Source organism: Flavobacterium sp. KACC 22758, assembly GCF_028736135.1.
GTDB lineage: Bacteria > Bacteroidota > Bacteroidia > Flavobacteriales > Flavobacteriaceae > Flavobacterium > Flavobacterium johnsoniae.
In genome coordinates, this window is record NZ_CP117878.1 from 5,246,890 (window position 1) to 5,362,232 (window position 115,343).

Here is a 115,343-nt window from a genome sequence, read left to right on the forward strand (position 1 = left end):
CTCAACTTTTCTTACTCCCAGCGGCAAAGTGACAGGATCCCATAAATCAACCGCAATTTCGAAGTAACCGCCTGAAGGCACATTTTTAAATCCATCTATAGAAAAATTATATTCCAAATTATCCTTGGCATCTTTAAACCAGGCAATACTAGTAGGATTAAGGGCTAAATGATAGGTTCTGTTTTTTCTATCTACAACCGGTTTTGGAGGAAGGTTTACATAAGATACATTAAAACTATGCGGATCTAAATCGACAGATTGCGAAAAAACGGGGTTTATTAAAATAAGAAGTAAAAAAGTAATTATTCTTTTCATATAAATTTGTTTTGGTGTGCCAAATATATGAAAATCGGATACAGTTATTAAGAAAAGATTTCTTTCAAAATATCCAGTGACTTAGGTTTTTTAAACCCATCTAAATGAGCGCTGTAAAAATCAATCAAAACCCGAAGAAGTATCTGCCTTTCAACAACATGAAAGATTTTCTGACTATTGTCAAATTTTAGATCAAGAAGTTTTTTAAGTAAATTTGTTTCATGTTCAGAAAGTGCTGTTGAAGTATGAAAGAGCGTAAAAATTCCTTCTTTCATCTCAAAATAAGGCAAATCTATTTCAGAAACATCTGGATAAAAACCAAGATATTTTGTGATTTCCAGAAGTAAAATCAAATGAAAATTAGAAATATCTTCATGATGATCCAGCCAGGTTAAAGCAGTTTCTAAAAATACAAAAAGCGGTTCGTTTTTTTCTTCTTCCTGAATGGAATAATGAAGCATTTCAGACAAAAACATCACTATTGTGCTTTTAAAAATATCTGTATGAATGGTTTGAAAAGGAACTGCCGTTTTTATTTCTTTGAAGTTCTCAAGAGTTCCTTTGTTCTTATGCACAGCTTCGATCTCTAAAATAGATAACGGCTGAAAATACGCAATTTTCTGACTTGCTTTCCGACTTGAAAACGCATCTCGTACAAAATAAGATTTCAATCCGTTTGAAAGCGTAAAACATTTTACAATCAGGCTTTTTTCCTGAAATTTTAATGATGAGATTACTATTGCTTTGGTTTTGATTTGCACTATTTTATATTGTAGATTGCAGACTTTAGATTGTGGATTGTAAAAACTGAGACTGAGACTTAAAACTATCGAATTATCATAACCTTCTTAACCTTTGTTTCGCCGCCGTCTTGTGCTGAAATGAAAATCATGTAAACGCCTGACGACACTTTATACCTTCCAAAAGCAGTTGTATCCCACTCTATAGTTCCTCCTTCTGAAGTTGTTTCGTAAACCAAATTTCCTTCGATATCTGTAATTTTGATATTAGCCTTGTCAATTAAGCCGGCAACTTTTACAGTTCCGGAATAAGTTGGCCTAACCGGATTTGGATATACATATACATTATTTAAATCTTCATTAGCACCAGTTGCAATTCCTTTAAAAGAAATCATTCCTTTATTTGTTGCAATAAAAACTTCGCCGGTAGAACTGTTAATTTTAATATCATTTATAGTATTACTTGGCAGAGGAGAATTGTTAATTGTAAAATGATATTTTGTTTCCTGACCATTTGGAGAAACCATAAAAATTCCTGAATCTACTGTACCAATCCATTTATTATTGGCACCGTCGACTACAATAGAAGTAATAAACTGTTCGTACATTAATTCCTGAGCCAGATTATCATCAATAATAATTATTGGATTTGCTTTTAGCTGACTGTCTGTTTGAAAATTTCCAACATTAGACAATACTCTTAATCCTTTTGTTGTTCCAATCCAAAGCTGGTTTTTTGTATCAACTGCTACCGATCTAACATCAGCTGACGGCAGATTTCCGGTATCAGCTCCAGTAGTTATCTTTTTAAAAACATTACCATTTTCATTAAATGCAATTACGCCATCATTATAAGTTGAGATCCATTTTGTATTATTTTTGTCGATAACAATATTGGCGTAATTATTACTTTCGGCATTATTTAAAATTGTACTTGTGGCATAACTTACCCAATCTCCGTTTGTTTTTAAAACTTTCAATCCGTTTTTGATACGGCTGTTGGTCACCCAAAGATTTCCTGATTTGTCAAAAGCAGTTCCATTTATACGAACATCGATATAAGTCGGACCTTCAAAAGTAATGGACTCTAGACCGCTGTTTTTTTCGTTAAACAAATGATTCGGAATATCACTTTCTATTCGCAGCAATCCAGAGAAAAAGGAACTCGCATAAACCTGCTTTTCATTATTTGGATTTACAATTACACGTGTAATAGACTTAGCATCATAAACTTCTGAATATGGAATATTTAACCACTTTGAGTTACTAAGTTTACTTATACCATAACTATCTAAAGGATAAGGATTATAATAAATATCATAATCTCCATAGACAGCCCAAAGTGAATTTGGCGAAGCATCAATTGAAAAAATATTATTGCGTATTGGACCATCGGGCGTATTATTTTCAAAAGTTCCAATTCCTGAAAGTGCAGAAGAAAACAAACCTTTTTCTTTTGTTCCGATATAAATTACATCTCCTACAGCCGATGAACAGGAAAAAGTTAAATTAAGCTCTGGAAGCTGTGAGTTTACAATTTGACGGTTCAAAACCATCTGGTTATTATAAACATAAGCAGTATTGGCAGTTGTAATAAATAAATTATGATTTACTACACGCATATCAACAGAAGGCTGTGGTAATTGTAAAAATCCAACAAAGGTACTTGAATTGAATCTATGTATATTTCCTGCTGAATTTATGGCAATCAATTCAGTATCTAATGCGCTTATACCTGACCAATCTCCGGAGTTTACAACTGTCCATTGACTAAAATCAATTAAATTGGGGTTTGTAATACTTGCTCTTCTAATACCGCTGGAAGTTGCAGCAAAAATAAATCCGTTGAAAATTGCTGTTTGTTTTACACTTATCTCAGCTCCATTATCACCTATAAAATAAGTATCTCCGAATTGTAAAGTAGTCAAGTTGAACTGCACAATTCCAAAATCGCAGGAAACATATAGTAAACCATCATGCTCTAAGAAATGATTTATCTTTTTAATACTTGCAGGTAATTGTTTATTAATGATGTCTACTTTTTTTATTACACTGCCATCAGCCTCATTAATTACAGTCAAGAGTCCGTTTTCGTAACCTGTAATTGTTTTTTTAAAAGCCTGACTATAATAAACCGCAGATATAGTCTGTCCGGAAAGCCCGTCAACAGTTGTGATTGTTTTTAAAGCATTTGAAGCCGAGTTTTTAGAAAACAATGCATTTTCTGAAGCTGCATAAATCGTTGTTGAAGATTCTGAAATATCTTTTATTTCATTAAACGAAAAATAACCCTGCCACGACAGCTGGCCTTGAGCAAAGCCAAATTGAAATAAAAGGAAAAACAAAAAACACAGAAATCTTTTTACCATTATTTGATATTTTCAGATAGACAAATATACTACAAACGACAGTATTTGTTTTTTGTTCTTTATAAATAAAAAAATGCTCTCGATTTATCTTTAGAGACAAATGAGAGCATTTTTCAATTGTAATTAATCTTAGACTACACCTTGTGCAAGCATAGCATCGGCAACTTTAACAAATCCGGCAATATTAGCTCCTTTTACATAGTTAACATAACCATCTTCTTCTGCACCATATTTTTTACATTGGTTGTGAATTCCAACCATGATTTCTTTCAATCTTAAATCTACCTCTTCGCTAGTCCAGTTTAAACGAATAGAGTTTTGTGTCATTTCTAATCCAGAGGCAGCAACACCACCTGCATTTGCAGCTTTTCCTGGAGCAAAAAGAACTTTATTATCTAAGAAAAGTTTAATTGCATCTAATGTAGAAGGCATATTAGCAGCTTCTGTTACACATAAAACACCATTATCGATTAGTTTTTTTGCGTCTTCTCCTGTCAATTCATTTTGAGTTGCACATGGAATAGCAATATCAACTTTTACTTCCCAAGGGCTTTTTCCTTTATGGAATACAGCTTTTGGATATTTTTCTAAATATCTCTCAGCTCTGTTATCACCAGTTGCTCTCATTTCAAGCATATGATCAATTTTTTCTCCAGAAATACCTTCTTCATCGTAAATATAACCATCAGGACCAGAAAGAGTAACTACTTTTCCTCCTAATTCATTTACTTTTAAAGCAACTCCCCAAGCTACGTTTCCAAATCCTGAAATCGCAACTCTTTTACCTTTAATTTCGTGACCGATAGTACGAAGCATTTGGTCTGTAAAATAAACAACTCCATAACCTGTAGCTTCTGGTCTAATTAATGAACCACCATAAGCAAGACCTTTTCCGGTTAACACTCCGGTAAATTCATTTCTAATTCTTTTATACTGACCAAATAAATAACCAATTTCTCTGGCACCTACACCAATATCTCCGGCAGGAACATCAAGATCTGGACCAATATGACGGCATAACTCAGTCATGAATGATTGGCAGAAACGCATAATTTCACCATCAGATTTTCCTTCAGGATCAAAATCAGAACCTCCTTTTCCTCCACCCATTGGAAGAGTTGTCAAACTATTTTTGAAAACTTGTTCGAATGCCAAAAATTTCAAAACAGATAAATTTACTGTATGATGAAATCTGATTCCTCCTTTATATGGACCAATTGCAGAATTCATCTGGATTCTAAATCCTCTATTTACAATTATTTCTCCTTTATCGTCAACCCACGGAACTCTAAAAATTATAGATCTTTCAGGCTCAGCTATTCTTAAAAGTAAATTTTTCCCATCGTATTTTTTTCTTTCTGCAATAAATGGAATTACTGTTTCAGCAAATTCTCTAACGGCTTGAAGGAATTCTGGCTCATTTGGATTTTTTGACTCAACCAGAGCCATAAATTCATTTATTTTTTGTTCCATTTTTAAAATAAATTATTCAAATAATAGTTTTATACTTAATCGTTTAAATAAGAAAATACGTTTTAAGAAAACGTTTTCGTTACAACAGACAAAGATACATCAAAATGAATATGATTTGTTATTTTTTTTCGTTTTTGAGATAGAATTGTGTTATTTCTAAACAATGCCGAAAATACAATTTTTCCCTTCCGAATTTACATCAATTCACTTCAGTTAAAGTCAGAAAATTAAGTGTTTTGTTACTAATTGTTTAATAGACGAATTTTATATTTTGTTTGGAATTCCTTTTTTATATATTTGCCAATATTTTGAAAGCCCCGAACAATGCCTAAATACCTATATACCACAATTTTCGCCTTATTTAGTTTTTCAACAATTGCCACAGCGCAATCAAGTCTCGCACATGAGATTGGAATTTTTGCAGGTCCTGTAACTTTACAGTCTGATTTTGGTGAAAGACATAATGTTGACACCAACATTGGAAATACCGGTTTCGGTATTGGTTTAGCTCACTGGTTAAACTTTTCTGCTGCTAATAATCGTGAAAGCTTTTTTACTGAACATTTTAAAGTAAGATCTGAATTATCTTTCGCCCGTACAAATCTTAAACATTTTGGTCAATGGGTTGACAGAAAACCAAACGGATTACTTGCTCAGCAATTAAGAAATATGCATGCAACTTCTACCGTAGTAGGATTAGGATCTCAATTAGAATTTTCTCCTTTTATGAAAATACATGATTTTGAGAATACAATTAGAGGTTTCAGTCCGTATATGAGTGCAGGTTTCATGGTAAGTTATTACTCTACAAATGTTAGCTCTAAATTAGGAGAAATGACTCTTCCTAATGTAACACCAGGAAAATACTTAATGCCTTCTGATGGTCATGCACATGGTTTTGCCAGTGAAAATGGCATAGCATTATCTGCAACTGCAGCTATTGGTGTACATTACAAAATAACAACAATGAGTGACCTAATGTTTGAAACTCGTTTTCAGATGTACAACTCTGACTGGATTGACGGTTTAAACCCTAATAAAGACGTTTACAAAGAAAACAAATCAAATGACTGGCAGGTTTGGTTTAACTTTGGATACATTTATTATTTAGAATTCTAAAAAAATTACAACATAAAAAAAATCCCAAATTCCATAATATAAAGATTGGAATTTGGGATTTTTTATTTTTATAAAATTACTTTTTTATGCTAAAGCTTGCTCCAAATCAGCAATTAAGTCTTCTGCATCTTCAATACCAACACTTAGTCGGACAAGATCATCAGTAATTCCTACTTCTGCTCTTTTATCTGCAGGAATCGATGCGTGTGTCATTAAAGCCGGGTGATTTGCTAATGACTCTACCCCGCCTAAAGATTCAGCTAAAGTAAATACCTTAAGCTTCTCTAAAAACGCAATAGAATCTTCTTTTTTGCCTGATTTAAAAGTAAAAGAAACCATTCCTCCAAAAGCTTTCATTTGTTTTTTAGCAATTTCATGAAACGGATGATTTTCTAATCCCGGATAATAAACTCTATTAATTTTAGGATGTTTACTTAAATATTCAACTACTTTTTCTCCATTTTCACAATGTCTTTGTACTCTTAAAGCTAAAGTTTTTATTCCTCTTAAAACCAAAAAACTATCCATTGGCCCTAAAGTTGCTCCAGTAGCAAACTGCTGAAAGTGCAATTGTTCTCCTAAAGCTTCATCTTTAACAATTAAAGCCCCCGCAATTACATCAGAATGTCCTCCTAAATATTTTGTTGCAGAATGCATAACGATATCAGCTCCTAGATCAAGCGGTTTTTGCAAATAAGGTGTTGCAAAAGTATTATCAACCGCAAACCAAATTTTATGTTCTTTAGTGATTTTAGCTACTTCAGCAATATCGGCTAATTTCATTAACGGGTTTGTAGGCGTTTCAACCCAAACTAATTTTGTGTTTTCATTGATAAGTGATTTCAATTTTGCTAAATCTGTCATATCAACAAAATGAAATTTAATTCCTGAATCTTTATAAATTCTAGAAAACATACGGTAAGTTCCTCCGTACAAATCATCCATTGCAATAACTTCATCACCTGCTTTAAACGATCTTAAAATACAATCTGTTGCAGCTAAACCAGAAGAAAAAGCCAATCCGCGTGTACCATTTTCAATACTTGCCAAAGCTTCTTCTAAAGCTGTACGAGTTGGGTTTGAAGCCCTGCTGTATTCATAATCACCCAGAGGTTTCCCCGGACTTGTCTGAATAAAAGTTGAAGTTTGATATACTGGAGGCATAACAGCACCGGTACTTGGATCATGATGCTGGCCACCATGTATTACTTTTGTATTGAATTTCATATAGTTATAAATTTTATTTCCTTAATTCTTGTACAAATTTACCTTTTAATTTATTTTATCGGGACACAACTTCTTACCTTTGTAGATAATTAACACTTTTTGATATGAAAAATTACATATTTACAATCTTATTGTGTTTGATTTTTACAAGTTGCAAAAAAGAGCTTTCATTTGAGAATGAAACATTTGAAGAAAAATCTACTATTCCGTGCAAAAATGACTGTCCGGATATCACAATAGAAGTCCCAATTGCTAAAAATAAAAAGGTTGTTGCTGACAGTATAAACAAAAAGGTATTTGCTGTCATAAAAGAAATAATATATTTTGGAGAAGATTCTACAAAGGTTAATGATTACAAATCATTATCAAAATCTTTTATTGCTTCTTATGAAGAAATGCACCAGAAATTTCCAAATGATACTTTTGGATGGGAAGGAAAAATAACCGGAAATATTGAGTTTGAATCAGAGCAGATTGTAAACATCAAAATAAATCATTACACTTTTACCGGTGGTGCTCACGGGTATCAAGGTTTTAGATCTCTATTATTTAACAGAAAAACCGGAAAATTCATTTTTAACAAAGACCTTTTTAAAAATGAGAAAGAATTTAAGGCTTTCGCCGAAAAAGAATTCAGAGCCAAGTATCACATTCCAGAAAAAGCAAACATAAATGCAACCGGACTGATGTTTGAAAATGATAAATTTCAATTATCTCAGAATATTTTTTACACTTCTGAAGGTTTGCTTTTATATTACAACTCTTATGAAGCTGCATCTTATGCAGATGGCCCAAAAGAAATCGTATTTCCATACGATAAAGTGAGCAAATATTTGAAATTTCAGTAAATAATTCCAGCATGGGTTAGTCGCACTGCAGTCTCGTCTCTACAGAAAAAACCTCAGAACCTTAGCCTCTCAGCAACTCAGAACCTTTATTGAACATCATATTTCATCTTTCTCAAAACCCTCAAAGCTTCTTTAAAAGATAAATAAGTCTGACTAAAAGGTTTTAAAAGCAATTTGGCATCAATTAATTTTTGTTTGGCATCATCAAAACCATTCAAATAACAAATCATAAAAGTGGAAGGCAGATTTTCCAGATCAGTTAATTCACGATCAGACAATGAGATTCCTTTTTCTAATTTTTGAAGCAATGCCAGGTTAGAATTGTAAATATGATACAACATTTTCCTATTGAATTCCGGAGGCTGAAAAAGTATCTCCCTGTCAATTTTATAATATCCATTATCAAAAAAGTGAATAGTTTGTTTTTCAAGAGGATAATAACTTGTTTTATCATTCAATCCTAAAGGAACATATTCGGTAATTGTAAAACTATCATCATCATAAAAAATGGTAACCACATCCTGAGCCGAATAAAAAAGTTTAACCTGTTCGTTTATTAATTCAATATCTACTCGTGATAAAAAAGTGATTTCTCTGGATTTTTTAGGAACTCCCGCCCAGCAGATTACAAACAGTTCTTTAAAAACCCGATATTTTGGCGACATATCTTTATGTCTGAAATTCATAAAATCGATTACACCATCAAGGGTGTATTGAATACTGTTTCGGGAACTGTTCTCAATACCAATTACCGTTTCGATATTTTGATAATTCTTTTCAATTTCTTCATGCTCTTCTACCGGAGTAGAATTACTTCCTCTTCGCACAAATATGCTGTTGGCAGGTATAGTGTGAATGCCTTTTTTAAAATAAGAAATCTGACTTTTGGGTTTAATAGTTACCAGACCAATCACTTTATCTTTTGGAAGATTCGGAAACGGAACATTTTCGTATTGAATTCTTGGAGGATTTTCAAGAAAGGCATTGACAAGATTCTGAATTCGGCTGTCATCAAAGAAATCATCACCTACAATTTCATTATCCTGATCTTCAACGCCCACAACGATATAAGAATTATTCGCTGGATTAGAGTTTGAAAGTGCACAAATATGTTTTAAAAACTTTGCTTTTCCTTCTCTGGAATGAAGATTCAACTGCCTTTTTTTATCATAAAAACTGCTCTCGTCATTGTGAGCCAGTAGGTTTTTTATTAAAAGGCGTTTATTAATCATTTTTAGACTTCTTAGAATTTTGGATTTTTAGACTTTCTTAGACTTTACACTTCTTAGAACAAAAAATCTAAGAAGTCTAAAATCTATAGATCTATAATGTCTTCTTGACAATCGTCGAAGATGCCTGCGCGGTGCTCATTACAACTAAATCAGCAATATTTACATGATACGGTCTTGAAACCACAAAATGAATTATATCTGCAATATCTTCTGCCTGAAGCGGATCAAATCCTTTATAAACATTTGAAGCTCTTTCGACATCACCTTTAAAACGCACTTCACTAAATTCTGTTACGACCATTCCGGGATGAATAGCACCAACTCTAATTCCAAATGGATTTAAATCGATTCGCATACCCGCAGTAATCGCATCAACGGCATGTTTGGTTCCGCAATACACATTTCCGTTTGGATAAACTTCTTTTGCAGCTGTTGAACCAATATTAATAATGTGTCCGGATTTTTTAGCAGTCATTTTCGGGATTACTGCTTTAGAAACATACAAAAGTCCTTTTACATTAATATCAATCATGGCATCCCAATCGCCTAAATCTCCTGTTTGAATTGGATCTAAACCGTGTGCATTTCCGGCATTATTAATTAAAATATCAATATCTGAAAATTCAGCAGGAAGCGCTTCGATTTTTTCCAGAACATCATTTTTATCACGAACATCAAAAGAAAGCGAATGTACATCTGTAAAAGCAGAAAGTTCTTTTTCTAATTCTTCCAAACGTTCTTTACGTCTGCCGCAAAGGATAATTTTAAAATTGTTTTTTGCTAAAATCTGAGCCGTTGCTTTTCCAATTCCGCTTGTAGCACCAGTAATTAAAACTGTTTTTTTCATTATGAGTATTTGTTTTTTGCCCACTGATTTTACGGATTAAACAGATTTACATTGTAATTTTTTAAATCCGTAAAATCTGTGGGCCAATATTTTTATTTAAGCCACATCGTCGCCCATACTTTCTGTCCAGATAGCAAACCAGTCTTCTTTGTCCATATCAAGTTCAACTGCTTTTACTAAAGATTGAATTCTGGCAACGTTAACCGTTCCTGCAATTGGAATAACATTAGCAGGATGTTTTAAAATCCAGGCCAATAAAAGCGTATCTGCACCTAAATGATATTTTTCAAGCAAAGTCGAGAATAGTTTTTTCAAACGACGCGTTTTTTTGGTGTCTTCTCTAAAAACAGTTCCAAGCGGATTCCATGATAACGGACGAATTCCGTTTGTCTGCATATAATCTAAACTTCCGTCGATCATTGGTTCATAATGAGTTGCCGAAAATTGTACCTGATTATAACTCACTTCTGTTTTCTGGCGAATTAACTCCGTTTGAGAACTTGTGAAATTTGAAAGTCCGAAATCTAAAATCTTTCCTTCTGATTTTAATTTTTCTACAGCTTCTGCAATTTCATCTGCCTGCATTAACGGACTTGGTCTGTGCAGTAAAAATAAATCAACATAATCTGTTTTCAATTTCTTTAAAGATTCTTCAACAGACCAAATGATGTAGTCTTTTGAATAATCGTAATGTTTGATTTTGTTTTTACGGCTTTCAGTTACCAGCTGAATACCGCATTTTGTTATTAATTGTAATTTTTCACGCGAGATCTTACTGTCTTTAAAGGCCTTACCAAAATCGGCTTCGGTCGTATAATCACCGTAAATATCGGCGTGGTCAAAAGTTGTGATTTTGTTTTCGATACAGATTTGTATCATGTTTTCCATTTCTTTTGATGTAAGGTTTTTATCCCAAACACCCCAATTCATAGTGCCCGAAATTATAGGCGATAATCTTGTTTTGCTCATGGTTATATTGAGTTATTTTTGGTAATAAATATGCTTTTGAAAAACATATTCATCAAAGTTCTTAAAAATATAAAAATAGATTCACAATTCGTCCTTAAAATTAGGTGTTTGGTCGAAGTTTTAACCATTCTTTAACATCTTACTTCTCAAAAAATATTCAATTTGCACTCTCAAAAATTAGGCGTACAAATCAAGGTTTTTAAAAATATTTATATGGAAGAAAATACAACGACTTTAGACATTAGAGCGATAAATGAAAAAATTGAGAGAGAAAGTGCTTTTATAGACCTTCTTACAATGGAAATGAACAAAGTTATTGTGGGCCAGAAACACATGGTCGAGCGTCTATTAATCGGTCTTTTGGGTCAGGGGCATATTTTACTTGAAGGTGTTCCGGGTTTAGCAAAAACTTTGGCGATTAATACTTTGTCACAAGCGGTTCAGGGTTCTTTCAGCCGTATCCAGTTTACACCAGACTTACTTCCTGCCGATGTTATCGGAACCATGATTTACAACATCAAAGCAAACGAATTTTCTATTAAAAAAGGACCAATTTTTGCCAATTTCGTCCTTGCCGATGAGATTAACCGTGCGCCTGCAAAAGTACAATCTGCACTTTTAGAGGCGATGCAGGAAAAACAAGTTACGATTGGTGACTCAACTTTCAAATTAGACCGTCCGTTTTTAGTTTTAGCAACTCAAAACCCTGTTGAACAGGAAGGAACATATGCACTGCCTGAAGCTCAGGTTGACCGTTTTATGTTAAAAACGGTAATTGATTACCCAAAAATTGACGAAGAACGTTTTGTAATCCGCCAGAACTTAAAAGGAAGTTACGAAAAAGTAAATCCTGTAGTTTCTGTAGATCAAATTTTACGTGCGCAGGAAGCGGTTCGTGAAGTTTATATGGATGAAAAAATCGAAAAATATATCTTAGATATCATCTTTGCTACACGTTATCCAGAAAAATACAAATTAGCCGACTTAAAACCGCTTATCAGTTTTGGAGCATCTCCGCGTGGAAGTATCAACTTAGCAAATGCTGCTAAATGTTACGCATTCATTAAACGCCGTGGCTATGTAATTCCAGAAGATGTTCGCGCTGTTGTGCATGATGTATTACGTCACAGAGTTGGGATAACATACGAGGCTGAAGCCGAAAATATTACTTCTGTAGACATTATCAACAAAATCGTAAACGAGATTGAAGTACCTTAAAAATTTGTTTCAGGTTTCAAGTTTCAAGTTGTTCTCAAGCAAACTTGAAACTTTTAAACTTTAAACTTTAAACAAATAGAATGGATACAAAAGAGCTTTTAAAAAAAGTACGGAAAATAGAAATCAAGACCAAAAGACTGAGTAATCATATCTTTTCGGGTGAATACCACTCTTCATTTAAAGGACGAGGAATGACGTTTAGCGAGGTGCGTCAATACCAATACGGTGATGATATTCGTAACATCGATTGGAATGTAACCGCACGCTACAACGAAGCCCACGTAAAAGTTTTTGAAGAAGAACGTGAATTAACCATGGTTTTAATGGTTGATATTTCGGGTTCTGAAGGTTTTGGTTCAAAAAGTCAGTTTAAAAAAGACATCGTAACAGAGATTGCTGCAACGATGGCTTTTTCGGCTACACAAAATAATGATAAGATTGGATTAATCTTATTTTCTGACAATGTCGAATTATACATTCCGCCCAAAAAAGGCCGTTCGCATGTTTTGAGAATTATTCGTGAATTAATCGAATTCGAACCAAAAAGTCAGAAAACAGATGTTGCACAAGCTTTAAAATTCTTATCAGGAACTCAAAAAAAGAAAGCAATAGTTTTTATGATTTCAGATTTTATGTCTGAAAATTATGAACAGACCTTAAAAATTGCTTCAAAAAAGCATGACCTTACAGGTGTTCGTGTGTACGATATCCGCGAAGAAAAAATTCCGAATTTAGGAATGGTAACGATGTTAGATGCCGAAACCGGAAAAACGCAGTTAGTCGATACAGGTTCAAAAACCGTGCGAATGAATTACGAAAAACATTATCAGGAAAGAGTAAATTATTTCAAAGATACATTTCGTAAATCTGGCGCAGGTATTGTTCACACAAGAGTCGACGAAAATTACGTAACTAAATTATTAGGTTATTTTAAATCAAGGTAAGATTTTTGATTTATGATTAACGATTTTTGATTTATGATCTATTATGATTATAACAAAAAGAAAGAATTAAGAAATGACTAAACAAGAATTAGAAAATAGATTAATTGATTTTGCTGCGAGCATAATATTACTAACCATTACATTTGAAAAGAATTACGCTAGAAATCATTTATTAGGTCAGATAACTCGTTCTAGTACATCACCAGCCTTAAATTATGGAGAAGCACAAAGTGCAGAAAGTAAAAAAGATTTTATCCATAAAATGGGAATTTGTCTGAAAGAATTAAGAGAAACATTTGTTTGTTTAAAAATAATAGAAAAAGCAAATCTTTCAACAGATCGTGAACGTTTAACAAGAGCAAAAACAGAAGCTAACCAATTAATCTCAATTTTTGTTTCAAGTATTAAAACATCAAAAAATAATCCATAAAAAACAAAGATTACGATTTAAGTTTCATAATAAATCTGAAATCAAAAATCGTTAATCTTCAATCGTTAATCATAATGAAATTAAAGTTTTACATCTTTTTATTTTTGCTTTCTTCAGCTGTTTTTGGCCAAAAACAAGTTGAAACTAGTATTGATACAACAAAAAATAAAATTGGAGCCGAATTTAAGCTGACTCTTAAAACGGTTGTAAATGCTAATTCAAAAGTTGTTTTCCCAAAAGACAAAAGATTCGGAGCGCTGGAAGTAATTCAGTCGTATCCGGTTGATACCGTTAAAAAAGACGGCAGTTATGAATTAATCAAAAAATATGGATTAACACAATTTGATTCAGGAAGATATGTAATTCCGAGTGTAAAGATTCTTATTGATAAAAAACCTTATTTCTCAGATTCTATTCGTGTAGAAGTTGCTAATGTAAAAGTCGATACTTTACAGCAAAAAATGTATGACATCAAAGACATTACCCCTGCAGAAGATGGTATTGGCGACTGGTGGAAATATGTTTTGGCATTAGTTATAATTCTTGCAATTGGTGCGGGAATTTATTGGTATGTTAAAAAACATCAGAAAAAGAAAATAGAAGAAGAAGTTTATAAAACACCTATTGAAAAAGCAACAAGCCTGCTGAACAATTTGGAGCAAAAAGAACTGGTTCAAAAAGGAGAAATTAAAGAATACTACAGCGAATTAACAGATATTGCCCGTAACTATATTGAAGAAGCAATTCATATTCCGGCAATGGAAAGTACAACTTCTGAATTGATTCAGGCAATCAGAACAGCTTCGACTAAAAAGAAAATGACTTTAACACCGGAAACGGTAGAAAATCTTGAACGTGTTTTACGTCAGGCCGATTTAGTGAAATTTGCTAAATCGAAACCGCTTGATTTTGAAATTACAGAAGACCGAAATAAAATTCAGAAAGTAATTTTAACGCTTGATAACGCAATTCCAACTGAAGTTCCGGCTGAAGAAGAAGATCAGTTATTAAACGAAGCACAAAAACAAAAGCAAATTCAGCTTCAGTTAAAAAAACAAAGAAACAAGCGAATTGCAATTGCCGTTGGTTCAGTTGTCTTTTTATTATTAGCAACTACAACTTTCTTTGTTGCTACAAAAGGTTTTGCATACGTAAAAGACAATGTTATTGGTCATCCGTCTAAAGAATTATTAGAAGGAGAATGGGTAAAAAGTGAATACGGAAATCCTGGTGTAATTATCGAAACTCCAAAGGTTTTAAAACGTATGGATGCCTTAAAAGCACTTCCAAAAGAAACAATGGCTTTAATTAAGGAAATGCAGCTTTTTGTTTATGGAAGTATGATTGATAATTTTTATGTAGCCGTTTCGACTACTAAATTCAAAAATCCAACTGACATTGATTTATCTAAAGCCTTAGAAGGAAGCTTAAAAGTAATTGAACTTCAAGGCGGACAAAATATAATTGTAAAACAAGAAGATTTCCAGACAAATCAAGGTATTCAGGGAGTAAAAGGTTACGGAACCATGAGCGTTTTAAACCCAGCAACCAAAACAAGCACAAAGGCATATTATGAAATCCTGCTTTTTAAACAAGATCAGGGATTACAGCAAATCATCATTTTGCATGAAGAAGGCGACACGTATGCTAACGATATTACAACCCGAATTTTAAATTCTGTTGAACTTAAAAAAGCAAGTAACTAATGAATAATAAGATCACTTTTTTAAATCCGGAATTCTTTTGGTTGTTTCTGTTAATTCCAATTGTCATTGGATGGTTTTTCTGGAAAAGAAACCAGCAGTCGGCTACATTAAAAATGAGTTCAACAGCAGGTTTCAAAAATAGCCAGTCGCTTTTAACAAAGCTAAAACCCTGCTTATATGTTTTTAGAATTATTGCTTTAAGTTCACTAATTATAGCATTAGCGAGACCAAGAACGGTAGACATCAGCAACCAGACTAAAACAACAAAAGGAATTGACATTGTAATGGCAATTGACGTTTCTGGAAGTATGCTTGCAAAAGATTTAAAGCCAAACCGTATGGAAGCTTTAAAAAGAGTTGCCGCAGATTTTGTTGAAGAACGTCCAAATGATAGAATTGGTTTAGTTTTATATGCTTCAGAGGCCTATACAAAAACACCCGTTACAAGTGATAAGCCTATTATTCTGGAAGCCATAAAAGGTATTCGATACGACACTGTTTTACAAGACGGAACAGGAATTGGTATGGGATTAGCAACTGCGGTAAACCGTTTAAAAGACAGTAAAGCAAAAAGCCGCGTTATTATTTTATTGACAGATGGTGTAAACAACGCTGGTTTTATTGAACCTGAAACTGCAGCAGATATTGCCAAACAATACGGAATAAAAGTATATACCATTGGTCTTGGTACAAATGGAATGGCAGAATCTCCATACGCATACGCACCAAACGGAGGTTTTTTATTCAAAATGCAGAAAGTTGAAATCGACGAAAGATTAATGAAAAGCATCGCTAAAAAAACAGATGGAACGTATTTTAGAGCAACAAGCAACGATAAATTAGCCGAAATATACAATTCGATTAACAAATTAGAAACAACAGAAATACAAGAATTAAAGTTCTACGATTACGATGAAAAATACAGAATCTTTGTTTTAATCGCAGCATTTTTATTATTGTTAGAAGTTGGTTTAAGAAATACAGTTTACAGAAGCTTTATTTAATATTTTAGTCGCAGTCACGGTATACAGTTAACAACTGAAAACTGAGACTGAAAACTGAGACTGAAAACTAGAATTAAAAAATGGAATTAGACGAAAAAAAATATTTATATCTCTTACTATTACTCCCAATTGTGGTGTGTATTTTCTTTTTCAATTTGTATTGGAAAAGAAAAAAACAACGTGAATTTGGTGATATCGAAATGGTAAAAAAACTGAGTCCCGAAACATCTGTTTTTAAACCAGTTTTAAAATTATCGATATTACTTTTAGCTTTAGCATGCTTAATTATTGGGTTAGTAAATCCGAAAATTGGAACTAAAATGGAAACGGTAAAACGTGAAGGTATTGATATCGTTTTTGCTGTCGATGTTTCTAAAAGTATGCTGGCAGAAGATGTTGCACCTAGTCGTTTAGACAAAAGCAAGCAATTGGTTTCTCAGATCATCAATTCATTAGGAAATGACAGAATTGGAATTGTAGCCTATGCAGGAAGTGCATTCCCGGTTTTACCAATCACATCTGATTACAGCGTTGCCAAAATGTTTCTGCAGAGTATGAGTCCTGATATGGTTTCATCACAAGGAACCTCTCTTGATGAAGCTATTAGATTGTCTGCTACATATTTTGATGAAAAAAGCAAAACAAGTAAACTTTTAATTTTAATTTCTGATGGTGAAGATCATTCTGAAGGCGCTTCTGCTGCGGCCGAAGAAGCTAACAAAATTGGAATGAAAATCATTACCGTGGGTGTTGGAACAGAAAAAGGAGGAACTATTCCTTTAAAAGAAAATGGAGTTGTAAAAAATTACCAGAAAGATCAGGATGGGCAAACGGTAATTACAAAACTAAATCAGGAAGGTTTAAAAACTATTGCAAAAGCCACAAAAGGCGGTTATGTTTACGGCGGGAATACAAAAGAGGTTTTGGAGTATATTAAAAATGCCTTAAATAATATTCAGAAAACCGAATTTGAATCGACACAAATGGCCGATTTTCAATCGCAGTTTCAATGGTTCATCGGTTTTGGATTCTTGTTGTTATTTATAGACATTTTCCTTTTGGAAAGAAAAACAAACTGGATTAAAGAGTTGAATTTATTCAACGAAAAGAAATAAAGATTCCTTTTTAAAATCGGAACAAAAAATAAAAAAAATAGAATGAAAAATTTACTTCTTTATATTTTACTAACGCTTTCTTTTGCAGCTGCTGCTCAGGAAAAAGACAAGACATTGCCTGATGCCAATGAAGAATATAAGCAGAATAAATTTACTGAAGCAGAGGCCAATTATAGAATTTCGGCGTCAAAATTTTCAAAACGCGCTGCCGGGTCTTACAATTTAGGAAACTCAATTTACAGACAAAACCAGCCTTCTGAAGCAAAATACGCTTACGCTAATGCCATAAAAAGAGCTAAAACAAGACCAGAAAAGCATAAAGCTTATCACAATCTTGGAAATGTTTTTATGAAGGAGAAAGATTATTCGCAGGCTGTTGAAGCATACAAAGAGGCTTTACGTAACGATCCAACTGATGATGAAACACGTTACAACTATGCGTATGCAAAACAAAAGCTAAAAGAAAATCCGCCTAAAAACGATAAAAACAAAGACAAGAATAAGGATAAAGACAAAGACAAGGATAAAAACAAAGATAAAGACAAAGACAAGGACAAAAATAAAGACAAGGATAAGGACAAAGACAAGAAAGACGATAAAGGCGACAAAGACAAGGACAAAAAAGATGGCAAAAATGATCCTAAAAAAGATGACAAGTCTGATAATAAAGGAGAACCAAAACCAATGCCTGGAGGAATTTCAAAAGAACGTGTTCAGAACTTGTTAGATGCCGTAAACAACGAAGAAAAAAAAATTCAAGATAAAGTAAACGCTCAAAAAGTAAAACCTAATACCAAAAAACCAGAGAAAGACTGGTAAAATAAGTTGAATCGTTTAATCGTTATTAATTTGTTTATCTATTAAACAATTTGGCGAATAAACGATTTAGCAGTTAAACAAACAATGATCAAACATTAATGAAAAGATATCTAATTCTATTACTACTCGCTTTTCAAGGCCTTATGGCTCAAGTTCAATTTGAAGCCAAAGTAAGCAAAAACACGCTTGGACTTAACGAAAGACTCCGTATTGATTTTATTATGAATGTTGACGGAGATAATTTTGATCAGCCTGCATTTGAAGGTTTTAAACTTGTAGCCGGACCAAGCCAGCAAATCAGCCAGTCTTGGATTAACGGACGCAGCTCTTTTCAAAAAGTATACTCTTATATTTTACAGCCTGAGAAAAAAGGAACTGTTATTATCAAACAAGCTGCAATAGAATATAATGGCCAGATTTATAAAACGTCTCCCATAAAAGTTACAGTTACGAATGCTGTAGCACAGGAACGAGATCCAAATGATTACAGACAGCAAGGCGGTGCATCTGGAAATGAATTACTACAGTTAGTTGCAGAAGTTTCTAAAACAACACCGTACGTAAACGAGCCTATTACGGTTGTTTACAAATTGTATTTTAATGAAATTGGTGTTACCGGATTTAGAGAACTTGCTAAACCTAAATACAATGATTTCTGGAATCAGAATATTGATATCAAACAATTGGTAATGGAAGAAGGCAGTTATCAAGGTCAGAGATGTCATTATGTAGTATTAAAGAAAACTATTCTATATCCTCAAAAATCAGGAAGATTAACAATTGAACCTCTTTCATTAGATATTGGAGTGCAGCTGCCAACAAACCGACGTGATATGTTTGGCCAGATGATTATTGCCGAAGACAATAAAATTGTAACTACCGGAGCTAAAGGAATTAGTGTAAGACCGCTTCCTGAAACTGGCAAACCAGAAGGTTTTACTGGAGCAGTTGGTAAATTTAATTTTACAGTTACTCCGTCAAGAACAACATTAAAAAGCGGAGAAGGTTTAGATCTAATTGTGAGTGCTTCAGGAACCGGAAACATGAAATTGTTTACACTTCCAAAACCTGTTGTTCCAAATGCATTAGAAATGTATGATCCGGTTCACGATGAAAAAGTAACCACGTCATTGTCTGGAATGTCTGGAAAAATAACCGACAAATACACTATTATTCCGCAGTATAAAGGGAAATACGCCATCAAACCAATGACGTTCTCATATTTTGATTTGAGTACGAATTCATATAAAACCATAACTTCTCCAGAAATTATGGTCAATGTTTTAGACGGTCCGACTTTAGCAGAAGCAAATCCTTCTACTGCATCTAAAAATGTTATTACAAAAACAGAACAGTTTAAATATATTAAACCAAAAACAACTTTAGTAAGCATTGCTAAAAATGATTTTTATGGTTCAAATTTATATTACGCTTTGTTATTCTTCCCATTTGCTATTATTCCAATCATCATTTTGGCTAAGAAGAAAAAAGAAGCAATTGACAGTGATGTAACTGGAAACAGAATCAGAATGAACAATAAACTTGCGAAGAAATATTTATCGCAGGCTAAAAAACAGCTTAACAACAAAGAAGCTTTTTATATTGCTCTGGAAAAAGCAATGCATAATTTCTTAAAAGCAAAACTGCATATTGAAACAACTGAAATGAGTAAAGATAATATTCGTGAATTGCTTTTATCAAGAAATGCAAACCCTGAAACGGTTCAAAATTTCATTAATTTGACTGAAAACTGTGAATTCGCACGTTATGCTCCCGCATCAAGCGCTTCGATTCAGCAGGATTATGATAAAGCGGTTTTAATTATTTCAGAATTAGAAAAGCAAATCGTTTAGTTTTTAACTTAAAAATAAAGCCCGCATTTTTAAAATGTCGGGTTTAACTAAATAATAATGAAAAATATACTATATCTTTTTTTACTAATCTCTCAGGTTTTCTTTGCTCAAAGCAGCTTTGAAAAAGGAAATGCTTTGTACCAAAAGGGACAATATCAGGAAGCTGCTCAGGTTTATGAAGATATTCTTAAAGAAAACAAACAGCAGTCGGCAGAGTTATATTTTAACCTGGCAAATAGTTATTACAAACTAAATAAGGTTGCTCCTTCTATCTATAATTATGAAAAAGCATTGGTATTAAAACCCAATGATCCTGAAACTTTAAACAACCTTAAGTTTGCCAAAAAACTAACAATTGATGAAATTAAAGAAGTTCCAAAAGTAGGTTTTGCAAAACTGATTCAGAACTTTACCGGCATTTTTGATTACAATCAATGGGCAAAAATTTCTGTTGCCATTGCCTTTTTGTTTTTGCTTAGTTTTATTGGTTATTACTTTTCGCAGCTTACCCTTACTAAAAGAATTTACTTTATTGCAATGTTCATTTTCTTAGTAGCAATATTATTAAGTGTTTCAGCAGGAATGTCTGAAAAAAACCATTTTGACAATGATCGTCCTGCCATTGTATTTTCTGAATTAAGTGAAGTTCGAAGCGAACCGCAAAAAGCAGGTTCTGCCATAATATTACTTCATGAAGGCGCAAAAGTGTATGTTATGGAAACCGTTGGAAAATGGAAAAAAATTGAATTAACTGATGGTCAGGAAGGCTGGATTGATGCTACGACAATTAAGGAAGTAAAATAAGCTTAAATCTCAATAAAAAAAATCCCAAATTCCAAATATCAATTCTGGAATTTGGGATTTTCTTTTTTACATTGTTTTTAAAACGAATTTTTTAAAAAGTATAGATTTTTAAAGGCGTTACGCAATAATCCAATTTTATATCAGATTCAAAAACATCATCAATCTGATCAACCGATTCAAAGAAAGAAAGACCAATTTTTATGGTTTCGGATTTACAATTGGCTAAGAATTTATCATAAAAACCTTTACCGTAACCAATTCGGTTTCCAAAAACATCAAAAGCTAAAAGCGGTACAAAAACAACTTCTATATTTTCTGTTGGAACAGGAAGTCCGTTTACCGGCTCCGGAATATTGTATTCGTTTTTTTTGATTTTGGTATTATCCGTCAATAAAAAATGAGACATTTCTCTGGTTTCAAAATCACTTTTAGAAATCACAATTTCTTTATCTTTTCCTGAAAGTAAATGCAGAATAAATTCAGTATCGATTTCTTTTTGTTCTACAATAGGAAGAAAAACATGATAATAGGTTTTATCCCAAATAGGCATCTGAATTAAATTATTGGTTACAGCCAGACTTTTTTCTTCGATATCACTTTCAGAAAGTGCTGCCCGAAGGTTTTTATAATGAAGTCGTAATTCTTTTTTATTCGTCGGCATTTACAGGAGAATTTTTAGATATATGATAAATTGCATCGCCTTCGTAAACAATTGGCGAATGATTGGCGTTAATAACATATCCGTCATGCGGCGCTTTTACTTTCTGCTCAAACTTTCCAAACGGATCTGTAATTATAGCTAAGATAGTACCTTTGGTTACAAACTTACCCGCCATATTATAATCATGCAGCAAACCGGAGCATTTTGCACGCAGCCAAACCGAATATTTTATATAGATAGACGATTCTAAAGCCGGCTCTACAATATGCTTAGGATCCAGCATATTTAAATAATTCAATAACCGCTTCACTCCTTTCACTCCTTCATTGGCAACAGCATTATTTATATCAAGCGATTTTCCTCCTTCAAAAAGCAGCATTTTTATATTCGCTTTTTCGCAGGTATTTCTAAAAGAGCCTCCAATATTTTTTGAATACAAGGTAAAAGGTGCATTAAAAATATCTGCCAGTAATTTCAACTCCATGTTATTTTCGGTAATTCGAATCTGCGGCACATTAAAACGGCTTGCGCCTCCTGCATGAAAATCGACTGCATAATCTATAATGGGTAAAATCTGTTCGACAATATGAAAAGCAAATCGGCTTGCCAAAGAACCTTTTTTACTTCCGGGAAAAACACGATTTAAATCGCGTCCGTCAGGAAACTCGCGGGATTTATTCACGAAACCGTACATGTTGATAATTGGAATACAAATAATTGTTCCTCTCTGCGGACGGTTTATTTTTTTACTGATGATTTGTCGAACAACCTCTACACCGTTTATTTCGTCGCCGTGAATTCCTGCCGAAAATAAAACAACCGGACCTTCATGCTTTGAACGACGAACAATTACAGGAATATTGAGTTTTGTCGTAGTATGCAATCGCGCTATTTCGACATTTATGGTTTTATGTTCTCCCGGCAGAATCGACTCGCCAAAAATAACCAAGGGCTTACTATTTTTCATGCAGAATTATAAAATCTAAATATAGAAATTATTCTTTTGATTTCGTAAATTTGAAACTAAATCAATGTTAAGCTTTTTTCCAGAAAATCGGAATGGTTTTTGAAAACGCTAAACCTCTATCTTCAGAAATAAAACAGAATGTCAAAACCGTCCTTAGATCTTCAAATTCTCACCTTGCCGGATAATCCCGGCGTCTATCAATATTATGATAAAGACGGGAAAATTCTATATGTCGGCAAAGCCAAAAATTTAAAAAAAAGGGTTTCTTCCTATTTCAATAAAATTCACGATACAGCCAAAACAAATGTTTTGGTTAAAAAAATCGTGACTATAAAACATATCGTCGTCCCTACTGAAACTGACGCGCTTTTATTAGAAAACAATTTAATTAAAACATTACAGCCTAGATATAATGTTTTGCTGCGTGATGATAAAAGCTATCCGTGGATTTGTATTAAAAAAGAACCTTTTTCGAGAATATTTTTAACCCGGAGAATGGTAAAAGACGGATCTGAATATTTTGGTCCTTATACTAATTTCAAGATGGTTTATACCATTTTGGATTTAATAAAAGAATTGTATCCATTACGAACCTGTAATTATGACTTGAGCCAGTCTAATATTGATTCCGGCAAATTTAAAGTTTGCCTTGAATATCATATTGGCAATTGCAAAGGTCCGTGCGAAGGTTTAGAGCCACTGGAAGAATACCAGAGACAAGTCAATGCGATCCGCGAAATTCTAAAAGGAAATTTCAAAGAAAGTTTAAAGGATTTTAAAAAACTGATGAACAATTATGCGCAGAATTTACAATTTGAAGAAGCACAGAAAATCAAAGAAAAAATAGAAGTTCTTGAAAATTACCAGTCAAGATCGACAATTGTAAATCCGAAAATTACCAATATTGATGTATTTTCGATTGTATCTGATGAAAGCGCTGCGTATGTTAACTTTTTACAGATTTCTCATGGATCGATTATTCGTTCGCATACTTTAGAAATGAAGAAAAAGCTGGACGAAAGCGACGAAGAACTGCTGGAACTGGCGATTATTGAACTTCGTGAACGTTTCCAGTTGATGTCAAAAGAAATAATTGTTCCTTTTGAAATTGATTTGGGCGAAAATATTAAAACAACCGTTCCGCAGCTTGGAGATAAAAAGCAGATCCTGGATTTATCAATTCGAAATGCAAAATTCTACCGAATCGAACAATTAAAACAATTACAGATCGTAGATCCTGATCGTCACGTAAATCGAATTATGGCGCAAATGCAGAAAGATTTACGACTTCCGGTTGAACCTCGTCATATCGAATGTTTTGATAACTCGAATATTCAGGGAACAAATCCTGTTGCGGCCTGCGTAGTTTTTAAAGACGGAAAACCAAGCAAAAAAGATTACCGACACTTTAATGTAAAAACAGTTGAAGGCCCTGACGATTTTGCTTCGATGACCGAAATTGTGTATCGCCGTTACAAAAGATTATTAGATGAAAATCAGCCTTTACCGCAATTAATTATTATTGATGGTGGAAAAGGACAATTATCATCGGCTTTAAAAAGTATTGACGAATTAGGTTTAAGAGGTAAAGTTGCAATTATTGGAATTGCAAAACGTCTTGAAGAACTTTTTTATCCCGGAGATTCGATTCCGCTTTATTTAGATAAAAAATCCGAAACCTTAAAAGTTATTCAACAATTACGAAACGAGGCACATAGATTTGGTATTACATTTCACCGAGACAAACGAAGCAAAGCTGCGCTTAATTCTTCGGTAGAAAGTATTCCCGGCATTGGCGAAAAAACCATGCTTACATTAATACAACATTTCAAAAGTGTTAAAAGATTGAAATTAGCGACAGAAAAAGAAATATCTGCCGTTGTCGGAGTATCAAAAGCAAAAAAAATTGTCGACTTTTACAAAACCAATTAGCAGATTTTTATGCGCCTAAATCAACATTCTAACGTAACTACCCGATCAAAAGGATTCTTTTTAAATTCTATTTGCATCGCGTCGTATGTATTTTTTATGCTGCTAATACTGTTTCCCGAAACTTCTTTTTCTCAGGAAATAAAAAAAGACAGCGTAAAAAGACCTAAAATTGGTTTGGTTTTAAGCGGTGGCGGCGCCAAAGGTTTTGCACATATTGGAGTTTTAAAAGTTTTGGAGGAAGCCGGAATCAAAATTGATTATATTGGCGGAACAAGTATGGGATCTGTAATTGGCGGACTTTATGCTTCTGGCTACAATGCATCTCAAATTGATTCTATTTTCAAAAAAACCAATTTCGACGACCTTATTAACGATTATATTCCGCGTTCATCTAAAAATTTCTACGGAAAGAAAAATGATGAATTATATGCAATAGTACTTCCTTTCAGTAATTTTAGAGTCGGTATTCCCGAAGCACTTTCAAAAGGAATGTACAACTACAATTTATTGAGCAGTTTAACGAGAAACGTTCGTCATGTACGTGATTTTAATAAACTGCCAACTCCATTTTTATGTATCGGAACTAATATTGAAACCGGCGAAGAAGTTTTGCTTAACAAAGGAAATCTTGTTCAGGCTATGATGGCCAGTGCTGCTTTTCCGTCTTTGTTTACTCCAGTAGAAATAGACGGCAATTTGTTAGTTGACGGTGGTGTTGTAAATAATTATCCTATAAAAGAAGTTCGAAATCTTGGCGCAGACATTATTATTGGTGTTGATGTTCAGGATGATTTAATGAAACGAAAAAACTTAAAAAACGCAACCCGAATCCTGGTTCAGATTACCAATCTGCAATCTATAGATAAAATGAAAAACAAAATAAAAGATACGGATGTTTACATAAAACCTGACATTCGTGATTATGGCGTAATTTCATTTGACAAAGGCGAAGAAATCATCAGAAAAGGGGAAGAAGCGGCTTTTGCTGTTTACGAAAAAATCAAATCATTGGTAAATGAAGATAACTTTTATAAAAAACCAAAATTAAAAGTTGCTACAGATACACTTAAAATTGAAAAAATAAATTCTGATCCATTAGATAATTATACGAGAGAGTACATTCGAGGAAAACTTCGCTTTAAACCTGGAAGTACAATTACGTATGACGATCTTAAAACGGGAATCAATAATTTAAATGCAACTCAAAACTTTAGTACTATTTCTTATTGTCTTCAGCCAAACGGAGAGAAAGATGATTTGGATTTGGTTTTAAAAGAAAACCCTACTCAAACCTTTCTAAAACTAGGGCTTCATTATGACGGACTTTACAAAAGTGCTGTTTTATTAAACTTAACTCATAAAAAGACTTTCTTAAAAAATGATGTTACTTCACTTGACATTATTTTGGGAGATAATTTTAGATACGATTTAAATTATTATGTAGAAAATGGTTTCAATATCAGTTTCGGTTTTCGTTCAAGATTAAATCAGTTTAATAGAAATGTTACAACGAGTTTGAGCGGTCTAATTGCAGAGAATCAAAATCTAAATTTGATTAATGTTGACTTCATGGATTTGAGCAATCAGGCTTATTTTCAAACCATTTTTGTGCAAAAGTTCTTAATGGGCGGTGGTTTAGAATATAAATATCTTAAGATAAATTCGCCAACACTTTCTAATGCCGAAAACATAATTGACAAAAGTAATTATTTCAGCGCCTTTGCTTATTTAAAGTACGATTCGTTAGATGATAAATATTACCCAGGTTCTGGTTTATATTTCTCTACAGATTTACAAACCTATTTAGCATCATCAGATTATACCGGGAAGTTTAAACCTTTTTCAATTGCCAAGGCCGAAATCGCTGTTGTAAGACCATTATTTAGAAAAGCAACAATAAAAATTGGAGCCGATGCAGGGTTTAATATTGGCAGTGACAGCGTTCCGTTTTTCGATTTTATACTAGGCGGGTATGGATATAATAAGATTAACAACTTTAATTATTTCTATGGATATGATTTTTTAAGTATTGCCGGAAATAGCTTTATAAAAGCTGACATTGCTTTAGACTACGAAATTTTAAAAAAGAATCATATTAGTCTGTCAGCTAATTTTGCCAATTTAGGAGATGATATTTTTTCTTCTGTTGACTGGGTTTCTATGCCAAAATATACAGGATATGCCGTTGGTTACGGTTTAGAAACCATTATTGGTCCAATCGAAATAAAACAATCCTGGTCTCCAGAAATGTCAAAAAGTTTTACGTGGTTTAGCATTGGGTTTCAATTTTAGTAGTATAACCAAGAATACTTCAATAAAATCTGTCTATTTTTTTACTTCATAAAAATTATATCAAAAAAACTAAGTTATTTTATAGTTATAAATAATATAATTTTTATTTTTACTTCGAAAAAATTACGACATTTGTTATAATGAAAACAAATTGGACAGGTTTATTAGAGTATCTTCAATTCCTCATCAAGAGAAATCCTGAGTAATGGCTCTATCGAATTGAAATAATCAGTTAATTGAAAAATTAAACTGGTTATTTATCTCTGCAATTCAAATTTTCGAATTATCTAATTTATTAATTATCTAATTGAAAAGCCATGCCACTATATCATAAACTTGGGGATTTTCCTCAAAAGCGACACACTCAATTCGAAAAACCAAACGGCGGGTTTTACTACGAACAGTTATTTGGAACCGAAGGTTTTCACGGACATTCGTCTCTGTCTTATCACGTACACAGACCAACGCAGGTTAAGGAAATTTCAAACTCATATTCGGTTGAACCTAAAATTGCAATCGGAAAAAATATAAAATCACTTCTTTTTAAAGGTTTTGAATTAAAACCTGAAAATGATTTTCTGGACAGCCGAAAAGCAATGTTAGTCAACAAAGACTGTATTATTGGTCTGGCTGCGCCGAAAGAATCACTTCGAAATTATTTTTACAAAAATGCCGATGCCGATGAAATGCTTTTCATTCATAGAGGAAAAGGAAAATTAAGAACCATGTTAGGAAATATTCCGTTTGAATATGGCGATTACCTAATTATTCCGCGAGGTATTATTTATCAAATCGATTTTGAAACAGAAGATAACCGACTATTTTACGTAGAATCGTATTCTCCTTTTTATACTCCAAAACGTTATAAAAACCAATCTGGCCAGCATTTAGAACATTCTCCATTTTGCGAGCGTGATTTTATTCTGCCAAATGAATTGGAAACGTATGATGAAAAAGGTGACTTTCTAATCAAAATCAAAAAAGAAGGAATGATCCACGAAGTGGTTTACGCCACACATCCGTTTGACGTTGTTGGCTGGGACGGCTACAACTTTCCATACGGATTTTCAATTCACAATTTCGAACCTATAACGGGGCGTGTTCACCAACCGCCTCCGGTACACCAAACTTTTGAAACAGCAGCTTTTGTTGTTTGTTCATTCTGTCCTAGACTTTACGATTATCACCCAAAAGCCATTCCAGCACCATACAACCATAGCAATATAGATTCTGACGAAGTACTATATTATGTTGATGGTGATTTTATGAGCCGTAATAATATTGAGCAAGGGCATATCACTTTACACCCAAAAGGAATTCCACACGGACCAGCGCCTGGCGCAATGGAACGCAGTATTGGTCACAAAGAAACTCAGGAATTAGCCGTTATGGTGGATACGTTCCGTCCATTAATGGTTACTGAAGAAGCTATGGGATTGGATGATGGTCAGTACTACAAATCTTGGACGGAGTAATTTTTTAATGTGGCAATATGTCAATTAGATAATTAGAAAATGGTTTTAAAACCGCAAAAATGAGAAAAGTCAAATAATTATTTTGTAAATTTAAACCTACAATTTAAATTATCTAATTATCACATTTTCTAATTAACTAATTCAAGAAATGACTTTCAACGAAAAATATAAAGACAACGCTCTTTTACTTAAAACTTTCAATTTTGCATTAAATATAATTGACTATACAACCGAACTTCAAGATCAAAAGAAGTTCGTAATTGCAAACCAATTATTAAAAAGCGGAACATCAATCGGAGCTAATTCAAAAGAGTCACAAAACGCAGAAAGTAAAGCAGATTTTATTCATAAATTAAAAATTGCAATTAAAGAAGCAGACGAAACAGAATATTGGTTGTTTTTATGCGATGCTCATAGAGAATATCCAAATTGCAAGCGTCTAATAAATGATCTTTCAGAAATTTTAAAAATTTTAAACAAAATAATATCAACATCAAAAATGAAATAATTAGATAATTTGTTAATGTGTCAATGAGATAATTTTTATCACAATGCACATTTTCTAATTTTCTAATTGACTCATTTTCTAATTAAAAATATCATGTCAAAAGAAGTAAAACCAGTAGAATACGGATTAGAGAAAATATTTGAAGGCGCACAAGATTTCCTTCCATTATTAGGAACAGATTATGTAGAATTTTATGTAGGCAATGCCAAACAAGCTGCACATTATTATAAATCTGCATTTGGATATCAATCATTGGCTTATGCCGGATTAGAAACTGGAGTAAAAGACAGAGCATCTTATGTTTTAAAACAAGATAAAATTAGAATTGTTTTAACTACGCCATTAACAGCTGATTCTCCAATCAACGAACATTTGAAGAAACATGGCGACGGAGTAAAAGTTGCAGCACTTTGGGTTGAAGATGCTACAAAATCTTATGAAGAAACTATGAAACGCGGCGCGCGTTCTTTCATGGAACCAACTGTTGAAGAAGATGAATTTGGTCAAGTGGTTCGTTCTGGAATTTATACTTACGGAGAAACCGTTCATATTTTTGTAGAAAGAAAAAACTATAATGGTGTTTTCTTACCAGGTTATAGAGAATGGAAATCTGACTTTAACCCAGAATCAACTGGATTAAAATACATCGACCACATGGTTGGAAACGTAGGATGGAACGAAATGAATACCTGGGTAAAATTTTACGAAGACGTTATGGGATTCGTGAACTTCCTATCTTTTGACGACAAACAAATCACTACAGAGTATTCTGCTTTGATGAGTAAAGTAATGTCTAACGGAAACGGAAGAATTAAATTCCCAATCAACGAACCGGCTGAAGGAAAGAAAAAATCGCAGATTGAAGAATATTTAGATTTTTACGGCGGGCCTGGAATTCAGCACATCGCCATTGCTACAGATGATATTATTAAAACCGTATCGCAGCTAAGAGCCCGCGGTGTTGAATTTTTATCTGCCCCTCCTCACACCTATTATCAGGCAATCCCTGAGAGATTAGGTGTTCATATGGATATGATGAAAGAAGATTTAAACGAAATTGAAAAGCTGGCTATCATGGTCGATGCAGACGAAGATGGTTATCTTTTACAAATATTTACAAAACCAGTTCAGGACAGACCAACTTTATTCTTCGAAATTATTCAAAGAATGGGTGCAAAAGGATTTGGTGCAGGGAACTTTAAGGCTCTGTTTGAATCAATTGAGAGAGAACAGGAATTGAGAGGAACTTTGTAAAAATGCATTATTTTTACATTATGCAAAAAAAATCCCTATAAAATGATGATTTTTATGCAAATGTTATGTTAAACTTACTATTTGCTATTTTTTTTATCGACTTTGTATCTATCTTTGCACTCGCAAATCAAGAAGGGGTGGTTTCCTTCTGAATTGATATAAATTTCATAATTTATAGTTTTTTGGTTAGTTAATAGCATAAAAACTCAGTCTTCTTGACTGAGTTTTTTTGTTTTAGTACATTTGGAATAGAATTTGCATTTCTCTATCTTTATAATAGAATGTAAAAAATGTACTATGAAAAAGTTCGTCCTCATTATATTAATTCTCTCTACATTAAGTTTCGACACACAAAAAGAAGACGCTTTTAATACAGGAGAATATTTCAAATTTAGAATTCATTACGGAATTGTAAATGCCGGCTATGCTACTCTCGAAGTCAAAGATGCGACCATAAATAACAAAAAAGTGCATCATGCTGTAGGCAAAGGTTATACGACTGGTATGTCAAAATTTTTCTTTAAGGTTGAAGATCTTTATGAGAGTTATTTTGACAAAGAAACCGGAGAACCGTATCGTTTCGTTAGAAAAATTGACGAAGGGGGTTATACCAAAAATCAGGAAGGTTTTTTTAACCAAAGTGAAAATAAAGTTTTAGTAAAAGATTACAAACGAAAAACTGAAAAAACGATCGTAATTACTGATAACGTGCAGGATATTGTATCGTCTTTTTACTTTTTAAGAAACCATCCGAATATAGACAAATTAAAATCGGGTGAAGCGATTACAATCGATATGTTTTTTGACGACGAAATCACAAAATTTAAGTTAAAATATGTAGGCCGTCAAGATATTACAACTAAATTTGGAACCGTTTCCTGCATGATTTTTAAACCTCTTGTTCAAACAGGAAGGGTTTTTAAAGAAAAAGAAAGCTTAACGCTCTGGATAACAGATGATGCAAACAAAGTTCCAATTAGAATTAAGGCAGATCTTGCTGTTGGATCTCTAAAAGCAGATCTCGATGAATATAAAGGACTTCAAAGTCCGCTTAAAGTAAAAAACAAATGAACCTAACTGATAATTCAGAATCAATTTTAAAAGAAATTGATCTTAAATTTCAAGCTATAAACCAAAAAACTGACGTTCAGTTAGAAGGACTGCTTTGGTCAAAACCAATCACTTATTGGGATTACATTCAAACAGATGCTCTTCTAAATTTACAAATACAACGCACCACACTTCCTGACGAAATGGTTTTTATCATGTACCATCAGGTAAATGAATTAATCTTTAAAATGATTTTGTGGGAAATTGATCAAATCGCCGACAAACAAAATATTCAGGTTGATTTTTTCAGCGAAAGGCTTTCAAGAATTACTCGTTATTTTGATATGCTTACCAATTCGTTTAGCATTATGGAAAACGGAATGGAAGTAGACCAATACATGAAATTTAGAAACACGCTCACTCCTGCCAGCGGATTTCAAAGCGCACAATACAGAATGATTGAATTTGCTTCTACTGATGTTATTAATTTAACAGACCGCAGGTACAAAGCAAACTTTGACGAAAACACAGATCTTGAAACAAGTTTTGAACATTTATATTGGCAGGCCGCTGGAAAAGATTATCATACCGGCGAAAAATCATATTTGCTTAATGAGTTCGAAAAAAAATACAAAGACCAGTTTTTAAAACAAATTGCTTCATTTAAAACAAAAAATATTTGGCAAAAATTTACTCAGTTACCAATTGAAGATCAGCAGAATCCTGAATTAATCAAAGCAATGCGCCACTACGATTACACGGTAAATATTACCTGGGTAATGCAGCATTTAAATACCGCCAGAAAATATATTTTAGAAAGCGGAAAAGGCAACGGTGAAGCAACTGGAGGAAGCGACTGGCAAAAATATATGCATCCAAAATACCAAAGACGCATCTTTTTTCCTAAATTGTGGACCGAAGAAGAATTGTCCAATTGGGGAAATGAAAATCCACTATAATTTCCTGCAAAAAATTTAAGAGTTTGAAAAAAGCATTCGTAATTATAATAGTATTATTTTCAATATTTTCATGTAAAAAAGCTGAAGAAAAAGTTGAAATTAAAATTACAAAACCAAAAACTAAAAAAGTAGAGTTTGGTTTTAATTACGCTGATTTTAATGTCGTTAATGATACTATATCTAAAGGAGATTCTTTTGGATCCATTATGCAAAGTCAAAATATTGGCGACAAAAAAGTACACGATATTGTAGAACAGGTAAAAGATTCTTTTAATGTTAGATCGATTCGATACAACAAACCTTTTACATTACTGCGTTCAAAAAACAAAACAAACAATCTTCAGGTTTTTATTTACCAGCCAGATGCTTTAACTTATTATGTAATCGATTTACGAGACAGCATTGCAAAAGCGTATAAAAAAATAAAACCGGTTACCTTAAAAAGAAAAATTATTGGCGGTGTTTTAAAAAGTTCGTTATCTGAAACTTTAGGAAACGAAAGTGTCGAAACAGCTCTTGCCAGCAGAATCACAAAAGTATTTTCCTGGTCAATTGACTTTTTTAAACTAAAAAAAGGCGATCGTTACGGTTTAATCTTCACAGAACGTTTCATTAATGGAAAAACGTATGACGGCGTTGAAGATCTTGAAGCTGCCTTTTTTGAATATAAAGGAAAAATCGTTTATGCATTTCCTTTTGAAAAAGACACACTTTCTGGAAAAGTAGAATATTATGATGATGAAGGAAAAACATTGAAAAACTTTTTCTTAAAAACACCAATCAAGTTCAGCCGAATTACTTCACGATTCACCATGAACAGATTTCACCCGGTACAACATACCTGGAAAGCACACAAAGGAACCGATTATGCTGCTCCAACCGGAACACCAATTTCCACAACAGCATCTGGAGTTGTTGAAACAACAGGTTACACGGCTGGAAACGGAAACTTTGTAAAAGTAAAACACAACGGAACCTACTCTACTCAATATTTACACATGTCCCGAATTTTGGTAAAACGCGGACAAAGAGTAACTCAAGGACAAACTATTGGTTTGGTTGGAAGCACAGGTTTAGCTTCTGGTCCGCACGTTTGCTACCGTTTCTGGAAAAATGGAGTTCAGGTAGATGCGCTCCGATTGAATTTGCCAACCGGCGAATCTTTAACCGGAAATGACAAAACCCGTTTCTTTAAACAAATCGAACCTCTAAAAAGAGAATTGGACAGTATTGGGAATTTATAAAGATTCAAAAATTCACTTTTAAAATAGAAAACATGAAAAACGATCGGCTTAAAGCGATTTACAATGACACTTTTTCAGATTTAAAACTATTTTACAGAGACACCAATTTACCGGAAAATTTAATTTCAAATTATAAAGTCGGACAGATCATTCAGGAAAAAGGTTTTACTGATATGACTTCTATTGGAGGAGGTGTTTCGGGAAATTTCAGGTATTTGATTGCCAGTGCACACGCAAAAGACTTATCAAAGTTCAATCCTGATTCGGCAAAAATTGGTCACTTTCTTTTAGACACTATTGCCTATTTTAAAGTATTAGACATTTATAAAATTGGTGACAAAACACAGGTTTTTCTTTTAAATATTCCAGACAATTCACTTTCTCTTTTCAAAAATTCATCTTCAAATCTGGAAGAAGAAATCACAGAAAAAGCACGAAAAAAATTCAATGACAAAAATGATACTCCGTTAATTGCTGATCTGCAAACCGAAAACTGGAAAGGAAGAACCAAATCTCCTATTGGAATGAACGATAACGGTGAATTATTTTTTGACGATTCTAAGATTAAAACAGAACCATTTAAAAGGATAGAAATTAATATCGCTGAGAAAACTATTAAAATTAATAAAAAACCTTGGTGGAAGATTTGGTAAAAGATTTTCACAAGAACATTCCTAAATTCAAAATCAATTAATGAAACAGCTTTTACTGATATTTTTCTGTACATTAATAACTGGATGTTCAAATCCGCGGATTTTTATTTTAGACGACACCCAAGAAAACAAATATTTTGTATCGGATTTTATAGATAATATTAAAGAAAATCAGATTGGCAAATCTCCTTTAATTGTTATAAATGGAATACCATTTAAATACGAAAAAAGTCAGGATACAATTTTATTACCTTTCAAAAAGTCTGAAATCAAAAGTTTAGAATTTTTGAATCAAAACAGCAACCGTATAATGTATAATGAAAAAGAAAATGATGGAGCTGTCATAATAACAACTCGAACACAAGACTAACAGCATCATAAAACGTTTTCGTAACTAATTGTTATATAATCATCAACCGTTACCCTTTTAAAAGTTATTTCAGTATTTTTGTGTTTCTAAAAAAACAAAATCTTCAATAAAAATACAAATGGCTTTAAACACAACAAACCCAACCGGGACTGAAGCGTGGAAAAATCTGCAAAACCACTATAATGCAATTCACGAAACCACAATTCAAGAATTGTTTCAACAAGATAATACTCGTGCTGAAAAATTCAACTTGCAATGGAATGACTTTTTAGTAGATTATTCTAAAAACAACATTAGTCAGGAAACAATTTCTCTTTTATTGGAATTAGCAAATTCTATCGGATTAAAAGACGCTGTTGCTCAATATTTTGGCGGAGCATTAATTAACCAGACTGAAAATCGCGCTGTTCTTCATACTGCATTGCGTGCTCCGGAATCGGCAGTAATTAATGTTGATGGAGAAAATGTAATTCCGGAAGTTTATGAAGTAAAAAACAAAATCAAAAATTTCACAAACGAAGTTATTTCGGGAGAAAGAAAAGGTTTTACCGCAAAAGCTTTTACAGATATTGTAAATATTGGAATTGGAGGCTCAGATCTGGGACCAGTTATGGCTGTTGAAGCTTTACAATTTTACAAAAACCATTTAAAAACTCATTTCGTTTCAAATGTTGATGGCGATCACGTAAACGAAATAATTAAAAAGTTAAATCCTGAAACTACACTTTTCTTAATCGTTTCTAAAACTTTTACAACTCAGGAAACGTTATCAAATTCTGAAACTATCAAAGAATGGTTTTTGAAATCTGGCTCTCAGGAAGATATTGCAAAACACTTCGTGGCAGTTTCTACAAACATTCAAAAAGTAACTGAGTTTGGAATTAATCCAGACAATGTTTTCCCTATGTGGGATTGGGTTGGAGGAAGATTTTCTCTTTGGAGTGCAGTTGGATTAAGTATTGCTCTTGCAATTGGATTTGATAATTACAACCAATTATTAGTAGGAGCAAACGAAATGGACGAACATTTCAAATCGGCAGAATTTGACGAAAACATTCCGGTAATTTTAGCTTTATTAAGCGTTTGGTACAACAATTTCTTTGGTGCCGAAAGTGAAGCATTAATTCCATACACTCAATATTTATCAAAACTGGCTCCATATTTACAGCAGGCAACTATGGAAAGTAATGGAAAAAGTGTTGGCCGCGACGGAAAACCGGTTAACTACCAAACTGGAACTATTATCTGGGGTGAGCCTGGAACAAATTCACAGCATGCCTTTTTCCAATTGATTCACCAGGGAACAAAATTAATTCCAACAGATTTTATTGGATTTGTAAAACCATTATATGGAAATGAAGATCATCACAATAAATTGATGTCGAACTTTTTTGCACAAACTGAGGCTTTAATGAACGGAAAAACTCCGGCACAAGTTCAGGCTGAATTTGACAAACAAGGACTTTCTGCAGAAAAAGCTTCCTATTTATTACCATTTAAAGTTTTTACAGGAAACAAACCAACCAATACAATTTTGATTCAAAAACTTACTCCAAAAAGCTTAGGTTCTTTAATCGCATTGTATGAGCATAAAATATTTGTTCAGGGTGTAATTTGGAACATTTTTAGTTTTGATCAATGGGGAGTTGAGTTAGGAAAACAGTTAGCAAACTCAATTTTAGATGAGATAAATTCTAAAACTGTTAAGAGTCATGACAGTTCAACTTCATTCTTATTGAATCACTTTTTAAAGAATAAATAAAATTGAACTAATAGTTTAATTTTGTAAAACACTGAAACGTCTTGATTTAACAAAAATTAAGGCGTTTTTTCGTATAGAACAAGCCGAAAAACATCCCTTTTTAACAAAAAAAGAAGGTTTTTAGCTACACCGCTATTTAAAACATTATCGATTTAACAAAATACAGATGTTAAAATTCAACAAAACATCATTTTATTTAAAGAAAAAAGAAAAATTCATTTTAATACGCAGCACAAATTACAAAACTTATTTTTCTTAACATTTTGATAACATTATCTGATTTTATTGTTATAATTTTGCCAAAAACAATAAACTAAATAGCAACATGAAGAAAATGAAAAATTGGTTACTTACCGGACTATTTTTTATGATAGTTTCAACCGTATTTTCACAAGGAAAAGTTACTGGTACTATTACCGACGGTACAGGTTCATTACCAGGAGCAAACGTACAGATCAAAGGATCTACTACGGCAACTTCAACAGATTTTGATGGTAAATTTACTCTCAACTCAACAACAAGTACAGGAGAAATTGTTATTTCTTACTTAGGCTACGAAAACAAAACTGTAAAATTTACAGTAAACGGCGGAACTGCAAACGTAGGAACTATTGCTTTATCATCTAATTCTAACGAATTAAGTGAAATCGTAGTAAAAAGTACAGTAGTAGATATCGCTAAAGACAGAAAAACTCCGGTTGCTGTTTCTACAATTAAAGCTGCAGAAATTAAAGAAAAATTAGGAACTCAGGAATTTCCTGAAATCTTAAGAAACACACCTTCTGTATACGTTACTAAATCAGGTGGTGGTTTTGGAGATGCTAGAATTAACATTCGTGGTTTCAACCAAAACAACATCGCTGTTATGATTAACGGTATGCCGGTAAACGACATGGAAAACGGTTCTGTTTACTGGAGTAACTGGGCAGGTTTATCAGATGTAACATCTGCTATGCAGGTTCAAAGAGGTTTAGGTTCTTCTAAATTAGCTACTCCATCTGTAGGAGGTACTATCAACATTGTTACTAAGTCTTCTGACATGAAAGAAGGAGGATCATTCTCTTCTGGATTTGGTAATGGAAGAAACTTCAAAATTCAAGGTTCTTACAACACAGGAAAATTAGAAAACGGTCTTTCTGCTTCTGTATTATTATCTCAAACAATGGGAGATGGTTACATTCCTGGAACTCAATTTGAAGGATCAAACTATTTCATAGCTTTAGGTTATGGAACTAAAAATGACAAACACAACTTTCAACTTACTGTAACTGGTGCGCCGCAATGGCACAACCAAAGATCTACAGCTTCTACAATTGCAACTTACCAAAAATACGGTTCTCTTACTGAGCCAAACATCAAATACAACCCTGATACAGGATATTTGAATGGTGAGCAATATAACATCAGAAAAAACTACTACCACAAACCAGTAGCTTCTTTTAACTGGGATTATAACATTAATGAAACTACAAAACTTTCTAGTGTACTTTATGCATCTATGGGTCGTGGAGCTGGTGCAAGTGCTACAGGTGGTATTGGAGGAAATGTTTACAACAGTTCTGTTTTCTTATTACCAAATGGAATGGTTGACTACGACAAAATCCAAGCATGGAATAATGGTACTGGAAGTGTTTTCTTTAACGGAGCAAACAGAACAAGAACACAAGTTGGAGGTGTATACCAAAATAGTTCTTCAACAGGTAGAACTGGAGCTGGAAATGCAGCTGATCCATATGTTTACAATACTACATCAGGTATTACACAAACTTCATCTATCAACTCTCATGACTGGTTTGGAGCTTTGATCAACTTAAACAAAAAATTATCTAGTACATTAACATTAGATTTTGGTATTGATGCTAGAACTTATACAGGGTACCACTTTACTGTAGTTAATGATTTATTAGGTGGTGGTGAATTTTTTGACAACACTGTTGCAAGTTTAAGACCTGCAGGAAGACACCTTACATCAACTTACGCTACAAACGTACAATGGAATGTTTTTGACAAAAGAGAGTATGACAAAATCTCATTTAACAGTACTGGAAAAGTTAGATGGTACGGAGCATTTACTCAGTTAGAGTACTCTAAAGACAATTTAACTGCATTCGTACAGGGAGCTATTTCTCAACAAGGTTTCAAAAGAGAAGATGATTTCGTATACTTACCAACTGATCCATTAGCATCAACTAGCTACGAAAACATCTTAGGCGGAAATGCTAAAGCTGGAGCTAACTACAACATTAACGAAAAGCATAATGTTTATGTTAATGCTGGATTCTACTCAAGACAACCATTCTTTAACTCAGTTTATCCAAACAACAGATCTACAGTAAACCCTAACCTTACTAACGAGAAAATCACTGGATTTGAAGCTGGATATGGTTTCCGTTCAAGATTCTTTAACGCTACAGTTAACCTTTACAATACAACTTGGAACGACAGATACTTAAAAGGTAACGCTCTTCCAGCTGGTGGAGGAATTGCTGCTAACACAACTTATACTGAGTTTACAGGTCTTAACGAGGTTCACTCTGGAATTGAGTTTGAAGGATCTTCTAACATTACTGACAAATTCAAAGTTAATGCTATGTTCTCTTACGGTATTTGGGAATACAAAGGAAACGCAAGCGTAAACGCTTACTACCAAGCAGACAATACTCCTGTTGCAGGATATACAGCTGCTACAGTATACATGGACAAAGTAAAAGTTGGTGATGCTGCACAAATGACAGCTTCTTTAGGAGCTTCTTACGAAGTTTTAACAAGAGTAACTGTTGATGCAAACTATAATTTTAATGATAAATTATATGCAGGATTAAGCCCTGTTACATTTACAAGTGCAGACAACAAAGGAGCTTTACAATTACCTTCTTACGGTTTATTTGATGCTGGTTTCTCATACAAAATGTTAACAGGTAAAAACAAAGACAAATCAGTTAACTTCAGATTAAACGTAAACAACTTATTTGACAAGATTTATATCGCTGAGTCTAGAACAAACATTTTTGCTGACGATAACGTAAGCTCTTCAAATGCTGCTTTAGGAACTTATGCTTCAAATAACAGATTATACAGAGGTGTAGCTGATGCTAACCAGGTATTCTTTGGATTTGGTAGAACTTGGAACTTTACATTACGTTACGATTTCTAAAATTTAGAATCTAAATAAATAATAAAAACGGCATTGACTTTTAAGTTTAATGCCGTTTTTTTATGGTCCTTTTTGTTATATTTGTTTTTAACAAAAAAACATAGTTTATGTATCATTTTTTACAAAAATTTCACTCCGGCTGGGCTTATTTAGCGTTACTGCTTTTAGTTTTTGCCGTTATAAATGCCATCATAGGTTTTACCTCTAAAAAAGAGTTTACAGCAAAAGACCGCAAAATTTCTTTGTTTGCATTAATTGGAACTCACACTCAGCTATTAATTGGATTAATCCTTTATTTTGTTTCTCCATTAGGAAAAGACTCTTTAGGACAAATGTCTAATGCTGCATTACGATTAACCTCATTAGAACATCCGCTTATTAATTTAATTGCTATCGTTTTGATAACTATCGGATGGTCAAAACATAAAAAACTAATCAATAGCGAAGCTAAGTTTAAAACTTTCGCTATCTTTTACGGATTAGGATTGATACTTATTTTAAGTAGAATTCCGTGGAACCTATGGTTCTAAAAAATACCAATTAAAAAGCCCTTGAAAATAGGGCTTTTTTTATCTCGGCATATTATTTGTACAAACTCCCCCAAGTCTGAAAAAAAATAAATCATGAGTAAAAAAAACATTCGTCTCAGCACATTAACAATAACTTTTTTAAGTTGTTTTACCTACGTTATAAGCCAGACCAAACCAGTAATTGAGCCTAAAAACCCTCCTCAGGATACTGTAAAAAACATCAGGCCGAACATTATTGCACTTCCAACTGATTCTGTTTTTACAGATAAAGGTTTAAAATTAAAAGCCTACAAAAAAAACGCTCACGCCTCCTACTATGCTGATCGTTTTAATGGAAGAAAAACTGCCGATGGAAGTCGTTTTAACAACAACAAATATACTGCGGCACACAAAAAACTCCCTTTTGGAACCAGAGTTAAAGTTACCAACGAAGCCAATGGGAAGTTTGTAATTGTAAAAATTACAGATCGAGGTCCGTTTGTAAAAACACGCGAAATAGACCTTTCAAAACGAGCTTTTATGGAAATCACCAAACACAAAGGTGCTGGTGCGATGAAAGTAACAATTGAAACCATAATCGAATAAAAAAATCCCGCTTTTAGCGGGATTTTTATATTTAAACCAATTTTTTCAAACTCATCGCAATTCCGGTATGAATTCCTTCATGGTAATTATTAAAATCTAATGCATCCTGAACATTTTTAAGAGTAAATCCCATGCTGGTTGTATATTCATTATAATCCACAAAAAGTCCGCTTTGGAAATCATTTTTCGTTTTTTCAAATGTACTTAAAAGAAATGTTTTGATCTCGCTTACTTCTTCTTCAGAAACATCTCCTTCTGGTTTTGTTCCTTTTCGGTATTTTAATATAAAATCTTCTGAAATCATTGTTGGCAGTCCAGATAATTTATAAACTAAGGTTTGCTGCGCAGCAACACAATGCGCCACATTCCAAATTATATTATTATTAAATCCTTCCGGAATTTTGTTTAATTGCTCTAATGAATGATTATCTAAAATTTTCAATAGAATTTCTCTGATTGTTTGCTGCGTTTCAAAAACTGAACTCATAATTTTATTTTTTTTATTAAAAATAGACAATTTTCAGTTTCAAATGAATTTTCTTTGTACTCTAACAAAATAGTAAAAAAATGAACAAAATATATTACTTAGCATCTTGCGATACCTGCAGAAAAATCATCAAAAGTCTTCCAAAAAACAATTTGGTTTTTCACGACATTAAACAAGATCCTATTACAGAAGCAGAATTAGAAGAAATGTATAAACTTTCAGGAAGTTACGAAGCATTATTCAGTAAAAAAGCACAATTGTACAAGTCGATGGGCTTAAAAGACAAAGCACTGACAGAGGCTGATTTTAAGAAATACATTTTAGAACATTATACTTTTTTAAGCCGTCCTGTTTTTATTATTGACGGTAAAATTTACATCGGCAACAGCCAAAAAAATGTGGCTGAAGTGATAAATGTTTTGAGCTAAAATGTCAATATTTTTTCTGTCAAACTGAAAACTATGACTGAACACTAATTTCCAATCAAATAGAGCAAACTTTTATTTATCTTTGCGCCTTTATACTCAATTATATGATACAATCTATGACAGGGTTTGGCAAAGCTTCTTTGCAATTGCCTACAAAAAAAATTACCGTTGAAGTAAAATCTTTAAACAGCAAAGGTTTAGATTTAAACGTAAGAATGCCGTCTGTTTACCGTGAAATGGAATTAGGTTTAAGAACCCAAATCTCAACTAAACTTGAAAGAGGCAAAATTGATTTTGCAATTTACATAGAGAGTACTGCCGAACAAACTTCAACAAAAGTAAATGTTCCTGTTGTGAAGAATTATATCGCACAATTGAGAGAGGTATATGCCGATGCCGATGAAACTGAATTAATGAAAATGGCTGTTCGTATGCCGGATACATTAAAAACAGAACGCGAAGAAATCGATGAAAATGACTGGGAACAGATTCAGGTTATTATTGATGAAGCTTTACAAAACATCCTAAGTTTTAGAAAAGACGAAGGCGAATCTCTTGAAAAAGAATTTAATCTCCGAATTGGAAATATCCGCCAGTACATGAATGATGCTTTGGCTCTTGATCCAGAGCGTGTTCAGGCAATTAAAGATCGTTTGCAAACTGCAATTTCAGAATTACAGGTAAATGTTGATGAAAATCGTTTCGAGCAGGAATTAATCTATTATCTGGAAAAACTGGATATTACCGAAGAAAAAGTACGTTTAACCAACCATTTAGATTATTTCTTAGAAACTTTAAATGGCAATGAAGCAAATGGTCGTAAACTAGGTTTTATTACTCAGGAAATGGGACGCGAAATCAATACAATGGGATCTAAATCAAATCATGCTCAAATGCAGAAATTAGTCGTGATGATGAAAGATGAATTGGAGAAGATTAAAGAACAGGTATTGAATGTTTTGTAATTGCTGTAAGCTGTAAGCAATAGGCTGTAAGCACAGAATACCGCACAAATATTAAAGCTTAAAGCATATTGCTTAAAGCCTAAAGCATAAATTAATGAACAAAGGAAAATTAATTGTTTTTTCGGCACCTTCAGGATCAGGAAAAACAACTATCGTAAAACATTTATTAGGTCAGGAAGATTTAAATCTTGAATTTTCGATTTCGGCTGCATCGCGTGCACCGCGTGGTGAAGAAGTACACGGAAAGGATTATTATTTTATTTCGCTGGAAGAATTCAAAAAACACATTAAAGCAGAGGATTTCCTGGAATGGGAAGAAGTTTACCGTGATAACTTTTACGGTACTTTAAAATCGGAGATTGAAAGAATCTGGGCTTTAGGAAAAAATGTCATTTTTGACATCGACGTAGTTGGCGGTCTTCGTATTAAACATAAATTTCCCGAAGAAACTCTGGCTGTTTTCGTTAAACCTCCAAGTGTTGACGAATTAAAACGCCGATTAAAACAACGTTCTACAGAAAGTGAAGACAAAATCAATATGCGTATCGCAAAAGCTTCTGTAGAATTGGCAACTGCTCCACAATTTGACGCTATTATCAAAAACTATGATTTATCAGTTGCCCTTGAAGAAGCACATCAACTGGTAAAGGATTTTGTATCTAAGTAGTTATTTAGTCATGAGTTGTTAGTCCTTAGTCTGAAACACATCAAGCTAAAAATTTTACATGAGCGGTATTAAATCTTACAAAGAGTTATTCATTTGGCAAAAAGGAATTAAACTAGTAGTTCTTGTTTACAAACTTACTAAGAGCTTTCCTAAAGAAGAAATATATGCTTTGACAAGTCAATTAAAAAGAGCCAGTGTATCTATTCCGTCGAATATTGCAGAAGGTTTTGGACGCCAAACTGACAAATCATTTAATCATTTTTTTAATATCTCCAGAGGTTCTTTAAATGAAATAGAAACACAATTAATTATAGCAAAAGAGTTAGAATTTATTTCTGACGAAAACCTATTTAATGAAATTATGTTTTTAATTGAAGAAGAGAGCAAAATGATAAGTGCTTTCGCTAAAAATCTAAAAGACTAAGGACTAAGAACTAAGTACTATAATAAATGAAAATAGGTCTTTACTTCGGAACATACAATCCTATTCATGTTGGTCATTTGATCATTGCCAATCATATGGCCGAGTTTGCCGATTTAGATCAGATTTGGATGGTCGTTACACCTCATAATCCGTTAAAAAAGAAATCGACATTATTAGACGATCAGCAGCGTTTGCAAATGGTTTATCTGGCAACAGAAGATTACACAAAGATAAAACCATCAGATATCGAGTTTAAGCTACCTCAGCCGAGTTATACCATAATTACACTTGCTCATCTTAAAGAAAAATATCCAACTCATGAGTTCTCTTTAATTATGGGTGAAGACAATCTGAAAACGCTTCATAAATGGAGAAACTATGAAGTAATTCTTGAGAATCATGATATTTATGTATATCCCAGAATTTCTGACGAACCAGAAAATGTCGAATTAAAATCGCATCCAAAAATTCATGTAATTGATGCGCCAATTGTTGAAATTTCTTCGACTTTTATTCGAAACAGCATTAAAGAAGGTAAAAATATCCAGCCTTTATTGCCACCAAAGGTTTGGGAATATATTGATCACAATAATTTTTATAAAAAATAAATATTTTGAATTGCCTCCAGTTTTAACTGGAGGTTTTTTGTTTTACACAGCAAATGGCTTTAGCCAAAATGTGATATTTGGCTAAAGCCGATTAAGACTTTACCTTTTTTACCTCCAGTTAAAACTGGAGGCAATTCATTTCAAAAAAAATAACCTTTGTCAAAGTTTAAAACTTTGACAAAGGTCTTATCACATTTATAAATTCAATAAAAAAACCTGAACTTACATTCAGGCTTTCGTTTTATAATTAAGCTTCGATACTTACTTCGCTTTTCACTCTCGTTCTGATTTCACTCAGCGATTGATCAATCAAAAGTTTTCCATCTCTAAAAACTTCTTTCAATTCGCCTTGTTTTTCTTCTTCCCAAGAAACATTATCACTTAAATGATACTTCCCATCAATTAAATCAATTTTCATTAATCCTTTAGCCGATTTTTTCGTTCCGTCATCTGTAATTGGGTCTTTGAAAATGGCTCTTCCCTCTCCGTTTACTTCTCCGTAAGTTGCTTTCATCGCAAATCCGAAAGTGTCTCTTGTATTATATTGATAGGTGAAAGATCCGATTCCTAAAACAACATTTGTAGAAGCAAATCCTTTTTCTTTTAATCTTTCACAGATTTGAGTGGCTCTTGCTACAGTAATACTATCTCCGTAAATAGCTCCGATTTGAGGAACCAATTCTTTGAATCCTTTAGCATTTGTTGTTCCGCCAAAAACATCCCAAAGCAATTCGATAACGCCTTTTTTCTCCTGTTCTGTTTTTCCGTTTGGATTTCCGCAGATAATATCAACTGGATCACCACTGTCAGGACGAATTACGACTTTACCTTCTCTTGAAACGATTTCTTCTTTTAATCTTGGAAGATAATCCGTTAAAACTTTCCATAAATCCCAAGTATCAGAAACGATAGAAACAATTCCTTTTGGATAAACTTCTGTAATTAACCTTTTGAATGTCTCGTACTCGCCTTCTGTAGTTCCCATACACATAACAGAATGTTCTGTTGCGGCTACTGAACCTGCAACCAATTCTAGATCTGAATTGGCATTGTAATATTCTTCTAAGAAATCAATTGCAGGAATTGTGTCAGATCCTGTAAAACTCAATAAATGTCCAGCTGCAGAAGTTAAAGCAGCTTCTATTCCGCCCATTCCTCTCATTGAGAAATCATGCGCCTGCCAATCTACAAATTCTGGAACAGAAGAAGTTTCTGCCGCATATTTGTCCAATACTTTTCTGTATTCTTTTGCAATGGTTGCTGAGTTACAAGGCAGCCAAACTACTGCAGAAAGTAACGTTTCGAAATAATTCGTCAACCAGAAAAATTCTGGAATCGTATTGTACATCGTAAACATTGGAACTCTCAGCGGAACGCTTGCGCCTTCTGGCAAAGCTTTGAACACCATCGGAATATAGCCTAAATCATGTAAATCTTCTATATGTTTAGTTCCAACTAAATTTTCGCCTAAGTAATTATTGATTCTGCGAGAATATTTTTTAATCACTTCTTCTTTTGGCTTTTTGAAGAAATCCTCTTCAAAGTCATGAATAATATATTTTTTGATGAAATACTGCAATCCAAAAAAGATTACCTCATCAACTGTTTCAATTCTTGATTTTCTTGGTGTCCAGTTAGAATATACGATTGTGGTTCCGTCTGGGTATTGTCTTCTGTGGTCAACTTTGTAACCATCGGTTAATAATAATGGGTTCATATATTTTCTATTTATATTTATCTGATAAGCGTTCTGCTAAATCTTTTATATCATTGGATCTGACTAAATTGTCGATCCATTTTTGCGGCATATTTTCAATTCCGTAATAAATTCCTGCCAATCCTCCTGCAATTGCGCCCGTTGTATCTGTATCTTCGCCTAAGTTAACCGCTTTTAAAACTGTTTCTTCATAAGAATCTGAATTTAAAAAACACCAAAAACTGGCTTCTAAACTATGAAGAACATAACCCGATGCACGAATTTCATTTTCTGGATAAATCCAAATATCATTCTTCAATATCTTTTCAAATAGTTGAATTTCTACAGGATTATATTTTTTATCTTCTAAAAATTTCGAAAGAACATTTTGCATTTCTTTATAAGCTTCGAATTTATCTTTATCTTTTAGAATCTCCAAACAATATACAACATAAATGAAACAAGAAAATACCGAACGGAAATGAGCATGTGTAATTGACGAAACTTCTTTTACTTTTTTATAAATAACTTCAATATCATTCTCTTTCTGAAGATAAAAAACGAATGGCAAAATACGCATTAAGGAACCATTCCCGTTATCTTCTTCAAAAAAATTACCTGAATTTCTAGCCGATTCTCCTTTTACAACTCTTGCTAAAGAATGTTTCGTCGTTCCTCCAATGTCAAATACTTTATGATGCGCTCCCCAATATCCTTCCTGCATCCATTTTACAAAAGTTACGGCCATATCTTCTATATCGTAACCTTTGCACAAACTTTCGGCAGTACAAAAAGCCAATGAACTATCGTCGCTAAATGTTCCAGGAGGCTGATTCCAGGACATAAAACCCATCATATCGACAACCGGATTCTGTTTTAATTTTTCTCTGGATTTAAATTCAACCGGAACACCTAAAGCATCGCCAATGGCAACACCAAATAAACCTGATTCTATTCTATTTTTCATTTTATTTATTTCTTCCTTTCTCGTTAGGATAAAAGGTTTGCACGACATCACTCTGCCAAAATTCTTTTGATTCTATATCAATACAGGAAAGTTTTCCATAAAAACCTGCTCCGGTATCAATATTCCAAACATTGCATCCCTGCATCGGGATTTCAACATTATAATGCAATGTCGGTGTATGGCCGATATAAATTTCATTAAAAAGCAGTAATCGTTTTGGGTACGAAAGTGAATCTTTCTGGATTCGTTTATCCATCGTTAAAGCCATTTCCCAAAGTGTTCTATCCCAGGAATAATTGGTTTTATAATGCTCTTTTTCTGGACCATGCATAGATGAAAACCCAGCATGAATAAACAAATTATTGTTTTCGTCTACAAAGTAATCTTTCATTCCGTTGAAGAATTCGAGATGCTTTTCTTTATCTGAAGAATCTATATTAGCATAACTTTCTATAGTCGATTTTCCTCCATGCAAAAACCAAATATCGTTTACGATATCATTTTCTAACCATTCCTGACACCATGCATCGTGATTTCCTTTGATAAAAATACATTCCTGTTTTTGGGATAATTCAATAAGAAAATCAATCAATTGTTTTGATTCGCTCCAGCCGTCAACATAATCTCCGAGAAAAATAAATCTATCATTTTCTGAATAATCGATTTTTTCCAGCAACTGAATTAACGCTTTTAATCCGCCGTGAATATCTCCAAAAACTAAGGTTCTTTTCATGATTTAAATTCGATATACTTTGCCGGAACTTCATCTGTAAGCCAGACATTATTTTCAGACAAATAAAATTTAAATCCGTCTCTGTACATAGCACCGCTTCTAACAGTTAAAATTTGTGGAACTCCCCTTCTGCTTCCCACTTTTGTTGCGGTTTCTTTGTCTTTGGAGAGATGCACATGCTGACGGCTCATTTTTTTTAAGCCTTCTTTCTGAATACTTTCCATGAATTTTCCAACAGTTCCGTGATACAAATATTCTAGAGGTTCTGTTTCTGCTAGATTTAATTCAACCGAAATGGAATGTCCCTGACTTGCACGGATTTTGGTTTTATCTTCGTTATAAGCAAAACGCTTTTTATCGTTATTTTCTACTACGTAATCTAAAAGTTCGGCATCGAGACGATTCCCTTTTTTAGTACATTTTTCTATTAATTCATTGACATCTGCCCAGCCATTTTCGTCTAATTTTAGTCCGATTTTTTCTGGTGAATGTCTTAACACTAAGCTTAGAAATTTACTTACTGTTTTCGCTATATTTTCATTCATAATTAATATTTTTTCTACCTACGAAATGTTCCGATGGAACATTTACAAAAGGTTTTTGTAAATCGTGTAATTTTCATCATCGAAACAGACGAATATTACCTTTTCTATTTCATCTGACTTATCAAAATCTCTAACCGTTTTTACTGCAATTTCTGCTGCTTTATCTTTTGGAAAATGATAAATTCCAGTACTTATATTCGGAAAAGCAATAGATTTTATTCCTTTTTGAATCGCCAGATTTAAACTATTTGTGTAACAGTCTGCTAACAATTTGGATTTTTCTTCTTTATCACCATTCCAAACAGGACCTACTGTATGAATAACATATTTTGAAGGTAAATTCCCGGCGGTTGTTATAACTGCTTCACCCGTTTTGCATCCGCCTTGCTTATTTCTAATTTGAATACATTCCTCTAAAATCGCTTTTCCTCCTTTTCTGTGAATAGCCCCGTCAACTCCGCCTCCACCTAACAAAGAAGTATTTGCTGCATTTACAATCGCATCAACATTTAACTCTGTTATGTCTGCTTTTAGAAGTTCTATTTTCATAATTTTTTAATTATCTCAATTCATCTCTAACCTGCATTAAAGCAAAACCTAAAAGATTCAGGCCTTTCCACTTTTCAGGATTTAAAGCATCTTTATGGTCTCCTGCCATTCCAATTCCCCAGATTGGATCTACCGGACTTGCTTCTACAATAACTCGGTCATTTGTGTTTAGCAGAAAAGTTTTCAAATCAGAATTTTGACTGAATTTGTGATAGTTGCCTTCTTTTACGATTTCAAATCGGTTTTCTAGCCAGATTTTATCATCGTAATTTCTCACTTTACGACCTAACTTTTTGGCTTCGGCAGGTGAATTGCATTTTATGATTTTTTCTAAAATTTCCTGATCGTTAAACAATTCGGCTTTTTTTGCCATCATCCAGTGTTCAGCCGTTTTATAGGTTACTTCATTTACTTTAAACGAACTTAACCACCACTGGCTGAAGCAGGTTTTAGTAATCGTTCCGTCTTTACTTGGCTGATGTCCCCAGAAAAATAAAAATTTACTTTCCGGAGCTATAGTATCTATATTGTATTTCATTTTTTCTGTTATTGAAACAAAGAAGTTATTTCTTTAAAATCTTTAGAATCGGGTGAAAATGATCCGTAAATGGTATTGAAATGGGTTGTAAGGTTTTCAAATTCATAATCTTTTTCTAACTGATCCATGCAGGTTACGACCAAATTTCTTTTTGCCATTGGACTGTAAGCAGCATCTAATTTTAAAGCGTAGTTCAACAAATCGTAATCCAGATCCCCAAATCTGAGATACTTTTGATATTCGTTGAAAACACAGGTTTCTTCTTCGTTGTTTTTTAATTGTATTTCTCTTTCATTCGGCATCCAGCCGTGGCCGTGCCTTGTGGTGTAACTTCTGGTTGCATAATAAACTTCTACATCTTCAATTTTTAATTTATTACAAATTTCAACTGCATTTTTTGAAGTGGTATTCGCATACGTAACATTCGGGAAAACACCATGATCCATATCAAGCAGGATTCCCTGGCTTCCTTCAAAAATTAAATTATTGTATTTTAAAAGGAAAGTATAATCAAAAATGTTCCATTTTATTTTATCAATCGCTTCAAGATACGCCTGAAGTTCCTGATCTATATCTGGTTCGTTTAAAAAGCCGTAGTAATAAGCAATTTGGTTTAACTTTTCCAAAAGCATTTCGCGAGGCGCAATCAAATCGATGGCAAACAATTTATACGGACCTTCGTTTCTTTTCATGGTTGAACCAATGCCTTTTCCACAGGTTCCGTGATCTATATTTCTGGTGTTTCCACGGTTATGCCAAACATCAAACGGAGTGGTAACTTTTGCTAATGGATGAATATATAAATCCAGATTAGCGTTTTTTTCTTTTAATTCTTCTCTCTCATTGTACAAAAAGAGCGGATGAATCGTGCAATGTTCGCTGTAATAAGACGGAAGACCGCGAAGCGCACCGCTGGCAAAGCTGGAGTGAACGTGTTTTTTATCGCCAATCATAACCGTATGCGCGGCCTGTTGTCCTCCCGAAAACCGAATAACTATAGATTCAGGATTTTGTTTCGCCAGAAAATCTGTCGTTATTCCTTTTCCTTCATCACCAAATCCTAAACCTATAACTATTTGTGCTGTTTTCATTTTTCTTAAATTGTTGCGTAATTATTTTTAAACACATAGAGTCATAGGATTTTAAAACTTAAAAAAGGCATTTCACTTGCATCAATACACATAGTTGTATGTGTTAGAAACTAGTTTCTCTTTATTCTCTCAAATTAAAAAGAAAAATCTATGTCTCTATGTGTTTAAAAAATTTAAAGCATTTCGATATTATCTAAACCTCCTGAAACTGGATTTGTCCCTAAACCAGAACCAGAACTTTTGTGTTTATCGCAGATTATCTTCTTGATTACATTTGGAATTTCTCTGTGATCTTCAATTGAAAGACAATTTTGTCCCAGTAATTCTTTCCATTCTACATCGGCGTTAATGGCTTGTCCTGAATGCAAGACACTAATATGATAAACATCGTATCTTTTTTGTGCTTCTGCTAATAATTCAAGATGCGTATAAGTCTGTTGTCCCTGACCCATAATTTCTTTTATTGCTGATGCTGGAAGTGTTTTTAAACCTGGTTCATCACCAACAGTAAATAACAATCCTTTTTGTCCTCTTTTTTCGAATGCATCTGTTTTGGTATGAAAAGCTGCAAAATACCAAGCTAAAAGATAACTTTCGCCAGCATTTCCTCCGCCACCGCCTTCAATGTAAGTTCTCGTTAACCACATATCCAGTTCTTCGTCTCCAGATTCAAATTGTCCAACCTGAAGCGGATATCTATCGCATTCATGATCGCCGATTCCTAAAAACAAAAGTGCTGGGTCCGGAACACCTCCCTGAATAATTCCTCCCATTAATTTTGGAAGACCTTCTTTAATCAGTTCATGCGGAATGTGTCCCATACTTCCTGTTACATCCAATCCTAAAATAATTGGAACTGTGTTTGGATGAACTTCTGAATCTCTTGCTTCTCTAAAAACAACTCCATTTGGATTCATTGATTCATGCGCTTTTCTTAACGCATTTTGTGTAAATATTTCACTAGCTGATTTGCTTGCATAACCTACTTTTTTTGCTCTGTCTTCACGAGCACCGAAATCATATCTTGTACCTCCCATGACTAAAATGTTTTACCAAATAAATACTCAAATCTCTTTTTTGTTACTTCAAACTGGATATTTAAATTTCTGATGGTCAGCGCAAGCTCCATGTCTTTTTGTACAAAAGCTTCCGGCTGAAAATCGGCAAAGGTTAAACTGTTTTTATCCAGCGGACTGATATCGATCAATCCTTCTTGTTCTCTTTCGAGTCTTTTTATTTTTAATTCAATGTCTTCGACTCTTCGTCTGTATATTAATTCAGAATCCTCGCCAATTGTTTTGGCTCTGTCTTCTCTAATCTGATCATTGTTTCTTCTTAAAGATTCAATAAATCTTGGTTTTAAATCGCTCATTGTTTTGTTGTTTTTGTTTCAAGTTTCAGGTTTCACGTTAAGCACTTAACTTGAAATTTGGTTTTAAACTTGAAACCGTTAATAGTATTTTTTTTGTTTCAGGTTTCAAGTTACAGGTTTTACGTTCCTAAAGGTAACTTGAAACTTTAAACATGAAACTTTTAAACTAATTCAGCACCTCTTCAAACTGCTTAAAATTTGTTTTTTTATCAGAATTGTCGAATACTGCAAAAACTATTTTCTTAAAGGCACCTGAATATTTTTCTGCAATAATCTCTTTAAACAAATGTGCTACATCTTTGGGTTCATTTCTAAAAACACCACATCCCCAAGCTCCTAAAATCAATGTATCACTTTTTTGCTGCAAAGCAATTGCTAATACTTTATCCATTCTTTTTCTAAAAACATCTTCAGTTGCTGCAATTTCTTCTTTTCTATTGTGTTGCAGCATCGCGCCTTTGTTTGGTGCCGGAGCCGTAACCACATCTACAACAAATGGTTTTTCAAAACAATCTCCATTATCATCGTTCCAAAACAAAACATTCGGACTATAAATCATGTAATCTGAATATAAAAACGAGGACTGATTTCTGTTAAAATCATACATTGTTTTGTCTTTGATCTGCGTTTCATAAAGGCTTGAAGATCTCGCCAGACTTTCTTCCTGAGCAGAAGCTCCTCCTAAAAACCCGCCTCCCGGATTTTTTGCCGAAGCGAAATTTAAAACACAGATTTTACCATTTTCCTCCTCAACAATTGCTTCAATTGTAGAACAATTTTTGGTTACGAATTTTGTTTCAAACTTATTTTCAATTGGCGTTTTTAAGATTTCTTCCCAATCTTTTGGTGCAATTGTAAACGTATTTTTTATTGACTCTTCGAGTTCTTTTTTAATGTCAATCTTTTTTCCTTTGTATTCATAGAAACCATTCTTTATGATTTCTAAAGTTTTATTTGCTATTTCTACTCTATAATTTTTATTCATAATTCAAATTTTACCACCTTAACCCTTTGATCATCAAAATCTTTAAAAGAGTTCGTAGTAAATATTTTGTCAAAACAATCTAAAACATCAAAACCTTTATTAAAAATTCCGTGGCTAACGGCTAGGTATAATTTTCCGGCATTTTTCTTTTTTAATTCTTCGGCTAAGCCAACAAACGTTCCGCCGCCATCGCAGATATCATCTACAATTAAACAATCCATTCCCTGTAAATCGTCTTCATATACTTTAAAACCAGATAATTTACCTGTTTTTACGTCTCGGCTTTTACTGCATTCTACAACCTCAACACCGCCTAAAAATTCAGAAACTTTATAGATCTTCTTCAAAGCACCTCCGTCTGGAGAAATCAATTTTACGTTTTGGCCAATTTTATTCAAGACTTCTTTGATAAAAGCATAGTTTGGAATTACTGTACTGTTGTTTAACAAAGCCGGAGTCACTTCTGAGTGTGCATCAAAAACAAAAACTTTATTCAATTGCATCGCATTTATAATATCTGCATACACTTTTACAGAAAGCGGTTCGCCTGGAATCATAACTCGATCTTGTCTCGCTGCCGGGAAATACGGAATAAAGAGTTCAATGATTTTAACGTCCATTCTGCGTAACGCATCAACTGTAACACACAGTAAACCTAAATCGTTGAAAGAGTTTAGTCTGTGTGTAATTGTCACTTTTCTGTTTGTATCAAAATCCGGAACGATTTTAATATGCGGTTCTCCGCCAGAAAATGTAAAACTTTGAAATTTGATTTCTTCCTGATTTTGGAAAGGAGCGAATTTTGGGTCGAGATTTAGTATCATAGTTTTTTAGTTTGCGTTAATTATACGCAAATGTAGAATTAATTTTTAAATAAACAATTTATTTTGTGTAAAAATTACGCAAACTTTATTTCGAAGTGAAAGTCGTTTTGAGTTAACTCATTATATTTCAATTTATTGAACTTAAAAAGTTTTGCCGGACGACCTGTTTTTATTGGTGAAAATTTTTCGGTTTCTTCTAGAATACCATAACTGAGTATTTTTTTTCTGAAGTTTCTGCGGTCAATTTCTTTTTCCAAAATGGTGCAATACAAGTTTTCAAGATCTGAAAACAAAAATTCTTCGGGAAGTAAATCGAAACCAATAGGTTCATAAGTCAATTTTGATTTCAGCCTGTCGATCGCTTTTTGAAGTATTATATTATGATCAAAAGCCAAAGCAGGAATTTCATCTATTTTACACCATTGCACTCTTTCAGCATCAGTGCTGGCTTTGATGTCTAAATTTGAAGCATCGACTAAAGCATAATACGCCACCGAAATAACACGGTTTCTTGAATCTCTGTAAATATCATCTCCAAAAGTGTATAACTGTTCCATAAAAGTCAGCTGTACGTTTGTTTCTTCATGTAATTCGCGTATTACTGCATCGCTCAGCGATTCATCATTTTTAACTAAACCGCCCGGTAAAGCCCAATATTTTTCTGAAGTGCCAAATTGCTGTTCTATCAATAATACATATAAGTCATTGTTCTTGTATCCAAAAACAATCGCATCAACGGCAATTCTAATATTTTGTAATTTTTCCATAATCAAAAATCATATCAAACAAATATAACGAATGAGAGTCAGTTTTATAATTCATGCAGATACATTAAATTACAAAATTGACTCTCAGTAAATAATTTTTTATTTCTTTTTCTAATTTATAGTAACGCTTCGTTTAGGACTCGAAGTGCATTCAGATCCATTTTTTTTAACTGTAACATGGCTTTAGCTTCGTAGGTTCCTGCAGCATTATACGTATGAGTAACTGTTGTTCCATCGCCGGTAGTTCCGTCACCAAATGTCCATTTTACAGAACTTAAAGTTCCCGTTCCTGTATATTCAACTGAATAATTCATTAATTTCGGATTGTTTGCGTCTGTCGAATTGTGCAGCTTAATATAAATTGATTCTCCAAGACAATCTACTACATCTTCTGCTTCGTTTTTACTGCAGGAATTAATCATAAAAAATAGTATAGTGAGTATTAAAACTGAGGCTGCTTTTTTCATAATCTGTATCTTTTAGAAATTAGCATACTAAAGTTATCTTTTTTTCTACATTCAAAAAAAATAATCAACTGATTTTCAACACCAACAACTATATTTTTATAATCTATTTCCAAAAAACAGTTTTAATTCTTTTTCAATTATATCAAAAAACGATTTCACATTATTATTTTTAGGAGCCAGTAAATAGACAAATTCTTCGGGAACATGAAAACTGTTCCATACTAATTGCAGTTTATTTTCTTTGATATAATTTCTTGCATTACAATTCCAGGTCACCGCAACACCATCATTCTTTGAAAGAAGTCTGAGCATTTCAGATTCTGAAGGAATAATGTAATTAGGTATCATCGACGGCCTTTTTTTATTGAAAGCATGAAGCCAGAATACTTTTATATGCGGAATTCGCGCGTCATGACTGTACCATTTTTGTCCGTTAAGCCATTGCTCTATTTCAGTAAAATTATCTGCTTTTAATTTCTGGCGGAAATCGGTTATATCCAAACTTGCCGGAGCAACCATTATGAGTTTAATTTTTCCAACTATTTCATAAGTAGTATCAAAAGTATCGAACCTTTTGGTTGTAATGGCAAAATCCAGTTTTTTTGAATCTACTAATGCAAAAAGCTCGTCGTTTTCTGCAAAAGTAAAATCTATTAAATCAAACTTTGAAATTAATAGATTTCCAACGCAGTCAAAAAGATGTTTGGAGATCCCGACAGAAATTAATCGGTTGGCATCTTCTGCTTTTGCACGAAAACCGGTTTCGACACTTTCAAGACGATCAAGCGCATCTATTATCAAATTATTCAGTAACTTAGCGTATTCGGTTGGCTCTACTCCTTTTGATTTCCGATTAAATAATTTATTCCCAACGTGAGCCTCAAGCATAGAAATTTGCTGACTAACCGCAGGCTGGCTCATAAATAACTCTTTTGCGGCTACCGAAAAATTACCATTTTTATATACAGCCTTAAAAGTTCTGTACCATTCTAGATTTACCATGACATAAATTTACTTATAACAAACATAGTTTATTTTATTTTTACTGATATCACTTAAGACGTAAATTTGTTAAAAATTTAAAATTATGAAAAAAATAGCATTACTCGCAATAATTGCATTTACCGCTGTAAGCACATCTGCTGTGGCTCAAAAATCAAATAAAAAAGGTATGAAAAAAGTATTATTTGTTGTAACCAGTAATGATAAGCTGGGCAACACGGGAGAAAAAACAGGATTTTGGTCTGAAGAATTTGCAGCACCTTATTATGAACTGTTAGATCAGGGAGTCGAGATTACAATTGCTTCTCCGCTTGGGGGACAGCCTCCAATTGATCCAAAAAGCGCTGATCCGGCATCGGCAACAGAAGACACTAAACGTTTTGATGCCGATAAGGTTTTACAGGAAAAATTAAAAAACACTTTAAAACTGTCAACTGTTAATCAAAAAGATTACGATGCTGTATTTTATCCAGGAGGTCACGGTCCGCTTTGGGATTTAGTTGAAGATAAAAACTCAATAGCTTTAATTGAAGCTTTTTATACGAACAAAAAACCGGTAGCATTTGTTTGTCACGCACCAGCTGTTTTGAAAAACGTAAAAGTAAAAGGTGAATATTTAGTAAAAGGTAAAAAAGTAACCGGATTTACCAATGAAGAAGAAGAAGCGGTTGGTTTAACTAAAGTAGTTCCGTTTTTATTAGAAGATGCTTTAGCATCAAACGGGGCAGTTTTTTCTAAAGGTCCAAACTGGCAGCCTTATGCAGTAGCAGACGGACTTTTAATTACCGGCCAAAATCCAGCATCATCTAAATTGGTGGCTGGAAAACTATTGCAGGAATTGAAATAAGAGGTACTAAGGGACTGAGATCCTAAGGTCCTAAGGTTTTTCTTAGTTGCTTAAAAGCTTAATCTCTTATTTCATTACTATTAAAAATTAAACAAACAATAATGCTAGACTGCAGATAAGTTCAAAGAAAAAAAACTTAGAACCTTAGCAGCTTAGTATCTTAGAAACTCTAAAAAAAAAATGCTAAACTTTGAATTATACAATCCGACAAACTTAGTTTTCGGGAAAGGACAAATTGAAAAACTTTCGACTCTGGTTCCAAAAGATGCAAAAATTCTTTTGGCTTACGGCGGTGGAAGTATTTTTAAAAATGGAATTTACGATCAGGTAATTACGGCTTTAAAAGGCTTTAATATTGTGGAATTTGGCGGAATCGAACCAAACCCAAGATTTGAGACTTTAATGAAAGCGGTAGACGTTATTAAAGCTGAAAAAATCGACTTTATTCTGGCTGTCGGCGGTGGATCTGTAATTGATGGCGTGAAATTTATTTCGGGTGCTGTTCATTTTGAAGGAAATCCGATTGATATTTTACAGGAACGTATTTTGATTAAAGAAAATGCGATGCCATTTGGAACTGTTTTAACGCTTCCGGCAACGGGAAGTGAAATGAACTCTGGATATGTAGTAACGATTGAAGCAACTCAGGAAAAATTATCTTCTGGCGGAAGTGCTTTGTTTCCACAATTCTCAATTTGTGACCCAGCAGTTATTGCTTCTTTACCAAAAAGACAAATCGAAAATGGTGTTGTCGATGCTTACACTCACGTTATGGAACAGTACTTAACGTATCCGCATGATGCTTTTTTACAAGATAGAATTGCCGAAGGAATTTTACAGACTTTAATTGAAGTTGGTCCTGGAATTGTAAAAAATCCAACTGATTATACTTTGGCTTCAAACTTTATGTGGAGCTGTACAATGGCTTTAAACGGATTAATCCAGAAAGGTGTTCCAAGCGATTGGGCAACGCACATGATTGGCCACGAACTAACAGCTTTATACGAAATTGACCACGCTAGAACTTTGGCGATTATTGGTCCAAGTTTATACAGCGTTATGTTTGAAACTAAAAAAGGAAAACTGGCACAATACGGAAGAAGAATATTCAACTTGACTGGTTCTGATGAAGAAGTGGCAAAAGAAGCCATCAACAAAACGGTTGAGTTTTTCCATACTATGGGAATGGACACAAAACTTTCACAATACACAGAAGATTACAGCAAAACAGCAGATTTTATAGTAAATCGTTTCGACGAAAGAGGCTGGAAAGGTCTTGGTGAAAATCAATTAGTGACTTTAGATAAAGTAAAATCTATTGTGGAACTTTCTTATTAGTCATAATATTCAGTCTCAGTTTACGGTTTTTGCATATCACTGAAAACTGTTGACGGTGACTGCAAACAAAAAAAGGCGTTCTTATAAAAATAGGAACGCCTTTTTAAAATACTAAAACAAAACTAACTAACTCAAATCTTTGTAAATTCATTAAAATTCTAATTTATAAAGACTTACAACGTAAGGTTTTGTGTTTTATTGTATGCAATTAAAATATTTTTATTTAAAATCTTCATTCATCTTCTTTTCCAAGGTTTTATTAAGATTTTCAACTTCTGTTTTGATATTTTTAAAATCAATATTCTTTTTTTCTTCCAAAATCTTTTCATCCAAAAACAATTTCAAATCATACGAATTGTTTTTGTTTTTCAGTATCAGGGTTCCAATTTCTGGCTTTTTTACTTCGTTAATTCTAAAACCACCAATCATGCTGCCTTTTAGTTCGTTTCCAAATAATAGTTCAACATCTTTTTCGGAAGAAATTTTTTCAGCAATTGAATTGAAATTTTCCTGAATAGATTTATTATGATCCAGATAAGAAGTAAAAACTGTGCTGAAAATTTCAGAATATGTTCTCTGTTCATCATTTCCTTTTATGGTTTTGAATAGTTTTGCCTCAATTTTATTGTCGGTTTCATAATACAAAACACTTCCGGTTTCTGATGGAGCTGTTTCATTAACTTCTAATGCTGAACTGGTAAGAAGTACTTTATCATTAACACTAAACTTGCCAATCGTTTTATTATTTACTTTTTCCAGAACAATTTTTCCTTTTACTTTTTTATTGAATTCTTCGAGTTCAATAGCATTATTTTTTAACTCAAAATGATATCGGTTAAAATAATGCATGGCGAAAATATCGAAGTCATAACTCTGCAGAATATTGTTTTTCCAGTATTTTGTAATAAACTGGCGCTCCAGTTTTATGTATTCTGGGCCGTCAACTATTTTTCCATCTTTGTAAGTCGATTTTATATCATAATTTGGGTATTGATACTTTTCGAGATTTTCTAAATAATTGTTCGAATATTGGTATTTGATAACTCCGTTTTCATAATAATCAACATAGTTAAATTCATTAAAATCTGCAGCAAAATAACCCGAATAGGGTTTGTCATTTTTATAAATTCCAACATAAGAATCCTGTCTGTCCGAAGTAATCAAAAAAGACTGGTTAACAATTTTCGTTCTTTTTCCATTTTCAAAATAGATGGTTTTTAGAATATTGTTTTCACCTTTTTTATCGTATTCACTTCTATAATAAATCTCTTGGGTTACTGTTCCTTTTTTATAAATTGTGCTTTTTTGAGCCTCAACTAAAGTTCCTTCATACGGCAGATCATTTTTATATTCCAGCTTTCCTGTTACTTCGCGATTATCGTAAAAAACAGTTTCTCCGTTTTTAATATCGTTTACCACCGTGTAAGTTCTAACCGGATCGTCGAGATAATAATTAAAGATTTTCTGAATTCCATTTTTCTTGTATCCAGAAACACTGATTAATTCGTTTTGCTCATTTTCAGTTTTAACGACAAAAGTTCCATTGAATGGTTTTCCATCTTTGTAAATTCCTTTTGCAACAATATTTCCAGATTCATCTTTGACAATTGTTTCTCCTTCTATCAATCCATTATTATAATTTTGATTGATAAATAAATCACTTGCAAATCTTTCATCAAAATTACCCTCAAAAGGCTGTCCGTTTTTATAAATTCGTTTTGCTTTTATACTTCCGTCTGAGTTGTATTCAACCTGATCGCCTTGTTCTTCTCCATCAGAATATTTTACAATTTTTAAAACTTTTCCGTTTGGAAAATATTGAATTTCCTCTCCGTTTTTCTGCCCGTTTTTATAATTCGTTTTAGATTTTACAGCAACTGCAAATTTGTTTTGAAAGTAATAATTGTAGACAACTCCGTTTGAAATTTCACGTCCGTACTTTTCAAAGTCATTTTCATTAATAGTCTGCAGAATTTTTCCCGACTTATCGTAATTTATCTGCTTAAACGGTTCTGTATTACCATTTGCAATATCGTACCATATTTCTTGGGCCAGTTGTTTTGAAGCTGTCCAGAATATCTTTTTCTTAATAATCTTTCTGGTTTTAGTCTTGCCCGTTTCATCACGAATAATCATCCCCTCGGTCATTCGAATTGGTTCTTCCCTATCAGCCGCATTATCGGCTTTGTTCAATCGGTAATCTTCCCAATTTAAAACTTCTTCAAAATCACCGCTTGCAGGTTTTCCTCCGTCGTATTTTCCTTTCATCAACACACTGCCGTCTTCGTGATAAAGAATAGTTTCACCATCTTTTCTTCCATTTTTATACTGAATGGTTTTTAACTTTTGCCCGCTTGGATAATAATACGTCAAATTTGAAACCGCAGAAAAATTATAAAATTGATAAAAAGAAGAATCAAAGCCATTTTCATCCAGCCAAAGTACATCGCCCACATAATTATCTTCATTATCCTGAAAAGAATATCCCTGAAACTGTGGTGTTTTATTGATGTAGAAATCTTCGACTAAAATTAGATTTCCTAATTTTTTTGAAGGCTGAATTCTGTAAAAAGAAGCATTTTCTTTGGTTGTAACTTTCCAATTGGCGTCGAAATAAAGTGGTTCCATATTTTGGGAGAAAGAAAATAATGGTGTGAAAAAAAAAAAAAGAGTCAAAAATTTATTTATCATAATTGAAAGAAATTTCTCAAAAATACATTTTTTTGTATAAATTTAGTTTTTAAAGCTGAAATATAATCTGAAATTCAGCAGCTTTTAATTTAAAAGAGCACGAACCAAAAGGCCTTTACCAAATTTCTTAAATCAGATTTTGCTTTATTAGCACATTATTAAGTACTTTTGTTTTAAATTAATAAAATAATGAGCGAAAAGTTAAAATTTGCAGTAATTGGAGGGGGAAGCTGGGCTACGGCAATTGCAAAAATGTTATGCGTTAATCTTTCAGAAATTGCGTGGTACATGCGTAATGAATCTGCAATTGAACATCTTCAAAAATACAAACACAATCCAAACTATTTAAGTTCTGTTGAATTTGACACCAATAAACTTAAACTGACCAGCAATATAAACGAAGCAATTGAATATGCAGATTACATTATTTTTGCAATTCCATCTGCTTTCCTTGATGCTGAATTAAAAAACATGACGGTTTCATTGGCTGATAAAATTATTTTTTCGGCTATTAAAGGTATTGTTCCTGAAACGAGTTTAATTGTTGGCGAGCATTTTCATATTCAATACGATATTCCGTATTACAACATTGGTGTTATTACTGGTCCATGTCACGCCGAAGAAGTTGCTCTTGAACGACTTTCGTATTTAACCATTGCCTGCGGTGATCCTGAAAAAGCTTCTATCGTAGCAAAATCACTTTCCGGAAATTATATTAAAGCCAAAATCTCTGATGATATTATTGGTACCGAATACGCTGCAATGCTGAAAAACATTTATTCAATCGCAGCCGGAATTGCACATGGATTAGGTTATGGAGATAATTTCCAGTCGGTTTTAATGAGTAATGCCATTCGCGAAATGAAGAAATTCATTCGTAAAGTTCATAAAATGAAACGTAACATTAATGATTCGGCTTATTTAGGCGATTTACTAGTTACAGGATATTCAGTTTTTTCAAGAAACAGAATGTTTGGAAATATGATAGGAAAAGGATACACTGTAAAAAGTGCCATGATGGAAATGAGTATGGTTGCCGAAGGATATTATGCTACAAAAAGTGCTTATAAACTAAATCAGGGATATGGTGCTAAAACGCCAATTATTGATGCTGTTTATGCTGTTTTATACGAAGGAAAAGATGCAAAAACGGTTTTCAGAAAATTAACGGAATCTTTGGATTAATATTTTTTATTAAAAAGAGACAAGAAGCAATAAAAAAAGAGCCAAACTGAATTTCAGTCTTGGCTCTTTTTTTATGGATAAGAAATCTCAAAAATAAAACTGAGCGAATAAAAACTACTCAATTAACAAGAAATATTTTATTTGAGAATACATCAAACCTACATCTTACATAAAAAAAGTAAAGTTATTAGCCTTACAAAACACCCCAAGAATTACCCAACTGTTTATCAACAAGATAACTTCATTATTTAAAACTTTACAAATTGTTATTTCTCACAATTTGACTTATACTCTATTTTACAATTCCTTTATTTTTCATTGCTTCGCAAAGAATTATCAATAGATTTGCATCATTATTTTTATTTGTTCTAAATTAAATATAGGTGCGCTACATTATAATTTTCTTACTGTTCACTCAAACAATTTTTTCTCAAAAAACCATTTCCGGTACAATTTTGTTGAAAGAAACATCTACATCTTTATCTGGTGTTTTTGTTCGTGATACCAAAACAGAAAACTGGACGATTTCTGATAAAGATGGAAATTTCTCCATTACGCTTCCTTACTTTCAGGACATTGAGCTAAATTTTTCTATACTTGGAAAAAAAGAAATTAATCAATCACTAAAAGATGGGCAGAACTCTATTACCGTTTATTTAGAAGATAATACACTTCATCTTAAAGAAGTAATGGTTACAGCGAATAAAGAGCGTAAATATTCTGAATTAACTCTCGGAACAAATGCCATAAATAATGTTCAGGCTTTTTCTTTAGATGATGTTTTACAACAGCTTCCGGGGCAAAAAACCGTAGATTTTAGTTTAAATGAATATAAAAATATTGTTTTTCGTACGGCATCTGATGGTAATTCTTCTAAAGGCAGTAAAGCGTTTGGAACTTCATTTGTAATAAATGATATTCCAATTTCGAACAATGAAAATATGCAGGCACTTAGTCCAAATACACCTACTTTGGCCGGCAATGATTATGGCATTCGTAATAAAGTTTTTAATAACCCAAATGTCGGGGTCGATCTTAGGGAAATTCCAACAAATACTATTGAAGAGATAAAAGTCATTCAGGGAATTCCTTCTGCAAAATATGGCGATTTGACTTCAGGACTTGTTTTGATAACGACTAAAGTTGGAAACAGTCCGTACAGAGTTTCTGCTTCTATTAGAGATGCTACAAGTGAATTGAATTTGACCAAAGGCATTAAATTAGATTCAAGAAACTCGATGAATTTTGGAATTAACTTTTTAGATTCTAAAGCAGACCCAAGAGACAATTTATTGAATTATCAGCGCATCAGCGGAAGTTTTGCCTGGAAAACTACAGATAAACTTTCTAAAATAAAAAATACCCTGAATTTATCCGTTAGATCAAACTTAGATGATGCAAAACATGATCCTGATAATATTACGGCAGATGTTGTAAAAAATGAAAAGCAGGGTTTTTCGATTTCTAACAACTTAATGTGGAAACCTTCAAATATTTGGCTGGATGGTATAAACATAAACAGCGGTTTCTCTTATGACAGGCAGTTTTCCAGAAAAGAAAGATGGATGAATCGATCTTTAACTGCTGCAACTGATTCTAAAGAAGAAGGAATTCATGAAGCTTTCGTTATTCCTTCTCAATATACTAGTATCAGCACAGTCGAAGGTATTCCAATTTCTACTTTTGTGAATCTTGAAACTACTAAAACCCTTAATACTACAACCAATTGGGTGCACAGTATTTCATTCGGACTATCAGGAAGATCAAGTTCAAACAAAGGAGAAGGTAGAAAAAGCAGCGCAACGGGTTTAATAAATTTTTATGTTCTAGCTGAAGGAGGCGACAGCAAACTGGGTTATAGAGATTATGATTTTAACAGAACCCGAACTGAAACCCAGTTTTCTGGTTATCTGGAGGACAGAGTATATAAAAAATTTGGAGAAGATAAAATCCTGAATATTGATTACGGAATTCGCTATGAAAATCAGTCCGGTAACGTATCCTTACAGCCGCGTATTAATTCCTCTTTTTCTCTAAACAAAACTTTTAGAGTCCGCGGTGGATTTGGATTATCGTCTAAAGCCCCTTCGCTTAATCAATTATATACCGGAGAACGCTACTTAGACCGATTATTGGGCAGCGGAATTTACAGCTATCCCGGTGTTTATCAAAAAGCATGGATTCTGACTGTTGTCAGCCCTGGGGATAACCTCAATTTAAAACCTTCCAAGTCATTAAAAACGGAAGGCGGAATCGATATAGACCTTCCTTTTGCCAATATAAATTTAACCGGATATTACAACAAACTGACGAATGGTTTTACAGGCCAGCAGGTTCCTGTTTCAAAAGAAATCCCACAAGCAAATGTCATTACAAACGGAACAGAAATTCCAACGTATGAGATTGTTAGCACAGCAAAACTGTATTACCTAACCAACAGCATTCAAAACAATACGAATTCTGAAGATATGGGTATTGAAACGATAACAAACTTCCACAAGATCAAAGCATTAAATCTGGATGTCAGCATGAATGCCTCTTATGTAAAAACTAATGATAATAGTAAGTCTATTAATTATTACGCTTCTACAAACTTGTTATCTACAGAAAAATACGGCGTATTTCCTTCAATGCCAACAACAAACGAAAACTTTACAGCAAGTTTCAATTTTAGTTATCATATTCCCAAAGCAGGCTTATTACTGTCCTTAAGAAGCGAGCATACTATATTACGTACTTCCTACATTCCTACGAGTGAGTTTCCAAATGGTTATTTAGATGCGACATTGACTTACCACGAAATTCCGCAGGAAGAGCGTAGTGATTTACAAAAATACGGTCATATTATTCGAACTATAAAAGGTACTCAAACCAAGCTTGAGGATATGCTGCACAATTTTCATCTGCGCATTTCTAAAGATTTCTTAAACGGATTTAGTGTTTCGTTTTATTCTACCAATTTTTTAAATCTAAAACCTTATTACGACAAAGACAATTTAAGAACCATGTATGATATTGCAAACTTTTCGTTTGGAACTCGACTTAATTATCAATTTTAAATCTATATACTATGAAAAAAACGCTCTCTATTTTTATAATACTCTTTGGATTAATTATCCAGTCTTGCAGCAATGACGATAACGAAAGTGAAGCATTAAAACCTGTAGACTTTAGCGTTTCGCTTAAATACGATGCCACTTTTAACAGTCAGGCAGTTAAAAAAGGAAGTGTTACTATTGTGAATACAGAAACTGCTAATAAATATACAGTCGAATCTGACGAAAATGGTATTGCCCTTTTTAAACAAATTTTACCGGGATCTTATTCTATTACGGCTACCAAAGTAATACAGTCAGCTGAATTTACTGAGACTTTTGGATATACGCCAACAGAAACCGAAATTAATTTTAATGGAGCAGAAAGCAATGTTATTGTAAATGCTGCTTCTATTACTGCAAACGTAGAAATGAAAACTTCTAAAGTAGGTGATTTTGTTATTAAACAAATTTACTACGGCGGTTCTGATACTAAAAAAGGTGCGGTATTTAGAGATCAGTTTATCGAAATTTACAATAACTCAAATACTGTTCAGTATGCTGATGGTTTATACATGGCGCAACTTACAGGATCTACTGCGACAACAGTAACTCCATACTCTTTAGCAAACGGTCAATTTGACTGGAGCAAATCAGATGGAATGACTATAGGAAATACTGCAAATACAGATTTTGTTTACGCAATTAACATCATCAAAATACCAGGAAACGGCACACAATATCCTGTGCAGCCGGGAGCGAGTATTGTTATCGCTCAAAACGCAATTAATCATAAAGCCAATTATGTTGATAATAATGGTAAAGCGGTTAGTATTGTAAGCCCTGAACTGACTGTAGATTTAAGCAAAGCAGATTTCGAATCATTCTTAGGAACTTATTCAGGTGATCTTTATCAATACGATATTCAAAATCCTGCTGTTCCGGATGTGGATATTGCATATTGGGGAAATAGTAATAATGATATGATCTTAGATGCAAACGGAAGACAGGCGTATGTTATTTTTAAAATGGAGAATGCTGCATTTACTGCTTTAAAAACATACAAAAACCCTAAAGGAGATAAAAACTTATTCCTTCAAATTCCTAATTCGGTTCTTATTGATGGTGTTGACACCACAAAAGATTTAGGGTCTAATTTAATTCCTAAAAAATTACCATCTCAAATTGATGGAGGAAATACTTATCTGCCTTCTGGAGCGTATTCTTCAAAATCTGTAATGAGAAAAACTAAAACTACAATTGCCGGAAGAATTGTTCTTCAGGACACTAATAATTCTACAAACGATTTTGTGGAAGTAACTGCAAATCCTAGAGGATTCAACTAAAAATTTTCTTTAATGAAAATCAATAAGATTAAAACAAATAACATTAAAAGTAATGCCTGGAAATACTGGGCATTACTTCTTTTGTTGTTTTCTTTCGTTTTTAATGTAAAGGCACAAGACACTATCAAAGTGCAAAACCACATTGTTGATGATCAGATCAAAAATCAAGTTTTTAAATACCCTATTATTTACACAACTCCAAGTATTAAGGATTTTACTTTTACTGAAGTTTCTTATGAGCATCAGCAAAATGAATTTGCCCGAAAGCAGATTGCAAATGAGGTTAATACGTATCAATTTTCAGCACAGGGATATTTTACAACAAAATCTAAATGGAAGTTATTTGGTGATTTAACTATCAAAAAAATACTCGAAAAAAATCTGGGATTTGTACTTTCTGATGATCGTGCCGAAGAACAGGAAGTGATTACGCCGCATTATTTTTATGTTCCCAGAAAAGCCAATTGGGACAATCAGGTTTATGCGTTAAACGGCGGTTTTTCTAAAGACATTACCAATCATTTATCTGTTGCTGTTAAAGCTAATTATGGTGCCGAAAAATACAGCAGGACTTTAGACCCAAGATCTCAAATTATCAACAGAAAACTGGGAGGAGAATTACAGCTTGGTTATCAAATTTCAAAAAATCATAAAGCATTTCTTCTAGGCAGTTATGCCGAAAACCAAAAAGATTTCAGTTATACGTATAATAATAACACTTTAAATTACGAAGCCTATCCAGAAACGTATCTTCGTTTTAATGCAGGTTATGGAAGAATTCTAAATTATTTTAAATCTATTGAAGGCAGTTACTCTTACAACTACAAAGACCTTATAGACAAAGCTGGTTTAGGATATACTTTCTCCAATAAAAAAACAATTTTTACGGCTTTGTACTACAAGCAAAATTCAAACAATATTTTTTATCCCAGCTCTTATTCTCTTAAAGAATATGAAAGAATGAAAATAAAAACAAAAGCCAATCATGCAGAATTATTTGCTTTTCATAAATGGAATCAAAAAGAAATTCAGTCCACTTTGCAGTTTGATCAAAGTGATGCCCGCAATTTTGACAAACAAAGCAATGGTTACAATTATACCAATTCATTAAGCAAAATCAATTGGACAGCCTCATTATCAAAAAAAACAGGTTCTAAAATTGATTATTTACTGGGTTTGAATATGCTTTATCAGCAAAACGAATACAATGATATCTTGGCCACAGCTCATATTGAATTAAATTCGTTAAACACCGGAATTTACACCAGCAAAGATTTTGCTTTCAACAAAAGTAAATTAAATACAACCGTAAGTTTCAACATGTATTTCCCGCTTCCGTCAAAACTGGAATATTACGATACTTCGGGCGGCACAAATGCTCGTTTTTTTGACGAAGTGATTCTTTATGATTATGCTGTTAATACAACCAATTATTTTGCTCCTGCATTGCGTTTACAATACAGTTATCCAACAAAAAATAATAAAACAGTGGTTTTCTTTACCAATTTAAAAGAGAAAATCGCACTTAAAAAACAAACTGATTATCCAGTCAGCATTAATACCAATACCACCTATTGGGTTCAAATGGGTGTACAATTAAATTATTAAAAAATGAAAACAAAATTAATCGGCATTGGGGCAATGGTAGTTTCACTCATCATGCTTTCTTATGCTAAGATTGAACCAAACCTATCCATTTCCGAATTAAAAAAATTATACAGCAGCGGCGATTATCAAAAATGGCCTAAGCCAGAAGTAGACTCTATTGTGTACGCACAAGGTTTTGAAGACATCGGAATTTTAGGCAAACCTGAATTTCCCGAAAACAATCCGTATACCGAAGAAAAAGCCGAATTGGGTAAAGTACTCTTCTTTGATCCTAGATTATCCAAATCCGGGCAGATTTCGTGTGCCAACTGCCACGATCCAGAATTGAACTGGGGCGATGCCAGAAGAGTTTCATACGGCGAAGGCAGACAACAGGGAAACCGAAATGCGCCAAGTTTAATGAATATTGCGTATTCTAAAGTTTTCTTTTGGGATGGCAGAGCCGAAACTTTAGAAGATCAGGCAAGTTTTCCAATAAAAGATGCTAAAGAAATGAACTTTCACATTGACTTAGCAACAAAACGTTTAAACAAAATAAAAGGCTACAAACCGTATTTTAAAAAGGCTTTTGGAAAAGAAAAACTGACTCAGGAAGAAATTTTAAAAGCCATTGCAACATTCGAGAGAACTTTAATTACTTCAAAAAGCAAGTTTGACAGATTTATTGAAGGCGATTCTACACAATTGACAAACAAACAAGTCGAAGGTTTACATCTATTCCGTACAAAAGCAAGATGTATCAATTGTCATAATACAGCTAATTTTGCCGATAATAAATTCCATAATGTTGGTTTAACCTATTACGGAAGAGAATATCAGGATTTAGGAAGATATAACGTGACAGGAAAAGCAGAAAATGTTGGTGAATTTAAAACGCAGTCTTTAAGAGGTGTAGCTCAAAACGCACCATATATGCACAATGGATTGTTTCCAAATTTACGAGGCGTTTTAAATATTTACAACGCTGGAATGCCTCAGCCAAAACGAAAAGAAAATCAATTAAACGATACTTTGTTTCCAACGACTTCTAAACTCATTCAGAAATTAAATTTAAGCAAATCAGAATTAGATGCTCTAGAAGATTTTATTATGAGTTTGTCAAGCACAGGGTATAGAATGAAACAGCCTCTTTTACCGCAGTAGTTTTTTGAGAAGAAAATAGAAGAAAGACACAAGAAGAAAGATTATAAGAAGAAAGATTATAAGAAGATTAAAAATAGGATAGATTTATAAAACAAAAAAAGAGTCAAACTATCATTCTAGTCTTGACTCTTTCTTCTTTATTCTATTTTCAAAATTCTTTGCTCTTGCTTCTTTGCTCTTTAATTCTCTACTTCACCATCACGCCTTCAACAAACAAAATCGGCACTTCTTCCGTTTTATTTTCGTCAAGCGAATTAGCTTTAAAAATAAACTTCTTATCGTACAAAGTATTTCCGATGAAGAAAGTCACCATAAATTCGTTGTTAAGTGCTAAAAGGCTTTTCTCGACCAATTCTATCTTTACAACCGAAACCGAAGGAACCTCAACAAAAGCATGACGCAGGATTGAAGTTTTTTTCATTTCACCGTCAATCGTTCCAAAAGCTTTTGAAACCACCATAACGCTGTCTAAGTTAAAATCACTGTCATTAACTAAATAAGCGTACCATACTTTTTCCATAAAATCGTCACTCCATTCCTGCACAGCTGCCAAGAATACGTTTTCAACTTCTGGAATTATTATATCTTTTTTCATCTTTTAAGTGAATAGTAAAAAGTAAATAGTGATTAGAAAGAAAGCTCTTTACTAATCACTATTTACTATATAACTTTTTTAAATATTTGCTTTAAACTGCTCTAAGAAACGAACATCATTTTCATAGAACATACGGATATCGCCTATTTGGTATAAAAGCATTGCAATACGCTCTACTCCCATTCCAAAAGCAAAACCGTTGTATTCATCTGGATTGATATCACAGTTTTTCAAAACGTTTGGATCTACCATTCCGCAGCCTCCAATTTCTAACCAGCCTGTTCCTTTTGTAATACGGTAATCGGTTTCTGTTTTTAGACCCCAATAAATATCAATTTCGGCACTTGGTTCTGTAAATGGGAAATATGACGGACGAAGACGAATCTTAGATTTTCCGAACATTTCTTTTGTGAAATACAATAATGTCTGTTTTAAATCGGCAAAAGAAACATCTTTGTCAATGTATAATCCTTCTACTTGATGGAAAATACAGTGCGAACGAGATGAAATTGCTTCGTTACGGAAAACACGTCCCGGAGAAATCGTACGAATTGGCGGTTTATGATTTTCCATATAACGCACCTGAACAGATGATGTATGTGTACGCAATAACACATCAGGATTTGTCTGAATGAAAAATGTATCCTGCATATCACGCGCCGGGTGATATTCCGGTAAGTTCAATGCGGTAAAGTTATGCCAGTCGTCTTCGATTTCCGGTCCTTCAGAAACGTTGAATCCGATATTGGCAAAAATATCTATAATCTGATTTTTAACAATAGAAATTGGGTGGCGTGAACCAATAATTACTGGTTCTGCAGCACGTGTTAAATCACCAAAAACTCCTTTTGATTCTTCTTTGCTTTCAAGCTCTTCCTGAATCTGCTTTACTTTTTCTTCAGCAACAGCTTTTAAAGTATTGATTACTTGTCCAAAATCTTTTTTCTGGTCGTTTGGAATATTTTTAAACTCATTAAAAAGTTCTTTTAATAACCCCTTACTTCCTAAATATTTAATACGAAATTGTTCTAAAGATTCTTTATTTTTCTCATTAAAGGCTTTAGCTTCCTCTATATGCTGTTTTATCTTATCTATCATTTTCCTTCGATAATTGAGAGTACAAATTTAGTGTTTTTAGTTGAAAGTGTGCTGTCACAGCTGCAGTTTTAGGTTTTCCGTAAATTATTTTATCAGATTTAACTTTTCTTCAACTTGTTTAATCTTTACATGCCAATAATCTAAACCTTGCTGATTGGTTACTATTTCCTTTTTGTAATTAGGAGAGATACTGCTTAATTTATGCCAGTTTTTATTTAAATCCCGCTCTTTTTCCTGTTTTGTTGAAGGTTCAATCCTGGTTCGCCAAAAGTCCATATTTTTAAGATATGTCTTTTTTATGCCTTCAAAATACTCGATTAATTTTTCTTTTGAATTTGGAATATAACCTGGTCCGCTGCAGCCACAGGAATGAAATGTAATACCAACAGAATATAAGCTTTTAAGATGTTCCCATTTTTTTACGTCGTCTTTCTTAGGCGATTCAAAATCAAGTCCCATATTTGCCATTAATTCTCCACATTGCGGACATTTGGCTTCAAAAATCGATGTTTCTCCTTTTTTAATATCTCCCATTAATCTTCTTTTAAATGTTTTTCGACAATTAAAACAAGCATAATGAGGTTTATAGGATACCATTGCGTATCTGCACATTTTCTTTAGTTTTTAGTCTCAGTTTTCAGTGACAGTTTCCAGTCTCAAAAGCTGAAAAACTGAGACTGCGGCTGTAAACTAAAAAACTACTCAATCAATTTTCTTTCTAAAAAGTAATTAACGATTGCTTCTTTCATTAAAACCGATTGTTCACCAGCTTTTAACGGCGGGAGTTGTTCTTTTATTTTATAGTGCGGCCAGCCTTCGGCATCAAAAAAGTCAAATTCGTAATATCCGTATGGTTCTAACAATCGGCAGATGGCAATATGCATCAGATTTAATTTTTCATCTTTTTTGAATTCACGGTGTAGTTTTCCGAGTTCCTGAACTCCAATTAGGTAAATTATGGCATCCAAATCTAAGTCTTCGCCCTGCGAAAATTGATTGGAAAGTATATCGACGAGCTTTTCCCAGCGCTCTTTTAATTGTATATCTCTAGACATTGTATGATTTTAGATTGTTGATTTTAGATATTAGATTGTTTAAAAATTCAATTCTGAAGGGGGCAGAATTATAATCCGAACTCTAAAATTTGATTTGCAAAGATACACAGTTCAATACATTGCACCTAAAAAAATTAACACATACAAAAATACTACTACAAAAACCTCTCAACCTTTGTCACTATCAAGCATTGAACCTGAAAAAAGACATATCTTTGTGCCTCATTAAACACCAAACCAAAACATGAGTTTTTTTGATATTATTGTAGCCGCACTTTTAGGTTATAGTTTATATAAAGGCATTAAAAACGGACTTTTTGTTGAAGTCGCTTCTTTTATTTCTTTGTTATTAGGAATTTATCTTGCCATAAAATTTTCTTCATTAATGAGCGAAATGATTTCAAAACATGTTTCTTGGAATCCGAACAATATTCAGATTACGGCTTTTATTCTAACTTTTATTCTGGTTGTAATTGGCGTTTATTTCCTGGCAAAAATATTAACCGGAATTGCCGATTTTGCCATGTTGGGATGGATGAACAAACTTGGAGGCGGATTTTTCAGGGTTTTAAAAACTATTCTAATCCTAAGTATTTTTATCGCTTTGTTTGAAAAGATCAACTTCAACAACACTTTTGCCAAAAAGGAAACTTTAGATAATACTATTTTTTATAATCCGGTTAAAAAAGTCGCTGCTTTTGTATATCCGTCAATTGAAAAATGGTACGACACTTTTAAAAAAGAACATTCTGAAAAAGCAGAAGAAAAAGAACAAGCTACAAACAAGGAATAATGCATTTTGTCAGGCTGAGCGAAGTCGAAGCCTCTCGTTTACAAATCAACAAACCCGACAGGTTTTTGAAACCTGTCGGGTTTGTTATTAGAAAGCCTCAGAGAGGCTATATATTTATAGAAATTAAACCGTCCGAATGTAAAGAGCTCCAACGGAGCGACATATTTGATTGTTAAAATTATTATGTCGTTCCGCTGGAGCTTTATATTGTAAATGTCTATTTTATTCTATTAATATTTCGCTTCTCCGAAGCTTTAAAAATTAATTTCTTTTTTCTCTCCTTTTTTCAAAACAATCTCTTGTTTTTTATCCCCAAAAATCAAAGTTGTCTTCCCTCCAATTTTAGAAGAAATTGTTATTTGCTGAACTATTTTATCGTTCCAATTCATTTCAATTTCAAATCCTCCTCTGGCACAGATTCCTTTTACAGAACCTTCTGCCCAGGCATCTGGCAAAGCAGGTAATAATCGGATTTCATTTTCATCTGACTGGACTAACATTTCGGCAACCGCAGCTGCGCCTCCAAAATTGCCATCAATTTGAAATGGCGGATGTGCGTCGAATAAATTTGGGTATGTTCCACCCCCTCTTCTAGGTTTTTCCGTTTTCTTTCCGTCAGGATCTACATAACGAAGTAATTCTCGGAACATTTTATAAGCGCGGTTTCCGTCCCAAAGTCTAGCCCAAAGATTAATTCTCCAGCCTTTTGACCAGCCGGTTGTTTCATCTCCTTTTATTTCTAAAGTTTTTTTTGAGGCTTCAGCCAAATCCGGAGTTTTTAAAGGCGTAATATGATCGCCTGGAAAAAGTCCGAATAACTGCGATTGATGGCGATGTTTTGGATCCTGATCATCCCAGTCAAAATACCATTCCTGTAGATTTCCTTTTTTACCAATTTGATACGGATGTAATTTTGAAAGTGCTGTTTCTAATTTTACTCTAAAAGCAGCATCTGTATTCAGCACTTTTGACGCTTTTATGGTTTTATGTAAACATTCGCGAATCATAGCTAAATCTGCCGTTCCTCCGTAAAATGTCGCACCCACAAAACCATCTTCCAGTTTGTATTGGTTTTCTGGGGAAGTGGATGGCGATGTAATTAAATTTCCTTTTTTATCGGTTACAAGCCAGCCCAAACAAAATTCGGCAGCACCTTTCATTAACGGATAACCTTCTTTTTTTAAGTATGTTTCGTCTTGTGTGAAAATGTAGTGTTCCCAAATATGAGTACTCAGCCAGGCACCCGCCATTGGCCAGCAAGCCCACATTGGATCTTCTTTTCCAAACTGCCCAACTGGATTGGTCATTGCCCAGATATCTGAATTATGCGCTGCAGCCCAGCCTTTATCAACTCCATAAAAAGTCTTTGCCGTAACTTTTCCTGTTACCGAAAGGTTTTTAATGAAACTCAAAAGCGATTTGTGCATTTCTGAAAGATTGGTGTTTTCTGCCAGCCAGTAATTTTCTTCCAGATTAATATTCATTGTATAATTACTACTCCAAGGCGGACTTAAATGCGGATTCCAAAGTCCTTGCAGATTTGCCGGAACTCCAAGGGTTCTTGATGAGCTGATTAATAAATACCGACCGTAATTAAAATACAATATTTCGAGATTTTTATCTTCTTTTCCATCTGCATAACGCAATAAACGTTCGTCTGTCGATAAATCAGGTGCAGTTGTTTTTCCTAAATTTAAATCAACACGATTGAAGAATTTTTGATAATCGGCAATGTGAGATTCTTTTATTTTGTCAAATGGTTTTTCAAAAGCTTTATTCAGGTTTTGTGCCGCAATTGCTATATCGTCTAAACCTTCTGATGCCGGATTTTTGTCAAAACCATTAAAACTTGTTGCGACAGAAACGTAAATAATTGCTTCTGTTGCGTCTTTTAAGGTTAACGTTTCTCTCGAACTTGTAATTTTTCCGTCGGTTTTTTTGATTTGAACTAAACCTGTAAATCGTGTCCCTCTATCTTTTAGGGCTAGATATTTTGGCAGTACATTGTATCCTGCATTTTCATGAATTGGTGCAGAACCAGTCATAACCAAGATATTATTTCGTACTTCTACATTAGATTTTAAAAGGCTTTTTAAATTGACATCAAAATTTAAAGCCCCCTTTTGATCGGCTGTTAATTTAATTATCATGATTTGGTCTGGTGCCGAAACAAAATACTCTCGTGTGTATTTTATGCCTGCCATTTCATAACTTACTTTTGATACGGCATTTAAAATATCCAGTTCTCTGCGATAATTTACGGCTTTTCCTTTTTCAGAATTATTGATTTCCAGTGTTCCTAAAGGCGCATACGATTCGGAATTTTTTCCTTGCACTTTTTTATTTAATTCTTCGGCCAGTTTGTAGTTTTCGTTTTGCAATGCTTCGCGAATCGCTGGAATATTTTTATAAGCTTCCGGATTCATATTTGTATTTACAGGTTCGCCTGACCAAAGTGTAATGTCATTCAAATAAATTTTATCTGAATTTACACCTCCAAAAACTGTCGCACCCATTTTTCCGTTTCCTAAAACCAAACTTTCTTCAAAAAATTCTGCGGGCTGTTTGTACCATAAAACATTTTTTGATTGTGCCAAAATGCTTGTATAGTAAGATGTGAGAAGTATGATGAAAAATGTTTTTTTTATGAGGGTTGAATTCATTTTTTGATGCGTTTAATTGTTTTTTGGTTTGTCCTGACAGATTTTAAAAACTGTTAGGTATTTATTTTAGTAACTAAACTAGTAAAAATCTATTGAAACTTTACTGGTTTTGAATACATATTAGGACAGAAAATTTCTATCTCATTTTGCGCGCGTGAGGGATAGAAGCAAACTACCGAAATAGTGCGTATAGCCCGACCGTACCAAAATAAGAAGGCGTATTTACACAAAGTATCTTTGCCTTCTTATTTTGGTACGGTCACGCCCTAATAATAAAAACAGTTAATTTGATATGTATTTAAAATTTCTAAATGTAACCTGACCTTCACCAACAGCAGAAAGACCTAAACGCAGACTCATGAATCCGCTGAGAACATTATGATGAAATGCTGAGACTTCGGCTGAATTTTCAATTTTTTTCCATTCTTTTCCATCAATGCTGTAAAACATATTTACAAGCTGTTCTTTTTTTTCTAAACGAAGAAACAAATGGGTTTTGTTAATTCCTTTTTGAGTAGGAAACAGCCAGGATCTCAGGATTGCCAAAACATTTTCTTTATCAGCTGCAATTCCGGTATATACTTTAGTATCGTAAAACAAAATAAGTCCTGCGGCAGCATTTCCTTTTATTTCAACTTCAACTTCAGCAGTATAAGAATGATCTGGAGGCGTACATAAAAGCGGTGAGCTTTCGCCAATGTTTTTCCCTTTAGCTTTAAGTTCTAAACTGTTATTGATTAACTTGAATCTTTCTGCATCAAATTCATTAAAAAACTGCCATTGCGGTTTTAGCATTGTTCCTGAAAAATTATCAGAAAGTGTAAAATTGCTTTTAATGTTTTTACCTGCCGGTTTTTTAATTGGGTTTTCAGTTTTGATATTTTCAGGACTTTTAAACCAGCCGTCGCTTGTCCATTCTACAGGTTCTAAAAGTGTCTGGCGTCCCATATTATGATAGCCGTTTTCGTAACCATGAAAAACCATCCACCAATTTCCGTCTGCATCATCAATGAGTGTAGAATGTCCTTTTGACCACCATTTCTCTGATTTGTCTTTGGTTCTGATAATAGGATTGTATGGAGAATTTTCCCAAGGACCTAAAGGCGATTTTGATCTTGCCGAAATTACCATGTGGCTTGTTGCCGGACCGGCCGTTCCGCCTTCGGCAACCGTTAAGTAATAATAATTTCCTCGTTTCATTACTTTTGGCCCTTCCATACAGAAACATTCAATCGACCATTCTTCGGGGATTTTCCATCCGTCATAAACATGTTTCCCTTCTCCTGAAACGGCTAAACCATCTTTTGATAATGGTACATAATTTCCGTTACTAAAATAGAGATATCGATTTGCTTTTTCGTCTGTAAAATGTCCGGGATCAATATTTCCAATTTTTAAATCTATTGGATCGCTCCAGGGTCCGTTGATGGAATCTGCCCAAACTACATAATTGGTTTCGTTTGCCGGAAAATAGATGTAGAATTTATTGTTATATTTTACCAAATCTGGTGCCCAGACAGAACCTACACTTTTTTTAAGGGCATGAGTAACGGGTTTCCAATTCACTAAATCTTTGGAAGTCCAAATTAATAATCCGGGATAATAGTTAAATGAAGAATGCACGATATAATAATCTTCGCCATCCCGAATAATGGAAGGATCTGCATAATCTCCGGCAAATATTGGATTTTGATAAAATTCTTCCCCTGTAATTGCTTTTTGCTGTTGTGCCGAAATTACAATTGAAATGAAGTTTATCAACAGGAAAGTTACTTTTTTCATAGCAGCATTTATTTACTCACTTTGTATTTTTCGCCGGCAGTAATCATTTCCCAATTATCGGTTCTGAATTGTGATGCAGGAAATTTTTCTTTGTTAAAAAGATTGATCTGTGTGTCATCGTCTGCCCAGCCATAATGCACTGCTGCGGGATTTTGAACTTTATCGCTCGAAACAATTACTTTGTTGTCTTTTATAATCGCTTTCGCAGAATGAAAAACTTTGTCTGCTCCTGCGATTTCAAATCCTTTTAACTCATCGTTATTTGGTGTTGATAATCCGCTGCCAATATTGTCGAAAGTTAAAATAATCTGGTTTCCTTTTATTTCCTGAGATTTATAAACTGGTCCGCTGTAAACTTGTTTTTTGCCGTAAATATTATTCATCGCAATCGCAGCCAAACGCAATCCGATATCTTGTTTGTTAGTTGGATGAATATCTTTTGCGTTTCCAATATCGGTTGTAACTGCCATTCCTGTGTTAGGCAGTTTTAAAGTTTCAGACTGCGCTTCTCGAAGTTCTGCCCAACGGCTTCCTTTTTGGCTGTTGCCGCCAAATTCATCAAAGGTTGACAATTGTACGAAATAAAACGGAAAGTTCCCTTGTTTGAACTTGTTTCTCCAATCCTGAATTAGTAACGGAAATGACTTTTTATATTCTTTCGCCCTCCAAACATTAGCTTCTCCCTGGTACCATAAAACCCCCTGAATAGCAAACGGCACTAACGGATTTACCATTGCATTGTATAATAATGATGGATAACTGTTTGGCGATAATGATGTTTTTACAACTATAACTTTGAATTTCCATTTTCCATCAAGCGGTATATTTTTACTGCCAAGTGTTAATTTTAAATCAGATGCTTCTCCGTAGATACCACCGCCACCGCTATTGTCTACAATTCTAACAGCAATAACATTTTTTCCTTCTTTTAAAATATTTATCGGTATTTCGTAAACACGTTTAAGGTCGTATTGTATGCTTTTACCCACTTCGATTCCGTTAACATAGGTAATATCTTCATCATCAATTTTTGAAAGACTTAGTATTGCTTTATTTTTAATATCATCCGCAGAAAGTGTAATTGTTTTTCGCATCCAAACCACGCCGTCTAAATCACCTAAAGGCTGATTTTCCCATAGACTGGGAGTATGAAGTTCTCCCCAGTTTGTATCATTAAATGTTAAATCTTTAAATACATTTTCATTTTCTGTACTTACCGGAGTTCCCTGAATTCTTTCGACTCTTTCTTTCATTTGCCTGGCGTACAATTTCGAAATCGAATCGACATTCAGCGTTGGAACATCAGCAATCATGGCTTTAAAATCCGGACTGTTTTGAAACGCTTCACGGCTTGTCCAGGTTTCGACATTAGTTCCTCCCCAGGAAGTATTTATGATTCCTATTGGAATTTTTAATTCTGAATATAATTTTCTGGCAAAGTAATATCCAACAGCTGTAAAATTACCAACGGTTTCTTTTGTTGCTGTTTCCCATTTTCCGGCTTTTAAATCGTCTTTTGGTTTTCCGCTTAAATCCTGCGCCACTCCAAAATGACGAATCATTGGATAATTTGAATCTGCAATTTCTTTTTCGGCATTCATGGTTTTGAAAACCTGAAATTCCATATTCGATTGTCCGCTGCAAATCCATACTTCACCAACCAAAATATTTTTGATCGTGATTTTATTTTTTCCAATTACAATTAGCTCAAAAGGCCCGCCGGCTTTTTCTGATTTTAAATTAAGAGTCCATTTTCCATTTTTATCGGCTGTGGTTTTTTGGATTTGTTTGTTAAAATGGACTTCTATTTTTTCATCAGCATCAGCAAAACCCCAAATTGGAATTTGTTTGTCTCTTTGGAGCACCATTCCATCTGAAAACAATAAAGGCATTTTTACATTAGCGTTTACAAACACGCTAAATATCAATAAAATAACCATTAAATACTTTTTCATATCCTGCAATTTAAAATAGTTAAAACCAAATTAGTGATATAAGTAAAAATAAATTCAAAGCTGTTCTTAAATTTAAATTACCTTATATCACTAATATGATTTAGAAAGTTTTTTTATTGTAATCCTTCTTTTAAAGCCGTCAAAGCCTGTGAGTCAAAAACAGTATTATCGCTTCTTTTAAAAATTCCAAAACTGTTATCGCCTGTACTTCCTTCGTCCCAATAAAAAGGTAATAATCCGTTTGCACGAGCCGTTTTTACCACCGTTTTTAAGTAATATGCTCTTGATGACAAATGTAAAGTTAAAGCATCTCCGGTTAAACTTGTTCTTCTTATTGCTCCAAACTCTCCTAATAAGACCGGAATTCCTTTATCTACAAACTGAGTTTTCATTAACTTGAAATTTTTCTCTAAGTCTGCTTCTTCTCCCCAGTTTGCATTTCTTTCAGTATCGGTTGTTGAATGGTAGCCTGATCCCCAATAGTAAAACATTTTACCCCAGGATTCATCTTTTGTTAAACCTGCAAAATTCCATGGTGTATAATAATGAACCTCAACCATCATTCGGTTTGCTGCTGTATCTGTTGGCAAAACGGTCATTAATTTATTTGTTTTTTCAATGTCGGTTGTTGGTCCCTGAACCACTAAAGTACGATACGCATTTTTTCCTCCTGTAGAACGAACAGCGTTAATAAACGTTTGGTGATAAGATGTTAAAACAGCCATTTGCGCAGCATCTTCAACAGCCGGCTCATTGGCACTTGCAAAAAGTAAATGCTCGTCAAAGTCACGTAAATTTGTGGCTATTTGTTCCCAGAAAGCTTTTTGTTTGGCGTTAGTTTCTTCTTTTTTGGCTTCGGTAATATTGTTTTCCAGCCAGCCGCCGTCCCAGTGAATGTTTACCAAAACATACATATCATTATCTACACAATATTGTACAACTTCTTTCACTCGGTTCAGCCAGGCAGTTTGAATTTGTGCAGTTGAAGCATTCGCTAAATTTTGATTCCATGAACACGGAATTCGAATGGCATTAAAACCATTTGCTTTTACAGCATCAATTAAAGCTTTTGTAACTTTTGGATTTCCCCAAGCCGTTTCTCCTCCGGTTGCTTCCATTGTGTTGCCAATATTCCAGCCTAGTTTTATTTTTGCAGCTAACTGCACTGCATTACTTGACATTCCGGTTTGGTCTGCAGCAATTGGATTTGTATTATAGCTTGGATATAAACCTGCAGCTGCTGCGCCTCCTGCCTGAGAAACTGCAATTTGTATTGGCGAGGTTTCATCAGAAGTAATTGTTATAACAGCTGTTCTTGCTTCTTTTCCAGTATTTTCTAAAGCTGTAATTTTAACTAAAACTGATCCTGTAACACCAGAAGTCTGACTTAGTTCGAGCCATTTAGTATCGGCGCTGCTGATTTTCCATGTTCTGGCATTTGTTGTCACTTTTATGTTGACATCGTTTCCTGTATTGGCAAAATCAATTTTATTGGTATCAACCATAAGTGTTTTTTCGGCTGTTTTCTCTGCTTCTTCTTTATCTGAACTGCAAGCCCAAATACTTAAAAAAGAAAAACATAATACAAAACTAAACAGGTAACCTTTGATGATCTTTTCCATTTTATTTGATTGTGAAGTTAATTTCCTTTTTAATATCTCTTGAAGAAGTTCCTAACTTAATTGTGTATTTTCCTGGCTCAACTGTCCATTTTTTAGCAGCTACATCATAGTAAGCCAATTCTTTTACTGGAACTTTGATTGTTATTTTTTCAGAACTACCAGCTTTTACATCTGCTTTTTTGAATCCTTTTAATTCCTGTGCCGCACGGGTAATTTTTGAATCAGATTTTGAAGTATACAATTGAACTACTTCTTTTCCATCTACTTTTCCAGTGTTTTTAACGTCAACCGTAACTTCAATTACGTCGTTTTGAGCGTAAGAATCTTTATCTGTTTTGGCATTATCAAGTGCGAAAGTTGTGTATGATAATCCATAACCAAAAGGATATAATGGTGCTACGTTTTTAGTATCAAACCAACGGTATCCTATTAAGATTCCTTCAGCATAATTAACCGCTTTGTCTCCGGGGAAACTGTTTGTGGCATGTGCAGGAGAATCTTTTAGTTGTTTTGGCATTGTCCAAGGTAATTTTCCTGACGGATTTACTTTTCCTAAAATAACATCAGCCAAAGCATTTCCACCTTCAGAACCATTGAACCAGCTCCAAACTAAAGCTGATGATTTCTGACTTACTTCATTCAAATCAAACGGAGCGCCGGCAATCATTACTACAATCGTTTTTGGATTTGCCTCTATTACTTTTTTGATTAATTCTTCTTGTCCAAATGGCAAGTGTAAATCTCTACGGTCTGAAGCTTCTGTTTCGTAATCTCGGTTTGAACCTGCAAAAATAATGGCAACATCAGATTTTTTAGCGGCTTCTACAGCTTCCTGAACTTTTGCAGGATCTAATTTGTCAATTGTAACTGGTCCTGTAGAAGTAATATTTCCTAAATTTCCTTTATTTTTCTCCTCATATTTCTCTAAATATCCTTCAGCATAATTGATTTTAACTGATGAAGGCAATCTGTTTTTAAGACCTTCAAGAGGTGTAACTTCCCTTTTTGTTTTTACTCCGGCACCAAATCCGCCCAAAGCATTTTTCTTTGTTGCATTGTTTCCAATAACAGCAATAGATTTAACTCCATCTAATTTTAATGGCAGTGCATTATTTTCGTTTTTCAACAATACAATAGCTTCAGCTGCAATTTTGTAAGCGTCTTGGTAATGTGCTTCGGTTGCGATGCTTCCTTTTGCACGCTCGCCTCCGCCCATTGCTTTCACTTGAAATAAAACTCTTAAAATACGTTTTACATGCAGATCAATTTCTTTCTCAGAAACTTCTCCAGATTTTACTGCTGCAATTAATTTATCGGCTAAGAAAAATTCGTTGAAAGGTTTTGGTGTTCCCATTTCAATATCTAAACCATTTTTCAAAGATTTTGCTGTTGAATGCACCGCGGCCCAATCTGAAACTACAACTCCTTTAAATCCCCATTCATCACGAAGGATTTTATTCAGCATATAATCGTTCTCACATAAATATTCGCCTCTAAATTTGTTATAAGCCCCCATTATACTGTATGCTTTTGCTTCTTTTACAGTAGCTTCAAAAGCGGGAAGATAAATTTCACGAAGTGTACGCTCGTCAATTTGTACATCGACAAAATCACGATTTGTTTCCTGATTATTTGCTGCATAGTGTTTTACACACGCCATTACATCTTTTTCTTGTAAACCAACAACCAAAGGCACAGCTATTTTTTTATTTAAAAACGGATCTTCAGACATGTATTCGTATGTTCTTCCTCCAAGCGGTGTTCTTACCATATTGATCGCTGGCGAAAGGAGCATATCTTTGTCTCTTGCGCGTAATTCTTCTCCTAAACTGGTTCCAAAGGTATGTGCCATTTCTGCATTCCAAGTTGCTGCTAAAGCACCTCCTGCCGGATAATACGTTGCAAAATCGTTTGTCCATCCTGCCGGAGCCCAATTGTCTCTTGAAATTTCTTCGCGAACTCCCAACGGACCATCAGCCATTTTTAATTCTGGAATTCCCAGACGTTTTACACCTGCATTGGCAAACATACTGTTCCCGTGAAGCATTCCTATTTTTTCTTCTAATGTCATCTGCGAAATCAGTTTGTCGATTTCGGCATCATGATCTGTACTGATTTCTTTCCCAACATATTCTTCAGTCTGGCTGGAATTTGAAGCTGAAGTTTGTGTTTCATTTTTACAAGAAGTAAAAAATGCAAAAACCAAAGCTGCAGAAAGGTATATCATTTTGTTTTTCATAGATAGTTAGGTTCTTTTTATTTAAAGATTTGATTCCTGACTCAGAATCTTTAAATACAGTTAATATTACTTTTATGTTTGTGGTTTTAATTATTGCTTGATTAAATTCAGCATTACAACATCATTTTCATTGATTTTGAATTCTCTGCTGAAAGTTCCTTTTCCGTCAATTGTAATTTTTTCTGTCGAAATAGGCGCACCGTTATTTTTCTCTTTTATTAAATTTACCTGTTCACGTGTTAACTGACTTGGTTTATTCATCGCCAGATAATCTGCGTAAGCGTCATTTACTTTGTAACCCACTTTGTAAATTTCTAAAAGATATTTTCCTTTCTGCATTCCGTCAATCTCCAGTTTTACATTTCCTTTTTCTTTTGATGGAAGATCTTTTATATAATACGTTTGATTCAACTCTTTATCGCCGGGATGTGTATTGGTAAAATCCCACAATAAAACCTGAACATCTCCTTTTGCATTTTTAGAAGTCCAAGAAGCTTTATCTGAATTTAGAAGTTCTGTTTCTCCTAATTTATTCAATAAATAATAAGAGAAATAAGCCGGTTTTTTGATTCCCTGCGTATTCAATAATCCGAAACCGCCGTGGAAAGGTGTAAATCTTGGTCCTGGTTCTTCAAAAATATCGGTAAAAACCCAATATGACATAGAGTTTGCCGCATTACCAACTTGTTTTAATTTCTGTAGAATATAAGCTGCCGAATGATAACTATCGTGAATTGGATCTGCCGGCGTGTAAGATGAACTCCATTCTGTATAATGCAGTTCTAAATTAGGTTTAGCTGAATTGGTAATCTGCTTACGCGAATTAATAACATCTCCGTTTACACTATTTACGTCTGGACTCAAAACTGTTCCAGAAGTTCCGAATTCGTCCAAATATCCTTGGTTTACACCATAGGTATGTGTCGAAATAAAATCTAATGGTACATTATTTTTAGCACAAAAATCAATTGTTTCCGGAACCCATGCTGCGCCTGCCGTTGCTGGTCCGCCAACTTTATAGGCAGGATTTACGGCTTTTACGCCACGAGCTGCGTAATCGTATAATTTAAAATAATCTGCCTGCGTTCCTGTCCAGAAACCTGGTGATAAGTTAGGCTCATTCCAAACTTCAAAATACCATGTTTTTACTTCTTCATCTCCGTAACGTGCCGCAAAATGCTGGGTTAAATTTCGAACTAAATCTTCCCATTTTTTATAATCTTTTGGAGGCGTTACATTGCCGCGCCACCAAAAAATAGTTTCTTTTCCGCTTGCCAATGCATTCGGCATAAAACCTAATTCTACAAACGGTTTCATTTTCAGACTAACAATATAATCGAACAGAACGTCTACATATTGGTAATTGTATTCTGGATTTCCTTTTTCGTCTTCGCGATAAACGGCCATATCATCAGACAATAAACCATGAAAACGGATGTATTTAAAATCGCATTCTTTTTTTACCAATGCCAATTGTTGCTGCCAGTCGGCACGAAGACCTTCATTTGCTCTTCCGGCTCCAATGCATTCCTTGAACATGGTGTTTAATTTTCCTGCTTCTTTTTTATAATCAACTTTTATGATTCGATTTTCAGCATTATTGTTTTGTCCAATAATTTGGATTGAATGAATTAAAACCAATACTATTAAAATTCTTTTCATCTGAAAATGTGTTGTGTTATTAAACCCGACAGGTTTTTAAAACCTGTCGGGTTTGAGAAATTAATAATTATAGCTTTTTAAATCTAACAGCTCCACCGCCAGCTCCGCCTAATTTCAACTGTAATTTATCTGAAGCTTTTACTGTTTTCTTAGAAATTGCTACGGCTTCTGGATTGTGTGTTTGATCTATTCCTTCGGCATCAACATAAATTTGTGCTTCGTAAGCTGCATTTGGATCAAGGAATGATAATGAAACTTCTACGTTTCTTGGTTTCTCATTTGTTAAAGTTCCTAAATACCAATCGGCACTATTTCTGTCTTTTCTTGCTGTTGTAATATATTCACCAATTTTTCCTTCTAAGATTTTAGTGTCTTCCCAATCTGTTGGAACATCTTTTAAGAATTGTAAAGCTGGTTTTCCTTCGTAATTTTCTGGAAGATCGGCTAACATTTGAATTGGAGAATAAATTGTAACATACAATGCCAATTGCTGTCCAACTGTTCCCTGAATTCTTTTTCCCGGATAACCTTGTTTTACCTCAACATCAAAAATTCCAGGTGTAAAATCCATTGGGCCAGAAAGTAATCTTGTAAACGGAATTATGCTTAAGTGGTTTGGCGGATTTCCTTCGCTCCAAGCGTTATATTCTTGCCCGCGCGCTGCTTCTCTTGAAACCATATTTGGAAAAGTTCTTCTTTCTCCCGTATCTTTTATTGATTCGTGGTATAAAACTGCTAAATCATATTGTGCTGCTTTTTCTAAAATATATCTGAAATAATTTACTCCAAACTGCCCGAAATGCATTTGTTTCATATTTAATTTAGAACCTACGTGACCGATTTTTACGGTATGAATTCCAAGTTTTTTGTATAAAGCAAAACCTTCGTCAACTTCTTTTAAGTAGTTAATTAAGTTGGAACCTGTTTCGTGGTATCCGATTAATTCGATGTTCTTTTTCTTTCCGTATTCAACCACTTTTTCAAGATCGAAATTGTCTGCATTTTTTGTAAAACTAAACATGTGCATACGGTTTTCATACCAACCCGGAGTCCAGCCTTTGTTCCAGCCTTCGATCAATAAATGATGGAAACCTTCTTTTGCTGTAAAATCAATATATTCTTCGGCGTGTTTGGTTGTTGCGCCTTGTTTGTCGCTTTCCCAAAAAGTATATTTCCCAATGTGCATTCCCCACCAGATTCCTAAATATTTATACGGTTTGAAATAGCTGTTTGTGTTTTTTAATTTGTTTGGTTCGTTAAGATTTAAAACCAAATAAGAAGTAATCAATTCACCCGGATTTTCTCCAATTTGAAGTGTTCTCCAAGAAGAAGTGAAAGTATCTTTTACACGAACTTTTATTCCATCTGCCCAAGGCACTAAATCAGATTTTAGTTCTGTTCCTTTTGTGTTTACCAAAGTCATACTTGCAAAATCGATCAAGTTTGCTTCGTGAAAACTTAACGCTAATCCGTTTTTGCTTTCAATTGTTAACGGAGTTAAAACCGTATCTAATGTACTTACTGGAGCATCTTTAAAAAGATATTCGTCACGGTTTTCTCTGTTTGCAGGAATCCACCACGCTTTTCCATCTTCTTTTAAGTTGAAAGTTGTTTTTTCATCCATGATGAAAATACTGTCTTTTACATTTTGTTTCGGATAAACATATCTAAAAGCTACTCCGTCATCGAAAGCACGAAACTGAATTTGTAATTTTCTTTTGTTTCCAGTTTTCTGTTGTAAATCAACTACTAATTGGTTGTAGTGATTTCTAATATTTTTCTTTTCTCCCCAAACCTGTTCCCAAGTTTCGTCAAACGTAGAAGTTTTAGCTCCTTTTATTTCAAAATTTGAACTTAGGTCTTCGTTTCCTTTTAATACAAATCCCATATCTGACGGAGAAATTACTTCTGTCTTTCCGTGAGAAACGGCATATTTTGGAGCATTTTTTACCAGCTCAAATTTGATTGTATTCTTTCCGTTTGGCGATGCCAATTCGTAAGCGCTTTTCGTTTTTTGACTGTAGCCTATTGCTATCGAAAACAATACGGCAGGGAGAACTAGATAGTTTTTCATGTTTTTTGGTATTATATTTTTTTTGCCACTCCCGATAGCTATCGGGATAAAAGGATTAGAAAGGATTTTTTCTTCATGTTTTTTTCACGCAGTCCCGATAGCTATCGGGAGCAGATTTTATTTTAATCTTTTTAATCCTTTAATCTGTGGCTATATTTTTTCGCCACGAATTGCACAAATTTTCACCAATTTAATTCGTGGAAATTCGTGCAATTAGTGGCTAACTTTTTTACTTTGCCCACTCGGTTTTAAAAGTGGTTTTTCCGTTTAACGGATTTGCAACTACATCGAAATTGTTTCCGTTTTTGTTCACTTTTATTTCTTGTACTGCATCTCCTTCTGGTAAAAATACTTTAGCTGTTGCCGAAGTGGTTTTGTCGCTTGCATAAACTTTCAATGTCAATTTGCTCCAATCCATATCTTTTGTAGACTGCGCTAAACCGATATGTGGAATTGCAGTTCCGTCTTTTACCAAAACTACGATTGGCACTTCGCCCGCTTTAATTTTATGCCAGCCAGATTGATATACTTTTTTAGTTTGGTAATCGATCCAAGTGCCTTCTGGAAGGTAAACGTCTCTTTCTTCAACCTCTTCAAAAAGTGGTGCGACCAACATGCTTGAACCAAATAGATATTGATTATCCACTAACCAAGCCCCTGGATCGTTTGGATATTCTACAAAAAGAGCACGCATCATTGGCAAACCTTTTTGAGAACTTTCTTTCGCTTGTGCGAAGATATAAGGCATTAATTCGTAACGCATATTATCAGCTTTTCTAAATCCTTCTAAGAATTCTTTGCTGTACAACCAAGGTTCGCGAGGCGGTTCTCCGTGGCTTCTTACGTGTGAAGTAAACATTCCGAATGGTGTCCATCTTCTGTAAATATTTTCAGGAGATTTTGTAGCAAATCCTCCAACGTCATGACTCCAGAAACTGAATCCGCTTAATCCTAATGAAAGTCCGCCGCGTAATTCTGCCGACATTGCTCCGTTTGAAGTTTCAGAATCTCCTCCCCAATGTAAAGGGTAACGCTGTGATCCAGCCCAAGTACTTCTTGCCCAGATTAAAGTATATCCTTTTTCTTTCTGAGTAATTTCTGCAACCGCTTTGTTATATCTTAATGGGTATAAGTTATGCTCATAGAAACCTGTTCTACCAGAATGGTAAATTCCATCTGGCGGTGCTGCTTCTCCAAAATCTACTTTGAAAACCGCAACGCCTTCGTCAAATAACTTTTTCAATTTTCCTTGGTACCAAGAAATCGTTTCTGGGTTTGAGAAATCTAAAACGGCGTCTTCGTATGGAAGATTTCCTTTTCTATCTCTTACCGCCAAGTTTTTATCCATAATTTCAGGGAACAAAGTGTTCTTTGGTGTGAAATAAGGCAACTGCCAAAGACAAACTTGGAAACCGTCTTTCTTTAAATCAGACATCATTTTTGTCGCATCTGGGAAACGAGATTTTGCAAACTCGTAGTTGTTTCTCCAATCTACATCAAACCAACCTGTATCAAAGTGAATAACATCTGTTGGTATTTTGTATTTACGTAAATCTCTTGCTACTTCTCTTCCTTCATTTTCAGAGAAATAGGTAATACGGCTCATCCAGAAACCAAATGACCAAAGTGGTGGCATTGCTGCTTTTCCAGTCAAATTCGTGTATTGATCTAAAATATCTTTTGGTTCTCCGATAAAGAAAAACAAATCGGCTTCGTCGTCTCCAATGTACATTTCGTTGGCACTTGAGAAATACTTTCCGAAGTCAACTGTAATTGGTGTGGAATGATGCATGAAAACTCCGTAACCACGGCTACTCATGTAAAACGGAATTGGTTTATACATGGTTTCATTTTGGATTCCGTTAGCGTCATCTGTCCATAAAACTACTTTTTGTCCGCGTTTGTTGAATTGTGTGAATGATTCACCGCAACCAAATATTTTTTCGTCTGGTTCTAAACTAAAAGCCGCTCCCATACTTCTAGAATAATCGCTGTTTCTGCGAACATAAGAAAATGGAAGTGTCGGCGTATAAGTATTTTTAAAGTCAGTATCGTGAAGTGTGCTTGTCAGCAATTTTCCTTTTTCATCGTAGATTTTTACGTGCCATGGTTTCGTTAAAATTTCAACTCTTCCGTGTTTACTTGTATAACTATGACCGCCTTCGATTTTAGCATATTTCCATAATTCTGGGTGATTTGGCGCAACGCCGTCAACCAGCATTAGAGATGCTGCCTGCGGATGAAACTGCGGTCCAGAAGTCGTTTTGATTCTAACTGTTCGATCTGAAACAAACTGAATTTCGAATGGCAAAACAGGAGATTCTGCATATTCTGTTGTTGGAAATTCGTTTGCTTTTTCAACATCCGGTTTCATCATCATGTTGTTGAAAGCCTGACGTGTTTTATAATTGTATCGCAGATATTTGATCGTTCCTTTTCCTGTTGCAGGATCAAAAGAAGCCAATTCGTCTGCAAAATAAAAAGTGTTCAGATAGTTCTGAAAATCTTTGCTTATATCTATTGGTGCATTTAATACGTCTGCATTTTGGATTTGAGCATTAGCATTTGGAACTGCCAAAAATCCAAACATAAGAGCAGAAAATAATGCGGTTAGTTTTGAGTTTTTCATGAGTTAGTTTTATTCTTTATATATCTTAAAATCTTTTAAACACATAGAATCATAGCTCATCGGAGTCTTTAAAAAGGCGTTTCACTTGTTTAAACCAACATAGCTATGTGTTAGAAACTAGTTTCTTTTAATTTTCTTTTTCACAAACAAAAAATCTATGATTCTATGTGTTTAAAATTTAATGTATTATAATTATCATTCAGCTGTAATTACAATTGTTGATTGTTTCAATCCATTTGCTTTTGCGGTTAATTCTAATCTTCCTGATTTATCTCCAGACTGAACTATTATCAGACATTTTCCAGCCAAGGCCGTATGTTTATTTCCTTTGTATGATTCGTGGCTAACTGGATCTCCGCTGCAAACGCCTACGATTTTTCCGTTCCCTTTTAAAGAGAAATTAATTTCGTTATTCGCATTTGGTGCAATCGTTCCTTTATCATCTAAAATATCAACTGTGATAAATGACAAATCGTTTTTATCAGCTTTAATTGTACTTCTGTCCGCAGTCAGTTTTAATTGAGAAGGATTTCCAGCCGTTTTAATTTCTTTTTCTAAAACCACTTTTCCGTCTTTGCGAGAAACGGCTTTTAAAGTTCCAGCTTCAAAAGGAATTCTCCACATTACGTGTAAATCGTCTCCTTTTTTACTTCTTTTTCCAACCGATTTTCCGTTTACGAAAAGTTCAACCTCATCGGCTTTGTTGTAATAGGCCCAAACATCAACAGTTTGTCCTGGTTTCCAGTTCCAATGCGGAAAAATGTGCAAAACGGTTTTGTCTGTCCATTCGCTTTGGTACATATAATAAACGTCTTTCGGGAAACCGGCTAAATCAACAATTCCGAAATACGAACTTACCGCTGGCCATTCGTATGGAGTTGGTTCTCCGATGTAATCGAAGCCTGTCCAAACGTACATTCCTGCCAAGAAATCATGTTTTTTGATGATTTTCCAAGTCGCTTCATGAGTTGAGCCCCAAGGTGTCTGCACCTGATCGTAAGCCGAAACCGTATTTCCAGGATTTCCTCCTTCAAATTTTTTATCCCAACTAACCGGCCATTTTTTGATGGTGTCTGAAACCGCATCGTAATATCCTCTTGTTTGTAAACCAGAAGTAGTTTCGGTTGCAATAAAAGGTGTATTTGGAAAGTTCTTTAGATGATGTTCAAAAGTTTGATGCGCATAATTGTATCCGATTAAATCTAAAACTCCAGATCCTGCAAGCGGATTAATCGATACCTCTTTTTTCTCAAATTGTAAAGTTACGGCATCAATATTCATGTTTACTGGCGGATTCATTCCTGCAGTTAACGGACGAGTTTTGTCATATTGACGTGTAATTGCGGCCAATTCTTTCGCAATTTCAACACCTTTTTCACTCCATTGTTCTGGAATTTCATTTCCGATACTCCACATAAAAATACTCGCATGATTTCGGTCGCGCAACAATTGATCGATTAGATCTTGTTTGTGCCATTTGTCCCAATCGTTTCCGTAATCGTATTTGGTTTTGGTCTGTTTCCACATATCAAAAGCTTCATCCATAACAATGAAACCCATTTTATCGCAGAGTTCTAAAAGCTCTGGAGCAGGCGGATTATGAGAAGTTCTGATTCCGTTTACGCCCATTTCTTTCAGAATCTCCAACTGACGTTCGATGGCACGCGTGTTGATTGCAGACCCTAACGGACCTAAATCGTGGTGCATACAAACACCTTTTATTTTGACTTGTTTTCCATTCAAAATAAAACCTTTGTTTAAATCGAATTTAAAATCTCTGATTCCGAAAGTGGTTTTGTATTGATCGATGATTTTATCGTCAAGCGAAATTTCGGTAACTGCTGTGTACAATTCCGGTTTTTCATCTGACCATAAAATCGGATTTTCAACTTCCGCCGATTGATTCAGAGTTTGATTTTCGTTGGCGTTGATTGTTATATCTTGAGTAACCGATGCTACTTTTTTGTCTTCCTTAAAAATAGTGGTCGTTACTGTGGCTTTTTTACCTTCTTTGTATTGATTTTTTATTGTGGTTTCAATACTTACAGAAGCTTTTTCAGCTGTAACTTTTGGAGTTGTAATATACGTTCCCCATTGTCCCACATGAAGTTTATCTGTAGTTTCGATCCAGACATTTCTAAAAATTCCTGAACCTGAATACCAGCGTGAATTTGGTTGTTTTGAATTGTCAACCTTTACAATTATTTCGTTGTTTTTGTCTCCGTAATTTAAGTACGGCGTAATTTCATATTGAAAACCAATATATCCGTTTGGACGTTTTCCTAAATAATGTCCGTTTATCCAGACTTCGCTGTTTTTATAAACGCCGTCAAAAGTAATTGAAGTAACTTTTGTGCTGTCTTCTGCAGCTACTTTGAATGTTTTTTTGTACCAGCCCAAACCTCCGTTAAGCGATCCTCCGCCATAACCGCCAGGACTTTTTTCATCAAATTTTCCTTCGATACTCCAATCGTGCGGAACGTCTAAAGTTCTCCATTTTGTTCTCGCTCCAATAGTATCTTTATCTGCAATACTGTCGTTAAGATGGAAGCTCCAATCTGCATTAAAAGAAACTTTTCGGTTACTAAATTTTTGATCTGTTGACGATTTGCATGCTGTCAATAAAAGAAAGCCTGCAAATAGTAATCCTAGTTTTTTATATGAAGTTAGCTGCAACATTGTTTTATAAATTTTAATAACCTGGAAGCAGTTTTTAACGCTGCTTCCAAGTTATTAGTAAATTAAAAAATCTTTCTGAATTTTTAAGGAATTATGTAGTGGAACACAAACCATTCATTTTTACCTGCATCATAAGATGTTCCAAACCAAATACCTTTAGTGCCGAAATCGCTGTTATATGCTTTTACTACTTTAATCACATTGGTTGTTGGGTTCATCCAGCTTGACGGGTTTTGAATTAATGTTTCTGACCCTAAATTGATTTCGTTGGTTTCTGCATTAATAGTAAACAATCCAGAAGTTACCACACCATTTTGGCTTCTTGTATAATTCTGTTTACCTCCGTATTGGTCAAAACGTATCCAAGAATTATTTGCAACAGCTGTCCAGTCAGGATTCCATCCCCAGTCAGAAGAACTTCCCGGTCCTGTTGTCCATCCAATACCAGCTGCTAACCAATCTACAGGATTTCCTGCTGCATCTAGAGCCCAGATTCTTCCTGCACCAACACCTCCAGTAAGCATTTTTAACAATTCACCTGAAGCAAAAGTTGGATTAAAACCTTCATCAACAACAGGTTCAGTTACTATAGGCACATAATTATCTGCATATTCTTTAGAAACAAAGTTCCAGATATACCACCATGCACCCTCACTGTTGGTTCTCATGATAGCAATTCTTAACTGGTTATCTGTCAGTTTTAACACTTTGATATTTGATGTCCAATTACTTGCATTTGCAATATAGTTGTCAGGTCTTAGAATTGTTGCTCCATTTGTTGTTAAGGTATGAGCATTAATATCTAAGAAATAAGATCCGTTTTCTATTGTTGTTCCATCTGCTTCGTGAACAGTCATAAAAGGTCCTCCTTCAAGGCTGAAAGTCATATATCTTCCCCAGTGCATGTCTGCATCTGTACTTGAATTAGCATTTCCGGATGGTTCCCAGTTTGGACTAAAATTATCCCATTCAACAGTTCCGCTTGGGTCTGCATAAGACATTGCTCCTGGTGCTAAACCATATTTACCATTGTCGAATACCCATGATTTTTGTTTTCCAACTCCACCTGATAAAGCTGTCCAAAGAGGATCGTTTACATATTTTAAGTTATCTACTGAAACTGTTACTGTTACTGGGTCTAACTCTACAATTCCTCCATCAGTAACCGCAGAAATTTTTATCGTATAATTACCTTTAAAGGCATACTTTACTGTTTCAACCGCTTTGTTGGATTTTCCTGTTACATAATCCCATGTAAGAACAACTCCTGGTGTTGTGTTTTTCAATATTACAGTATTTCCTCCCGGGTCTGCTGCAAGGTCTTGAGTAATTTCAAAATGTATATCGGATTTATCCATCGGTTCATCCAAAGAGTATGTATCTGGAGAACAAGATGATATCAGCAATGCCGTTAACATCAAAAATGATGTCACTAATAATTTAATATTTTTCATTTCTTTGATTTTTTAGTTAGAATTACCAACCGGCATTTTGTTTTAAAACTCCTCCGGATAATGTGATCTGCGTATTCGGAATTTGAGTAAGCCCTTTTGTTTCCTGAATCTTAGCTGCCGTAATTGTTTTTGTTCCCGCAACTCCGCCGCTCAATAATGTCGTTGATTCTGCAATACTTGAAGAAGCTTTTCCGATACCTTGGCGTAATAAATCATAATATCTTATGCCTTCAAGAGCAAACTCTAAACGTCTCTCATTCATAATATTATCAATAGTTGCAGGCGATGATACAAAATTATCTTTGTACGCTCTTTTTCTAACAGCATCAAAATAAGCCTGTGCATTACCGCTTCCTAATTCTGCTGCCATCAATAAAACATCTGAATATCTTAATACTACATAATCCTGAAACTGACTGATATCCCAAAACTGGCTTCCTAAAGTAATTGGAAGATCTACTCCGTTTTTGTCAACCATTGGTGAATATTTTTTGTTGTAATAACCTGTATATTCTCTCTGACTGTTCTTTTTATCAAATTTTATTTTTTCTTCGTCAATTCCAATTATACTAGCTGCACGTCTTGTATCTGTAGCACTGAAAGCATTCCATAATTTTGCATTTACGGTAACTCCCCAGCCGCGGCCATAAGGATAAGATGAAAATTCTCTCATTCCAAACATTACCATCCATTGGTTACCGTCTGTATTTCCGTTATAATCACTTGTGTAAGTATATTTTATAGAAAACACAAATTCTCTATTGGCTTCGCCTGCATATTTTTCTACTGAAGCTGCCGGCCATAAAGCCGCGAAATCATCTACTAAACCATGACCGCTTGAGGCTATAACATCTTCTAAATGAGCTAATGCCTGAGTTTTTGTAACTACACCAGCTAAATCATTTTTTGCATAATATCCTGTATAATACAGGTAAACACGTCCTAGTAAAGATTTTGCTGCCCATTTTGTAACGCGTCCGTTTGGTTTAACGTTATAAGCTTCTGTAGGCAGATTGGTTGAAGCAAATACCAAATCTTCAGCTATTAGTTTATAAATTTCTTCAGGTGTTGCCTGAGGAACATTTTCAGAAGAAGGTGCTGTCAATAAAGGCACGCTTCCCCATAAACGAGCCATTTCAAAATAAAGGTATGCTCTGATAAATTTAGTTTCAGACTCGTATGTATTTCTTAAAGCTGTATCTCCATCCCATTCAATCTGATCCATTTTAGATAACAGCATATTGCATCGGTAAATCGCTTTGTAATAAGCTACCCAATTGTTATTAAGTAAATCAACATCTCCAGGAGAGCGTGAAATATCAAACTCATCTATTGCTGCATAATTGTAGCCATCAGAATTTCCGGTTCCTCCAAAACAATCATCTGACATTACTTCACTTACTACCGGAACTCCAAGACCTGCTCCTCCTGTTGCCACTTGTAATCCGTCATAACAGCCCACTAATGCTACATAAGCATCATTTTTTGTTTTATAAAAGCTTGTATCTATTGGTGTTAACGGCTCAGTTTCTAAACTGCAAGAACCTAGAGACAATAAACCCAAAAAGAAAATATATAAATAGGTATTTTTCATTTTTTTATTATTAAAGTTTAACATTTAATCCCATCATGAATGTTCTTGGTCTTGGATAGTAACCCACATCAACCCCTGACGAAAACTTTTGATCATCATTTGAAGAACCAAATCCAATTTCAGGATCCATACCATTATATTTGGTAAAAGTGTACAGATTTAATACTGAGAAATAAACTCTAAATTGACTTGCAAAAAATGGTTTTGACTGTTTCATTTTTGCTAAATCAAATCCTAATGTTACGGTATTAATTCTTAAGAAATCTCCATTATGAATATACAGATCTGAAAACTGCGTAAAGTTTCGGTTGTCTTCTGTTACTCTTGGCATTGTGTTAGAAGAACCTTCACCATGCCAGCGATCTAATATTGCAGTAGTATAATTTCCATAAGCATTAGATTGGTTTCTGTAAGATTGTACGATTTGATTTCCTGCTACACCATTTGCCATTAATGAAAAATCAAAAGCTTTGTAATTTGCAGAAATAGAGAACCCGTATGTAAAATCAGGATTAGGATTTCCTATGCTTGTTTTATCTGTTGCATCAATTTTATCATCTCCGTTGGTGTTTACATAAATAATATCTCCGGGAGCTGCAGTAGGCTGTAATACTACACCGTTTGCAGATTTGTAATTGTCAATTTGTGCCTGATTCTGGAAAACTCCTCCTGTTTTATATCCCCAGAAATAACCTAACGGATATCCGTTTTGTGCTCTGTAGAATTCGCTTGAGTTATCATAAAGTTCGTTTGGCAGTCCGTGAATTATTCCGCCTTCTGCAGGTATCTGGCCAACAGTATTTTTATTGTAAGCACCATTTGCACTTACGCTGTAATTAAAATCACCAATTTTATTTTGATAACTTAAGCTTACCTCAACCCCTTTATTGACTACATCTCCACCATTAATAAAAGGAGCATCGGCACCGGCAGTTGCTAAAATTGGAGCAAGTATTAACCAGTCTTTGTTTGTTTTTTTATAAAAATCAACATTAAGATTTAAAGCGTTATTTAAAAATCTGGCATCAAAACCAAGGTCAATCTGCTCTGAAGTTTCCCATTTTAAATCTAAGTTAGACAATCTGTTTGGATATGCACCCGGAGTCAATACTCCTTCTTCATCTCCAAAAGAATAGTTTGTATTATTCACTTTTATTGGTGATAAGTATTGGAAAGCCCTTGCATTCTGATTTCCAACCTGTCCCCAGCTTGCTCTTAATTTAAGAAAGTTTAAAACTTTTGAGTCTTTCAAAAATTCTTCGTTTGATACAATCCATCCTCCTGAAACAGATGGGAAATACCCCCACTCATTTTCTTTAGAAAAAATTGAAGATCCGTCAACTCTAAAAGTTGCATTTAATAAATAAGTTTCTTTATAATTATAATTTAACCTTCCAAAATAAGACATTCTTTTAGTTTGCTGCTTAATTCCTTTAAAGGCAATTTTAGCCCCATCTTTATTGGTAGTGTTGTCTAACCAGGCATGTTCTAAATCATCAAAAAACGAATCTGCATTTGTAGCATCAATTGTAGTACCGTCAAAATTAATAGATGAAGTACCCACCATAGTTTCAAAATGATGATTGTCTGCAACATTAAACTTATAAGTCAATAAGTTATCCCAAGTAAGCGTTTTACCTTTGTTCATGTTTTGATTTACTTTATCAAAAGCAGTGTTTGCGTAGATAGACAAACGGTATATTGGTGTATAAGAATGTCCTTCACCAGCATAATAATCAAGTCCTAAAGTAGTCTTGAATGTCAGGTTTTTTATTGGCTCAATTTGCAAATAAACATTTCCAAGCAATTTTTGGTTATTGCTTTCATTCTGGTTGTTGTATACCATTAATGCATAAGGATTTGCCTGACCAGCCAGCCAAGGTTCGTTGTTTGGGCTGCTGTCGTAATAGTTGCCATTTGCATCGTACATTGGTAATAATGGAGATACCTGATATGCACTTCTTAAAGAGTTATTGTATTGATTTCCAACTCCAATACCGTTTTTGTTGATGTAAGCAAAGCTTAAGTTCTGACCGAAAGTAAGTACATCTTTGTATAATTTATGTTCTGAATTGAATCTAAAATTATAACGCTCATAGTTAGATAAATCTTTACCTCCTACAACTCCTTCCTGTCCTAAATAAGACAAAGATGAAGAGTAAACAGAAGTTTCTGAACCTCCCGATGCACCAAAAGAGAAATTTTTAGTAGCAGCATTATCAACCAGCATTTTGTCCATCCAGTTTGTTCCTGAACCCATACTGGCAATCTGAGCATTAGTAAAATATGGATTTTTTCCTGAATTTACTGCTGCTTCATTTAAAATAGTAGCGTATTCAGTTGCATCTAATAAATCTACTTTTCTGGCTACTGACTGCACACCATAATACTGATCGAAAGTAATTTGTCCTGCAGCACCTCTTTTCCCTTTTTTGGTTGTCACCAAGACAACTCCATTAGAAGCCTGAGAACCATAAATAGCGGCAGATGCAGCATCTTTTAAAACAGAAATCGATTCGATATCTGAGTTACTTAAATAAGAAATATCACTTGTAAGTATTCCATCTACCACGTATAACGGAGTACTTCCTGCTGTTGAACCTACACCTCTGATAACTACATTTAACCCTTCACCCGGTTGTCCCGAAGTAGAAGTAATCTGGATTCCGGCAGCTTGTCCCTGCAATGCCTGAAGCGCATTTGTAGTATTTGTTTTGGCAAGATTTTCACCACTTACCTGAGTTACAGCATTGGTTACTAAAGTTTTCTTTTGAGAACCGTACCCAATAACCACAACTTCTTTAAGTTCTGAAGTTTCTTCCTGTAAAGTAACACTAATTGTTTTTTGAGTTCCTACAGTTACTTTCTGAGTTTTAAATCCAATAAAAGTAAATACAAGTACGTCGCCTGTTTTTGCTTCTATTTTATAATTGCCATCAAAATCAGTGGCGGCACCAATTTTTGTTCCTTCTACTGCAACAGTGGCTCCCGGGATTCCCATTCCGTCAACAGCCGATGTTACATTTCCACTTACAGACTTGGATTGTGCCTGAGCATAACCCGTCTGTATCATAAATAAGCTAAACAACAGCGTCGTACAAAACGATAAAACTGTTGTTTTCATACAATCTTTGCTTTTCATAGTTAATAAGAGTTGGTTTAAATTTAAGTTAGTTACGGTTTTTATTGATTAAAGTGTAAGTTTCATAGAGAATGGTTTGTAGTGAAATCATCAAATTATTTAAAATACTTTCGACTGATTTTGTTAAGCATAAAATGGTTCGTTTAAAACTTATAGTCATCATGAACTTATCTTATGGTAAATTTGACTACAAGTGTAAAACTTTTTTTCTATTTTAGCAAAATATTAAGGTTATTTTTTTTTGATTCTGATTTATAGTAAGGTGTTTTTGTCAATACAATAAGATCTCTTACTAAATAGAAATAAAAGATTCAGAAAAAACTTCCAATTATAAATTTGATAATCAGACATTTAAAGAAGATTAAATTTTCAGATCATTTTTTTAGTAAAATTTAAATCACTGAACGTCAATTTTTTGCTTTGTTAAAAAAATATTAAGTAATCAAAAAAGGCAGTTATGCATTTTATTTGTTTAATTTGTCAAAATTTATTTCGCACATGGATAAAAAAGTAGATGCCGAATCTGTTGCAAAAAGCGAACAAAATGCAATGAATGCAATAACCATTGACTGTGTTGTTTTTGGTTTTGATGAAGGAAGTCTTGAAGTCCTTTTAGTGCAGCATGCTGAAGGTATTAGTAAAGGCAAATGGGGACTTCCCGGCGGATGGATTTATAAAAGAGAAAGTACAGATAATGCCGCACATCGTTTATTGAACGAGCTTACCGGACTTGATAATATTTACCTGGAGCAGCTTAAGGCTTTTGGAGATCCGGATCGTTTTCCGCTTCGACGTGTTATAACTATAGGATATTACGCTCTTGTAAAAAGAGAAGATTACAATATTAAAGCCGGTTTTACAGCATCTGATGCCAAATGGTACAAAATCAACAGTATTCCGGATTTGATTTACGATCACAATGAGATTTTATCTTACAGTATACAAAATCTTCGCAACCGTGTTCGTCAGGCTCCTATTGGATTTAATCTGCTTCCGGAAAAGTTTACTTTACTCCAGTTAATGCATCTTTATGAAGAAATTCTTGGAATTGAAATGGACAAATCTAATTTTAGAAGAAAAATTCTGCACATGAAATTATTGGTCGCTTTAGATGAAAAACAACAAGATGTTTCACACAGAGCAGCTAAACTATATAAGTTTGATCCGGATATTTATAAAAAACTGACTGAAAAAGGATTCAATTTTGAATTTTAAAAACCGCTTATAAAAGCATACAATGGCAATATCATCATCTAAAAAAAACTCACAAACAAACAGCTGCATTGCCGCCAATACTGTAACACCCGAAATTGATGGTATTTCAGTTGACTGCGTAATTTTTGGTTTCAAAAAAGAAAGCCTTGAAGTACTTTTAGTTCAACATGCCGGAGGAGAAAGCGAAGGAAGCTGGGGACTTCTTGGAGGCTGGATGAAAAGACAAGAAAGTGCCGATGATGCCGCTCACCGAATTATTTATGAACTTACTAGTCTTGACAACATTTACCTGGAACAGTTAAAAGCATTTACAAATCCGAGTCGTGTTTTAGACCGTCGAATTGTAACAATTGGATATTATACTCTCGTAAATCAGGAAGATTATAATGTAAAAGCCAGTTTAGATGTGCGAGAAGCAAAATGGTGTAAGATTAAAGAAATCCCAAATTTAATTTTTGACCATAACGAAATTTTAAATTTCAGTTTATTACAACTTCAAAATCGTGTGCGCCAGGCACCAATTGGTTTTAATCTCCTGCCAGAAAAATTTACTTTATTGCAGTTGATGCATTTGTATGAAGAAATTCTTGGAATTGAATTGGACAAATCAAACTTTAGACGAAAAATTCTGCACATGAAATTATTAGTCGCTCTCGACGAAAAACAACAGGATGTATCGCACAGAGCTGCAAAACTCTACAAATTTGATCCGGATATTTATAAAAAACTGACCGAAAAAGGATTTAATTTTGAGTTTTAAAATACAAATGGGCATCAATAATAGATGCCCATTTTTTTTTTTGAATTCAATTTGACTATAAACAGGTCAAAACACAGGTATAACCATCAAGCATAGGATAAGAACTTCCCTGACAGCCCGTGGCTACTAAACCATATCCTGAAGCACAAATACTTTTAGGAACAGTAAATCGGCCAACGGGTGTTACGCCGCCATTTATATTTTTCATTTCTTCATTTGAAAGCCTGCCAAATTTAGCGGCAAGCTGCATAGTTTGTTTTTTCATAATTTGTTGGGGTTAAATTAGTAAATAGTAAAAACTCATTTTATTACTTCGAAGATGTATCTCGTGCACAGATAAATTCTAAGAAAATAATGCAAAAAACCAAAGCTGATCAATCTTATGGTTATAATGACTACAAGTATAATCATATTTAATCTAAACGACAATTATTCGCACAAATTTTACAAATAACCCGGCTAAAATTCATTTTGGCTGTTTTTTCGACAAACAACGATTGAAATAAATCTATAAACACAAACATTCTTCAAGTTTTTGATTGAATGGCAAACCGTAATTATAAAAGAATGAATGTGTTTAGGTATTGAAATACAGCTTTTTGGCTTCAAATTTCAAAATCCTTCAACTAAATTCCAGAATCCAAAACTTTGCGCTATCTTTGCCACTTGATAATATGTGTTAAAGCGATTGCTACAGCGCATTTTACATCAAAAAAATACTTAAACTCGATAGAGAACTGATATACTAAAATGAAGAAGATTCGTAACTTTTGCATTATTGCACACATTGACCACGGTAAAAGTACATTGGCGGACAGATTACTAGGCGCAACACAAACCGTTACAGCTCGTGAAGAAAAAGCACAATTGCTTGACAACATGGACCTGGAGCGCGAGCGTGGTATTACCATAAAAAGTCACGCCATTCAAATGGAATACAAATACAAAGGCGAAGAATATATCTTAAACTTAATTGATACTCCGGGACACGTTGACTTTTCATACGAAGTTTCCAGATCTATTGCTGCCTGTGAAGGTGCGCTTTTGATTGTAGATGCGGCTCAGAGTATTCAGGCACAAACGATTTCAAATTTATATTTAGCTCTTGAAAACGACTTAGAAATCATTCCGGTTTTAAACAAAGTTGATTTACCAAGTGCTAATCCAGAAGAAGTAAGCGACGATATTATCGATTTACTAGGATGTAAATTAGAAGATATTATTCATGCTTCGGGAAAAACTGGTTTTGGTGTTGAAAATATTTTGGCAGCAATTATTGAAAAAATCCCTCCTCCAAAAGGAGATCCGGAAGAACCATTACAAGCTTTGATTTTTGACTCAGTTTACAATCCGTTTCGCGGTATTGAGGTAATCTTTAGAGTTGTAAATGGTGAAATCAAAAAAGGCCAGAAAATTAAATTCATGGCTACTGATAACGAATATTTTGCTGACGAAATTGGAACTTTAAAATTAAATCAGGTTCCTAAAAATGTGGTTTCGGCAGGAGATGTTGGTTATTTGATTTCTGGAATTAAAGAAGCCCGCGAAGTAAAAGTGGGTGATACAATTACAGATGCAAAAGTACCAACTACAAATATGATTACTGGTTTTGAGGATGTAAAACCAATGGTATTTGCCGGTATCTATCCTGTTGACACAGAAGATTACGAAGATTTACGTTCTTCTATGGAAAAATTACAGCTGAATGATGCTTCATTAGTTTTTACTCCTGAAAGTTCTGCTGCATTAGGATTTGGTTTCCGCTGCGGATTCTTAGGAATGCTTCACATGGAAATTATCCAGGAACGTTTAGAGCGTGAATTCGATATGACTGTAATTACAACAGTTCCTAACGTTTCGTATTTGGCTTACACTAAAAAAGAGCCTGAAAAAGCATTAATTGTAAACAATCCTTCAGATTTACCGGAACCTTCAAAACTAGACAGAGTTGAAGAACCATTTATTAAAGCTACAATTATTACAAAAGCTGATTTCGTTGGAAACGTTATGAGTTTATGTATTGAAAAACGTGGTTTAATTACCAACCAAACTTATTTAACTACAGAACGTGTTGAGTTAAACTTTGATATGCCATTGGCCGAAATTGTATTCGATTTTTACGATCGTTTAAAAACAGTTTCTAAAGGTTATGCTTCTTTTGACTACTCTCCCATTGGAATGAGAACTTCGAAATTAGTGAAACTTGACGTTCTTTTAAATGCACAAACTGTTGATGCGCTTTCTGCATTGATCCATGAGGATAACGCTTACAACATTGGTAAAAAAATGACCGAAAAATTACGTGAGTTAATTCCGAGACAGCAATTTGACATTCCAATTCAGGCAGCAATTGGAGCAAAAATTATCGCTCGTGAAACGATTAAAGCGCTTCGTAAAGACGTTACCGCAAAATGTTATGGTGGAGATATTTCGCGTAAGCGTAAACTTCTTGAAAAACAGAAAAAAGGTAAAAAACGTATGCGTCAGGTAGGAAATGTTGAAATTCCGCAAGAAGCATTTATGGCTGTTTTGAAATTGAATGACTAGATTTAGTATTAAGATTTAAGTACTAAGTATTAAAAATATATAGAAACCCGATGACTGATGTTATCGGTTTTTTTATTCGCAAATATTTAATTATTATCCATTTTAAAAACCAAATTATCTTAAAATATCCTCAAAAATAAACAGGGAAATACTTATAAAAACGCAGGATTATTAACTCTATAGCTTCTTTTTTAATGCATTCGATTAGGATTCTCAAAAGTTTTAACATTAAAATATAACTTTAATCTTACAACTTTTAAAACTAATATCATGAAAACTAGATTTTTTATTATTTTATCAATGCTGACTTTCTCATTTGCAAATGCTCAACAGGATGAAGTCGACTCTGAAATGAACTCTGCAAAAGGCGTGACCTTCCAACAAGGCGACATGATTCTCGAGGGTTCAATAAAAATTAGTACCGGAGGCGAGAATGATTATTATGGATTCAGTCCAAAGTTTGGCTATTTATTGAATGACAAATTTGCAGTTGGAGCAAAAATAGATTACTCCAGTAATAAAGAAGAAGCAACAGGTATTAAAACCAATGTATTCGGAATTGGCGCTTTTGCTCGTTATTATTTCTTAGAATTGGACAAAAAACGTTTGAAAACGTATGCTGAAGTTGGTTTAGGTTATGGAAGAAATAAAACCGAAACACCGCTGGCCGGCAGTGATACTGATAACAGCTTAACTGCTGATATTAATGTGGGATTAAATTACTTTGTAACTAAAAACATCGCAGTAACTTTTGTTTTGGCAAATGTTTTGGCTTACAACAGTGTTTCTCCAGAAAATGGTCCATCGTCTGATACTTTTCAATTAAACATCAATTTATTTGAGAACATTTTCGATCAGCCTCAATTTGGAGTTTTGTACAGATTTTAATTCATTTCTACGATTTATTAAAAAAAGCTGTTCCAGTTTGGAACAGCTTTTTTTATTTTCTTTACTTTTTTCATTTGTATCTTTGAATCTTTAAAGCTGTAAAAAATGCTTAGCTGCTCAGAACCTTAGAATCTTAAAAGAAATGCTAGACGAAACCCCAAAACGATTTGATAGAATTGTTGCCATTCTGATTCAATTACAATCAAAAAAAATTGTAAAAGCGCAGGAATTGGCAGATCGTTTTGAATGCAGTTTAAGAACGATTTACAGGGATATTCGAACTCTCGAAGCTTCTGGAGTTCCTATTTACAGTGAAGCTGGAGTTGGTTATGCTTTAATGGACGGGTACAGACTGCCTCCTGTAATGTTTACCCGCGAAGAAGTAAGCAGTTTTATTGCTGCCGAAAAACTAATGCAGAAGTTTACTGATCCTTCTTTGGGAACACATTATGGATCTGCGATGTACAAACTGAAGTCTGTTTTAAGAAGTAACGACAAAGATTATCTTTCAAACATCGAATCCAGAATTGTAATGCAGGATGCAGAACCAATGTTTAATGATAATTCGCCAAACACTTTGGCGGTTCTTTTTGAAGGAATTGCAGAGAAAAAACAAATTCTTTTAACCTATAAAACTTTTGATAAAGACGAAACTACTCAACGTAATCTGGAGCCAGTAGGGGTTTTTCATGATAATAATAATTGGTATTTTCTGGGATACTGCCATCTTCGAAAAGATTACCGACAGTTTAGAACCGACAGAATTCAGGAAATAAAAAAAACAGATATTGATTTTACGATTGAACACGATGCGCTGGAAACCTATTTAACCAAAACTGAAACCTGCCCAACAACAAAAGTCCGTCTTTTAATTGACCGTAAAATCGCGAGATATTTGGCAACTGAGAGAAAATATCATGGTTTTATTTCACAAAAAGAAGTCGATGAAAAAATAGAAATGACTTTTATGTCAAGAGATATTACTAGTGCATTTCCAAGATGGTTTCTTATGTTTGGAGATTATGCCGAAATTCTGGAACCTGAAATATTAAAAACCAATGTTTTGAAATTATTAGAAATCAACAAACAAAGGCTTTTATAGAAAAAACTCCTGATAGAATTATCTTCAGGAGTTTTTTTATCTATTTCTATTTCTGTTTAACAACATTATAAAAATTGTAATCTGTATTTGAGGCATCTGTAATGCCAATGTTTCGTCCCATTGTTACAATCTGGCCTCTATGATAAGTTCCATGATTAATAACCTGGATTACATACTCAGAAATTGGCAGTTCGCACTCAAACCACGGATTAGTAATTTTAACTTCTTTAACCAAATCTTCTTCTGACAATGAATTAATAAGATGTTTCAATTTTGCAGATGAATTTAAAAGCCCGTCGAATATTTCTTCTTTCGATAATTCATTTTCTGTTTTCTTTTCAGACATTGCAGTCTCTGAAATCACAGAAAACCAATATTCTTCAGTTGACCAAATATGATCGAGGGTTTTCATAATTGTCGAGAAACTCGAAGGAACTTCGGCATAGAGCAAATCATCTGGCTTTGGCGACAGCCAGTTTACAAATTGCTGGTTTACCCATAAATTGTAATCTGCATAATTTGACATTATCTTTTTTAAGCTCATGGTCCTTAAATTTTAGATTTGTTTATAAAGTTATGAAAATCATAAAATTATCTTTCCCAAAAAAATGGTGGTTCGATGTTTAAAGCTCTTAAATATACGTATGCCTGCCCGCGGTGATGAACTTCGTTATCAATAAAATACAAGATATTTTGAATAACAGGAAATTCATACTGCCCAAAAAGATTAAAGGTTTCGCTGAAATCTTCAATAGATAATTGTTCCCAATATTTATTGATTTCTTCTGTTGCCTGATCCCATTTTTCAAGATACTGTGCTTTAAAAACGAGTTTTTCTGCTTCTTCTGAAAATGGTGTTGTTTCTTTAGTCACAATTCCTTTCAAACCCGGAACTGCAATAGCTAAAAGTTCATCAATTAATTTTGCAAAAGGACGCATACCGCCAATTGAAAACTCAAAGAAATCTTTTTCAGGAAAAAGTTCAATTAAACGACGCGTAAGTGCGCGGTGTCCCTGCCAGTGTTTTAATAAATCTTCTGAAGTAATTACTTGTGCTTCTAACGTTTTCATAATTTTTAAGTTTTTAAATTTCTACAATTCAAAATTAAAATGGGCCGGTGACAACAGTTTGTCAGCAGGAAAAAATAATTTTAAAAATATTTTCTCTGTCCTAGAAAGCACCGCAATGCAGTAAAAAAAAACTTAGAACCTTAGCTTCTCAGAATCTTAGCATCTTTAAAAAAAACCTTTGTACCTTTGCTCCTTACAAACTTTGGAACTCAGAAAAAATGATCGAAGATAAAAATCCGCAGCGTACCAGCATATCACAATTAGGCGAGTTTGGCTTAATTGAGCATTTAACACGAAACTTTGATGTTACACAAGAATCTACTTTAAAAAGTATTGGCGACGATGCAGCTGTTCTTGATTTTAAAGACAAAAAAACCGTTATTTCAACCGATTTATTAATTGAAGGTGTTCACTTTGACCTCGCTTATATGCCTTTGAAACATTTAGGTTATAAAGCAGTTGTAGTAAACCTGTCTGATATTTGCGCTATGAATGCAAAGCCAACTCAGATTACAGTTTCGGTTGCTGTTTCTAATCGTTTTCCGCTGGAAGCTTTAGAAGAATTATTTGAAGGTATTACACATGCAGCAAAAGAATACAAAGTAGATGTTATTGGCGGCGATACTACCTCATCTCAGAAAGGATTAATTATAAGTATTACAGCAATTGGTGAAGCTGATGAAAATGAAATTGCTTACCGAAACGGTGCCAAACAAACCGACTTGCTGGTTGTAACGGGAGATATTGGCGCGGCTTATATGGGATTACAGGTTTTAGAACGTGAGAAGCAGGTTTTTCAGGTAAATCCAAACAGTCAGCCGGATTTAGATCCTTATACGTATTTGGTCGAAAGACAATTAAAACCAGAAGCCAGAACAGATGTTCGTACGCTTTTGCATGCCCTTGAAATTAAACCAACTTCAATGATTGATATTTCTGATGGTTTATCTTCAGAGATTATACATTTATGCAAACAGTCAAAAGTGGGCTGTAATTTATATGAAGATAAACTTCCATTAGATCCGCAGTTTATTTCTACTTGCGAAGAGTTTAATATCGACAGTACAACCGTTGCTATTAATGGCGGAGAGGACTATGAACTCCTTTTTACGATTGATATTAATGATTTTGATAAAATAAAAGGAAACCCAAACTTTTCTATCATTGGCCACATGGCAGATGAAAGCGAAGGAATTCATTTGGTAACCCGTGCTAATACCAAGATTGCTTTAAAAGCACGCGGCTGGGATGCTTTGAGTGAATAAATTCAGTATCAGTATTCAGTCTCAGTTTATAAAACCTGACAGAATTAGATTCTGTCAGGTTTTATTTTTATGCATTTAAATCTAAAATCTACATTCTTAAATCTAAAATTTTAAAAGAGCCCTTTGCTTTTGGCTTCTTTAACTAAATCGTCATCTGAGCCAGATCTTACTTTAAGGAGTTCTTTAAGACTTACTCTTCGTTTTTCAATTTCGGTTAAAGAAATGGGGATATATTGAGGCATTTCAGATACTTCAGTACCTTTTGACAAGTGAAATAAAATTTGTTTATCAAACTCATCTATTTCTATTGAATTGTGCGGTGACTGATTGAGCATTTTAACTACTGACTGACTGTAATATTTTTGATTGTTCATTACTTTATCAAAGGCCAGGAGAAGCTCATCAAAAGTAAGGTCATTTTTAATTATCAATCCGTTTGGATTAATTGTTCTTATAATTGTTTTTATCTTGAGCAGTTCTGTGTACATTGTCAAGAGAATGATCTTGCAATATGGCATTTTTTTCATGATAAGTTTAGCAAGGTCTTCGCCAGAAAAAAGATTTTTTTCTTCGTAAGCCGGCATACTGATATCCAGAAAAGCAATTTCAAACTGCGGCGTGTTTTGATCTTCTAATAAATCATAGGCCGATCTGCAATCATGAGCTTGTGCTATTTCAAACTCATATTCATTGGTTTTATAGCGGGTTATAGCATTTTTGTATCCTTCAATTATAAAAGGATGATCATCTACAATTAAGATTTTAGGCTTAATTAATTCCGAAATTGGGGATTTCAAATTAAATGTCATTTTTCTGCAGGTTAATTTTTTGATCGATTGGAACTTTAACTATAAGAAGTGTCCCTTCTCCTTTGGCAGATTTTATTGCAACTGTACCCTTACATTCTGCTGCTCTATATTCGATATTATGCAAACCGATACCATTTTTTGTACGTCTGACATTAAATCCAACTCCATCGTCTAAAATTGATAAAACCAAATGATCAATTTCACTTTTAAACTCTACTTTTATTGTATCTGCCTTTGCATATTTATTACAATTTTGAAGTGCTTCCTGAATTATTCGATATAAATTAATCTTTACTATGTTGTTTACAAGCTCCCATTTTATATGCGAATCAAAAGAAGTTTCCAGTTTTGAAGGATACGTATTTTTTTGATTATCAAATAGTTTATTTAAAATTACTACAAAATTATTAATTAATTCAGATTTTTCTCTATTTAAGTCATGCGAAATTTCACGTATGTCCTCTTCAATATGTTTCAGCTCGGCTAAATATTTCCTGCGTTTTTCTGCCGCTTCTGCTTCATCAATTTTATCCAAACTGTCTAAACTAATTCTAACTCCAAACATTCGGCCTAAAACTCCATCGTGTAATTCCTGGGCTACTTTTTTCTTTTCCTTAATTCGGGTTAATTCAATTTCATTCTGCTGTGAAATCATTAAATTGTAAATGTCTTCGTTTGCAATTTGCTGCTGCTGTTTAAAAAGCAGTTCTCTGTTTTTTGCCTGCTGCGTTTTGTAAACATAGAAAAATAAACCAATCAAAGTACAGATACTGAAAACATAAATCAGGGTTTTGTTTTTTTCCTGCAAGCTGGAATTTTGGTCTTTTATTTCGTTGGTTTCGTATTCTATACGAGAAAATTTTTCTCCCATATTTCGCTCTGCTTTAAGCATTTTATCATTAAGGCGAATGTATTCACGGGAATATTTTGCTGCATTTTTAGGATCTACAACAGCAATCTGTTTAAGTGCATCTAATGTGTTTTTTATTTTATTTGTGCTTCTGGATAAATTTAATGCTTGTTTTGAAAATTGAATTGCACGTAAAGTATCTTTTTTTAAAGCATAATATTCAGATAAATGAATTTTACTTATTATAATTCCTGATTCTAATTTCAAACTGTCCCTGATTTTCAAAGCATCATAAAACTGTTCAGGTAATCCTGTAAAATCTTTTGATTTAAATTTAGATACGGCCAAATTATCTAAGAGCATTGCATACAAATCAGTATTTCCGTTATACAAGTCTTTTTCTTTCAATCCTTTAGACAAATAATCTTTTGCTTTGGCGAAATTATTCATCCTTAAATAAACGAAGCCAATATTATTTAACGAAGTTGCTTTTAACTGAAGATCTAATGGAATTGATTTGTCTTCAAGCGTAATTAATGCTTTATTATGATATTCAAGAGACTTTTCATACTCTTCACGTTCGTTGTATATAATACCTAATAAATTATAGCTGTCATAAATATCTCTTCCAACATTTTTTTCATCTTTTAATATTTTAAGAGCTTTAAAAACTGTTATTTCACTTTCAAAAAAATCACCTTGGGTTAATTGCAGATCTGCCTTAATTAAAAAAGTTTTAGCTAAGTGAAGATTATCATTGATCTCCATATATATTTTCTCTGCCCGAAAATAGTTTAAAAAAGCACTATCTGAAATAGTTTGTGATTGATAATAATCGCCTAAATAAGTATATGCTTTGGCAATATTGATAGAATCCTTATTTCGTATTGATTTTTCTAAAACTAATTTTGAAACATTTTGAAACGAATGCCAATCACTCATGTTATAATAGCGATTTGCAACTTTGAAAAGATTTACTGTTTTGAGTGAATCATCTTTTTGATTCTTCACAATATCAAAAGCCCGTTTATTATATTTTTGTTTATAATGAAAAGGCAGATCTATATCATTTGCTAAAGAGAAATAAATAGAAAGACTGTCTTTTGAAAGGCTTAAAGCTAAATCATTCTTTTTTTTATCTGTACAAGCAAATAAAACAATAAGCAAAGACAATAATATCTGCTGGTGTTTTTTCAATTTATATTTTGATTTTCACCAAAAATACTAAAACTATAAACACAAAAAAAAAGCTGCCAAAAAACTGACAACTTTTTTCTAATATTAAATTTTGTTGAACACTTAGTCCAATTTAATTCTTGATTTTGTTAATTGACTTTCAGAATTAAAACTTTTAAATTGACCATTGTTTAAGTTCATTTGATCTGATGACATATACTCATCTGTTTTTCTGCCATTTCTTCCTTGCTGGCTTCCGTCTGTATCAAAACTTATATCTATACTTTTATCAGCAGATGCGTTAGATGCTACAGGGTTTGCAAAAGAAGTTGCTACTACTACTAGTGAGAATAATCCGAAAGTTAAAGCTGTTTTTTTCATGTTTTGAGGTGTTTTATTTTTTTATATTTATTTGGGGCTTAGTGATTGTTTTGGTGTCAATCACGGTGTAAAACTAAGTCCGAAATCAAAAAATATATATACGAAAAAATCAGTTTGTGGTAGATCGTACCCAATTGATAGTCAATGGATAGCAAATTAATGTAAACATCTAATTATTAGACTTCTAAGTAATTTCCTTCAGAAAAATCGCTGATAATTAAATCAACATTTGATTTGTAAGTTTTCGAAAAAGGAATCTTTTTCGAGGAGTTTTTTATGTAACACATTGAGTTTCCGTTATGAATCCTCGCAATGTAATTTCGATTAATAATATAACTATTATGAATTCTGACAAAAGGATACGATAAAACATGCTCAAAATGTTTTAAAGTTTTAAAGGCCGTTATCATTTCTCCCGAATTTAAATAAATATCCGTCGAATTATTATCTGCCTGAAAATAGCTGATATCATCTGCATTTATATAACGATGATCACCATATGATTTGATACAGATTACGAGCGGTTTTTCGACTATTTGACGCACTTTTGCATCAGATGTTACAACTAGAGGAATTTCTTTCTTAAAATCACCCGATTTTGCTTCTTCCGACAGGCGGTTTAATTTTAAAATGGTTTTTAATAATTCGGCCGTAACCAGCGGTTTTAATATATAATCGAAAACACCATATTTTATAGCTTCAAATGCTGCATCTTTTTTAGACGTTAAAACAACAATCCGGGGCAGTACATTTAAAAAACGATGAAGCTCGTTAATAAACACAAGCGATAAATTGCTTGAGGATTTTTTAGGATCTATTTCTAAAAATACAAGTGAAGGTTTGTATTCTAAAACCAAATTTAAGCCGTCCTGATAATTCACTGCCGATGCCAGAAACAATAATTCCGAAAAACCTTCCGCAATTGTCTGGGTTTTCGAAATACTATCTGCGTCATCATCAATAATTATATACGAATACTTTTTCAATTTAGGTTCTATTGACTTTTTACGAATATAAGAGAGTTCTTGTATTTTTTATATATTTTTTTTCTCTATTCTTATAAAAAATAAATCTGGCTCTTTTATTCGTAATTAAAATTACAATTTTAAAAGAACTAACAGTTTCATTGTTAACAGATTATATTCAAATGTTAACACAAAATGACAAAATGCAGAATTTATCGATTAAATACATCTTTTTAAATAAAAAAATCCCAAACTCCTTTTACGGAATTTGGGATTTGTATATCGCAATATTTTAAAATTACATTTTCATCAGCCAGTTTTTCATCGAAACTTCGTTTTCAATAATACCTCTTAATTCAGATATTTTTACACGATCTTGTTTCATAGTATCTCTATGACGAATTGTTACCGTTTCGTCTTCCAGAGTTTGATGATCTACAGTAATACAGAATGGCGTACCTAATGCATCTTGTCTTCTGTAACGACGGCCTACTGCATCTTTCTCATCATAAGAAACATTGAAATCCCATTTTAAATCTTCAATGATTTTCTTTGAGATTTCTGGCAATCCATCTTTCTTAACTAATGGTAAAACTGCTGCTTTTGTCGGCGCTAAAACTGCAGGTAATTTTAGAACTGTTCTTTCAGAACCGTCTTCTAAAGTTTCTTCTTGTAATGAAGTAGCAAAAACTGCAAGGAACATACGATCTAAACCTACAGATGTTTCAACTACGTATGGCACATAGTTTTCGTTTAATTCCGGATCGAAATATTGTAATTTTCTTCCTGAATATTGTTCATGTGCTTTTAAGTCAAAATCAGTACGAGAGTGGATTCCTTCTAATTCTTTGAAACCAAATGGAAAATTAAACTCGATATCTGCTGCTGCATTTGCGTAATGCGCTAATTTTTCGTGATCATGAAAACGGTAATTCTCTTTTCCTAATCCTAAAGATAAATGCCAGTTTAAACGAGTTTGTTTCCAGTGTTCGTACCATTGCATTTCTTCTCCCGGACGTACAAAAAACTGCATTTCCATTTGTTCAAATTCACGCATACGGAAAATAAATTGTCTTGCAACAATTTCGTTTCTAAAAGCTTTACCTGTTTGAGCAATTCCAAAAGGAACTTTCATACGGCCAGATTTCTGAACATTTAAAAAGTTTACGAAAATACCCTGTGCTGTTTCTGGACGCAAATAAAGATCCATTGCATTTTCTGCAGAAGCTCCTAATTTAGTTCCAAACATTAAGTTGAACTGTTTTACATCTGTCCAGTTTCTTGAACCAGTTTCAGGATCAGCGATTTCAAGTTCTTCGATCAAAGCTTTTACATCTTCAAGATCTCCGTTTCCTAAAGAACGTCCTAAACGCTCTCTGATTTCTTTTTCTCTGGCCAAATATTCAACTACACGGGCATTTGTTGTAATAAATTCCTGTTCGTTGAATGCATCACCAAAACGAGCTTTTGCTTTGTCAATTTCTTTTTGCGCTTTTTGATGAATTTTTTCAGCAAAATCTTCAACTAAAACGTCTGCTCTATATCTTTTTTTAGAATCTTTATTATCAATTAAGGGATCATTGAAGGCATCAACGTGGCCTGAAGCTTTCCAGGTTGTTGGATGCATTAATATTGCAGCATCAAGGCCCACAATATTTTCATTCATCTGAACCATTGATTTCCACCAATATTCACGGATATTCTTTTTTAATTCGACACCGTTTTGTGCATAATCATACACTGCACTTAAACCGTCGTACACTTCGCTTGACGGAAAAATAAATCCGTACTCTTTTGCGTGCGAAACCACATTCTTAAATATATCTTCTTGTTTTGCCATAGTAATGCAAAAATATAAAAAGTAGTTATAAAAAAAAGAAAAATAAAAAAGATTGAAGGCCTATTTTGGCTATTTTTGTAACTAAATTCTTTCTATTTGTGTTTAATTTTATTATTGATCTCTTTTTCCCTAAAGTCTGCTCAGGATGCCGCTCTGTTTTAATGACTAATGAAACGGTTTTATGTACAAACTGCAGGCATGAAATGCCTTTAACGCAATATCATTTAGATCCAGATAATCAGGCTGTCAAAAAATTCTACGGCAAGGTCGAAGTCGAACATGTATCTGCTTTTTTATACTTTAATAAACAAGGCATTGTTCAGGAACTCATCCATAATTTAAAATATAAAGGACACGAAGAAATTGGAACAGTTTTGGGCAATTGGCATGCAGAAGATTTAAAGGAACTAAAACTCAAAAATCCGTTTGATGTTATAATTCCTGTACCGCTTCATCCCAGAAAATTTAAGGAAAGAGGTTATAATCAGGTTACAACATTTGGAAAAGCTTTATCTGAAACCTTAAAAATTCCTTTCGATAATTCTATTTTATACCGAAAGAAATATTCTAAAACACAATCAAAAAAGAATCTTTTAGGGAGATCTGAAAATATCGAAAACATCTTCTATGCTAATTTATCAGAACAAAATCAGAACAAACATTTTTTAATTGTAGATGATGTTCTAACCACCGGAGCAACTCTCGAAGCTTGTTCTCGTGCTTTACTCAAAATTCCGGGAGCAAAAATCAGTATTGTCTGTATGGCAATGGCAAATTCGTAAAGATTAAAATTCTAATTTAAGATAATTTTCTTAACAGTTCTTTTATCTCCATCAACAATTGTCAAAAAATACACTCCAGATGAAGATCCAATAGGCATTGTAATTTGTTTATTAAAATTATCAACATGCTCAAAAGATTCTGAATAAACTGTTTTTCCAAGTATATCGTGAATGTATATTTGCGTTCCTTCTTTTGATTGACTTTTAAATTCAACTGTAACCGTTCCTTTAGTAGGATTTGGATACGAAATTACTTCTTCAGTTACAGGTATGTCTACACCCAAAGTAAAAGTTTGATTGCAGATATTTATCGAAGCCGAATTTATTGTACCAAAACTTCCAACTACTGCATCACGAACTCTAAGCGTCCAATTCCCTTCTGGATTTTCTCCATTAAAAATACTCAGCGCATCTGTTGGAAGAACTATTTGACTTGTTGTTGAAGAGCACTGCAAATTAGCTCCAGAATCGTCAAACTGTAATGCTAAAGTTGAGTTTGTACTGGCACATCCTTTATCAAATAAACGAACAATAGTTCCCTTTGGACTTACGATTTGAATTTCAAGATCTGAGAATCTTGCATGTGTAACATTAATCGAAACGTTTACATCAGACACAGTTCCCGTTGATGATGGAACGGCAGCATTTCTGGTTGTAAATGAAGTTCCGTATGGAATACTAAAAGAACTTCCAAAACTATAATCGCTACAGTTTGTGGTTGAAGTGTAACCAATTGCAAATGATTTGCTGTTTAATGCATAATAAATATTGGCAGTTGGCTCAATCAAAATTCTGCAATTTGTAGCTGACTCAAGACCTTCCGGAATCAAGACTGTTTCTGAACCATCATTTGCTGTTGCTGCAGCCAGAATAGTTGGAAAAGTCAATCCTCCATCTGTAGATAATTTGATATTTACTGTCGAAGAACCTTGAAGTGTATTCGTATTATTAACGCTCCATGTAATATTTTGATACGATCCCTGCAGCCAGCTTATATCATTAGTATTTTGAGAAGTTAAGGCAAAAGGTCCGGCAGATGGTGTTACTGTTACTACCATTCCGTCAGTATTAGTTTGAGCGAGACCCAAAGCACCATTATCTCTTCCTGTTAAAGTAAAATTTAGAGTTCTTGCAATTGACGAAACTGATTCCCATCTTGTTGTAAGCCTGTTTTGAAGTACATAATCAAAACTTGGCATGTAACGAACTGGTATAGTTCCCGGAGGTATTGATCTAAATAAAGGCCCGTTTGGTTTTGCTGCATAAGCAATACTATTATCGCCAGAAGTATTTGTTGCGTTATCGTTCTCTTCCCAAGTATAGGTAAGATTATCAGAACCAGAACCTGATCCGGTTAAAATAAACGGTGTACTAATTGGAATTGTAAAATCGTCACCAGCACTAATCACTGGCGGGTTATTAGTTATACTAGTACTAACCGGACAACTTTTTCCTGCAAGGTTATTTTGTATTTGAAGAATACTGGCATATGCAAAATAGTCATCTGAATTATCCTGTATATTATAATTATCCGTTACACCGGCATATCCCATAATAGTAGAACCGCTTCCTGGTTCTACACTTACTCCCGTACCTTCGATATCATAAGAAAATGTATGATTGGCACCTAATTGATGACCAATTTCATGAACCACAAAATCAACATCAAATGTATCGCCTTGAGGTCTGCTGTTTGATGGTGAAGTATAACCGCTTCCTTTTCCTATTACATTAGATGGTGTTGGACTTACACAAACACAGCCAATACAGGCAGCATTTCCTCCTCCGCCAGAAGCTCCAAATAAATGCCCTATATCATAATTACCTTCACCAATTACATTTGTAATTGTACTTTGAACTTCTTTACTCCAAAAATCATTACCATCTGTATCTGTAGAAGTTCCTTTATTTGCATTCGAG

General features: G+C 33.8%; 96 protein-coding genes (2 of these 96 only partly in view). 45 read left to right on the forward strand and 51 right to left on the reverse strand.

The window, feature by feature from the left end:
* From PQ462_RS22450 to gdhA, 4 genes are all read right to left on the reverse strand, one after another.
* On the reverse strand, positions 1-315 hold the start of the coding sequence (locus PQ462_RS22450) for a hypothetical protein (RefSeq protein ID WP_274251657.1). 1,278 nt of this gene lie to the left of the window's left edge; 315 of the gene's 1,593 nt are visible here — the first part of the coding sequence; it begins with the start codon at positions 313-315; its stop codon lies beyond the left edge, outside the window.
* Between the two features lie 47 nt (positions 316-362).
* The gene (recO, locus tag PQ462_RS22455; RefSeq protein ID WP_274251658.1) at positions 363-1,076 is read right to left on the reverse strand and encodes a DNA repair protein RecO; all 714 of its coding nucleotides are present in this window, start codon (positions 1,074-1,076) and stop codon (positions 363-365) included.
* A gap of 65 nt (positions 1,077-1,141) precedes the next feature.
* A complete protein-coding gene (porZ, locus tag PQ462_RS22460; protein WP_274251659.1) occupies positions 1,142-3,424 on the reverse strand; it encodes a type IX secretion system anionic LPS delivery protein PorZ in 2,283 nt (760 codons plus the stop codon).
* A gap of 129 nt (positions 3,425-3,553) precedes the next feature.
* Positions 3,554-4,897: an NADP-specific glutamate dehydrogenase gene (gene gdhA, locus PQ462_RS22465; protein ID WP_012022797.1), complete on the reverse strand. Its 1,344-nt coding sequence runs from the start codon at positions 4,895-4,897 to the stop codon at positions 3,554-3,556.
* Between the two features lie 324 nt (positions 4,898-5,221).
* Between gdhA and PQ462_RS22470 the strand changes: the two genes are divergently transcribed.
* The gene (locus PQ462_RS22470) at positions 5,222-6,016 is read left to right on the forward strand and encodes a THC0290_0291 family protein (RefSeq protein ID WP_121359914.1); all 795 of its coding nucleotides are present in this window, start codon (positions 5,222-5,224) and stop codon (positions 6,014-6,016) included.
* Between the two features lie 84 nt (positions 6,017-6,100).
* Here PQ462_RS22470 and PQ462_RS22475 read toward each other — a convergent pair whose 3' ends face one another.
* Complete coding sequence (locus PQ462_RS22475; protein WP_274251660.1) at positions 6,101-7,243, reverse strand: cystathionine gamma-synthase; 1,143 nt, start codon at positions 7,241-7,243, stop codon at positions 6,101-6,103.
* Positions 7,244-7,347: 104 nt separating this feature from the next.
* Here PQ462_RS22475 and PQ462_RS22480 point away from each other — a divergent pair, with 104 nt between their 5' ends.
* The gene (locus tag PQ462_RS22480) at positions 7,348-8,091 is read left to right on the forward strand and encodes a DUF3298 and DUF4163 domain-containing protein (protein WP_274251661.1); all 744 of its coding nucleotides are present in this window, start codon (positions 7,348-7,350) and stop codon (positions 8,089-8,091) included.
* Between the two features lie 86 nt (positions 8,092-8,177).
* Here the strand turns inward: PQ462_RS22480 and PQ462_RS22485 are convergent, their stop codons facing one another.
* From PQ462_RS22485 to PQ462_RS22495, 3 genes are all read right to left on the reverse strand, one after another.
* On the reverse strand, positions 8,178-9,323 hold the full coding sequence (locus PQ462_RS22485; protein ID WP_274251662.1) for an ATP-binding protein: 1,146 nt from the start codon (positions 9,321-9,323) through the stop codon (positions 8,178-8,180).
* A 91-nt stretch (positions 9,324-9,414) separates the two neighbouring features.
* Positions 9,415-10,170 carry an SDR family NAD(P)-dependent oxidoreductase gene (locus PQ462_RS22490; RefSeq protein ID WP_274251663.1) on the reverse strand — a complete coding sequence of 252 codons (756 nt, stop codon included), beginning with the start codon at positions 10,168-10,170 and terminating at the stop codon, positions 9,415-9,417.
* Positions 10,171-10,266: 96 nt separating this feature from the next.
* Positions 10,267-11,139: an aldo/keto reductase gene (locus tag PQ462_RS22495; RefSeq protein ID WP_274251664.1), complete on the reverse strand. Its 873-nt coding sequence runs from the start codon at positions 11,137-11,139 to the stop codon at positions 10,267-10,269.
* 213 nt (positions 11,140-11,352) lie between these two features.
* On the opposite strand from PQ462_RS22495, the gene PQ462_RS22500 reads away from it, so the two are divergent.
* From PQ462_RS22500 to PQ462_RS22540, 9 genes are all read left to right on the forward strand, one after another.
* Positions 11,353-12,357: an AAA family ATPase gene (locus PQ462_RS22500; RefSeq protein ID WP_012022804.1), complete on the forward strand. Its 1,005-nt coding sequence runs from the start codon at positions 11,353-11,355 to the stop codon at positions 12,355-12,357.
* An 80-nt stretch (positions 12,358-12,437) separates the two neighbouring features.
* On the forward strand, positions 12,438-13,301 hold the full coding sequence (locus tag PQ462_RS22505; RefSeq protein WP_012022805.1) for a DUF58 domain-containing protein: 864 nt from the start codon (positions 12,438-12,440) through the stop codon (positions 13,299-13,301).
* Positions 13,302-13,374: 73 nt separating this feature from the next.
* Entirely contained in the window at positions 13,375-13,731 is a 357-nt protein-coding gene (locus PQ462_RS22510; RefSeq protein ID WP_274251665.1) for a four helix bundle protein, read from the forward strand.
* Positions 13,732-13,805: 74 nt separating this feature from the next.
* Complete coding sequence (locus PQ462_RS22515) at positions 13,806-15,437, forward strand: hypothetical protein (RefSeq protein ID WP_274251666.1); 1,632 nt, start codon at positions 13,806-13,808, stop codon at positions 15,435-15,437.
* Complete coding sequence (locus PQ462_RS22520) at positions 15,437-16,441, forward strand: vWA domain-containing protein (protein WP_012022808.1); 1,005 nt, start codon at positions 15,437-15,439, stop codon at positions 16,439-16,441. The genes PQ462_RS22515 and PQ462_RS22520 overlap by 1 nt, the downstream gene beginning before the upstream one ends.
* A gap of 80 nt (positions 16,442-16,521) precedes the next feature.
* Positions 16,522-17,556, forward strand: coding sequence for a VWA domain-containing protein (locus PQ462_RS22525; protein ID WP_012022809.1), 1,035 nt, complete (start codon positions 16,522-16,524; stop codon positions 17,554-17,556).
* 42 nt (positions 17,557-17,598) lie between these two features.
* The gene (locus PQ462_RS22530) at positions 17,599-18,375 is read left to right on the forward strand and encodes a tetratricopeptide repeat protein (RefSeq protein ID WP_073410356.1); all 777 of its coding nucleotides are present in this window, start codon (positions 17,599-17,601) and stop codon (positions 18,373-18,375) included.
* 98 nt (positions 18,376-18,473) lie between these two features.
* Positions 18,474-20,228, forward strand: a complete 1,755-nt coding sequence (locus tag PQ462_RS22535; protein WP_274251667.1) for a BatD family protein — start codon at positions 18,474-18,476, stop codon at positions 20,226-20,228.
* Positions 20,229-20,285: 57 nt separating this feature from the next.
* A complete protein-coding gene (locus tag PQ462_RS22540) occupies positions 20,286-21,032 on the forward strand; it encodes a tetratricopeptide repeat protein (protein WP_012022812.1) in 747 nt (248 codons plus the stop codon).
* A 91-nt stretch (positions 21,033-21,123) separates the two neighbouring features.
* Here PQ462_RS22540 and PQ462_RS22545 read toward each other — a convergent pair whose 3' ends face one another.
* On the reverse strand, positions 21,124-21,693 hold the full coding sequence (locus PQ462_RS22545; RefSeq protein WP_012022813.1) for a 5-formyltetrahydrofolate cyclo-ligase: 570 nt from the start codon (positions 21,691-21,693) through the stop codon (positions 21,124-21,126).
* Positions 21,680-22,660: a succinylglutamate desuccinylase/aspartoacylase family protein gene (locus tag PQ462_RS22550; protein WP_012022814.1), complete on the reverse strand. Its 981-nt coding sequence runs from the start codon at positions 22,658-22,660 to the stop codon at positions 21,680-21,682. The genes PQ462_RS22545 and PQ462_RS22550 overlap by 14 nt, the downstream gene beginning before the upstream one ends.
* A gap of 138 nt (positions 22,661-22,798) precedes the next feature.
* On the opposite strand from PQ462_RS22550, the gene uvrC reads away from it, so the two are divergent.
* The 14 genes from uvrC (at position 22,799) to PQ462_RS22620 (ending at position 40,428) form a co-directional block, all read left to right on the forward strand.
* Positions 22,799-24,592, forward strand: a complete 1,794-nt coding sequence (uvrC, locus tag PQ462_RS22555; protein WP_073410351.1) for an excinuclease ABC subunit UvrC — start codon at positions 22,799-22,801, stop codon at positions 24,590-24,592.
* A 96-nt stretch (positions 24,593-24,688) separates the two neighbouring features.
* Complete coding sequence (locus PQ462_RS22560; RefSeq protein ID WP_443135207.1) at positions 24,689-26,884, forward strand: patatin-like phospholipase family protein; 2,196 nt, start codon at positions 24,689-24,691, stop codon at positions 26,882-26,884.
* Between the two features lie 317 nt (positions 26,885-27,201).
* Positions 27,202-28,359 carry a homogentisate 1,2-dioxygenase gene (locus tag PQ462_RS22565; protein ID WP_274251670.1) on the forward strand — a complete coding sequence of 386 codons (1,158 nt, stop codon included), beginning with the start codon at positions 27,202-27,204 and terminating at the stop codon, positions 28,357-28,359.
* A 148-nt stretch (positions 28,360-28,507) separates the two neighbouring features.
* Positions 28,508-28,867 carry a four helix bundle protein gene (locus PQ462_RS22570; protein WP_274251671.1) on the forward strand — a complete coding sequence of 120 codons (360 nt, stop codon included), beginning with the start codon at positions 28,508-28,510 and terminating at the stop codon, positions 28,865-28,867.
* Positions 28,868-28,960: 93 nt separating this feature from the next.
* Positions 28,961-30,121, forward strand: coding sequence for a 4-hydroxyphenylpyruvate dioxygenase (gene hppD, locus PQ462_RS22575; protein WP_274251672.1), 1,161 nt, complete (start codon positions 28,961-28,963; stop codon positions 30,119-30,121).
* 297 nt (positions 30,122-30,418) lie between these two features.
* Entirely contained in the window at positions 30,419-31,192 is a 774-nt protein-coding gene (locus PQ462_RS22580) for a DUF3108 domain-containing protein (RefSeq protein ID WP_012022819.1), read from the forward strand.
* On the forward strand, positions 31,189-32,130 hold the full coding sequence (locus PQ462_RS22585) for a tryptophan 2,3-dioxygenase family protein (protein ID WP_274251673.1): 942 nt from the start codon (positions 31,189-31,191) through the stop codon (positions 32,128-32,130). The genes PQ462_RS22580 and PQ462_RS22585 overlap by 4 nt, the downstream gene beginning before the upstream one ends.
* A 23-nt stretch (positions 32,131-32,153) precedes the next feature.
* A complete protein-coding gene (locus PQ462_RS22590; protein ID WP_073410345.1) occupies positions 32,154-33,374 on the forward strand; it encodes a M23 family metallopeptidase in 1,221 nt (406 codons plus the stop codon).
* 32 nt (positions 33,375-33,406) lie between these two features.
* A complete protein-coding gene (locus PQ462_RS22595; RefSeq protein WP_274251674.1) occupies positions 33,407-34,027 on the forward strand; it encodes a hypothetical protein in 621 nt (206 codons plus the stop codon).
* A gap of 40 nt (positions 34,028-34,067) precedes the next feature.
* On the forward strand, positions 34,068-34,397 hold the full coding sequence (locus PQ462_RS22600; RefSeq protein WP_274251675.1) for a hypothetical protein: 330 nt from the start codon (positions 34,068-34,070) through the stop codon (positions 34,395-34,397).
* A 118-nt stretch (positions 34,398-34,515) separates the two neighbouring features.
* The gene (gene pgi / locus PQ462_RS22605; protein ID WP_274251676.1) at positions 34,516-36,159 is read left to right on the forward strand and encodes a glucose-6-phosphate isomerase; all 1,644 of its coding nucleotides are present in this window, start codon (positions 34,516-34,518) and stop codon (positions 36,157-36,159) included.
* A gap of 325 nt (positions 36,160-36,484) precedes the next feature.
* Entirely contained in the window at positions 36,485-39,313 is a 2,829-nt protein-coding gene (locus tag PQ462_RS22610) for a TonB-dependent receptor (protein ID WP_274251677.1), read from the forward strand.
* A gap of 107 nt (positions 39,314-39,420) precedes the next feature.
* The gene (locus tag PQ462_RS22615) at positions 39,421-39,843 is read left to right on the forward strand and encodes a hypothetical protein (RefSeq protein WP_274251678.1); all 423 of its coding nucleotides are present in this window, start codon (positions 39,421-39,423) and stop codon (positions 39,841-39,843) included.
* Positions 39,844-39,933: 90 nt separating this feature from the next.
* The gene (locus PQ462_RS22620; RefSeq protein WP_274253737.1) at positions 39,934-40,428 is read left to right on the forward strand and encodes a septal ring lytic transglycosylase RlpA family protein; all 495 of its coding nucleotides are present in this window, start codon (positions 39,934-39,936) and stop codon (positions 40,426-40,428) included.
* Positions 40,429-40,459: 31 nt separating this feature from the next.
* On the opposite strand, the gene PQ462_RS22625 is transcribed toward PQ462_RS22620, so the two are convergent.
* Entirely contained in the window at positions 40,460-40,915 is a 456-nt protein-coding gene (locus PQ462_RS22625) for a DinB family protein (RefSeq protein ID WP_274251679.1), read from the reverse strand.
* An 80-nt stretch (positions 40,916-40,995) separates the two neighbouring features.
* Between PQ462_RS22625 and PQ462_RS22630 the strand changes: the two genes are divergently transcribed.
* The 5 genes from PQ462_RS22630 to nadD all read left to right on the forward strand — a co-directional run bounded on the left by PQ462_RS22630 (position 40,996) and on the right by nadD (position 44,007).
* The gene (locus PQ462_RS22630) at positions 40,996-41,343 is read left to right on the forward strand and encodes an arsenate reductase family protein (RefSeq protein WP_012022829.1); all 348 of its coding nucleotides are present in this window, start codon (positions 40,996-40,998) and stop codon (positions 41,341-41,343) included.
* A gap of 104 nt (positions 41,344-41,447) precedes the next feature.
* Positions 41,448-42,308, forward strand: a complete 861-nt coding sequence (locus PQ462_RS22635; RefSeq protein WP_012022830.1) for a YicC/YloC family endoribonuclease — start codon at positions 41,448-41,450, stop codon at positions 42,306-42,308.
* Between the two features lie 94 nt (positions 42,309-42,402).
* Positions 42,403-42,975, forward strand: coding sequence for a guanylate kinase (gene gmk / locus PQ462_RS22640; protein ID WP_012022831.1), 573 nt, complete (start codon positions 42,403-42,405; stop codon positions 42,973-42,975).
* A gap of 58 nt (positions 42,976-43,033) precedes the next feature.
* Complete coding sequence (locus PQ462_RS22645) at positions 43,034-43,399, forward strand: four helix bundle protein (protein ID WP_274251680.1); 366 nt, start codon at positions 43,034-43,036, stop codon at positions 43,397-43,399.
* Positions 43,400-43,425: 26 nt separating this feature from the next.
* Positions 43,426-44,007, forward strand: coding sequence for a nicotinate (nicotinamide) nucleotide adenylyltransferase (gene nadD / locus PQ462_RS22650; protein WP_111425237.1), 582 nt, complete (start codon positions 43,426-43,428; stop codon positions 44,005-44,007).
* A gap of 247 nt (positions 44,008-44,254) precedes the next feature.
* Here the strand turns inward: nadD and PQ462_RS22655 are convergent, their stop codons facing one another.
* The 14 genes from PQ462_RS22655 to PQ462_RS22720 all read right to left on the reverse strand — a co-directional run bounded on the left by PQ462_RS22655 (position 44,255) and on the right by PQ462_RS22720 (position 55,543).
* Positions 44,255-45,724, reverse strand: a complete 1,470-nt coding sequence (locus tag PQ462_RS22655; protein WP_274251681.1) for a nicotinate phosphoribosyltransferase — start codon at positions 45,722-45,724, stop codon at positions 44,255-44,257.
* A gap of 7 nt (positions 45,725-45,731) precedes the next feature.
* Entirely contained in the window at positions 45,732-46,670 is a 939-nt protein-coding gene (locus PQ462_RS22660; RefSeq protein ID WP_274251682.1) for an ADP-ribosylglycohydrolase family protein, read from the reverse strand.
* Position 46,671: 1 nt separating this feature from the next.
* Entirely contained in the window at positions 46,672-47,403 is a 732-nt protein-coding gene (locus tag PQ462_RS22665) for a metallophosphoesterase family protein (protein WP_274251683.1), read from the reverse strand.
* Entirely contained in the window at positions 47,400-47,948 is a 549-nt protein-coding gene (locus PQ462_RS22670) for an RNA 2'-phosphotransferase (protein ID WP_274251684.1), read from the reverse strand. The genes PQ462_RS22665 and PQ462_RS22670 overlap by 4 nt, the downstream gene beginning before the upstream one ends.
* A gap of 42 nt (positions 47,949-47,990) precedes the next feature.
* Positions 47,991-48,497 (reverse strand): O-acetyl-ADP-ribose deacetylase, encoded by a 507-nt coding sequence (locus PQ462_RS22675; protein WP_274251685.1) that lies wholly within the window; start codon positions 48,495-48,497, stop codon positions 47,991-47,993.
* Between the two features lie 10 nt (positions 48,498-48,507).
* Positions 48,508-49,035, reverse strand: coding sequence for an NADAR family protein (locus tag PQ462_RS22680; protein WP_274251686.1), 528 nt, complete (start codon positions 49,033-49,035; stop codon positions 48,508-48,510).
* An 8-nt stretch (positions 49,036-49,043) separates the two neighbouring features.
* Positions 49,044-50,126 carry an adenylosuccinate synthetase gene (locus tag PQ462_RS22685; RefSeq protein WP_274251687.1) on the reverse strand — a complete coding sequence of 361 codons (1,083 nt, stop codon included), beginning with the start codon at positions 50,124-50,126 and terminating at the stop codon, positions 49,044-49,046.
* A 173-nt stretch (positions 50,127-50,299) separates the two neighbouring features.
* Complete coding sequence (locus PQ462_RS22690; RefSeq protein ID WP_274251688.1) at positions 50,300-51,163, reverse strand: hypothetical protein; 864 nt, start codon at positions 51,161-51,163, stop codon at positions 50,300-50,302.
* A gap of 2 nt (positions 51,164-51,165) precedes the next feature.
* On the reverse strand, positions 51,166-51,498 hold the full coding sequence (locus PQ462_RS22695) for a hypothetical protein (RefSeq protein WP_068842008.1): 333 nt from the start codon (positions 51,496-51,498) through the stop codon (positions 51,166-51,168).
* A 166-nt stretch (positions 51,499-51,664) separates the two neighbouring features.
* On the reverse strand, positions 51,665-52,483 hold the full coding sequence (locus PQ462_RS22700; RefSeq protein WP_274251689.1) for a TIGR02452 family protein: 819 nt from the start codon (positions 52,481-52,483) through the stop codon (positions 51,665-51,667).
* On the reverse strand, positions 52,480-53,307 hold the full coding sequence (gene prs / locus PQ462_RS22705; RefSeq protein WP_274251690.1) for a ribose-phosphate diphosphokinase: 828 nt from the start codon (positions 53,305-53,307) through the stop codon (positions 52,480-52,482). The genes PQ462_RS22700 and prs overlap by 4 nt, the downstream gene beginning before the upstream one ends.
* Before the next feature lie 74 nt (positions 53,308-53,381).
* Positions 53,382-54,074, reverse strand: coding sequence for an NUDIX hydrolase (locus PQ462_RS22710; RefSeq protein WP_274251691.1), 693 nt, complete (start codon positions 54,072-54,074; stop codon positions 53,382-53,384).
* Positions 54,075-54,190: 116 nt separating this feature from the next.
* A complete protein-coding gene (locus PQ462_RS22715) occupies positions 54,191-54,541 on the reverse strand; it encodes a PKD domain-containing protein (protein WP_274251692.1) in 351 nt (116 codons plus the stop codon).
* 96 nt (positions 54,542-54,637) lie between these two features.
* Complete coding sequence (locus PQ462_RS22720) at positions 54,638-55,543, reverse strand: LysR family transcriptional regulator (protein WP_274251693.1); 906 nt, start codon at positions 55,541-55,543, stop codon at positions 54,638-54,640.
* Positions 55,544-55,628: 85 nt separating this feature from the next.
* Here PQ462_RS22720 and PQ462_RS22725 point away from each other — a divergent pair, with 85 nt between their 5' ends.
* Both PQ462_RS22725 and PQ462_RS22730 read left to right on the forward strand, forming a co-directional pair.
* Entirely contained in the window at positions 55,629-56,390 is a 762-nt protein-coding gene (locus tag PQ462_RS22725; protein WP_274251694.1) for a type 1 glutamine amidotransferase domain-containing protein, read from the forward strand.
* A 180-nt stretch (positions 56,391-56,570) separates the two neighbouring features.
* The gene (locus tag PQ462_RS22730; RefSeq protein ID WP_274251695.1) at positions 56,571-57,728 is read left to right on the forward strand and encodes an iron-containing alcohol dehydrogenase; all 1,158 of its coding nucleotides are present in this window, start codon (positions 56,571-56,573) and stop codon (positions 57,726-57,728) included.
* Between the two features lie 219 nt (positions 57,729-57,947).
* On the opposite strand, the gene PQ462_RS22735 is transcribed toward PQ462_RS22730, so the two are convergent.
* Positions 57,948-60,356: a toxin-antitoxin system YwqK family antitoxin gene (locus tag PQ462_RS22735; protein WP_274251696.1), complete on the reverse strand. Its 2,409-nt coding sequence runs from the start codon at positions 60,354-60,356 to the stop codon at positions 57,948-57,950.
* Positions 60,357-60,608: 252 nt separating this feature from the next.
* Between PQ462_RS22735 and PQ462_RS22740 the strand changes: the two genes are divergently transcribed.
* The 5 genes from PQ462_RS22740 (at position 60,609) to PQ462_RS22760 (ending at position 68,736) form a co-directional block, all read left to right on the forward strand.
* Positions 60,609-61,604, forward strand: a complete 996-nt coding sequence (locus PQ462_RS22740; RefSeq protein ID WP_274251697.1) for an NAD(P)H-dependent glycerol-3-phosphate dehydrogenase — start codon at positions 60,609-60,611, stop codon at positions 61,602-61,604.
* 383 nt (positions 61,605-61,987) lie between these two features.
* Entirely contained in the window at positions 61,988-64,663 is a 2,676-nt protein-coding gene (locus tag PQ462_RS22745) for a TonB-dependent receptor (protein WP_274251699.1), read from the forward strand.
* Positions 64,664-64,674: 11 nt separating this feature from the next.
* The gene (locus PQ462_RS22750; protein WP_274251701.1) at positions 64,675-65,985 is read left to right on the forward strand and encodes a DUF4876 domain-containing protein; all 1,311 of its coding nucleotides are present in this window, start codon (positions 64,675-64,677) and stop codon (positions 65,983-65,985) included.
* A 12-nt stretch (positions 65,986-65,997) separates the two neighbouring features.
* On the forward strand, positions 65,998-67,593 hold the full coding sequence (locus PQ462_RS22755) for a DUF6850 family outer membrane beta-barrel protein (RefSeq protein WP_274251702.1): 1,596 nt from the start codon (positions 65,998-66,000) through the stop codon (positions 67,591-67,593).
* Positions 67,594-67,596: 3 nt separating this feature from the next.
* Positions 67,597-68,736 carry a cytochrome-c peroxidase gene (locus PQ462_RS22760; RefSeq protein ID WP_274251703.1) on the forward strand — a complete coding sequence of 380 codons (1,140 nt, stop codon included), beginning with the start codon at positions 67,597-67,599 and terminating at the stop codon, positions 68,734-68,736.
* A 187-nt stretch (positions 68,737-68,923) separates the two neighbouring features.
* Here the strand turns inward: PQ462_RS22760 and PQ462_RS22765 are convergent, their stop codons facing one another.
* From PQ462_RS22765 to PQ462_RS22780, 4 genes are all read right to left on the reverse strand, one after another.
* Positions 68,924-69,331: a hypothetical protein gene (locus tag PQ462_RS22765; RefSeq protein WP_012022855.1), complete on the reverse strand. Its 408-nt coding sequence runs from the start codon at positions 69,329-69,331 to the stop codon at positions 68,924-68,926.
* 78 nt (positions 69,332-69,409) lie between these two features.
* A complete protein-coding gene (gene pheS, locus PQ462_RS22770; protein WP_012022856.1) occupies positions 69,410-70,429 on the reverse strand; it encodes a phenylalanine--tRNA ligase subunit alpha in 1,020 nt (339 codons plus the stop codon).
* Positions 70,430-70,513: 84 nt separating this feature from the next.
* Positions 70,514-70,963 carry a hypothetical protein gene (locus tag PQ462_RS22775; protein ID WP_254796582.1) on the reverse strand — a complete coding sequence of 150 codons (450 nt, stop codon included), beginning with the start codon at positions 70,961-70,963 and terminating at the stop codon, positions 70,514-70,516.
* Positions 70,964-71,127: 164 nt separating this feature from the next.
* The gene (locus PQ462_RS22780) at positions 71,128-71,484 is read right to left on the reverse strand and encodes a hypothetical protein (RefSeq protein WP_012022858.1); all 357 of its coding nucleotides are present in this window, start codon (positions 71,482-71,484) and stop codon (positions 71,128-71,130) included.
* Between the two features lie 244 nt (positions 71,485-71,728).
* Here PQ462_RS22780 and PQ462_RS22785 point away from each other — a divergent pair, with 244 nt between their 5' ends.
* Entirely contained in the window at positions 71,729-72,277 is a 549-nt protein-coding gene (locus PQ462_RS22785; RefSeq protein ID WP_274251704.1) for a CvpA family protein, read from the forward strand.
* Between the two features lie 254 nt (positions 72,278-72,531).
* Here PQ462_RS22785 and PQ462_RS22790 read toward each other — a convergent pair whose 3' ends face one another.
* The 12 genes from PQ462_RS22790 to PQ462_RS22845 form a co-directional block, all read right to left on the reverse strand.
* A complete protein-coding gene (locus tag PQ462_RS22790) occupies positions 72,532-74,940 on the reverse strand; it encodes a glycoside hydrolase family 95 protein (RefSeq protein ID WP_274251705.1) in 2,409 nt (802 codons plus the stop codon).
* A 282-nt stretch (positions 74,941-75,222) separates the two neighbouring features.
* Positions 75,223-76,722 (reverse strand): family 43 glycosylhydrolase, encoded by a 1,500-nt coding sequence (locus PQ462_RS22795; protein WP_274251706.1) that lies wholly within the window; start codon positions 76,720-76,722, stop codon positions 75,223-75,225.
* A gap of 8 nt (positions 76,723-76,730) precedes the next feature.
* Entirely contained in the window at positions 76,731-78,677 is a 1,947-nt protein-coding gene (locus tag PQ462_RS22800; protein ID WP_274251708.1) for a sialate O-acetylesterase, read from the reverse strand.
* Positions 78,678-78,790: 113 nt separating this feature from the next.
* Positions 78,791-80,299, reverse strand: a complete 1,509-nt coding sequence (locus tag PQ462_RS22805) for a cellulase family glycosylhydrolase (protein WP_274251709.1) — start codon at positions 80,297-80,299, stop codon at positions 78,791-78,793.
* A gap of 1 nt (position 80,300) precedes the next feature.
* The gene (locus tag PQ462_RS22810) at positions 80,301-82,538 is read right to left on the reverse strand and encodes a glycoside hydrolase family 3 C-terminal domain-containing protein (protein WP_274251710.1); all 2,238 of its coding nucleotides are present in this window, start codon (positions 82,536-82,538) and stop codon (positions 80,301-80,303) included.
* 90 nt (positions 82,539-82,628) lie between these two features.
* Positions 82,629-84,200 carry a GH39 family glycosyl hydrolase gene (locus tag PQ462_RS22815; protein WP_274251711.1) on the reverse strand — a complete coding sequence of 524 codons (1,572 nt, stop codon included), beginning with the start codon at positions 84,198-84,200 and terminating at the stop codon, positions 82,629-82,631.
* 67 nt (positions 84,201-84,267) lie between these two features.
* Positions 84,268-86,274, reverse strand: coding sequence for a glycoside hydrolase family 97 protein (locus PQ462_RS22820; RefSeq protein WP_274251712.1), 2,007 nt, complete (start codon positions 86,272-86,274; stop codon positions 84,268-84,270).
* 229 nt (positions 86,275-86,503) lie between these two features.
* Positions 86,504-88,903: a glycoside hydrolase family 31 protein gene (locus PQ462_RS22825; protein WP_274251713.1), complete on the reverse strand. Its 2,400-nt coding sequence runs from the start codon at positions 88,901-88,903 to the stop codon at positions 86,504-86,506.
* 195 nt (positions 88,904-89,098) lie between these two features.
* Positions 89,099-91,582, reverse strand: coding sequence for a glycoside hydrolase family 2 TIM barrel-domain containing protein (locus PQ462_RS22830; protein ID WP_274251714.1), 2,484 nt, complete (start codon positions 91,580-91,582; stop codon positions 89,099-89,101).
* An 83-nt stretch (positions 91,583-91,665) separates the two neighbouring features.
* Positions 91,666-93,036 carry a hypothetical protein gene (locus PQ462_RS22835; RefSeq protein WP_274251715.1) on the reverse strand — a complete coding sequence of 457 codons (1,371 nt, stop codon included), beginning with the start codon at positions 93,034-93,036 and terminating at the stop codon, positions 91,666-91,668.
* Between the two features lie 22 nt (positions 93,037-93,058).
* Positions 93,059-94,630 carry a RagB/SusD family nutrient uptake outer membrane protein gene (locus tag PQ462_RS22840; protein WP_274251716.1) on the reverse strand — a complete coding sequence of 524 codons (1,572 nt, stop codon included), beginning with the start codon at positions 94,628-94,630 and terminating at the stop codon, positions 93,059-93,061.
* Positions 94,631-94,640: 10 nt separating this feature from the next.
* The gene (locus tag PQ462_RS22845) at positions 94,641-97,754 is read right to left on the reverse strand and encodes a SusC/RagA family TonB-linked outer membrane protein (RefSeq protein ID WP_274251717.1); all 3,114 of its coding nucleotides are present in this window, start codon (positions 97,752-97,754) and stop codon (positions 94,641-94,643) included.
* A 516-nt stretch (positions 97,755-98,270) separates the two neighbouring features.
* Here PQ462_RS22845 and PQ462_RS22850 point away from each other — a divergent pair.
* Together PQ462_RS22850 and PQ462_RS22855 are read left to right on the forward strand one after the other, a co-directional pair.
* On the forward strand, positions 98,271-98,987 hold the full coding sequence (locus PQ462_RS22850) for an NUDIX hydrolase (protein WP_121359861.1): 717 nt from the start codon (positions 98,271-98,273) through the stop codon (positions 98,985-98,987).
* A 22-nt stretch (positions 98,988-99,009) separates the two neighbouring features.
* Positions 99,010-99,747, forward strand: a complete 738-nt coding sequence (locus PQ462_RS22855) for an NUDIX hydrolase (protein ID WP_012022872.1) — start codon at positions 99,010-99,012, stop codon at positions 99,745-99,747.
* A gap of 55 nt (positions 99,748-99,802) precedes the next feature.
* On the opposite strand, the gene PQ462_RS22860 is transcribed toward PQ462_RS22855, so the two are convergent.
* The gene (locus tag PQ462_RS22860) at positions 99,803-100,012 is read right to left on the reverse strand and encodes a hypothetical protein (RefSeq protein WP_274251718.1); all 210 of its coding nucleotides are present in this window, start codon (positions 100,010-100,012) and stop codon (positions 99,803-99,805) included.
* A gap of 485 nt (positions 100,013-100,497) precedes the next feature.
* Here PQ462_RS22860 and lepA point away from each other — a divergent pair, with 485 nt between their 5' ends.
* The 3 genes from lepA to PQ462_RS22875 all read left to right on the forward strand — a co-directional run bounded on the left by lepA (position 100,498) and on the right by PQ462_RS22875 (position 104,284).
* Positions 100,498-102,294, forward strand: coding sequence for a translation elongation factor 4 (gene lepA / locus PQ462_RS22865; RefSeq protein WP_012022874.1), 1,797 nt, complete (start codon positions 100,498-100,500; stop codon positions 102,292-102,294).
* Positions 102,295-102,564: 270 nt separating this feature from the next.
* On the forward strand, positions 102,565-103,182 hold the full coding sequence (locus PQ462_RS22870; protein WP_012022875.1) for an outer membrane beta-barrel protein: 618 nt from the start codon (positions 102,565-102,567) through the stop codon (positions 103,180-103,182).
* A gap of 142 nt (positions 103,183-103,324) precedes the next feature.
* Positions 103,325-104,284 carry a helix-turn-helix transcriptional regulator gene (locus PQ462_RS22875; RefSeq protein WP_274251719.1) on the forward strand — a complete coding sequence of 320 codons (960 nt, stop codon included), beginning with the start codon at positions 103,325-103,327 and terminating at the stop codon, positions 104,282-104,284.
* Positions 104,285-104,330: 46 nt separating this feature from the next.
* On the opposite strand, the gene PQ462_RS22880 is transcribed toward PQ462_RS22875, so the two are convergent.
* Both PQ462_RS22880 and PQ462_RS22885 read right to left on the reverse strand, forming a co-directional pair.
* Positions 104,331-104,828 (reverse strand): DinB family protein, encoded by a 498-nt coding sequence (locus PQ462_RS22880; protein ID WP_274251720.1) that lies wholly within the window; start codon positions 104,826-104,828, stop codon positions 104,331-104,333.
* Between the two features lie 47 nt (positions 104,829-104,875).
* Positions 104,876-105,355, reverse strand: a complete 480-nt coding sequence (locus PQ462_RS22885) for a DinB family protein (RefSeq protein WP_274251721.1) — start codon at positions 105,353-105,355, stop codon at positions 104,876-104,878.
* Positions 105,356-105,573: 218 nt separating this feature from the next.
* On the opposite strand from PQ462_RS22885, the gene thiL reads away from it, so the two are divergent.
* On the forward strand, positions 105,574-106,620 hold the full coding sequence (gene thiL, locus PQ462_RS22890; RefSeq protein ID WP_274251722.1) for a thiamine-phosphate kinase: 1,047 nt from the start codon (positions 105,574-105,576) through the stop codon (positions 106,618-106,620).
* A gap of 110 nt (positions 106,621-106,730) precedes the next feature.
* Here the strand turns inward: thiL and PQ462_RS22895 are convergent, their stop codons facing one another.
* The 5 genes from PQ462_RS22895 to PQ462_RS22915 form a co-directional block, all read right to left on the reverse strand.
* Complete coding sequence (locus PQ462_RS22895; RefSeq protein ID WP_274251723.1) at positions 106,731-107,429, reverse strand: response regulator; 699 nt, start codon at positions 107,427-107,429, stop codon at positions 106,731-106,733.
* Entirely contained in the window at positions 107,419-109,476 is a 2,058-nt protein-coding gene (locus PQ462_RS22900) for a tetratricopeptide repeat-containing sensor histidine kinase (protein ID WP_274251724.1), read from the reverse strand. The genes PQ462_RS22895 and PQ462_RS22900 overlap by 11 nt, the downstream gene beginning before the upstream one ends.
* A gap of 102 nt (positions 109,477-109,578) precedes the next feature.
* Entirely contained in the window at positions 109,579-109,836 is a 258-nt protein-coding gene (locus PQ462_RS22905; protein WP_274251725.1) for a hypothetical protein, read from the reverse strand.
* A 176-nt stretch (positions 109,837-110,012) separates the two neighbouring features.
* Positions 110,013-110,822, reverse strand: coding sequence for a LytR/AlgR family response regulator transcription factor (locus PQ462_RS22910; RefSeq protein ID WP_274251726.1), 810 nt, complete (start codon positions 110,820-110,822; stop codon positions 110,013-110,015).
* Positions 110,823-111,099: 277 nt separating this feature from the next.
* Positions 111,100-112,641, reverse strand: a complete 1,542-nt coding sequence (locus PQ462_RS22915) for a glycine--tRNA ligase (protein WP_012022884.1) — start codon at positions 112,639-112,641, stop codon at positions 111,100-111,102.
* A gap of 161 nt (positions 112,642-112,802) precedes the next feature.
* Here PQ462_RS22915 and PQ462_RS22920 point away from each other — a divergent pair, with 161 nt between their 5' ends.
* Positions 112,803-113,423: a ComF family protein gene (locus tag PQ462_RS22920; RefSeq protein WP_443135212.1), complete on the forward strand. Its 621-nt coding sequence runs from the start codon at positions 112,803-112,805 to the stop codon at positions 113,421-113,423.
* Between the two features lie 11 nt (positions 113,424-113,434).
* Here the strand turns inward: PQ462_RS22920 and PQ462_RS22925 are convergent, their stop codons facing one another.
* On the reverse strand, positions 113,435-115,343 hold the 3' portion of the coding sequence (locus PQ462_RS22925) for a zinc-dependent metalloprotease (protein ID WP_274251728.1). It continues 779 nt past the right edge of the window; only the last 1,909 of its 2,688 coding nucleotides appear in the window; the start codon falls outside the window, past its right edge; the stop codon is at positions 113,435-113,437.

Bases quoted from the DNA above. Each gene is read 5' to 3' on its own strand.
- porZ (WP_274251659.1), bottom strand. From the start codon at position 3,424: ATGGTAAAAAGATTTCTGTGTTTTTTGTTTTTCCTTTTATTTCAATTT.
- gdhA (WP_012022797.1), bottom strand. From the start codon at position 4,897: ATGGAACAAAAAATAAATGAATTTATGGCTCTGGTTGAGTCAAAAAAT.
- PQ462_RS22470 (WP_121359914.1), top strand. From the start codon at position 5,222: ATGCCTAAATACCTATATACCACAATTTTCGCCTTATTTAGTTTTTCA.
- PQ462_RS22475 (WP_274251660.1), bottom strand. From the start codon at position 7,243: ATGAAATTCAATACAAAAGTAATACATGGTGGCCAGCATCATGATCCA.
- PQ462_RS22480 (WP_274251661.1), top strand. From the start codon at position 7,348: ATGAAAAATTACATATTTACAATCTTATTGTGTTTGATTTTTACAAGT.
- PQ462_RS22485 (WP_274251662.1), bottom strand. From the start codon at position 9,323: ATGATTAATAAACGCCTTTTAATAAAAAACCTACTGGCTCACAATGAC.
- PQ462_RS22490 (WP_274251663.1), bottom strand. From the start codon at position 10,170: ATGAAAAAAACAGTTTTAATTACTGGTGCTACAAGCGGAATTGGAAAA.
- PQ462_RS22495 (WP_274251664.1), bottom strand. From the start codon at position 11,139: ATGAGCAAAACAAGATTATCGCCTATAATTTCGGGCACTATGAATTGG.
- PQ462_RS22500 (WP_012022804.1), top strand. From the start codon at position 11,353: ATGGAAGAAAATACAACGACTTTAGACATTAGAGCGATAAATGAAAAA.
- PQ462_RS22505 (WP_012022805.1), top strand. From the start codon at position 12,438: ATGGATACAAAAGAGCTTTTAAAAAAAGTACGGAAAATAGAAATCAAG.
- PQ462_RS22510 (WP_274251665.1), top strand. From the start codon at position 13,375: ATGACTAAACAAGAATTAGAAAATAGATTAATTGATTTTGCTGCGAGC.
- PQ462_RS22515 (WP_274251666.1), top strand. From the start codon at position 13,806: ATGAAATTAAAGTTTTACATCTTTTTATTTTTGCTTTCTTCAGCTGTT.
- PQ462_RS22520 (WP_012022808.1), top strand. From the start codon at position 15,437: ATGAATAATAAGATCACTTTTTTAAATCCGGAATTCTTTTGGTTGTTT.
- PQ462_RS22525 (WP_012022809.1), top strand. From the start codon at position 16,522: ATGGAATTAGACGAAAAAAAATATTTATATCTCTTACTATTACTCCCA.
- PQ462_RS22530 (WP_073410356.1), top strand. From the start codon at position 17,599: ATGAAAAATTTACTTCTTTATATTTTACTAACGCTTTCTTTTGCAGCT.
- PQ462_RS22535 (WP_274251667.1), top strand. From the start codon at position 18,474: ATGAAAAGATATCTAATTCTATTACTACTCGCTTTTCAAGGCCTTATG.
- PQ462_RS22540 (WP_012022812.1), top strand. From the start codon at position 20,286: ATGAAAAATATACTATATCTTTTTTTACTAATCTCTCAGGTTTTCTTT.
- PQ462_RS22545 (WP_012022813.1), bottom strand. From the start codon at position 21,693: ATGCCGACGAATAAAAAAGAATTACGACTTCATTATAAAAACCTTCGG.
- PQ462_RS22550 (WP_012022814.1), bottom strand. From the start codon at position 22,660: ATGAAAAATAGTAAGCCCTTGGTTATTTTTGGCGAGTCGATTCTGCCG.
- uvrC (WP_073410351.1), top strand. From the start codon at position 22,799: ATGTCAAAACCGTCCTTAGATCTTCAAATTCTCACCTTGCCGGATAAT.
- PQ462_RS22560 (WP_443135207.1), top strand. From the start codon at position 24,689: ATGCTGCTAATACTGTTTCCCGAAACTTCTTTTTCTCAGGAAATAAAA.
- PQ462_RS22565 (WP_274251670.1), top strand. From the start codon at position 27,202: ATGCCACTATATCATAAACTTGGGGATTTTCCTCAAAAGCGACACACT.
- PQ462_RS22570 (WP_274251671.1), top strand. From the start codon at position 28,508: ATGACTTTCAACGAAAAATATAAAGACAACGCTCTTTTACTTAAAACT.
- hppD (WP_274251672.1), top strand. From the start codon at position 28,961: ATGTCAAAAGAAGTAAAACCAGTAGAATACGGATTAGAGAAAATATTT.
- PQ462_RS22580 (WP_012022819.1), top strand. From the start codon at position 30,419: ATGAAAAAGTTCGTCCTCATTATATTAATTCTCTCTACATTAAGTTTC.
- PQ462_RS22585 (WP_274251673.1), top strand. From the start codon at position 31,189: ATGAACCTAACTGATAATTCAGAATCAATTTTAAAAGAAATTGATCTT.
- PQ462_RS22595 (WP_274251674.1), top strand. From the start codon at position 33,407: ATGAAAAACGATCGGCTTAAAGCGATTTACAATGACACTTTTTCAGAT.
- PQ462_RS22600 (WP_274251675.1), top strand. From the start codon at position 34,068: ATGAAACAGCTTTTACTGATATTTTTCTGTACATTAATAACTGGATGT.
- pgi (WP_274251676.1), top strand. From the start codon at position 34,516: ATGGCTTTAAACACAACAAACCCAACCGGGACTGAAGCGTGGAAAAAT.
- PQ462_RS22610 (WP_274251677.1), top strand. From the start codon at position 36,485: ATGAAGAAAATGAAAAATTGGTTACTTACCGGACTATTTTTTATGATA.
- PQ462_RS22615 (WP_274251678.1), top strand. From the start codon at position 39,421: ATGTATCATTTTTTACAAAAATTTCACTCCGGCTGGGCTTATTTAGCG.
- PQ462_RS22625 (WP_274251679.1), bottom strand. From the start codon at position 40,915: ATGAGTTCAGTTTTTGAAACGCAGCAAACAATCAGAGAAATTCTATTG.
- PQ462_RS22630 (WP_012022829.1), top strand. From the start codon at position 40,996: ATGAACAAAATATATTACTTAGCATCTTGCGATACCTGCAGAAAAATC.
- PQ462_RS22635 (WP_012022830.1), top strand. From the start codon at position 41,448: ATGATACAATCTATGACAGGGTTTGGCAAAGCTTCTTTGCAATTGCCT.
- gmk (WP_012022831.1), top strand. From the start codon at position 42,403: ATGAACAAAGGAAAATTAATTGTTTTTTCGGCACCTTCAGGATCAGGA.
- PQ462_RS22645 (WP_274251680.1), top strand. From the start codon at position 43,034: ATGAGCGGTATTAAATCTTACAAAGAGTTATTCATTTGGCAAAAAGGA.
- nadD (WP_111425237.1), top strand. From the start codon at position 43,426: ATGAAAATAGGTCTTTACTTCGGAACATACAATCCTATTCATGTTGGT.
- PQ462_RS22655 (WP_274251681.1), bottom strand. From the start codon at position 45,724: ATGAACCCATTATTATTAACCGATGGTTACAAAGTTGACCACAGAAGA.
- PQ462_RS22660 (WP_274251682.1), bottom strand. From the start codon at position 46,670: ATGAAAAATAGAATAGAATCAGGTTTATTTGGTGTTGCCATTGGCGAT.
- PQ462_RS22665 (WP_274251683.1), bottom strand. From the start codon at position 47,403: ATGAAAAGAACCTTAGTTTTTGGAGATATTCACGGCGGATTAAAAGCG.
- PQ462_RS22670 (WP_274251684.1), bottom strand. From the start codon at position 47,948: ATGAATGAAAATATAGCGAAAACAGTAAGTAAATTTCTAAGCTTAGTG.
- PQ462_RS22675 (WP_274251685.1), bottom strand. From the start codon at position 48,497: ATGAAAATAGAACTTCTAAAAGCAGACATAACAGAGTTAAATGTTGAT.
- PQ462_RS22680 (WP_274251686.1), bottom strand. From the start codon at position 49,035: ATGAAATACAATATAGATACTATAGCTCCGGAAAGTAAATTTTTATTT.
- PQ462_RS22685 (WP_274251687.1), bottom strand. From the start codon at position 50,126: ATGAAAACAGCACAAATAGTTATAGGTTTAGGATTTGGTGATGAAGGA.
- PQ462_RS22690 (WP_274251688.1), bottom strand. From the start codon at position 51,163: ATGGGAGGTACAAGATATGATTTCGGTGCTCGTGAAGACAGAGCAAAA.
- PQ462_RS22695 (WP_068842008.1), bottom strand. From the start codon at position 51,498: ATGAGCGATTTAAAACCAAGATTTATTGAATCTTTAAGAAGAAACAAT.
- PQ462_RS22700 (WP_274251689.1), bottom strand. From the start codon at position 52,483: ATGAATAAAAATTATAGAGTAGAAATAGCAAATAAAACTTTAGAAATC.
- prs (WP_274251690.1), bottom strand. From the start codon at position 53,307: ATGATACTAAATCTCGACCCAAAATTCGCTCCTTTCCAAAATCAGGAA.
- PQ462_RS22710 (WP_274251691.1), bottom strand. From the start codon at position 54,074: ATGGAAAAATTACAAAATATTAGAATTGCCGTTGATGCGATTGTTTTT.
- PQ462_RS22715 (WP_274251692.1), bottom strand. From the start codon at position 54,541: ATGAAAAAAGCAGCCTCAGTTTTAATACTCACTATACTATTTTTTATG.
- PQ462_RS22720 (WP_274251693.1), bottom strand. From the start codon at position 55,543: ATGGTAAATCTAGAATGGTACAGAACTTTTAAGGCTGTATATAAAAAT.
- PQ462_RS22725 (WP_274251694.1), top strand. From the start codon at position 55,629: ATGAAAAAAATAGCATTACTCGCAATAATTGCATTTACCGCTGTAAGC.
- PQ462_RS22730 (WP_274251695.1), top strand. From the start codon at position 56,571: ATGCTAAACTTTGAATTATACAATCCGACAAACTTAGTTTTCGGGAAA.
- PQ462_RS22735 (WP_274251696.1), bottom strand. From the start codon at position 60,356: ATGGAACCACTTTATTTCGACGCCAATTGGAAAGTTACAACCAAAGAA.
- PQ462_RS22740 (WP_274251697.1), top strand. From the start codon at position 60,609: ATGAGCGAAAAGTTAAAATTTGCAGTAATTGGAGGGGGAAGCTGGGCT.
- PQ462_RS22750 (WP_274251701.1), top strand. From the start codon at position 64,675: ATGAAAAAAACGCTCTCTATTTTTATAATACTCTTTGGATTAATTATC.
- PQ462_RS22755 (WP_274251702.1), top strand. From the start codon at position 65,998: ATGAAAATCAATAAGATTAAAACAAATAACATTAAAAGTAATGCCTGG.
- PQ462_RS22760 (WP_274251703.1), top strand. From the start codon at position 67,597: ATGAAAACAAAATTAATCGGCATTGGGGCAATGGTAGTTTCACTCATC.
- PQ462_RS22765 (WP_012022855.1), bottom strand. From the start codon at position 69,331: ATGAAAAAAGATATAATAATTCCAGAAGTTGAAAACGTATTCTTGGCA.
- pheS (WP_012022856.1), bottom strand. From the start codon at position 70,429: ATGATAGATAAGATAAAACAGCATATAGAGGAAGCTAAAGCCTTTAAT.
- PQ462_RS22775 (WP_254796582.1), bottom strand. From the start codon at position 70,963: ATGGGAGATATTAAAAAAGGAGAAACATCGATTTTTGAAGCCAAATGT.
- PQ462_RS22780 (WP_012022858.1), bottom strand. From the start codon at position 71,484: ATGTCTAGAGATATACAATTAAAAGAGCGCTGGGAAAAGCTCGTCGAT.
- PQ462_RS22785 (WP_274251704.1), top strand. From the start codon at position 71,729: ATGAGTTTTTTTGATATTATTGTAGCCGCACTTTTAGGTTATAGTTTA.
- PQ462_RS22790 (WP_274251705.1), bottom strand. From the start codon at position 74,940: ATGAATTCAACCCTCATAAAAAAAACATTTTTCATCATACTTCTCACA.
- PQ462_RS22795 (WP_274251706.1), bottom strand. From the start codon at position 76,722: ATGAAAAAAGTAACTTTCCTGTTGATAAACTTCATTTCAATTGTAATT.
- PQ462_RS22800 (WP_274251708.1), bottom strand. From the start codon at position 78,677: ATGAAAAAGTATTTAATGGTTATTTTATTGATATTTAGCGTGTTTGTA.
- PQ462_RS22805 (WP_274251709.1), bottom strand. From the start codon at position 80,299: ATGGAAAAGATCATCAAAGGTTACCTGTTTAGTTTTGTATTATGTTTT.
- PQ462_RS22810 (WP_274251710.1), bottom strand. From the start codon at position 82,538: ATGAAAAACAAAATGATATACCTTTCTGCAGCTTTGGTTTTTGCATTT.
- PQ462_RS22815 (WP_274251711.1), bottom strand. From the start codon at position 84,200: ATGAAAAGAATTTTAATAGTATTGGTTTTAATTCATTCAATCCAAATT.
- PQ462_RS22820 (WP_274251712.1), bottom strand. From the start codon at position 86,274: ATGAAAAACTATCTAGTTCTCCCTGCCGTATTGTTTTCGATAGCAATA.
- PQ462_RS22825 (WP_274251713.1), bottom strand. From the start codon at position 88,903: ATGAAAAACTCAAAACTAACCGCATTATTTTCTGCTCTTATGTTTGGA.
- PQ462_RS22830 (WP_274251714.1), bottom strand. From the start codon at position 91,582: ATGTTGCAGCTAACTTCATATAAAAAACTAGGATTACTATTTGCAGGC.
- PQ462_RS22835 (WP_274251715.1), bottom strand. From the start codon at position 93,036: ATGAAAAATATTAAATTATTAGTGACATCATTTTTGATGTTAACGGCA.
- PQ462_RS22840 (WP_274251716.1), bottom strand. From the start codon at position 94,630: ATGAAAAATACCTATTTATATATTTTCTTTTTGGGTTTATTGTCTCTA.
- PQ462_RS22845 (WP_274251717.1), bottom strand. From the start codon at position 97,754: ATGAAAACAACAGTTTTATCGTTTTGTACGACGCTGTTGTTTAGCTTA.
- PQ462_RS22850 (WP_121359861.1), top strand. From the start codon at position 98,271: ATGGATAAAAAAGTAGATGCCGAATCTGTTGCAAAAAGCGAACAAAAT.
- PQ462_RS22855 (WP_012022872.1), top strand. From the start codon at position 99,010: ATGGCAATATCATCATCTAAAAAAAACTCACAAACAAACAGCTGCATT.
- PQ462_RS22860 (WP_274251718.1), bottom strand. From the start codon at position 100,012: ATGAAAAAACAAACTATGCAGCTTGCCGCTAAATTTGGCAGGCTTTCA.
- lepA (WP_012022874.1), top strand. From the start codon at position 100,498: ATGAAGAAGATTCGTAACTTTTGCATTATTGCACACATTGACCACGGT.
- PQ462_RS22870 (WP_012022875.1), top strand. From the start codon at position 102,565: ATGAAAACTAGATTTTTTATTATTTTATCAATGCTGACTTTCTCATTT.
- PQ462_RS22875 (WP_274251719.1), top strand. From the start codon at position 103,325: ATGCTAGACGAAACCCCAAAACGATTTGATAGAATTGTTGCCATTCTG.
- PQ462_RS22880 (WP_274251720.1), bottom strand. From the start codon at position 104,828: ATGAGCTTAAAAAAGATAATGTCAAATTATGCAGATTACAATTTATGG.
- PQ462_RS22885 (WP_274251721.1), bottom strand. From the start codon at position 105,355: ATGAAAACGTTAGAAGCACAAGTAATTACTTCAGAAGATTTATTAAAA.
- thiL (WP_274251722.1), top strand. From the start codon at position 105,574: ATGATCGAAGATAAAAATCCGCAGCGTACCAGCATATCACAATTAGGC.
- PQ462_RS22895 (WP_274251723.1), bottom strand. From the start codon at position 107,429: ATGACATTTAATTTGAAATCCCCAATTTCGGAATTAATTAAGCCTAAA.
- PQ462_RS22905 (WP_274251725.1), bottom strand. From the start codon at position 109,836: ATGAAAAAAACAGCTTTAACTTTCGGATTATTCTCACTAGTAGTAGTA.
- PQ462_RS22915 (WP_012022884.1), bottom strand. From the start codon at position 112,641: ATGGCAAAACAAGAAGATATATTTAAGAATGTGGTTTCGCACGCAAAA.
- PQ462_RS22920 (WP_443135212.1), top strand. From the start codon at position 112,803: ATGACTAATGAAACGGTTTTATGTACAAACTGCAGGCATGAAATGCCT.